The organism is Dyella terrae, assembly GCF_004322705.1.
Taxonomy (GTDB): domain Bacteria; phylum Pseudomonadota; class Gammaproteobacteria; order Xanthomonadales; family Rhodanobacteraceae; genus Dyella_D; species Dyella_D terrae.
The window spans coordinates 284,065-399,407 of sequence record NZ_SIZZ01000002.1 but is presented as its reverse complement, the minus strand read 5'-3'; the positions used below and the strand labels follow the sequence as shown (position 1 = coordinate 399,407).

General features: G+C 63.4%; 91 protein-coding genes and 1 pseudogene (2 of these 92 only partly in view). 51 read left to right on the top strand and 41 right to left on the bottom strand.

Annotation, left to right across the window (positions count from 1 at the left end; genetic code table 11):
- The 15 genes from polA to EYV96_RS12550 form a co-directional block, all read left to right on the top strand.
- On the top strand, positions 1-409 hold the final stretch of the coding sequence (polA, locus tag EYV96_RS12620; RefSeq protein ID WP_131151902.1) for a DNA polymerase I. It extends 2,330 nt beyond the left edge of the window; the window shows 409 of its 2,739 coding nt (coding positions 2,331-2,739); the start codon falls outside the window, past its left edge; it ends in the stop codon at positions 407-409.
- 396 nt (positions 410-805) lie between these two features.
- Entirely contained in the window at positions 806-1,834 is a 1,029-nt protein-coding gene (locus EYV96_RS12615; protein WP_131151901.1) for a LacI family DNA-binding transcriptional regulator, read from the top strand.
- A 203-nt stretch (positions 1,835-2,037) separates the two neighbouring features.
- The gene (locus EYV96_RS12610; protein WP_131151900.1) at positions 2,038-2,886 is read left to right on the top strand and encodes an HpcH/HpaI aldolase/citrate lyase family protein; all 849 of its coding nucleotides are present in this window, start codon (positions 2,038-2,040) and stop codon (positions 2,884-2,886) included.
- A 29-nt stretch (positions 2,887-2,915) separates the two neighbouring features.
- The gene (locus EYV96_RS12605; RefSeq protein WP_131151899.1) at positions 2,916-5,303 is read left to right on the top strand and encodes a sodium:solute symporter; all 2,388 of its coding nucleotides are present in this window, start codon (positions 2,916-2,918) and stop codon (positions 5,301-5,303) included.
- 96 nt (positions 5,304-5,399) lie between these two features.
- Entirely contained in the window at positions 5,400-6,284 is an 885-nt protein-coding gene (locus tag EYV96_RS12600) for a LysR family transcriptional regulator (protein WP_131151898.1), read from the top strand.
- 306 nt (positions 6,285-6,590) lie between these two features.
- Positions 6,591-8,852, top strand: coding sequence for a TonB-dependent receptor (locus EYV96_RS12595; protein ID WP_131151897.1), 2,262 nt, complete (start codon positions 6,591-6,593; stop codon positions 8,850-8,852).
- 65 nt (positions 8,853-8,917) lie between these two features.
- The gene (locus EYV96_RS12590) at positions 8,918-10,189 is read left to right on the top strand and encodes a serine hydrolase domain-containing protein (RefSeq protein WP_131151896.1); all 1,272 of its coding nucleotides are present in this window, start codon (positions 8,918-8,920) and stop codon (positions 10,187-10,189) included.
- Positions 10,186-11,088 carry a ribokinase gene (locus EYV96_RS12585; RefSeq protein ID WP_131151895.1) on the top strand — a complete coding sequence of 301 codons (903 nt, stop codon included), beginning with the start codon at positions 10,186-10,188 and terminating at the stop codon, positions 11,086-11,088. Before EYV96_RS12590 ends, EYV96_RS12585 begins: the two co-directional genes overlap by 4 nt.
- Before the next feature lie 13 nt (positions 11,089-11,101).
- Positions 11,102-13,288: a formylglycine-generating enzyme family protein gene (locus EYV96_RS12580; protein ID WP_131151894.1), complete on the top strand. Its 2,187-nt coding sequence runs from the start codon at positions 11,102-11,104 to the stop codon at positions 13,286-13,288.
- Positions 13,288-15,120 (top strand): glycoside hydrolase family 127 protein, encoded by a 1,833-nt coding sequence (locus EYV96_RS12575; protein WP_131151893.1) that lies wholly within the window; start codon positions 13,288-13,290, stop codon positions 15,118-15,120. The genes EYV96_RS12580 and EYV96_RS12575 overlap by 1 nt, the downstream gene beginning before the upstream one ends.
- Positions 15,121-15,239: 119 nt before the next feature.
- Entirely contained in the window at positions 15,240-16,427 is a 1,188-nt protein-coding gene (locus EYV96_RS12570; protein WP_131151892.1) for a CaiB/BaiF CoA transferase family protein, read from the top strand.
- A 278-nt stretch (positions 16,428-16,705) separates the two neighbouring features.
- On the top strand, positions 16,706-17,371 hold the full coding sequence (locus tag EYV96_RS12565; protein WP_131151891.1) for a hypothetical protein: 666 nt from the start codon (positions 16,706-16,708) through the stop codon (positions 17,369-17,371).
- Positions 17,372-17,388: 17 nt separating this feature from the next.
- Positions 17,389-18,822: a phospholipase effector Tle1 domain-containing protein gene (locus EYV96_RS12560; RefSeq protein ID WP_131151890.1), complete on the top strand. Its 1,434-nt coding sequence runs from the start codon at positions 17,389-17,391 to the stop codon at positions 18,820-18,822.
- Positions 18,823-18,824: 2 nt separating this feature from the next.
- On the top strand, positions 18,825-19,403 hold the full coding sequence (locus EYV96_RS12555; RefSeq protein WP_131151889.1) for an AAA family ATPase: 579 nt from the start codon (positions 18,825-18,827) through the stop codon (positions 19,401-19,403).
- Positions 19,404-19,693: 290 nt separating this feature from the next.
- Positions 19,694-20,752 (top strand): linear amide C-N hydrolase, encoded by a 1,059-nt coding sequence (locus EYV96_RS12550; protein WP_131151888.1) that lies wholly within the window; start codon positions 19,694-19,696, stop codon positions 20,750-20,752.
- A 3-nt stretch (positions 20,753-20,755) separates the two neighbouring features.
- Here the strand turns inward: EYV96_RS12550 and EYV96_RS12545 are convergent, their stop codons facing one another.
- From EYV96_RS12545 to EYV96_RS12520, 6 genes are all read right to left on the bottom strand, one after another.
- Positions 20,756-22,420, bottom strand: a complete 1,665-nt coding sequence (locus tag EYV96_RS12545) for an alpha-amylase family glycosyl hydrolase (RefSeq protein ID WP_131151887.1) — start codon at positions 22,418-22,420, stop codon at positions 20,756-20,758.
- Positions 22,417-23,919, bottom strand: a complete 1,503-nt coding sequence (locus tag EYV96_RS12540) for an MFS transporter (RefSeq protein WP_131151886.1) — start codon at positions 23,917-23,919, stop codon at positions 22,417-22,419. Before EYV96_RS12540 ends, EYV96_RS12545 begins: the two co-directional genes overlap by 4 nt.
- Complete coding sequence (locus tag EYV96_RS12535) at positions 23,916-25,997, bottom strand: glucosidase family protein (RefSeq protein WP_240732605.1); 2,082 nt, start codon at positions 25,995-25,997, stop codon at positions 23,916-23,918. Before EYV96_RS12535 ends, EYV96_RS12540 begins: the two co-directional genes overlap by 4 nt.
- Before the next feature lie 107 nt (positions 25,998-26,104).
- On the bottom strand, positions 26,105-28,411 hold the full coding sequence (locus tag EYV96_RS12530; protein ID WP_131151884.1) for a glycoside hydrolase family 31 protein: 2,307 nt from the start codon (positions 28,409-28,411) through the stop codon (positions 26,105-26,107).
- Positions 28,408-29,946: an alpha-amylase family glycosyl hydrolase gene (locus EYV96_RS12525; RefSeq protein WP_240732510.1), complete on the bottom strand. Its 1,539-nt coding sequence runs from the start codon at positions 29,944-29,946 to the stop codon at positions 28,408-28,410. The genes EYV96_RS12530 and EYV96_RS12525 overlap by 4 nt, the downstream gene beginning before the upstream one ends.
- 99 nt (positions 29,947-30,045) lie before the next feature.
- On the bottom strand, positions 30,046-32,919 hold the full coding sequence (locus tag EYV96_RS12520) for a TonB-dependent receptor (RefSeq protein WP_205746163.1): 2,874 nt from the start codon (positions 32,917-32,919) through the stop codon (positions 30,046-30,048).
- Positions 32,920-33,418: 499 nt separating this feature from the next.
- Between EYV96_RS12520 and EYV96_RS12515 the strand changes: the two genes are divergently transcribed.
- Positions 33,419-35,041: an alpha-glucosidase family protein gene (locus EYV96_RS12515; RefSeq protein WP_131151882.1), complete on the top strand. Its 1,623-nt coding sequence runs from the start codon at positions 33,419-33,421 to the stop codon at positions 35,039-35,041.
- A 65-nt stretch (positions 35,042-35,106) separates the two neighbouring features.
- A complete protein-coding gene (locus tag EYV96_RS12510; RefSeq protein WP_131151881.1) occupies positions 35,107-35,322 on the top strand; it encodes a hypothetical protein in 216 nt (71 codons plus the stop codon).
- An 86-nt stretch (positions 35,323-35,408) separates the two neighbouring features.
- On the opposite strand, the gene galE is transcribed toward EYV96_RS12510, so the two are convergent.
- The 7 genes from galE to EYV96_RS12475 form a co-directional block, all read right to left on the bottom strand.
- Positions 35,409-36,386: a UDP-glucose 4-epimerase GalE gene (galE, locus tag EYV96_RS12505; RefSeq protein WP_240732508.1), complete on the bottom strand. Its 978-nt coding sequence runs from the start codon at positions 36,384-36,386 to the stop codon at positions 35,409-35,411.
- A 614-nt stretch (positions 36,387-37,000) separates the two neighbouring features.
- Complete coding sequence (locus tag EYV96_RS12500) at positions 37,001-37,504, bottom strand: DUF4279 domain-containing protein (RefSeq protein ID WP_165488674.1); 504 nt, start codon at positions 37,502-37,504, stop codon at positions 37,001-37,003.
- 117 nt (positions 37,505-37,621) lie between these two features.
- Positions 37,622-38,140 carry a hypothetical protein gene (locus EYV96_RS12495; protein WP_131151878.1) on the bottom strand — a complete coding sequence of 173 codons (519 nt, stop codon included), beginning with the start codon at positions 38,138-38,140 and terminating at the stop codon, positions 37,622-37,624.
- 549 nt (positions 38,141-38,689) lie between these two features.
- A complete protein-coding gene (locus EYV96_RS12490; RefSeq protein WP_131152449.1) occupies positions 38,690-38,812 on the bottom strand; it encodes an IS3 family transposase in 123 nt (40 codons plus the stop codon).
- Positions 38,813-38,988: 176 nt separating this feature from the next.
- A complete protein-coding gene (locus tag EYV96_RS12485; protein ID WP_131151877.1) occupies positions 38,989-39,258 on the bottom strand; it encodes a hypothetical protein in 270 nt (89 codons plus the stop codon).
- Positions 39,259-40,019: 761 nt separating this feature from the next.
- Positions 40,020-40,505, bottom strand: a complete 486-nt coding sequence (locus EYV96_RS12480) for a hypothetical protein (RefSeq protein ID WP_131151876.1) — start codon at positions 40,503-40,505, stop codon at positions 40,020-40,022.
- 332 nt (positions 40,506-40,837) lie between these two features.
- The gene (locus EYV96_RS12475) at positions 40,838-41,254 is read right to left on the bottom strand and encodes a hypothetical protein (protein ID WP_131151875.1); all 417 of its coding nucleotides are present in this window, start codon (positions 41,252-41,254) and stop codon (positions 40,838-40,840) included.
- Between the two features lie 169 nt (positions 41,255-41,423).
- Here EYV96_RS12475 and EYV96_RS12470 point away from each other — a divergent pair.
- Positions 41,424-41,576: pseudogene (locus EYV96_RS12470) on the top strand (IS4 family transposase); the annotation flags it as partial.
- A 98-nt stretch (positions 41,577-41,674) separates the two neighbouring features.
- Here EYV96_RS12470 and EYV96_RS12465 read toward each other — a convergent pair.
- From EYV96_RS12465 to EYV96_RS12445, 5 genes are all read right to left on the bottom strand, one after another.
- Positions 41,675-42,298, bottom strand: a complete 624-nt coding sequence (locus EYV96_RS12465) for a hypothetical protein (protein ID WP_131151874.1) — start codon at positions 42,296-42,298, stop codon at positions 41,675-41,677.
- Positions 42,299-42,316: 18 nt separating this feature from the next.
- Positions 42,317-42,925 (bottom strand): RHS repeat-associated core domain-containing protein, encoded by a 609-nt coding sequence (locus tag EYV96_RS19050; RefSeq protein WP_338068496.1) that lies wholly within the window; start codon positions 42,923-42,925, stop codon positions 42,317-42,319.
- Between the two features lie 436 nt (positions 42,926-43,361).
- Entirely contained in the window at positions 43,362-43,826 is a 465-nt protein-coding gene (locus tag EYV96_RS12455) for a hypothetical protein (protein WP_165488673.1), read from the bottom strand.
- A complete protein-coding gene (locus tag EYV96_RS12450; RefSeq protein ID WP_131151871.1) occupies positions 43,826-48,250 on the bottom strand; it encodes an RHS repeat-associated core domain-containing protein in 4,425 nt (1,474 codons plus the stop codon). The genes EYV96_RS12455 and EYV96_RS12450 overlap by 1 nt, the downstream gene beginning before the upstream one ends.
- 39 nt (positions 48,251-48,289) lie before the next feature.
- Positions 48,290-49,234, bottom strand: coding sequence for a Fic family protein (locus tag EYV96_RS12445; protein ID WP_131151870.1), 945 nt, complete (start codon positions 49,232-49,234; stop codon positions 48,290-48,292).
- A gap of 805 nt (positions 49,235-50,039) precedes the next feature.
- Between EYV96_RS12445 and EYV96_RS12440 the strand changes: the two genes are divergently transcribed.
- From EYV96_RS12440 to EYV96_RS12430, 3 genes are all read left to right on the top strand, one after another.
- Entirely contained in the window at positions 50,040-50,294 is a 255-nt protein-coding gene (locus tag EYV96_RS12440) for a hypothetical protein (protein WP_131151869.1), read from the top strand.
- A gap of 252 nt (positions 50,295-50,546) precedes the next feature.
- Positions 50,547-52,757 carry a DNA helicase II gene (gene uvrD, locus EYV96_RS12435; RefSeq protein WP_131151868.1) on the top strand — a complete coding sequence of 737 codons (2,211 nt, stop codon included), beginning with the start codon at positions 50,547-50,549 and terminating at the stop codon, positions 52,755-52,757.
- Positions 52,758-52,943: 186 nt separating this feature from the next.
- Positions 52,944-53,291, top strand: coding sequence for a hypothetical protein (locus EYV96_RS12430; protein ID WP_165488672.1), 348 nt, complete (start codon positions 52,944-52,946; stop codon positions 53,289-53,291).
- 1 nt (position 53,292) lies between these two features.
- On the opposite strand, the gene EYV96_RS12425 is transcribed toward EYV96_RS12430, so the two are convergent.
- From EYV96_RS12425 to EYV96_RS12415, 3 genes are read right to left on the bottom strand one after another with little or no spacing between them, the layout of a single operon-like run.
- Positions 53,293-54,549 (bottom strand): heme biosynthesis HemY N-terminal domain-containing protein, encoded by a 1,257-nt coding sequence (locus EYV96_RS12425; RefSeq protein WP_131151866.1) that lies wholly within the window; start codon positions 54,547-54,549, stop codon positions 53,293-53,295.
- Complete coding sequence (locus EYV96_RS12420) at positions 54,546-55,634, bottom strand: uroporphyrinogen-III C-methyltransferase (RefSeq protein WP_240732506.1); 1,089 nt, start codon at positions 55,632-55,634, stop codon at positions 54,546-54,548. Before EYV96_RS12420 ends, EYV96_RS12425 begins: the two co-directional genes overlap by 4 nt.
- A 28-nt stretch (positions 55,635-55,662) precedes the next feature.
- On the bottom strand, positions 55,663-56,430 hold the full coding sequence (locus EYV96_RS12415; protein ID WP_131151865.1) for a uroporphyrinogen-III synthase: 768 nt from the start codon (positions 56,428-56,430) through the stop codon (positions 55,663-55,665).
- Between the two features lie 79 nt (positions 56,431-56,509).
- Between EYV96_RS12415 and EYV96_RS12410 the strand changes: the two genes are divergently transcribed.
- The 3 genes from EYV96_RS12410 to EYV96_RS12400 all read left to right on the top strand — a co-directional run bounded on the left by EYV96_RS12410 (position 56,510) and on the right by EYV96_RS12400 (position 57,991).
- A complete protein-coding gene (locus EYV96_RS12410; protein WP_131151864.1) occupies positions 56,510-56,971 on the top strand; it encodes a YiiD C-terminal domain-containing protein in 462 nt (153 codons plus the stop codon).
- 66 nt (positions 56,972-57,037) lie between these two features.
- A complete protein-coding gene (locus tag EYV96_RS12405; RefSeq protein WP_131151863.1) occupies positions 57,038-57,445 on the top strand; it encodes a hypothetical protein in 408 nt (135 codons plus the stop codon).
- A gap of 99 nt (positions 57,446-57,544) precedes the next feature.
- Positions 57,545-57,991 (top strand): rhodanese-like domain-containing protein, encoded by a 447-nt coding sequence (locus EYV96_RS12400; RefSeq protein WP_131151862.1) that lies wholly within the window; start codon positions 57,545-57,547, stop codon positions 57,989-57,991.
- Between the two features lie 8 nt (positions 57,992-57,999).
- On the opposite strand, the gene EYV96_RS12395 is transcribed toward EYV96_RS12400, so the two are convergent.
- On the bottom strand, positions 58,000-59,046 hold the full coding sequence (locus tag EYV96_RS12395; protein WP_131151861.1) for a 2Fe-2S iron-sulfur cluster-binding protein: 1,047 nt from the start codon (positions 59,044-59,046) through the stop codon (positions 58,000-58,002).
- Positions 59,047-59,109: 63 nt separating this feature from the next.
- Between EYV96_RS12395 and EYV96_RS12390 the strand changes: the two genes are divergently transcribed.
- From EYV96_RS12390 to EYV96_RS12350, 9 genes are all read left to right on the top strand, one after another.
- A complete protein-coding gene (locus tag EYV96_RS12390; RefSeq protein WP_131151860.1) occupies positions 59,110-59,550 on the top strand; it encodes a hotdog fold thioesterase in 441 nt (146 codons plus the stop codon).
- Complete coding sequence (locus EYV96_RS12385; RefSeq protein ID WP_131151859.1) at positions 59,547-60,500, top strand: serine/threonine protein kinase; 954 nt, start codon at positions 59,547-59,549, stop codon at positions 60,498-60,500. The genes EYV96_RS12390 and EYV96_RS12385 overlap by 4 nt, the downstream gene beginning before the upstream one ends.
- Positions 60,501-60,561: 61 nt before the next feature.
- Positions 60,562-61,110 carry a DUF1190 domain-containing protein gene (locus EYV96_RS12380; protein WP_131151858.1) on the top strand — a complete coding sequence of 183 codons (549 nt, stop codon included), beginning with the start codon at positions 60,562-60,564 and terminating at the stop codon, positions 61,108-61,110.
- Positions 61,110-62,291 (top strand): glutathionylspermidine synthase family protein, encoded by a 1,182-nt coding sequence (locus tag EYV96_RS12375; protein ID WP_131151857.1) that lies wholly within the window; start codon positions 61,110-61,112, stop codon positions 62,289-62,291. The genes EYV96_RS12380 and EYV96_RS12375 overlap by 1 nt, the downstream gene beginning before the upstream one ends.
- An 81-nt stretch (positions 62,292-62,372) precedes the next feature.
- Positions 62,373-62,810 carry a hypothetical protein gene (locus EYV96_RS12370; RefSeq protein ID WP_131151856.1) on the top strand — a complete coding sequence of 146 codons (438 nt, stop codon included), beginning with the start codon at positions 62,373-62,375 and terminating at the stop codon, positions 62,808-62,810.
- A gap of 64 nt (positions 62,811-62,874) precedes the next feature.
- Positions 62,875-64,050: a class I SAM-dependent rRNA methyltransferase gene (locus EYV96_RS12365; RefSeq protein ID WP_131151855.1), complete on the top strand. Its 1,176-nt coding sequence runs from the start codon at positions 62,875-62,877 to the stop codon at positions 64,048-64,050.
- Positions 64,051-64,124: 74 nt separating this feature from the next.
- Positions 64,125-65,579: a DNA recombination protein RmuC gene (locus tag EYV96_RS12360; RefSeq protein ID WP_131151854.1), complete on the top strand. Its 1,455-nt coding sequence runs from the start codon at positions 64,125-64,127 to the stop codon at positions 65,577-65,579.
- A gap of 51 nt (positions 65,580-65,630) precedes the next feature.
- The gene (gene folE, locus EYV96_RS12355; protein WP_131151853.1) at positions 65,631-66,230 is read left to right on the top strand and encodes a GTP cyclohydrolase I FolE; all 600 of its coding nucleotides are present in this window, start codon (positions 65,631-65,633) and stop codon (positions 66,228-66,230) included.
- Entirely contained in the window at positions 66,230-66,562 is a 333-nt protein-coding gene (locus EYV96_RS12350; protein WP_131151852.1) for an EF-hand domain-containing protein, read from the top strand. Before folE ends, EYV96_RS12350 begins: the two co-directional genes overlap by 1 nt.
- A 15-nt stretch (positions 66,563-66,577) precedes the next feature.
- On the opposite strand, the gene EYV96_RS12345 is transcribed toward EYV96_RS12350, so the two are convergent.
- The 7 genes from EYV96_RS12345 to EYV96_RS12315 form a co-directional block, all read right to left on the bottom strand.
- Complete coding sequence (locus EYV96_RS12345; RefSeq protein WP_131151851.1) at positions 66,578-67,153, bottom strand: NnrU family protein; 576 nt, start codon at positions 67,151-67,153, stop codon at positions 66,578-66,580.
- Between the two features lie 42 nt (positions 67,154-67,195).
- Positions 67,196-69,295 (bottom strand): ATP-dependent DNA helicase DinG, encoded by a 2,100-nt coding sequence (gene dinG, locus EYV96_RS12340; RefSeq protein ID WP_131151850.1) that lies wholly within the window; start codon positions 69,293-69,295, stop codon positions 67,196-67,198.
- An 88-nt stretch (positions 69,296-69,383) separates the two neighbouring features.
- The gene (locus EYV96_RS12335; RefSeq protein WP_131151849.1) at positions 69,384-70,031 is read right to left on the bottom strand and encodes a DsbA family oxidoreductase; all 648 of its coding nucleotides are present in this window, start codon (positions 70,029-70,031) and stop codon (positions 69,384-69,386) included.
- Positions 70,032-70,100: 69 nt separating this feature from the next.
- Positions 70,101-71,012, bottom strand: coding sequence for a hypothetical protein (locus tag EYV96_RS12330; protein ID WP_131151848.1), 912 nt, complete (start codon positions 71,010-71,012; stop codon positions 70,101-70,103).
- A 214-nt stretch (positions 71,013-71,226) separates the two neighbouring features.
- Positions 71,227-74,289, bottom strand: coding sequence for a TonB-dependent receptor (locus tag EYV96_RS12325; RefSeq protein ID WP_240732500.1), 3,063 nt, complete (start codon positions 74,287-74,289; stop codon positions 71,227-71,229).
- A gap of 295 nt (positions 74,290-74,584) precedes the next feature.
- Positions 74,585-75,091, bottom strand: coding sequence for a DUF1993 domain-containing protein (locus EYV96_RS12320; RefSeq protein WP_131151847.1), 507 nt, complete (start codon positions 75,089-75,091; stop codon positions 74,585-74,587).
- Entirely contained in the window at positions 75,088-76,437 is a 1,350-nt protein-coding gene (locus EYV96_RS12315) for a TCR/Tet family MFS transporter (RefSeq protein WP_131151846.1), read from the bottom strand. The genes EYV96_RS12320 and EYV96_RS12315 overlap by 4 nt, the downstream gene beginning before the upstream one ends.
- 164 nt (positions 76,438-76,601) lie before the next feature.
- Here EYV96_RS12315 and EYV96_RS12310 point away from each other — a divergent pair, with 164 nt between their 5' ends.
- From EYV96_RS12310 to EYV96_RS12300, 3 genes are read left to right on the top strand one after another with little or no spacing between them, the layout of a single operon-like run.
- A complete protein-coding gene (locus EYV96_RS12310; protein WP_131151845.1) occupies positions 76,602-76,799 on the top strand; it encodes a hypothetical protein in 198 nt (65 codons plus the stop codon).
- 13 nt (positions 76,800-76,812) lie between these two features.
- Positions 76,813-77,406 (top strand): DUF938 domain-containing protein, encoded by a 594-nt coding sequence (locus tag EYV96_RS12305; protein WP_131151844.1) that lies wholly within the window; start codon positions 76,813-76,815, stop codon positions 77,404-77,406.
- 52 nt (positions 77,407-77,458) lie between these two features.
- Positions 77,459-77,866 (top strand): YchJ family protein, encoded by a 408-nt coding sequence (locus EYV96_RS12300; RefSeq protein WP_131151843.1) that lies wholly within the window; start codon positions 77,459-77,461, stop codon positions 77,864-77,866.
- A gap of 1 nt (position 77,867) precedes the next feature.
- Here the strand turns inward: EYV96_RS12300 and EYV96_RS12295 are convergent, their stop codons facing one another.
- The 3 genes from EYV96_RS12295 to EYV96_RS12285 all read right to left on the bottom strand — a co-directional run bounded on the left by EYV96_RS12295 (position 77,868) and on the right by EYV96_RS12285 (position 81,249).
- Positions 77,868-78,632 carry an NRDE family protein gene (locus EYV96_RS12295; RefSeq protein WP_131151842.1) on the bottom strand — a complete coding sequence of 255 codons (765 nt, stop codon included), beginning with the start codon at positions 78,630-78,632 and terminating at the stop codon, positions 77,868-77,870.
- A gap of 1 nt (position 78,633) precedes the next feature.
- On the bottom strand, positions 78,634-79,965 hold the full coding sequence (locus EYV96_RS12290; protein WP_131151841.1) for a S41 family peptidase: 1,332 nt from the start codon (positions 79,963-79,965) through the stop codon (positions 78,634-78,636).
- Positions 79,966-80,079: 114 nt separating this feature from the next.
- Positions 80,080-81,249, bottom strand: a complete 1,170-nt coding sequence (locus EYV96_RS12285) for a murein hydrolase activator EnvC family protein (RefSeq protein ID WP_131152446.1) — start codon at positions 81,247-81,249, stop codon at positions 80,080-80,082.
- A gap of 149 nt (positions 81,250-81,398) precedes the next feature.
- On the opposite strand from EYV96_RS12285, the gene EYV96_RS12280 reads away from it, so the two are divergent.
- The 8 genes from EYV96_RS12280 (at position 81,399) to EYV96_RS12245 (ending at position 100,129) form a co-directional block, all read left to right on the top strand.
- Positions 81,399-83,513 (top strand): TonB-dependent receptor, encoded by a 2,115-nt coding sequence (locus EYV96_RS12280; protein ID WP_131151840.1) that lies wholly within the window; start codon positions 81,399-81,401, stop codon positions 83,511-83,513.
- A 306-nt stretch (positions 83,514-83,819) separates the two neighbouring features.
- Positions 83,820-88,262 carry a glutamate synthase large subunit gene (gltB, locus tag EYV96_RS12275; RefSeq protein WP_131152445.1) on the top strand — a complete coding sequence of 1,481 codons (4,443 nt, stop codon included), beginning with the start codon at positions 83,820-83,822 and terminating at the stop codon, positions 88,260-88,262.
- 60 nt (positions 88,263-88,322) lie between these two features.
- A complete protein-coding gene (locus EYV96_RS12270) occupies positions 88,323-89,735 on the top strand; it encodes an FAD-dependent oxidoreductase (protein WP_131151839.1) in 1,413 nt (470 codons plus the stop codon).
- A gap of 553 nt (positions 89,736-90,288) precedes the next feature.
- Positions 90,289-93,102 carry a TonB-dependent receptor gene (locus EYV96_RS12265; protein WP_131151838.1) on the top strand — a complete coding sequence of 938 codons (2,814 nt, stop codon included), beginning with the start codon at positions 90,289-90,291 and terminating at the stop codon, positions 93,100-93,102.
- A gap of 143 nt (positions 93,103-93,245) precedes the next feature.
- Complete coding sequence (adhP, locus tag EYV96_RS12260) at positions 93,246-94,271, top strand: alcohol dehydrogenase AdhP (RefSeq protein ID WP_131151837.1); 1,026 nt, start codon at positions 93,246-93,248, stop codon at positions 94,269-94,271.
- Between the two features lie 52 nt (positions 94,272-94,323).
- Positions 94,324-95,547, top strand: coding sequence for a multifunctional CCA addition/repair protein (locus EYV96_RS12255; protein WP_131151836.1), 1,224 nt, complete (start codon positions 94,324-94,326; stop codon positions 95,545-95,547).
- A 254-nt stretch (positions 95,548-95,801) separates the two neighbouring features.
- Positions 95,802-97,805, top strand: a complete 2,004-nt coding sequence (locus EYV96_RS12250; RefSeq protein ID WP_240732497.1) for an LTA synthase family protein — start codon at positions 95,802-95,804, stop codon at positions 97,803-97,805.
- 95 nt (positions 97,806-97,900) lie between these two features.
- Complete coding sequence (locus EYV96_RS12245; protein ID WP_131151835.1) at positions 97,901-100,129, top strand: YfhO family protein; 2,229 nt, start codon at positions 97,901-97,903, stop codon at positions 100,127-100,129.
- Here EYV96_RS12245 and EYV96_RS12240 read toward each other — a convergent pair.
- Together EYV96_RS12240 and EYV96_RS12235 are read right to left on the bottom strand one after the other, a co-directional pair.
- Complete coding sequence (locus EYV96_RS12240; protein WP_131151834.1) at positions 100,124-101,317, bottom strand: class I SAM-dependent methyltransferase; 1,194 nt, start codon at positions 101,315-101,317, stop codon at positions 100,124-100,126. The genes EYV96_RS12245 and EYV96_RS12240 overlap by 6 nt on opposite strands.
- An 87-nt stretch (positions 101,318-101,404) precedes the next feature.
- A complete protein-coding gene (locus tag EYV96_RS12235; RefSeq protein WP_131151833.1) occupies positions 101,405-103,564 on the bottom strand; it encodes a TonB-dependent receptor in 2,160 nt (719 codons plus the stop codon).
- A gap of 221 nt (positions 103,565-103,785) precedes the next feature.
- Here EYV96_RS12235 and EYV96_RS12230 point away from each other — a divergent pair, with 221 nt between their 5' ends.
- Both EYV96_RS12230 and EYV96_RS12225 read left to right on the top strand, forming a co-directional pair.
- On the top strand, positions 103,786-104,460 hold the full coding sequence (locus EYV96_RS12230) for an EcsC family protein (protein ID WP_240732495.1): 675 nt from the start codon (positions 103,786-103,788) through the stop codon (positions 104,458-104,460).
- Positions 104,461-104,542: 82 nt separating this feature from the next.
- Positions 104,543-105,289, top strand: a complete 747-nt coding sequence (locus EYV96_RS12225; protein ID WP_131151832.1) for a pteridine reductase — start codon at positions 104,543-104,545, stop codon at positions 105,287-105,289.
- 39 nt (positions 105,290-105,328) lie between these two features.
- Here the strand turns inward: EYV96_RS12225 and EYV96_RS12220 are convergent, their stop codons facing one another.
- From EYV96_RS12220 to tsaD, 5 genes are all read right to left on the bottom strand, one after another.
- The gene (locus EYV96_RS12220) at positions 105,329-106,186 is read right to left on the bottom strand and encodes a DUF6159 family protein (protein ID WP_131151831.1); all 858 of its coding nucleotides are present in this window, start codon (positions 106,184-106,186) and stop codon (positions 105,329-105,331) included.
- Between the two features lie 96 nt (positions 106,187-106,282).
- Positions 106,283-106,765: a 2-amino-4-hydroxy-6-hydroxymethyldihydropteridine diphosphokinase gene (gene folK / locus EYV96_RS12215; RefSeq protein WP_131151830.1), complete on the bottom strand. Its 483-nt coding sequence runs from the start codon at positions 106,763-106,765 to the stop codon at positions 106,283-106,285.
- A 30-nt stretch (positions 106,766-106,795) separates the two neighbouring features.
- Positions 106,796-108,031: a mechanosensitive ion channel family protein gene (locus EYV96_RS12210; protein ID WP_240732491.1), complete on the bottom strand. Its 1,236-nt coding sequence runs from the start codon at positions 108,029-108,031 to the stop codon at positions 106,796-106,798.
- 149 nt (positions 108,032-108,180) lie between these two features.
- Positions 108,181-108,546 (bottom strand): dihydroneopterin aldolase, encoded by a 366-nt coding sequence (gene folB, locus EYV96_RS12205; protein ID WP_131151829.1) that lies wholly within the window; start codon positions 108,544-108,546, stop codon positions 108,181-108,183.
- Positions 108,547-108,674: 128 nt separating this feature from the next.
- Positions 108,675-109,721 carry a tRNA (adenosine(37)-N6)-threonylcarbamoyltransferase complex transferase subunit TsaD gene (gene tsaD / locus EYV96_RS12200; protein WP_131152442.1) on the bottom strand — a complete coding sequence of 349 codons (1,047 nt, stop codon included), beginning with the start codon at positions 109,719-109,721 and terminating at the stop codon, positions 108,675-108,677.
- An 82-nt stretch (positions 109,722-109,803) separates the two neighbouring features.
- On the opposite strand from tsaD, the gene rpsU reads away from it, so the two are divergent.
- From rpsU to EYV96_RS12185, 3 genes are all read left to right on the top strand, one after another.
- Positions 109,804-110,019: a 30S ribosomal protein S21 gene (gene rpsU, locus EYV96_RS12195; protein WP_014404075.1), complete on the top strand. Its 216-nt coding sequence runs from the start codon at positions 109,804-109,806 to the stop codon at positions 110,017-110,019.
- Positions 110,020-110,223: 204 nt separating this feature from the next.
- A complete protein-coding gene (locus EYV96_RS12190; RefSeq protein ID WP_131151828.1) occupies positions 110,224-110,667 on the top strand; it encodes a GatB/YqeY domain-containing protein in 444 nt (147 codons plus the stop codon).
- A 192-nt stretch (positions 110,668-110,859) separates the two neighbouring features.
- Complete coding sequence (locus EYV96_RS12185) at positions 110,860-111,030, top strand: DUF1328 domain-containing protein (RefSeq protein ID WP_131151827.1); 171 nt, start codon at positions 110,860-110,862, stop codon at positions 111,028-111,030.
- 41 nt (positions 111,031-111,071) lie between these two features.
- On the opposite strand, the gene EYV96_RS12180 is transcribed toward EYV96_RS12185, so the two are convergent.
- Positions 111,072-111,698 (bottom strand): GNAT family N-acetyltransferase, encoded by a 627-nt coding sequence (locus EYV96_RS12180; protein WP_205746162.1) that lies wholly within the window; start codon positions 111,696-111,698, stop codon positions 111,072-111,074.
- A 45-nt stretch (positions 111,699-111,743) separates the two neighbouring features.
- Here EYV96_RS12180 and dnaG point away from each other — a divergent pair, with 45 nt between their 5' ends.
- Positions 111,744-113,501: a DNA primase gene (gene dnaG, locus EYV96_RS12175; RefSeq protein WP_131151826.1), complete on the top strand. Its 1,758-nt coding sequence runs from the start codon at positions 111,744-111,746 to the stop codon at positions 113,499-113,501.
- A 178-nt stretch (positions 113,502-113,679) separates the two neighbouring features.
- Positions 113,680-114,312 carry a DedA family protein gene (locus tag EYV96_RS12170; RefSeq protein WP_131151825.1) on the top strand — a complete coding sequence of 211 codons (633 nt, stop codon included), beginning with the start codon at positions 113,680-113,682 and terminating at the stop codon, positions 114,310-114,312.
- 80 nt (positions 114,313-114,392) lie between these two features.
- On the opposite strand, the gene mgtA is transcribed toward EYV96_RS12170, so the two are convergent.
- Positions 114,393-115,343, bottom strand: the 3' end of a protein-coding gene (gene mgtA / locus EYV96_RS12165) for a magnesium-translocating P-type ATPase (RefSeq protein WP_131151824.1). Its footprint extends 1,716 nt past the window's final position; 951 of the gene's 2,667 nt are visible here — the last part of the coding sequence; the start codon falls outside the window, past its right edge; it ends in the stop codon at positions 114,393-114,395.

The following is a 115,343-nucleotide window of genomic DNA, read 5'->3' as shown; positions in this document are numbered from 1 at the left end:
CGCGCGGTACCCCGGCGTGCGCGACTTCATGGAATCGACCCGTGAACAAGCGCATCGCGACGGCTACGTGGAAACGATCTTCGGTCGTCGCCTGTACCTTGAGAATCTCAAGGCACGCAATCAGGCGCTGCGCGCGGGCGCCGAACGCGCCGCCGTCAATGCACCGATGCAGGGCAGCGCGGCGGACATCATCAAGCGCGCGATGATCGCCGTGGCGCATTGGCTCAAGGGCCGCGATGACGCCAACATGCTCATGCAGGTGCACGATGAACTGGTCTTCGAAGTGAAGCGCGAATCGATCGACGAAGTGCGCAAGGCGGTGGTCGAACGCATGAGCGGCGCTGCGGCATTGCGCGTGCCGCTGCTGGTGGAGGCCGGTGTTGGCGCCAACTGGGATGAAGCGCACTGATGGTTTCATTCGCAACGAAACGGCAAATGAATCGCCAATAAATTTTTCTCGGAAACTTTGTGCAACTTTTCCACGGTTGGACGTTCTATATACGCGGACGCACGCAACGGTGTCCGCCGGCTCACCACCTCCCTGGATGAGCCACCCGGCAAGCGGTCCTCTCCCCTGGGTACCGCAGCCACCCGCCCCGAGGGCTCCCCCCTAGCCCTCGGGGCATTTTTTTGCCCGTGTTTCGGGAAGCGATCGGGCACTGGTATCCGCCCAGAGCCCCTGCGGCCAGATATTTCCCAAGAGATTGGTCTTAGTCCGGACCATGCGCCCGCAAACCCGCTAGGATGGGCCGATCGGGGCGTGTAGAAATCGTGACGGCCCCAGCCACGCCCAGTTACGGTGCCCATGAAAGGCAAAGCCACGTCCTTCGACATTGCCCATCGGGCCGGCGTCTCGCAGTCCACCGTTTCACGGGCGCTGCGCGGCAGTCCGCTGGTCAGCGAGGAAACCCGGCGCCGCATCCAGCAGGCGGCCGATGAGCTGAAGTACAAAGTCGACAAGAACGCCTCGAACCTGCGCACCCGCCATTCCGGCACCCTGGCCCTGCTGCTGTTCGAAGATCCCACCGCCGACGACTCCCATATCAACCCGTTCTTCCTGTCGATGCTCGGCTCGATCACCCGCGCCTGCGCGCAGCGGGGCTACGACCTGCTGGTGTCCTTCCAGCAGCTGTCGAATGACTGGCACGCCGACTATGCCGATACCCGCAAGGCCGACGGCATCATCCTGCTCGGCTATGGGGATTACCTCGCCTATCGCGACAAGCTGCAGATGCTGGTCGACCAGGGCACGCGCTTCGTGCGCTGGGGTGCGGTGCTGCCGGACCAGCCCGACGTCTCGATCGGTTGCGACAATTTCCGCGGTGGCCAGGACGTCACGCGTCACTTGCTCGAACAGGGCCGCCGACGCATCGCCTTTCTGGGTGATGCGTCCAGCCACTATCCGGAATTCTTCGAGCGCTATCGCGGCTATGCCGATGTGCTGGAGCACGCCGCGCTTCCGGTCGAGCCGCAGTTGCAGGTGAACGCCGAAAGCACCGAGCAATCCGGCTACACCGCGATGGAAACCCTGCTCGATCGCAAGGCACCCTTCGACGCGATCTTCGCCGCGAGCGACCTGATTGCCATCGGTGCCATCCGCGCGCTGGCCGATCGCGGCCTGTCCATTCCCGGCGATGTTGCCGTCGCAGGCTTCGATGACATTCCGACGGCCAGTTTCGTCAATCCACCGCTGACTACCGTTCGCCAGGACACGCGCGAAGCCGGCGAAGCGCTGGTCGAAAACCTGCTGCGCCTCATCCAGGGCGAACCGGCGGAAAGCGGCATGCTTCCGGTGAAACTGGTGGTGCGCAAATCGAGTCTGCGCTCGCGCTGAGACGTGGCCGCCGCTGCACCCGCAACACTGGCGTGCTCCGTTCCATGGCGCATTTCCCCGCTGACGTCGCCGCAGCGCAACATGGTTCGCGCGCACAGTCGATACAAAAACTATCGATTGAACATGCCGGTATCGCTCGATCCACCCGCACCCATCACGCACACTCGCCCGACTTCCATAGGGGCAGGACCGCGGGCAACCACATGCGCAGCAAGCTTTTCGTTCCCGGTGCAAGGCCCGAGCTGTTCAACAAGGCGCTGGCCGGTCACGCCGACGCGCTGTCGCTGGATCTCGAGGATTCGGTGCTGCCCGAACTCAAGCAACAAGCGCGCGAAAGCGTGGGCGAGTTCGTTGCGTCGGCGGCCGTGCGTGATGCCGCGAAGCTCATCATCGTGCGCGTCAACGCCCCGGACACCACGCATTTCGAGGCGGACCTGCATGCCGTGGCCCGTCCCGGCCTCGCGCTGCTCAACCTGCCGAAGATCGAATCCGTCGCCGCCCTGCTCGATGCGATCGACGCGCTGGAGCGCGCTGAAGCCGCCAATGGCGTCAGCGAACCGATCCGCCTGCTGGTGAATATCGAAACGCCGCGCTCGCTCGCCTATGCCTCGTCGATCGCTGCCGCGCACCCGCGCGTTGCCGGCCTGCAGCTGGGCCTGGCCGACCTGTTCGAACCGCATGGCATCGAACGCCATGACGTAAGCAACGTGCACGCAGCGATGTTCGCGGTGAAGATGGCAGCGGCGCAGGCGGGGGTCTTTGCCGTGGACGGTGCCTTCGCCAACCTCGAGGACGTCGACGGTTTCCGCGCCGAGGCGCAGATGTCGCGTCGCCTGGGCTTTGTCGGCAAGAGCTGCATTCATCCGCGCCAGGTGGCGCTGGCGAATGAAGCCTTCGCGCCGACCGAGTCCGAAATCGAGCACGCGCGCCGCATCGTCGCCGCGGCGCGTCGTGCCGAAAATGCTGGCCGCGGCGCGTTTGTCGTCGATGGCAAAATGATCGATCTGCCGTTTCTGAAGCGAGCGCAGGCGATCCTCGCCACAGTGGAGTGATGATGGGTATGCAGGGGGATGTAAGGGTCATGCGGGGCGCGGGTCGCCGATTTGCGCATCAGCTGGCCTGGATGGCGGTAGGCGCCCTGGCGCTGCTGGTTGCCTGGCCCGCTTCGGCGGACACGCTCACGCCGATGCGCGCCTCCACCCTGCCCGCGCTCCAGGCGACGCGCCTGGATGCCTTGCTGGTCGCGGACGGCAAGCCGCTGGCCCTGACCGACGTCGGCGCCCGCCAGCTCGACGGCAACCAGTGGAAGTCGCTGGATCTCCCGCAAGACGCCCGCATCGCGGCCGCATTCAGTGCGGGCCCGCGCGCCTATGCCTTGCTCGGTGACGCCAAAGAAGTACAGGGCGTCGCACGACTGCGCACCGACGCCAAAGCCATCGCGCTGGAGGGTCTGCCGCCGCTGCCGCAATCGCTGAGCCACGCCCAGGCCACCGCCAACGATACGTCGGTCGTCGTTGCCGGCTCCGCTGCCGATGGTCACCACGTTTTCCAGATCTCGCCCGGCGACGAGAAGCCCACATGGGTGGACCGCGGTGCCTGGCCCGCCTCCGGGGAAGCCACCTCCCTGGCCGTGCAGACCGGCGGCATCTTTGTCACGACGCCCAGCGATCACGGCACTGAAGCGCTGTGGCGCTGGTCCGCCGACGGCGGCTGGAAGAAGCGCAGCGACGTGCCCGGCGACGTGCTGCCGTCGACCGCGCGCGCCGTTGGCCAGGCGCACATCCTTTATCTGCTCGGCAAAGGCGACACGGCCGGCCCCGCGACGTTCCAGACCATCACCGGCTCCTGGGCCCCGCTCCCCGGCGCCAGCGCCAACCATGTCGTTGCCGCCACCGGCTGGCAGGACGGCATGCTCTGGGCGTCGCCAGCCAGCGACGGCACGTCGTTTGCCATGACGTCCGCGCAGATCCAGTCCAGCAAGCTGCTGTTGCGCTGGCTCGACTGGATCGTCATCGTGGTCTATCTCGCCGCGATGATCGGCATCGGCCTCTATTTCTATCTGCGCGAGAAGCGCAATTCGACGTCGAGCTTCTTCGTCGGCGGTCGCAGCATTCCGTTCTGGGCCGCAGGCGTGAGTCTCTATGCCGCCAACACCAGCTCGATCAGCTTCATCGCCATCCCGGCCAAGGCCTTCGAAAGCAACTGGCAGTACCTCACCAACAACCTCATCGCCGTCTTCGGCCTGATGTTTGTCGCGGTGTGGATCGTGCCGCTGCTGCGTCGCCTGGACCTGATGTCGGTGTTCTCGTACCTGGAAACGCGCTTCCACCCGGCCATCCGCATGCTGGCCAGCGCGCTGTGCATCGTCACCCAGATCGGCAGCCGCATGAGCGTGATCCTGTTCCTGCCGGCGCTGGCGATTGCCACCATCACGGGCATCAGCGTCACCTGGAGCGTGATCCTGATGGGCGGTTTCACCATCATCTACACCGCGATGGGCGGCATGAAGGCGGTGATCTGGACGGACTTCGTGCAGGTCATCGTGAAGATGGGCGGCGCGATCTTCGCCATCGGTTTCATCGTGTGGAGCCTGCACGGCGGCGTCGGCGAGTTCATGCATACCGCCATGGCCGAGAACAAGATGAAGCTGCTCGATTTCAGCTTCGACATGACCAAGGCCACCGTCTGGGGCTTCATCTTCCTGGTGCTGTTCGACGTCGTGCTGACCTTCCCCAAAGACCAGGTGCTGATGCAGCGCACGCTGTCGACCAAGTCCGACAAGGAAGCCGGCCGTTCGATCTGGGCCTTTGCCGCGATCATGATTCCCGGCGGCTTCGTGTTCTACATGATCGGCACGGCGCTGTTCGTGTTCTACAAGGCGCATCCGGAACGCATGAATCCGCTGCTGCCCATCGATGCCACGTTCCCGCTGTTCATCGCCGCCGAACTCCCCATGGGCGTGACCGGCCTGATCATCGCCGGCATCTTTGCCGCGGCGATGGCTACGCTGTCGGGCATCATGAACAGCGTGGCGACGCTGATTTCCGTGGACTTCTACGATCGCCTCACCGAAGGCACCACGCAGAAGAAGAGCGTGTTCTTCGCCGAAATCATGACCGTCATCGTCGGCCTGATCGGCATCGGCTCGGCACTGCTGCTGTCGCGCTTCGACGTGCACTCGCTGTTTGACGTGTCGATCGAGCTGGCCGGCCTGCTCGGCGGTGGTTTCGCCGGCGCCTACACGCTGGGCATGTTCACGCGCCGCGCGAATGCGCAGGGCGTGGCCATCGGCATCGCCGCGAGCATCGCCCTGACGCTGGTGGCGTGGAGCTTCAAGCTGGTGCATCCGTACTTCTATCTCGCCATCTCGATCATGCTGTGCATCGTCATCGGCTACGTGGCAAGCCTGTTTTTCCCGGCTCCGACGCGCTCGCTGAAGGGCCTGACGATCTACCGCGACGTGGAATAAACGCGCGCCATGGGCCGAAAGTCCATGGCGACACCGGCGGGCGGCTCCTGTAGCCTGCCCGCCAGAGCTGAGGGGCTCTGAAGAGGTGTCGTACCCGTGGAAACCCAGTTTCTCCATACCTTCATCACCACCGTCGACCAGGGCTCCATGGCCGCAGCGGCGCGGGTGCTGAACATCACACCGGCGGCGGTCGCCCAGCAGATCCGCACGCTGGAGCGCGAAATCGGCGCCACCCTGATCGCCCGCGTCGGGCGCACGGTGAGCGTGACCGAGGAAGGCTCGCGCATCTTGCAGAACACACGCGACCTGCTGCGCCAGGTGGCCAACCTGCGCAGCATCGCCAACGAGAGCGGCGTCTCCGGCGAATTGCGACTGGGCGCGTGTCAAACCGCGCTCGCCGGCATGCTGCCGGACATCCTCGCGCGCATGGTCGAGGCATTCCCGCAGATCAACGTGTTCATCAAGCCGGGCTTCTCGGTGGATCTGTACCGCGCGGTCGAAGATGGTGATCTCGACGCGGCCGTCGTGCTGCAGGCGCCCTTCCCGCTGCCCAAGACCTGCGAATGGCAGTTGCTGCGCGAAGAACCGCTGGTCGTGCTTGCACCCGCCAGCATGGCCGGTCGCGATCCGCACGAACTGCTCGCTTCCGAGCCGCTGATCCGCTACGACCGCAATCAATGGGGCGGCCGCGCGGCGGACGACTATCTGCGCACGCACGGCATCGTGACGCGCGAACGCTTCGAGCTGAACGCGCTGAACGCGATCGCGGTGATGGTCGATCGTGGACTGGGCGTGTCGCTGGTGCCCGACTGGGCACAGCCCTGGCCCGAAGGTCTGCAACTGGTACGCATCCCGTTGCCGCATGCTGCGGTACCGCGACGCATCGGCATCGTGTGGTCGCGCTCCAGCGTACGCGTGCGTCTTGTCACCGTGCTGCTGCAGGAAGCGAAGAAGGCGATGCAGGCGACGGCACGCACGTAACCATCCATCCGCGTGCCCAAGCGCACCGCCCGTGCGGCGCACGTGAATTTTGCTGCATCGCCGCACACATTTTCTTCTTTCGTAAACAACAAAAACTAAGCTCTGAACATAGTCCGCGCCGGTTATATGCGGACTGCATCGCGTTATAGGCTCGTCACATATAACGAAGCAGGGCCGTCGGGACGCAGGGGGAGTGCGTCACCAACGTATCGACGAAACACAAAACCGTCCCTACCGCATCACAGCGATGCACCGGATGAGCTTCTGGCTCACCCGTAGCCAACTGCACACTGACGAGACACTTCGATGATCAAGCCACTTACCGCAGCGATCAGCAGCATCCTGTTGCTCTCCGCCATCGGCAGTAGCGCGCACGCGCAGAACGCCACCGCCCCGGCGCCTGCCAGCGACACCAACACGGACGCGAAGAAAGACGACGCGGCCAAGAAGGAAAAGAAGGCCACCAACCTCGACCAGGTCATCGTGACTGGCGTGCGCACGCCGAAGGCCGTCGATGAAATCCCCGGCGCGATCACCGTGGTGGGCAAGGCTGAAATCCAGCACACCCTGCTGGTCACCGAAGACGCCACCGCCGTGCTCGCCCGCGCGGTTCCCGGCTACGCCGAATCCTCGCAGGCCATGAGCAACACCGGCGAAACGCTGCGCGGCCGTATTCCGCTGCGCTTGTTCGACGGCGTGCCCCAGGGTTCGCCGCTGCGCGAAGGTACGCGCAACGGCACGTTCACCGACATGGGTATCGTTGGTCGCGTGGAAGTGATCAACGGCCCGAGCGCCTCCGAAGGTATCGGCGCGGCCGGCGGCATCATCAACTACATCTCCAAGGTGCCCACCAAGATGGGCAACGAAACCACCGTGACCATGCGCTACCAGACGCAGGGTCCGCGCGACAGCGGTGGCTGGAAGACGGGCGTTACCTTTGCCCGCCGCCAGGACAGCTACGACTTGCTGCTGTCCGGCTCGCACATCGACCGCGGCGTCACCTATGACGGCAACGGTCGCCGCATCGGCCTGAACACCTCCGGCTCGCTGGCCGATTCGCTGTCGGACAACATCTTCCTGAAGGCCGGTTACAACTTCGGCGAGAACAACGACCAGCGCATCCAGGCGTCGTACAGCCACTTCAAGATCGACGGCAAGGGCGACTACTACCAGGTGCTCGGCTGCCGTGGCCCGACGGACAACCCGCCGTGCGACGTGCCGCGCACCAACACCTCGGAGAAGGGTCACGTCTACGGTTCGAAGGACGCGTTCAACGACTTCGAGCAGTACAACGTCGAGTACTCGCACAAGAATCTGCTCGGTGGCGCGCTGGATATCAACATCTACAAGGCCGACCAGGCCATGCGTTACCTGCCGGAGCTGGCTGACGACAAGCAGGACCCGCTGATCGCGCCGCTCGGCACGCTGTGGGACCAGTCGGAAATCCGCGCCAAGAAGAAGGGTATCCGCACCTCGTGGACGCGTCCGGACCTGTTCGTCACCGGTCTTGAGCTGCACGTGGGCGTTGACTTCGTGAAGGATCAGGCCGACCAGCGCCTGGCCCTCACCGATCGCCTGTGGGTGCCGCCGATGAAGTACGACAGCACCGCGCCGTACCTGCAGCTGTCCTACGACATCGGCCCGGTGACGCTGAGCGGCGGTATCCGCCACGAAGACGACAAACTCACCGTCGACAGCTACACCACCACGTACTACCGCAACCGCGTGTTTGTGCAGGGTGGCAGCCTGAAGTACAAGGAAAACCTGAAGAACATCGGCGGTATCTGGCGCATCACCGACGAGTGGTCGGCGTTCGCCTCGTACAGTGAAGGCTTCACGCTGCCGAACATCGGTATCCCGCTGCGCAACATCAACGTGCCGGGCCAGTCGGTCGATCGCATCAAGGACCTGCAGCCGATCATCTTCAAGAACGACGAATTCGGCTTCAACTGGCGCGGTGATTTCGCCTCGTTCGGCGCGACGCACTACATCTCCAAGTCGCCGTTCGGTGCTTCGCTCGCGATCGATCCGCACACCAACGACTTCATCGTGTCGCGTGCCCCGGTGCGCATCGAAGGTACCGAGCTGACCGGCGACTGGCAGATCACGCCGTCCTGGAAGATCACCGGCATCTACTCGCACATCAAGGGCGACACGTCCTTCTGGTCCGCCGATCCGGCCGGCCGCTACGGCGCGGGCGATCTGAAGAAGCCGATGGGCGTGCTGGACATCAACCCGGACAAGCTGGCCGGTTCGGTGACCTGGAACTTCCTGGCGAACGCCGATGCCACGCTGGGCTTCACCACGCTGATGGGTCGCCACATCTCCGGTTCCGACACCCGTCCGTATGACGGTGCCAAGTTCTCGTACGACGAACAGACGCACGGCTACACGCTGTGGGACCTGGGCGTGAACTACGACCTGGGCAAGAACGGCAAGGTCTCGCTGGGTGTGGAGAACCTGTTCGACAAGCAGTACATCCTGACCTGGTCGCAGCTGGCCGGTTATCAGAACTACTGGTCCGGTCGTGGCCGCGTAACCTCCGTGACCTATACGATCACGTTCTAAGAGCCTGAAAGACCGCGGCGGCACCTCCTCCCTCAAAGGATGCCGCCGCGGATGCGGGAGAGTGCATGAACAGCGTGTGCAAGCGACTGTGCGGAATGATCTTCACCGCAGCCACCGTCTCCGGCGTGGCCGCCGCCGCACAAGCCGAACCCGGCACGCCGGCACTCGCGCCGACCCGCCTTGATCGACTGCACGACTATCTCTCGCATGCCACCGATGCCCGCGGTTACCTGGGCGGCGTCTCGCTGATCATGCGCGATGGCGTCATCGTCGACTGGCGAGCCTATGGCTACCGCGACCTTGCCCGGCACAAGCCGATGCGCAAGGACGACATTTTCCGCATCTACTCCATGACCAAGACGGTGGCTTCCGTCGCGGTGATGATGCTGGTGGAAGAAGGGAAGATCACGCTCGAAGATCCCCTCTCCCGCTACCTGCCCGGTTTCGACGCGCCGCAAGTGATGACAGGCGGCACCGCGGAGCACCCCACGTTACGCTCCGCCAGCAAGCCGATCACTCTCCATGCGCTGATCACCCACACGGCCGGTTACCCCGCCGGGCTGAAGGGCGATGAGGAAGCCGTCAAGCGCATGGAGCGCGTCGACCCCCACGGTGCGCGCGACTTGCGCGACTTTGCCGAACGCATGAGCCACGTGGCGCTCGCCGCCGATCCCGATACGCGCTTCGGTTACGACGGTGCGTCGATCGAACTGCTTGCGCGCGTCGTCGAAGTGGTCTCCGGCAAGTCGTTCGACGCGTTTCTGCGCGAGCGCATTTTCACGCCTTTGCAGATGAAGGACACGGGTTTCACTGTGCCGGCGTCCCAGCGCGATCGCATCGTCGATCTCACCACCATGGACGATCGCGGACACCTCGCGATCGCTGACACCGCCAGCGCGAAACACCCCGGTGAGCGCCTCAATGGCTACGACAGCGGTGCGGGTGGCCTGTATTCCACCGCCGGCGACTACGCGCGCTTCGCACAAATGCTGCTCAACGGCGGCTCGCTCGACGGCCAGCAACTTCTCGGCCGCAAGACGGTAGAGCTGATGCTGCAGAACCACCTCACCATGCTCAGCCCACCGGTCACCCAATTCAGCCAGGCCGAAGGCTTCGGCATCGGCGGCCTCGTGGTGATCGACGCGGCGCGACGCGGACAGCTTGGCTCCAACGGCCAGTACGGCTGGACCGGCGCCGCATCGACGTACTACAGCATCGACCCGAAAGAACACCTCGTGGCCATCCTGATGCTGCAACACCTCCCGCGCGAAGGCGTGAAAGACCTTCCGCGCATCAGCCGCAATTTCTACGATCTCGTTTATCAGACCCTGCCATGACGTCTCCCCGAACCGGTACCGTGCTTGTCGCCGGCTCCGCCAATCTCGATTTCGTGGTGCGCGCCACGCATGTACCCGCTCCCGGTGAAACCGTGCTGGGCCGTGACTTCGGCACCTTCCCCGGCGGCAAGGGCGCCAATCAGGCGGCCGCGTGCGCGAAGGCCGGCGGCGCGTCGACACAGATGCTGGTCGCCCTGGGTTACGATGTGCACGCCCAGGTGCTGGAAGCCTCGCTGATCGATGCCGGCGTGGTGATGCGCACCGTGCGCAGCAACGGCCCGACAGGCGTGGCGTTCGTGTGCCTTTCGGATACCGCCGAGAACGCGATTACGGTCGCGCCAGGCGCCAACAACGCGCTGCTCCCGGAGCACCTGCCGCCACTGCACAACATCAGCCACCTGCTGATGCAGCTCGAATCGCCCCTGCCGTCGGTGCTGGCCTGGGCACGTGCGGCGCGCGGTGCCGGTGTCGTCACCGTACTCAATGCAGCGCCTGCGCAGGCACTGCCGGACGAACTGATTGCCTTGATCGACGTGCTGATCGTCAACGAGCACGAACTAGCCCAGCTCACCGGCCTGCACGACATCGACGCCGCGCTCGATCGCCTGACCAACCCCTGCGTGGTCGTCACGCTGGGTGCACAAGGCAGCCGCGCACGTATGCATGGCGAACACCTGCACCAGCCGGCGTTCGCCATTACGCCCGTCGACACCACCGGCGCGGGCGATACCTTCTGCGGCACCCTGGTCGCTGCCCTCTGCCGCGGCCTGCCCTTTGCCGAAGCCCTGCGCCACGCCAGCGCCGCTTCCGCACTGGCATGCACGCGTCTGGGCGCGCAAGCTGGCATCCCCACTGCCAGGGAAGTGAACGACCTGCTCGCTTCCCACCCCTCACCCTGACTGTCGAAGCCCCATGTCCGATTTCCGTAGCGACTTCCCCACCGACGACAACGGCGACACTGATCGCCCACGCGTGCGTACCGAGTACAAGTTCTCGCACGTCACCACCGGCCGTTACCTGCCCACGCCGGGCAAGGCGCCGGGCTGGCCGTTCGCGGAGATCGGCCACTGGAAGATGGACGTGGACGGCACGGCGGACGACTGGATCGCCGAGCTGACCGACTGGCGCCGCGAACACCTCACACGCATTGGCTTCGACGATGCCAACTACCGTCGTCCGGAACTCCAGTGGGCGCAGCGCAACTTCGTGCACGCGCAGATGATGGTGGAGGACCGCTACTTCTACGATCCGGTCGCCGGCCGTTACACGGTCGATCGCTACCTCGACGATCTCGAAGCTCGCTTCGGCGGCATCGACAGCGTGCTGATCTGGTTCGTGTATCCGAACATCGGCATCGACGATCGCAACAAGACCGACCTCGGCCACGATCTGCCCGGCGGCATCGAAGGCCTGCGCGGTGCCGTGGCGGATTTCCATCGCCGTGGCGTGCGCGTGTTCCTGCCGACCATGCCGTGGGACCACGGCACGCGTCCGCCGGAAGCCAACGACTGGGACACCATGGCCAAACTCGTGGTGGCCGTCGGCGCCGACGGCGTCAATGGCGACACCTACAACGGCGTGCCGCGCGCGTTCTTCGATGCGGCCGACGCAGCCGGTCGCCCGGTGGTTCTGCAGCCCGAATCCACCATCAGCGCCGAAGAGCAGCTGATCTGGAACGTGCAGAGCTGGGGCAAGAAGGCGCCGAACGAGGTCATCCCGCCCGTCGCCAAGTTCAAGTGGCTCGAACCGCGCCACATGATCAACTACGAAAACCGCTGGGGTCGCGATCGCAACCACGACCTGCAGTACATCTTCTTCAACGGCATCGGCTACAACGCCTGGGAAAACATCTGGGGCATCTGGAACCAGTTCACCCCGCGCGATGCCGAAACCCTGCGCCGCATCAGCCTGATCGAGCGCACGTTCGCGCCGGCCATGGTGAGCATGGACTGGCGTCCGTATGAGCGCACGTTGCAGGCGGGCGTCTTTGCCAGCCGCTTCCCGCTCGGCGATTACACGCTGTGGAACCTGGTCAACCGCAACGAGTACAACGTCGACGGCGAGCAGCTGAGCGTGCCGCACGTTGATGGCACGAAGTACTTTGACGTGTGGCATGGCACCGCACTGGAAGCGCGCGTGGTCGATGGTCGCGCGACCTTCGCCTTCGGCATGGAAGGTCGTGGCTTCGGCTGCGTCCTTGCGCTGCGTGCAGGTGCAGCCATTGACGGCCTCGACGAGTGCCTCGCGCGTCTGCGCACGCTGTCTTCCACCGCGCTGCGCTCGCTGTCGAACCAGTGGAAGTCGATTCCCCAGCACATCACCCACGTGGCTGCGACCGCGCCGCAGAAGAACGCGCCCGAAGGCATGATCACCATCCCCGCCGCCGAATTCGACTTCGCCGTCGGCGGCGTGGAGATCGAAGGCCAGACGTGGGAAGGCAACGATGTGCAGTATCCGTGGGAAGACAGCGCGCGTCGCCACCACCGTCACCGCCTGCAAATTCCGGCATTCCATATCGATCGTACGCCGGTCACCAACGCGCAGTTCCACGCCTTCCTGAAGGCCAGCGCATGGCGTCCCCAGGACGAGCACAACTTCCTGCGTCACTGGGTGGACGGCGCGCCACCGAAGGGTTGGGAAAACAAGCCGGTCACCTGGGTCTCGATCGAAGATGCGCGCGCTTACGCCGCGTGGGCGGGCAAGCGCCTGCCGCGCGAATGGGAATGGCAGTACGCCGCCCAGGGTACGGACGGTCGCCTTTATCCCTGGGGCAATGCGTGGGACGAATCGCGCATTCCCGAAATTCATCGTGGCCGCCAGATGCCGGCGCCCGACGATGTCGATGCGCATCCGGAAGGCGCGAGCCCCTTCGGCGTGCTCGATCTGGTCGGCAACGTGTGGCAGTGGACGGACGAGTTCAGTGACGAGCACACGCGCGCTGCCGTGCTTCGCGGCGGCAACCGCTACCAGCCGCAGACGTCGCACTGGTACTTCCCGCAGGCCTATCGCAACGACCAGCATGGCAAGTACCTGCTGATGGCACCGGCCAAGGATCGCTCCGGCGGCGTCGGCTTCCGTTGCGTGGTGGATGCTGCCTGATGGCCGTCCTTAACACCCAGCTCGGCGGTTTGCTGGGCGATGCCCTGCGGGCCAATCTCCAGGGCCGCCTCTCGCATTTCATCGTCGATGAGCACAGTCCGGCGATCGTCCTGTTCGGCCCCGCGCTGCGCGACAACAATCGCGGCGGCGACTGGTACGGCGAGCACGTGGGCAAGTGGCTTTATGCGGCGGCAAAGGCCGCGGCGCGCAGTGGTGACACCGCGCTGCGCGACCATGTCATGCGCGTGGCGGACTTCCTCGCCTCCGTGCAGACTCCGGACGGCTACCTCGGCACGTACGCAACCGACCATCGCTTCATGCAACCCCAGCCGCCGAAGCCGGTGACCTGGGACGGCGCGCCCAGCGTGCGCACCTGGGACATCTGGACGCACGCTTATCTGGTGCTCGGCCTGCTCGAAGTGCACAAGCACTTTCCGGAGGCGCGTTACCTGGAAGCCGCGCAGCGCATTGGCGACTTGTGCCTCTACACGCTGACCGAAGGCGGCATCGACATCACCGACCTGGGCAACCACTTCGGCATGTCGGCAACCGTCCTGCTCGATCCGGCGGTGGAGCTTTACCAGGCCACCGGCCGCACGCGCTATCTCGATCTGGCCCGCCACATCCTTGCGCAGGCCAATGGCCACGAAAACCTCGCGCTTCTGACGCGCGCACTCGCTGGCACGGATGCCTCGCAGATCGCCACGGGCAAGGCCTATCAGCTGGCCTGGAACCTGGTCGGCCTGGCCAAGCTCTACAAGGCCACGGGTGACGAGGATTACCGCCAGGCCGTCGACCATGTCTGGCACAGCATCCGCGAGCAGCACCTGACGCTCGGCGGAGGCCCGTGGGGCGGCGTGGCGCATCGTTCGCGCGAAGTATTCAACGCGCCGGGTGCCTTTAACCCGCAGGCTTATGTCGAAACCTGCTCGACGCTGGCGTGGATCCAGCTCAATCGCGAGCTCTTCCAGATCACGGGCGCGGCGCGTTACGTCGAAGAAATCGAACGATCCGCCTACAACGACCTGCTCGCTGCACAGGCGCCCAATGGCGAAGACTGGTGTTACTACGTCTTCCCCAATGGCAAGCGCGTGCATACAACCTACTGGCGTTGCTGCAAGTCCAGCGGCGCGATGGCGCTAGAAGAGCTGCCGGCGCTGGCTTACTCGTCGATGGGTGACGACGGCATCAGCGTCAATGTCTACGGCGAAGGCAGCACGCGCTTCACGCGCGCCGATGGCGGTGACGTCACGCTCACCCAGCGCACCGGCTACCCGTATGAAGGCGACATCGCGCTCACGCTAGGCTTGTCTCAAGCCACGCGCATGAGCGTTCGCCTTCGCCTGCCGTCCTGGGCCAAGGGGGCGAGCGCCAAGGTCAATGGCGATGCGGTGGAGGCAGCGCTTGTTCCCGGCGAGTTCCTGGTCCTCGAACGCGAATGGCGGGACGGCGACACCGTCGAACTGCGCTTCCCCATGCAGCCGACCCTGCATCGCGCCATCAACCGAAATATCCAGGAATCCAAGGCGCCGGACGGCAGCGATGTACGCCAGCAGGTGCTGTACTTCGAGTACGCCGCCATCACATGCGGCCCCCTGGTGTATGCCACCGGCTTGATCGACGGGTTCAAGACGGAAGAGACCGTGCGGCTGCCCGAGGGCGATCCCTCCGGGTGGCTTCATCGCACCACGTCGACGCTCGGCGAGCCGGTCATCCGCATGGAGCTTGGTTATCGCCCTGCGCTGGAATTCACGCCCTATTTCTCGGCCGGCGGTCGCGTCGATGGCGCGTGGCGCCTGACCTGGCTTTCACTCGCCCCTCACGCGGACTGAGTCGCTCACACAAGGATTTGTGCAGCCAGAAACTAGCTACGGCAGCTTCTTCTTTCCGACCCCCTGATGCACATTGCCTGTCCATCCGGGGAACGAAAAACCCATTGAATACGCATCGCATGGAAACCCTTTCGCCCCAGTCGAGCACCGACGCGCAAAGCCACGCAGGCCCCCTGGCCGGCATCCGCGTGCTCGACCTCAGCGCCTACATTGCCGGTCCCTATGGCTGCACGTTGCTGGCCGATCAGGGCGCCGATGTCATCAAGATCGAACCGCCTGGCGGCGATAACCTGCGCCAGTATCCGTCGACGCTTGCCAGCGAAAGCCGCGCCTTTCTCGGCGTCAATCGCAGCAAGCGCGGCATCGTGCTCGATCTCAAGCGCGCTGAAGATCACGCCGCGCTGCTTCGCCTGGTACGCGACGCGGATGTCCTGGTGCACAACTTCCGTCCCGGCGTCGCCGAACGTCTGGGCATCGATCACGACAAGCTCAACGTGATCAATCCGCGCCTGATCTACTGCGCGGTCACCGGCTATGGCGAAACCGGTCCGATGAAGGACAAGGCCGGTTACGACCAGGTGCTGCAGACCATGACCGGCATGTGCGCGCTGCAAGGCAAGCGCGGCGGTCCCCCGGAAGTGATCTTCGGATCGGTGGTGGATTACTACGCCGCCGCCTTGCTCGCTGCCGGCGTGTCGTCGGCGCTGTTCGAACGCGAACGCAGCGGCCTGGGCCAGTTCGTCGGCGTGTCCCTCCTTCGCAGCGCGCTGACCATGCAGTCCGCCCGCATGATCTGGGCCCAGGGCGAATCGCTGGATATCGGTCGCGACATGCGCTCCGGCGGCGTCACCGGCATCCATCCCACCAAGGACGGCTACATCTACATCTCCGCCAACACGCCGCATTTCTGGCGCGCACTGTGCGAGAAGACCGGCCTGGAACGCCTGCGCGACAACCCGCGCTTCGACACGGTGCGCAAGCGCGCCGAGCTGTACGTCGAGATCGTTCCGCAGCTGCACGAGGCGCTGGCTTCGCGCACGGCGCTGGAGTGGGAGCAGTTGTTCGGCGATGAAGTGCCGAGTGCTGCCGCGCGTCGCATCGAGGACATGTTCGAGCATCCGCAGGTGGTTGCCGAAGGGATGATTGCCTCGTTCGCGCATCCCGCCGTCGGGCAGTATCGCGGTGTGACGCATCCGATCAAGTTTGGCCGCACGCCGGGGCCCGAAGCGTTCGCTGCGCCGGTGTTGAATCAGGACGGTGCAGAGATTCTCACCGAAATCGGGGCGTTCGTGCCGCGGAGTGAGTGAGTCAGCGTCGAGCAACTCGACGCCCCCGGCCTTCATTCCATACCCTAGAGATATCTTTCAGCCGCATGGGGCCTATACCTCATGCGCGCCTGCTTGTAGGCATCGCCTCTTCTTCGCGACGTCTTACAGGAAATTCGAAGTACGCCCCGACCACTTCATCTGGCTCGCCGCAGCCAATCGCCTCACTTTGCCTCTCATAGCACGCCTACACGGCGCCCAACGGCTCATTGGTCGTTGTTAGGATGCGCGCCCCGCAGGTGACGCACATGGAGTGGCTCATGACTCAGGAAGCGCATGGCATCGCGCGCGACAGGCACGCGCCCTCTGATGGCCCATCACTTCTTCGCCGTGCATGGCGGGCGGCAGGCATTTGGGTGATGTTGGCGACGGGTTGTGCCTCAGCGCCGCCAACCCCCGATCCCTATCGGCTTGAGCCGCCGCCGGAAACCTTTAGCGCCCCACTCCCGTTCGGTGCCCACAATTTCTGGGGGTACTGCTTCAGCGTGACGGATTGCCATATCGAGTACGACAAGTTTGATTTTGGCGCATTCAAGAGTGACAACGATCCTGAGTTCGTGTTTCCCGCACCAAGAACGGATAAACACTATCGCCGCTTTCTGTCTTTTAGGCAGACGGGAATTCCGAACTTTCCAGAGCCTGCGCGCTTGTCCTGGAAGTCACTTGACGGTGTCCGGCATGAAGTTGAGATCGACCTGGCCGAAATCTTCAACGATCAGCTCATCTGGCATCGCGTCCCTCCTGACAACATGAAACGGTTCTACAGCGGCCCATCCGCACCACCACCAGACATATTCATCGAGGTCAACGATCGCACCGTGAATGTGCTGATGGCGATGTTTATACCGACGTTGCGCGCTCGCCAAGACAATGATCGCAGCTTTCACAGACGTGATTTCGTCCTGGCATGGACGAAGCGCTTTTAATTGAAGAAGGAGTTTGAGTGAACAAGGAAGCACACGAGATTGCCAAGGATGGCATTCGCAAAGATGGAGTGTCTCACTACGAAGCCACTTCAGATCAACTCGCGAGTTTCGAGAATGCGCATAATTCGCTGAGGAGTTTTTACACGCCGAGACTCATGTCATCTGAGTCATCACGGCAGCGAATCTTCATTGCTGCGTTCGACGGCACTGGTAACGACGCTTTGAACGATCCGACCCATAAGACCAATGTTGGAAACATCTCCGCGGAAATCGATGCCATCAGTGACCCTCGGATCGCCACAAGCTATCTCAGGGGACCCGGAACACAGGAGGATGTGGCCTCCCGTCTTTGGGATGGCGCAACCGGCTATACCCATGACCGCCGCGCGGAAGACATGTACAAAAGCTTCACTGATCAAGCAAGGGAATGGCTTGAAGAGGATCCAAGGGCCGATATAAGCGTCGTTGCTATTGGATTCAGTCGCGGCGCTGAGATCGCAGCGCAGTTCACGCGGATCGTAGACGAACGAGGCATTCAGAACCCCGATGGCGCGGAGTATGTCGTGGGAAGCGACAAACTCGTCCGCCGCGCTGTGCATTCGCTGCCACCACTAGTCGCTCCCGGTGAAGTCCCCCAAGCCGTCGGCTTGTTTGACCCCGTCAATACCGGGCGCCCCGAAGACCGCGATCGCCGCCTGCCGCCCTCCGTAGTCTCCGGTTTCCAGATCATCGCCGGTGACGAAAGGCGCAACAAGTTCAAGTCTGATCACATCATCGATCCCGGCCTTTCCCCGGACGGCCGCTTCCTCGGCGTTACGGTCGCTGGTGCGCACTCCGATATCGGGGGCAGCTATCACCGCAATGGCCTCTCTGTTCGCAGTGGCCACCTGATGAAGGATTATCTCAATTCGCTGAGCGATCAGCCCTTCCTTCAAAAGAAGCTGGAGCCAGACAATCCGGGGCTAAACGTCGTGCACCGCTCGGAAGAGGGAATGCTGCTCTATCGCCTGGACCGGAAAGTTGATCGCCAGTCACCTGAAGGACAAAACAAGCTGCTCGTTCCGATGTCCCAACGCAACAAGGTGGACAACCCCTACGACGCCGAACCTCGCGACGAAGCCATACACAATCGCTTTGAGCACCATCCCGTGCGCAGCGGCGCCCGAACCCAGGGTTTGCACGAATCTGCGCCGCACGGCATCACCAAACACAGCTCATCGAAATCCATGTTCGAGGCCTATGTTGACGCAAAACTGCGCGGAGACGACGCAGCATGCCGGGAAATCGCCCATGCATACAGCGAGACCCCAAAGGGTCAGGCCTTTCTTGCCAAGGGCCGAGAACTCTTTCAGCAGGAACAGGCGATTGAAAAGCAGCAGGAGCAGTCCCTTGGCTGCCAGTCGCCAGCTGAGCGCGCGCCAGCGCAGCGCGCACCTTCCATGCGGCGATGACCATGACGTCAGAAGATCCGTCGATGGAGCCGATCGAAGAACGCCTTATGAAGCTCGTGCTTCTGATCGAAAAGTTGGAAGCACGGGACGCGCGTATCGCAACCCAGCAGGAGCGGGGTGTGGAGGCATTACGCGCGGCGGCCAAAGAATCGGCGCAGCTGGCAAAACAGCTCGCATCAGGTACCGCCAGCAGTTTTCAACAGGTGGCCGGCGATGCCCTGCGTCAAGGCATCGCCGGCGCAGTACGCGAGGCCACCGGTCAGCTGGAAGCGTCCATGCGGGAAGTTCGTCGAGCAGCGGGCGAACTTCAAACCGGCCTGGACCGGTCGCAACGCATCCATCAGTCGGTCGCGTGGAAGGCGTTCATCGCTTGTGCGGTGGGTTCGGTGTTCGTCGTGGCGGCGTGCGCCTACGCCGTCATGACGGCGCGTACCGCGCTGACCCGTAGCGATTGGACGTCGCTGATCAACGCGGCAACCGAGGCAGGGCATCTTGCGCCCTGTGAGAAGGGCGGGTTGTGCGCGCGCATTGATGGGAAACGGTGGGTCCGCATTGACAGGGCAGAACGCCAGGCAAAGTAGGCAGCCATCGTCCTGGATTCGCCCCCCGCACAGAGACCCATGGGCATTCAGTAACCCCAAAGTCCGTCATTCCGGCGAAAGCCGGAATCCAGGCGCGACACGGCCGGTTGTTCGCCTCGTCACCACAAAGGCTCGACAGCTCACTACTCCCCCATGTCGTCACCACTGGATTCCGGCTTTCGCCGGAATGACGACGCGGAGGGCATCACCTTCCTATGCGGCCACAGCCTTCACACCCCCTACCCGCCCCCATCCCTAACGTCCCCGAATCACCCCAACCGATCATCACCATGCGCCCGACCGCACGCCGCCTATTCGTCGCTGCCTTCTCGCTCCTGGCCACCCTTTCCACCGCCAGCTTCGCCTGCACCCGCGCCGTCTACCTCGGCAATGACGGTGAAGTGATTACCGGCCGCTCCATGGACTGGAAGGTCGATGTGGGCACCAACCTTTGGATCTTTCCGCGCGGGATGGCACGTAGTGGTGAGGCCGGCCCCAACTCCTTCAAATGGAAGTCAAAGTACGGCAGCGTGATCGCCACAGGCTATGACGTGTCCACCACCGATGGCGCCAACGAAAAGGGCCTGATGGCCAACGTGCTGTGGCTGGTGGAATCGAAATATCCGAAATACGACGGCAAGAAGCCCGGGCTCAGCATCGCCATGTGGGCGCAGTATGTGCTGGACAGTTTTGCGACGGTGGATGAAGCCGTAGCGGCGCTACGCAAGGAACCCTTTATCATCGTCACCGACGAAGTTCCCGGAGAGCCGCGTCTGGCGACATTGCACCTGGCGATGTCCGACGCTACAGGGGATAGTGCCGTCGTCGAGTACATCGATGGCAAGCAGGTCATCCACCACGGCAAGCAATACCAGGTGATGACCAACTCACCCACCTTCGACGAGCAGCTTGCGCTCAACGCGTACTGGAAGGACATCGGCGGCACCACCATGCTTCCGGGCACCAATCGTTCGGCGGATCGCTTCGCGCGTGCTTCGTTCTACATCAACGCCATACCGAAGGCAGGCGACCCGAACATCGCCATGGCGTCCGTGCTCAGCGTGATTCGCAATGTGTCGGTGCCCTACGGCCTGAACACGCCCGATCAACCCAATATCTCGTCCACCCGATGGCGCGTGGTCTTCGATCACAAGCGCCAGATCTACGCCTTCGATTCGGCGCTCACACCCAATACCTTCTGGGTGGACCTGCACAAGCTGGACTTCAACGCCGACACCGGCAAGGTGAAGAAGCTCGACCTGGGGCCGGATCAGCGCAACACCTTCGCCGGGGAAGTGTCGGGTAGCTTCAAGGAAGCCAAGCCCTTCCAGTTCGCCGGCCTGCACTGACGCTCACCGGAAGCTGGGGTGCTCCCGCTCCGCCATCAGGCGCCCCAGCTCCTCCACCAGATCCGTCCGTGTGGCAGGAGCATCGAGCACATAGACGGCAACGTCATGCGGGCCCACATGCGCCTGCAATGAGCCGCCAGCGGCCACGGTGGCGCTCTTGCCACCCAACGCAGACTTCCAGGTCCCTTCCTGCAGGTGCTCGGACACACCGACGTCCTTCGCCTGACCGCCCTTGTTGAGCACCACCAGCGCCTGCTGATTCACCCCGTCCTTCTGATAGACACGATAGAACACCGCCAGGTCGCCCTCGAATCTCACAGGCAACATGAGTCCACGCTGCAAGGCGGGGAGCTTTGCACGCAGGTTCGCGATTCGCTTCAGTTGCTGATAGATCCGACTCTTCGGCGCCGCAGCAATACGTTCCTGCCCGAAGTAGTTCCGGTTGCCCTCATGCTCCGCGCGACCGCGCTCGAAACCCACCTCCGACCCGTAATACACCGCCGGAATGCCCCGGGCGGTAAACAGAAAATTGTGCGCGTCAATAAAGCCATCGTCCGTGGCGTTCATCCGCGCCATATCGTGGTTGTCGTAGAACGTCACCATCTCGTACGGGTTCTGATACGGCCCATTGCGTAGATAGAGCCGCTCCCCAATACGCACAAAGTCACTCTTCGGCTTCTCGAACGTATCGGTCATCCGCTGACGCAGCGGGAAGTCCAGCAGGCTGATGTCGCCGTTACGCTTCCAGGTGTACTGCGCAATGTTGTCAGCGCTGTAATCAAAGGCTTCGCCAAACATGAAGAAGCCCGGGTGATGTGCGCGAATCCGCTCCGCGAACTGGAGCCAGAAGTTCGGCGACATATGGCTGATGGTATCGATACGGAATGCGTCCGCACCCTGACTCGCCCACTGCTCATAAGCGCCCGCGAAGTAGTCGAGTACCTCAGGATTCTCGTCGTTATTGTTCGACAGCTGCGCCAGGTCTTCATACGCGTGATAGAACCGATGCAGCGGATTGCGCACCGGATCGAGCTGCTCCGGTCGCAGGTTCTGGTGATCCGCAATCAGCTTGCCGTCCTTGTCGAAAATCTGCCCGAATTGCGGCTGCGCCACCGGCATGCTGAAAGCCGGTGAGCCGTGATTGGCCACGATATCCAGCACCACCTTCAGCCCCTGCTTGTGCATCCCCTGGGTGAACTGCGCGAAGTCGAGGTTCTTGCTCGGCAGATGCTCGTCGAGCTTGTAGAAGTTCACGCCCCAATAGCCATGAAAACCGGTCTTGCCGCGATCGGCGAACTTGGCGCCCCAGGTCACCGGGTCGCCACCGGTAAACGCCTCATCCGGGTTGTCGACGATCGGCGTGATCCACACCGCGCCGAAGCCCATGCCACGGATGTAGCCGGCGTTGTCGAGCACGCCTTTGAAATCGCCGCCGAGGTAGCCGATGTTGTCGGTCTCGCCGTTCGGGCCCGGCACCGGGATGTCGAACGTGCGATGCGCCCCACCCTGGTCGCGATGGTCATTCGACGGATCGCCATTGACGAAGCGATCGGTCATCACGAAATAGATGGCGTTGGACGCGAACGGCTTGTCCGTGCCGTAGTAGTCGGTGGCATGGGCTTGCGAGGCAGCCAGCGCGAGGGCAAGACCGAAGGCGAGAGGCTTCATGCGTGCGAGTTTCCAGTCAGGGGGGACGTGCTTTCAGCGACCGGTTCGCCGACGCGAAGCACGCACAGTCCGGCCAGTACGAGGCTGACGCCACCCAGCGCAAGCGCATAGATGGGTTGGCCGTGGAAAAACAGCTTGAGCAACAAACCGAGTACCGCGGCGGCAAACAACTGTGGCACCACGATAAATAGATTGAAGATGCCCATGTACACGCCCATCTTGTGCGCGGGCAGGTTGTCCGAGAGCAAGGCATACGGCAGCGACAGGATCGACGCCCAGGCAAAGCCCACGCCAACCATCGACACGACCAGCCACGACGGATCGCGGATCAGAAGGAACGACAGCAGGCCCGCACCGCCGAGCCAGACATTGATCAGATGACTCACGCGCAAACCGAACCGCCTCACCATCCATGGAATCACGATGGCGGCCAGCGCGGCGAAGCCGTTATAGGTGGCAAACAGCACACCCACCCAATTGGCGCCATCGTTGTAGGCCGCCGAGTGCACGTCGGTCGTCCCGTAGTGATGCTCGGCCACGCCGGGCGTCGTGTAGATCCACATCGCGAAGAGCGCGAACCACGAGAACAGCTGCACCCAGGCCAGGCGACGCATCGCCTGCGGCATGGTGAAGACATCGGCGAGCACCTGGCGTGCCATGCCGGCGCTGCGCGTCCGTGATAGCCACAGCAAGGCCAGACCGAAAAGCGCAACGCCCACCGTAAGCAGGAGCACTTCCTTTTCGACGCGCAGCCACACAACCAGCGCCGAAGCGATGGCGCCCACCAGCGCGCAGATCACGCCCCAGCGCGTGGCGGCCGCAGCATTCACGGAAACCGGCGCTGCGTCATGTGCGTCGTCGAACGCTGCCAGCGCTTCGGGCGGATACTCACGCGTGCTCATCACCGTCCACAACACCGACCCCATCAGCACGACGGCACCGGCATAGAAGGCGTACTTCACCGTATCCGGAATGCCGCTGGCGCCGGGCACGTTGCTGACGCCCACGCGCGCCAGTATCCACGGCAGCAGGGACGCCACCACCGCGCCCAACCCGATGAAGAAGCTCTGCATCGCGTAGCCCAGCGGACGCTGGCGCGGCGGCAACTGATCACCGACAAAGGCGCGGAACGGCTCCATCGAGATATTGATCGACGCGTCCATGATCCACAGCAGCCCTGCGGCGAACCACAGCGTGGGCGAGTTCGGCATCCACAGCAAGGCCAGCGTGGTCAGCACGGCGCCCAACAGAAAGTACGGGCGGCGGCGACCCAGGCGGTTCCATGTGCGATCGGAGTAGTGCCCGACGATGGGCTGCACGATCAAGCCCGTCAGCGGCGCGGCAATCCAAAGCATCGGGATATCACCAACGTCCGCTCCCAGGGTCTGGAAGATGCGACTGACATTCGCGTTCTGCAGCGCAAAGCCAAACTGGATGCCCAGGAATCCAAAGCACATGTTCCAGATCTGCCAGAACGACAGCGCGGGTTTCCTCGTCATGGTGCGTCGTTCCCCAGGGGCGTGATCAGCAAGGCGTCGACCGGCGCGGGATTGAGCGGTCCGCTCGCGCCGCCCTGCCCGCCGGTGTAGTGCCCGAAGTGGGCAAGGTAGGACATGTTGAAGCCGCGCTCCAGCGAGAAGCGGCACGTGGCGCCCTGCTTCGCGCGGAAGCGGCCACGCGTGGACTCCTGCACGCCAACGCTATGCGGAAGCGTGAGAACCACGCGCTGCCCAGGGCTTCCGGCACAGGCGATGTTGATCCACTGAACACCTGCAGTGATCCCGGTGTTGATCGGACCGTGATCGTTCGCATAGCGCGCAGCGAGTTGGTACTCGCCCGCCGCCGCGGCCTTCCACGTGCGCGGCCAGCCACCCGCGACCTCTGCGACATCACCCTTGCAAACCATCGGGCTGTGGAGCGACTCGATGCCCTTGGCGTCCAGCTGCGTCACGCTAATGCATGTCTGCGTTCGCGACTTGGGCAAGCTCGACGCGTCGACACGCTTGCCGTTGACATAGAGCGTTGTCCCGGCCGCACGCTCGATACGCCAGGACGACCCTTCGTCCTCCAGTGCCGGTGCCGGTGGCGTTGCCGGCGCATAGAGCAGCGCATCGCTGCGCAACGGCGCACCGCCGCTGGCCACGGCCTTCAGCGTCACGATGGTACGCACGCCATGCGTGTCTGTCGAATCGGCGACCAGCATGTCGCCCTTCATGTCGACCGGCCGAATCAGCTCCACCTCGCGCCCGTGCATTTCCAGAAGGATGCGCTCGCCCTTGCCAAACAGCATCGGCACCAGCGACACCGGCAGCTTCGGCTCGATGCGCCCGTCGGCCTGGAGGCCGAACACGCCTTCCGTCACCATGCTGAGGTATCCCGCGACCGACCACAGCTGTCGTGGCGAATCCACCACCGGCCCACTCAGGGCACCCTCATCGACATGGATAGCCTGCGAGGCCAGCTCGTAGTTCTCCATGTTGGAGCCGGCCAGCGCGGCGCCGCGCATCAGTGACTGCACCTCGTGCGCGATACGCGCGGGCTGATTGACGGCGCGTGCCGCACGCAGCGCGTAGGCGCTGACGAACGGCCAGATCGCCCGGTTGTGATAGATCGGCACGTCCGCGCGCTCCGGCCATATCACCGGGCTGCCCGCGGGCCAGGCCGGATACTGGGCAAGCGCACGTTTCGCGCGCGCTTCGTCCGCCACGCCGCTGGTCACGGCCAACGCCGTTCCGAGCAGGTCGTAGGCCTCGTAAGGCACCGGATGATCGGCGCCACCGATGTAACTCATGTACTGGCCGCGATCGTCCCGCCAGAAGCGGCGATTGATGGCGGCCTTCAGTGCATCGGCCTGCGCGCGATAGTCGGCGGCGGCATGCGGATCGCGCTTCTCAGCCATGGATGCCGCCAGCGCCAGCGCTTGGAAGTGCAGCACGTTGGTCGACAGCGCGAAGGACTGGCCGAGGAACACGACGTTGTCGGCGGTCCAACCCGAATAGGTTTGCTGGCGCCAGTCGAGGAACGACGTCTCGCCCCGATACAGGCCCATCGCGTCGTCAAAGACATAGGCGCGATCCTGAGTCAGCGTATCGCGCAGCGCGCGGTAGACGTCGTCGGCGAAGGACGTGTCATCCAGCAGATGCCGCGCCGCAAGGAACCACACCACGCGGTCGGTGCTGATCGGCCAGCTTCCACCCGAGCCCGTATCCTGCGCGACGAACAGACCCTGCGTGGCCCTCGGCTCACGCACCGTTGAAAGCTTGAAGCGCAATGACGCCCGCGCGCGATCAGGATCGAGCTGCGCCAGGCCAAGATCGACGGCATACGACAGATCGCGCGTCCACACGTAGTGCCATTTTTCGCCGGTCTCAAAGCAATGGCAGGGGATCTGGGTGCCATGATCGAAAGCGTCGTCGCGGATGGCTTCGACCGAATCCTTGCTCAGATCATCCTGCGCCAGGGCAAATAGTCCGTTGAACAGGACGCTCGCCGTTCGCACACGCATGGCTTGCGGCGCGAGCACTCGCTCGCCGGTCGGCGTATGCAGCACGAAGCCACCGTCGGGGCGAGTCGCCATGCTGGCCTCGCGTCCTTGCCAGCTCACGCGGGTTTGCCAGGCATCGTCTGCCCGGGCCGTCGAAACCCCACCGGCCAGGGCAACGGCGATGACAAACGAGAGCGTTTTCAACGGGCCGTCTCCACCACGATGCGATGGGCTTCCCAGGCGGGGATCTCCACGCGGGTCACCGCCCCGAAACGATCCGACCCCGTCGTCCACGCCTTGGCTGGCAACGCGACGCCGTCCAGGGTGACCGAGGTTGCCTCCACCCCGTGGAGGCGCAGCTCCAGCGTGTGCGTCTCGCTGGCGTAATCGCCTTCGGCCTTCGACGTCTGGACGCTGATCGTCGACCCCGTGCGCTGCTGGGTAATCGTCTGCTTGCGCCAGGCACCGCCCTCGTACGCGTAGGTCTTGCCATCGTCGTCGTACAGGTTGAAGCCAGATGCCACCGACGCCGGGAACATCTCCACTTGCCAGCTCGTCACCGGATGCTCGCCCACGTAATTCATCACCGGCTGCATCGGAATGATGGCACCTTCACGAACAAACAGAGGGATGTCCGACCACGCCTTGCTGTCGACCGCCAGCTCGATGCTCTGCTTGCCTTCGTAGATTTTGCCAGTCGCGTAGTCGGTCCAGCGACCTTCCGGCAGATAGATCGCCTTGCGCACCTGGCCCTGTTCCACCACCGGCGCGGCCAGCAGATAGTCGCCGAATAACCAGGCGTCGACGTCCTCGCGCAGTTTCACATCATCGGGCCATTCGACCAGCAAAGGCCGCACGATGCCGACACCCGTATCGCGGCGCACCTGTTCGTAAGCGTAGATGTAGGGGATGAGCTGGTAACGCAGGCGAATCGCCTTGGCCGCCGCTTGCTCCGCGACGGGGCCATACACCCACGGCTGCCGCTTCTGCCCAAAGTCACCGTGCACGCGGAATATCGGCGTGAACGCACCGAACTGAATCCAGCGCGCATAGTTCTCCGGCGTCGGCGTGCCATGCTTGAAGCCGCCGCCGTCCATGCCCCACTGCATCGCGCCAACGTTGATGGCGCTCAGCATGCGCTGACGCTGCGCCTTCATGCTGTCAAAGCCCGTGAAGATGTCGCCGGACCACAAGCCGTACGCATAACGCTGCGATCCAAGATAGAAGTTGCGATTCACCGACCACACGCGCAGGTCGCTGTGCGCGCGCTGGCCGTCATACATCGCCCGCTGCATGTCGAGGAATTGCGTGTCGCTGTCGACGGTGTCGGCTTCATCGTTCCACCAGCCGACCATGCCGGTATCGAAGGACTGGCGCAGCGCGTCGTTGAAGAACCACGCACGCGCCTCGGGATTGGCGAAGTCCACGTCGCGGACGGTCTTGTGCGAAAAGTAGTCGGGCGCGGGCTTGCTCGCCGCCAGCCAGAAACCATGGTCGGTGGCGTAGCGACCTTGCTCGGAGTCCAGGTGCACGCGTGGCTTCATGATGCCGGTCAGGTGCACGCCCTTGGCATCCAGCATGCGCTTGAGTTCGCCGGTCGGTCCGCCGGGAAACTTGATGTCGTTCCAACGGAACTCGCCGTAGTGATCCTCGCCCCAGGCTTTCCAGTCGAAATCGAGCGTGATGTTGTCGATCGGAATCTGTTTGGTGCGATACGTGTCGACGATGCTGAGCAACTCCGTCTGATCGACACCCCACTGGCTGTTGGTGAAACCCATGGCCCATTTCGGGAACAGCGGCGTCGCGCCACTGACCTGCGCCAACGCGCCGAACAGTTCCTTTGGATTGCCGACGAAGACGTAGATGCTGCCAATGGTCTTGCCCTTCCGCGCGGTGGCGCGGATATGCTGGGCATCGACGACAAAATGCGCGCCCTCCACGTCAGCGAGCACGCCGTAGCCGGACGTGCTCCATGCGAACGGCGCGCCGGCATAACCCTGCTCGCCCGCCTTGGCCATCGACTTGCCCTGACGGCGCAGGCCGCCATCGGCCGTCTCGAAGGCGTCGTAGCCATGGATGCCGTAAATGTCATCGCCGCGCGCGTGCGACACGGCAAGCCGGCCCTTGGCGAGCGCGGCAAGGTCCACGTCGACGAGCGCATGATGCGCGGCGTCCTCAACGTGCACCAGGCGTGTCCTGGCATCCCAGGTCGCGGCCATCGCGTCCGTGCTCAACGCCTGCCCGCTGACCTGTGCCGGCGCGACAGGGAATGAGGCCCGTGGATCGACGACGACCGACGGCACCGCCGCCTTGCCGTCGGCTCCGGCAAACGTGAGCTTCAGGATGCGCGGCGTCAGTGCCTGCACCGTGACCTGCCCACCCGGTACGTCGATGCGCCAGCCCGATTTGGCCACGATGGGTGCCGACGCCGCTTCAGCCCCGGCGGCAACCATGCCTGCAAGAAAAATCGTCGCCACGTGTGCCGCCTTCTTCGTCGAGCGCATCATTGGATCACCACGGAGGTATAGGGCGGCAGCGTTAGCGCGCCATTGGCCAGGCTGGCGTTGCCGCCGACATGCAACTGCATGCTGGCGTGCGCCTTGCCGATCTTGATGGTTTGCGCCTTGCCGGAGAGATTGTGCGCCACCAGCACGCTGCGCGCGCCCTCGGCGCGTTCAAAGGTCAGCACGCGCGCATTGCCGCTTTCGACTGCCCGAAACTCGCCATCGCGAAGCAACGGCTGCTCGATGCGCCAGTGAATCAGCGTGCGGTAGGTAGCCAGCAGGGAGGCGGCATTTGCCTCCTCGGCCTGCACCGACACCTCGCCACCCTGCTTCACCGACGACGCCTTCCAGCGGCTCTCGCCCTCCACCCCCGGCTCGCGCGACCAGCGCATCGGCTCACGCACATTGGCATCGGGCTTTTTGCCCAGCATGCCGATCTCTTCGCCGTAGTAGACGAACGGCCGACCGGGCAAGGTCATCAGCAGGGCGGCAGCGACGCGCATGTGGTCAAGGTTACCGCCCAACTGGCTGAGCACGCGGTCCTGGTCGTGGTTCGACAGGAACGGCGAATCCACGAAAGCATCGCCCGCGGCCTGCGCATAGCTGCGATACGTATCGGACAGCAAGGTGTCGAGACCGTCGACCTTCTCGCTGCCAGCGCTCTTGATCAGCTGCGCGGCCACCGGAAAGTTGAACACCGAGCCCAGCGGCTTGAGATAAGGCGCCAGGTCCGACATTGACGGCTGCATCACCTCACCCACCAGATACACGTCCGGCCGCACCCGCTGCATGCCCTGGCGGAACTCCGTCCACCAGACAACGTTCTTGCGCACCGTTTCCGGCTTGCCCGTGTCGCTCTTCAGGTCATCGTAGATATGCCGTGCGGCGTCCAGACGAAAGCCGTCTACGCCCTTGCGCAGCCAGAACTGACCGACGTCCACCATCTCGTGGCGCACCGCCGGCTCATCGAAATTGAGGTCCGGCATCGCGCCAGTGAAACCGCTGAGGTAGTACTGCCCGTTCTTCGCATGCCAGGCGCGGTCACCGGCGGCGGCGGGCGCGTTGATGTCGGTCGCCGGACCCGCCCACGTGTACCAGTGTCGGTACGGGCTTTTCGGATCCAGCGCGGACACGAACCACGGATGCTGGTCGCTGGTGTGGTTGATCACCAGGTCCATGATGATCTGGATGTTGCGCTTGTGCGCTTCCTGCACCAGGCGCTCGAAGTCACCCATGGTGCCGTACTGAGGAAGGATGTCGCGATAGTCGGTGATGTCGTAACCGTGGTAGCTCGGCGACGGATTGATCGGCATCAGCCAGATGCCGCTGACACCGAGCGACTGCAGGTAATCGAGCTTGGCGGTGACGCCGTTGAGGTCACCGATGCCATCGCCGTTGGTGTCGTACCAGGCGCGGACAAAAATTTCGTACCAGACGCCGGAGCCTTGCGACGGCGGCGCTTCGGAAGGAGCCGCGTGCAGCGGCAAGGCCATGAGGGTGGCGAGAACAGCGGCAAGCGCGGACTTCTTCCAAAACATGAGCACTCCCTTGGCGGGAGGCCGACACGCAACGCGCCCACGACTCCCGCGGAAAAAAACAGCCCGCCTCCCGGGGTACTAGGAGGCGGGCTCTGGGGATTACAACGCGTAGCTGAAGCCGAGGTAGTACTGGCGCCCGAACCACTGCAGGGTGCCGGTCTGCTTCTCGTTGCCGAAGTACGTCTTGGTCGGCTGGTCGGTCAGGTTCTGGGCCTGGAACAGCACGCTCAGGCCGTTGCCGAAGTTGTACGAGGCCTGGAAGTCGACCACGGTTTCCGGTGCGTAATACACCGTCTGCGAATCGATCGACATCTGCGACGCGATGAAGCGATCGCGATAGCGCACCGACACGCGGGTGTCGAAGCCGGCATAGCCATAGAACAGCGTGGCGTTGACGACATTCGGCGACAGGCCCGGCAGACCGATCTTCTGAGTCGGACCGGCGAGGTTGGTGGTCAGGTGCACCTGGCTCTGCGAGTACGAGTAGCTACCCGTGAAGCCCAGTCCCTTCCACGCGCCCGGCAGCATGTTGAACACCTGCGAGTAAGCCAGTTCGATACCGCGAACGTAGCCGCCCTTGTCGTTGTTCACCGCCGTCTGGTACTGGCCGTTCGCATACGGCTGGCCCGTCGCCGGGTTGATCGGCACCTGGATGCCGGCCGCCGCAAAGTCGAACGGGTTGATCGTCTGGTCTTCGATGAACGAGTCGATGTGCTTGTAGAAGAACGCCGCCGACAACGCACCGGACTGGTCCGGCATGTAGTGCTCGAACGACACGTCGAACTGCGTCGCGTAGAACGGATCGAGGAACGGGCTGGTGTTGCCCCACATGTTGTACGTGTTGCCGTCGATCCACGAACCGCCACCGGCCAGCAGCTTGTTGAGCGGCGGGCGCGACATCACCTTGGCGGCGGCAAAGCGCAGCTGGTTGTCGTCATCGAGGTGGTAGTTGAGGTTCACCGACGGCAGCCAGTCGGTGTACTTCTTGCCGCGACGGACGGGCATGTAGTTGTTGCTGGTGACGCCACGATCGTCGGTGAGCGGCACGCCCTGGCCGTCGCCCATGTTCTGCAGGCCCTTGGCGTACTGCGAGCTGTGCACCATGCGCAGGCCGAAGTTGCCGTCCAGGCGGCGACCGCCCACCTGCGTATCGATGTCGGCCTGGAGATAGGCGGCGAGGATGTCTTCGTCCACGCTGCCGCTCTGAATTTGCGTCCAGTCGTTCGCCCATTCCTTGCCCGGGTTCGGGGTCAGGCCATTGGCGGCAAGCACAGCGAGACTATTGATCGACAGGAAGCACGGGAAGCTGGACAGATTGCCCTTGAAGCAAACGACGTGCGAATTGCTGTTGCTCAGTGCCAGCGGTGCCTGGCCACTGTTCTCCCAGTCGCCGAAGTCATTGCCGTATTCCCAGATGCTTCGATCCTGCGAGTACGTGCGCTGCGAGTAGCGTGCGCCGCCTTCGAAGGCCGAGAAGAAGCCGTTGTCAGTCAGATCGTAACGGACGTCCAGGCGAGCGGCGCGGCTCTTGTCCTTGTAGACGTACGGGTAGACACCTACCTTGGCGAGGGCCATCTCATTGAGATTGGTGTAGCCGCGATTGAACGACAGCGACGGGATGTTGAGGTTCTTGAGCAGGTACGTGACCGACTCGTCCGACACGACGGCCGGGCTAGCCGTACCCATGCCGACGAACGGCAGGCCCCAGGACACGCCATTGGTAAAGTCGCTGGTGGCGCGCGAGAAGCCGACGTCGCCGGTGATGGTCCACGGACCGCCAGTCCAGCGCGCATTCAAGCCCGCGGAAGCCACGCTGGTCTTGGTCTCGTTGTCGTCGTTTGTGGTTTGAACGGTGAAGTACTTATTGCCGTTCTGGCTCACCGTGCCGCCGGTAATCGCGCCATTCTGCTGAACGACCGGATCGGTGAACGTGCCGTTGGCGAGCGTCTTCACGCGGAAGCCGCGACCGAACGAGTTGTTGTCGAAGTTGGAGTAGAAACCGTCGCCCTTCAAGCGGAAAGAGTCACTCGGACGCCACTCGATGGTGGCCATGTATCCCTTGCGACGTTCGGTACCGCCATTCTGCTGCAGTTCGAAGCCTTCCGAGGTGTAATTCTGGCCTGGGAGAACCTGGTTGTTCGGCAGATTCACGGCGGTCGGGTTGTACTTGAGACCATTGAACTGATCAGCCACATGCGGCTGATACATCTCCGCAAAGCCCACCGCCGCACCCAGCGTGTTGTCCAGGAACTTGCCCTGGAACGAGGCGCTCATGCGGTAGCCGTTGCTCGGTGCGCCGTCGGTTTCCTTGGAGCGGTCGTTGTAGCTGCCGCGCAGGTTGAAGTTGGCGCTGTACTGCTTGCTGGCGCTCAACGGGTTGACCGTTTCCATGTCGACCGTGCCTGCGACACCGCCTTCGATCAGCGACGCCTTGGGCGACTTGTACACGGCGGCCTGGTTGATCAGCTCCGACGGGTACTGGTCGAACTGGGTGACGCGGCTGCCGCTGGTGGCGGCCTGCTCGCGACCGTTCAAGGTGGTCTCGATGAAATCGCCGGACAGGCCGCGGATGTTGATCGCGCTGGACTGGCCGCCGATGCGCTCGGAGGTGACGCCCGGCAGGCGCGAGAGCGCGTCGGAAATCGACACGTCCGGCAGGCCGTTGATGTCGGCCGCGGTGATCACGTCCTGGATGGTGTCGGCGTCGCGCTTGATGTCGATCGCCTGCACCACGCTCTTGCTGAAGCCGGTAACGGAGATGGCGCTGAGGTCCTTGGCCTTCTTGGCCTCAGCCTCTGCCTGCTTCTTGGCGGCAACGTCCTTGGTGTCGGTCGTGGTGCTGGTCTGGTCCTGGGCCGCATCAGTGGCGGCCGCCGCCGGGGCTGCATCACGATCGGTGGCATGCACGGCCGTAGCCGCGCAGATACCAGCCGATGCGAGCGCCAGGGCAAGCAGATTGCGCTTGAGAATCACCGTTATCCCCCTCCCTCGGGAGTGTATTTTTCTATTGGTCTTTCGTCGTTGCCGCCGGGCCCCCATCGCCCTCGGCGGGCTGCGCGTCCGTTATTCGGCCCCAAGACCTGTCTCGTCGCGTGGCGGCCATGGTAGGCCGGCCCCAACTTGCGAAAAGTCCCATGCATACGTATTCATCCCGCGGTTTTTTTGTGCACTTGTGACAAAAACACGGGGCCGATGCGGCCATGACATGCGCGCGCCGGAACCTTGGGATGGGATGGGCCAAGCATGCCACGAACGCCTGCAAAGCAAGGCCCGCGCTTGCATTGACGATCCTCGGCCGGGCGTTGCGTTCCGACGCCGAACGCGTTCGCACACGCACCTGCTGCGCCGCAATATCCGCCGTTTTTGAATACGTATGCAGAGAAATCATTGCAGTCGTATGCAGCATTTAAGCTGCCCCGCACGCTGCGAACCGCCCCGGTGTCGCGCGAACTCATTCTCGGGTCGAGCAACAATGACAGATGCACCCTGGTGGCGCGGAGCCGTCATCTACCAGATCTACCCCCGCAGTTTTCTCGATACCAATGGCGACGGCGTGGGCGACCTGCCGGGCATCGTCGAGAAGCTCGACTACATCGCGAGCCTGGGCGTGGATGCGATCTGGGTGTCGCCGTTCTTCAAGTCGCCCATGGCCGACTTCGGCTACGACATCGCCGACTACCGTTCGGTCGACCCGCTGTTCGGCACGCTGGACGACTTCGATCGCCTGCTCGCCAAGGCCCACGGCCTGGGCCTGAAGGTGATGATCGACCAGGTGCTCAGCCACACCTCCGACCAACACGCCTGGTTCAAGGAAAGCCGCGAAAGCCGCGAAAACCCCAAGGCAGACTGGTACGTGTGGGCCGACGCACGCGACGACGGTTCGCCGCCCAACAACTGGCTCTCGCTGTTCGGCGGCGTGGCCTGGCAGTGGGAACCGCGCCGCGGCCAGTACTACCTGCACAACTTTCTGACCTCGCAGCCCGACCTCAATTTCCATAACCCGGACGTGCAGCGCGCGATCCTGGACGAGGTGAAGTTCTGGCTCGACAAGGGTGTCGACGGCCTGCGCCTGGATGCCATCAACTTCTGCTTCCACGACAAGCTGCTGCGCGACAACCCGCCCAAGCCGGCCGAGCGTCGCGTCGGTCGCGGCTTCAGCCCCGACAATCCGTACGCGTTCCAGTACCACTACTTCAACAACACGCAGCCGGAGAACCTCGCGTTCCTCGAAGACCTGCGCGCCTTGATGGATCGCTATCCGGACGTCACTGCGCTGGGCGAAATCTCCTCGGAAGACTCCCTCGCAACGACCGCCGAATACACCACCGGCAAGCGCCTGCACATGGGTTACAGCTTCGAGCTGCTGACCAACGACTACAGCGCCGGCTACATCCGCCATACGGTGGAAGCGCTCGAAGCACAGATGAAGGAAGGCTGGCCCTGCTGGGCGATCTCCAACCACGACGTCGAGCGCGTGCTCAGTCGCTGGGGCGGCGAACACGCCAGCGACCCGCTCGCCAGCATGCTCACCGCGATGGTCTGCTCGCTACGCGGCTCCGTCTGCGTCTATCAGGGCGAAGAACTGGGCCTGGGCGAAGCCGACGTGCCGTACGAAGCACTGCAAGACCCCTACGGCATCACGTTCTGGCCCAACTTCAAGGGCCGCGACGGGTGCCGTACGCCGATGCCGTGGAACGACCAGCCGCACGCCGGTTTCAGCAGCGCCAGGCCGTGGCTGCCGGTGCCAGACGCACACAGCGTGCGCGATGTAGCACGCCAGGAACGCGACCCCGCATCGGCCCTGCAGGGCTTTCGCCGCTTCATGCAGTGGCGCCATCAGCAGCCGGCCCTGCGTTTCGGTGCGATCGAGTTCCTCGATGCCCCGGAGCCGCTGCTCGTGTTCCTGCGCGAGCAAGGTAAGGACATCGTGCTGGCCGCGTTCAACCTGTCGGCGGAACCGGTGACGCACGCGCTGTCGGGCGTGATGGTTACCGAGATCCTCGGCGCCCATGGCCTGGTCCAGGGCCAGTGGCACGACGGCGCCCTCACCCTCCCCGGCCACGGCGTCCTGTTCGCCCGAATAACGCGCACCTGAACGCCTCCACGCAACGTGGACGTTCTGCCGATAAGATCGGCCGACCATCCACGGAGGAGCGATTCATGCGCGCACTGCTGATCATCATCGGCCTGGTTCTCGTTGCCGGCGGCATCTGGGTCCTGGCCGGCCAGGCCAGCTACCAGCAAACCGACACCCTGGTCCAACTGGGCTCGGCCAAGATCACGGCCACGCATGACAAGGCGGTGCCGAACTGGGCGGGTGTGGCTGCGCTCGTCGTCGGCGGCCTGGTTGCGCTGGGCGGGTTTCTCAAGCGCTGATGCTTCTTACGCTCACGGGCTTGCCGGCACGTGTCGGCAAGCCCGGCGCAGCACGCTGGCGGCCCATATTCCGGCCATCCGGGAGATCAGTAACGCTGCTGGGTGTGCCAGCGCCACGCCGTTTCAATGATGTCGTCAATCCGCGTATAGACCGGCGACCAGCCCAGCTGCGCACGCGCACGTGCGCTGGACGCCACCAGGACAGCGGGATCGCCCGGACGTCTGTCCACCATGTCCCGCGCAATCGTCTTGCCGGTCACCCGCTGCGCCGCTTCGATGACTTCGAGCACGCTGAAGCCCTGGCCATTGCCCAGATTGAACGCATGCGCACCCGGGTTCTTATCCAGGAACGCGAGCGACTGCAGGTGGGCGGCGGCAAGGTCGTCCACGTGGACATAGTCGCGCACGCAGGTACCGTCACGCGTCGCATAGTCGGCGCCGAAGACCTTCAGCCGGCTGTCGCCCGCCATCGCCGATCGCAGGACGTTCGGAACAAGGTGGGTTTCCGGCTGATGCGACTCGCCGATGTCGCCCTCCGGCGAAGCCCCGGCGGCATTGAAATAGCGCAGCGACACGGAGCGCAAACCATAGGCTACCGCCGCATCGGCCAGGATACGCTCGACCATCAGCTTGCTCGAGCCATACGGATTGATGGGGGCGGTGGGATGGTCTTCGTCAATCAGATCCGCACGCGGATGACCAAAGACCGCCGCCGTCGATGAGAACACCAGGCGCGTCACGCCTGCGGCCTTCATGGTACCCAGGAGATTCAGCGTGCCCGTCACGTTATTGAGGTAATAGCGACAGGGATCAGCCACCGACTCGCCCACCAGCGACAAGGCGCTCAAGTGAATGACGGCATCGAACGGCCCATGCGACGCGAACGCCGCTTCGATCTCGTGGGTGTTGAGCAGGTCGCCGAGGATGAAGGCGCTGTCGCCCACGGCCTCACGATGCCCGGTCACGAGGTTGTCGAAGGTGACGGCTTCATGCCCGCTGCGCGAGAGCGCCCTCACCATGTGCGAGCCAATGTAGCCAGCCCCGCCGCATACCAGCACTTTCACTGAGGTTTCCCCTGCCCATTCGAATGTCGCGGAGCGTACCTCGAAATGGCCACCCCAGAGCATCGAATCCGCATTACGGCGGCGAGGACTGCCTTCCCCATCACGAATCCATCGTGGCGGAGCCCAGGGTCGTCAAAGGGTGTCGACGTATCGGAAGCGGGTCGCTCGGGTATCGCCCTGGAATCAATGCCCGGGCTGAGGCGCCCCGTCCGTGGCTTGTGGCCTGCCAACTCTATCGAAACCGGCCCGAAAGTAGCTTCGATATCGGCGAAAAATCGGTCTTCGGGTTACTCCGTGGCCTCTGAGCCACATCGCTCTGCCCCAGAGTTGATCGGCGCCTGTTGAACCCACCCCACAAGGCAGCAATAGCGATTGCGGCGCCGGCTCCCAGCAGGGTAACGAACATCCCAAAGGGCGTAGAACAACCCAGGGATTTCCCGCCTTCTCCATACTGGCTAGTCGGAGATCTATCGGACAGCATGGGCAGGTGGTACAGCTAGGAGAGAAAGCCGGCAACGATGATTGTCATCGGCATGGCGAGGGCAATGAGATAAGGATTTCTCACAGATGGCACCTCACCGCACCCACGATTTCCTGCAACCCCGAGGCCGATCTCATTCGCGTGAATTGCATGCCGACACCGCAATGGACAAGCCCATCTCCGCTGCGACACGAATTACCTGGCTGTCCAGCGAAAATTCGAGGGACTCTCCCACGTTTCCCGACGCCGGGATTTCGCAATAGAAGATATCCAGGAAGGCATCGTCCACGCCGTCGAGTGCGCGAACGTTGATGTGTTTGTCGCGGAAGCTGGAAAGGACCTGTAGCGCAAGATCCGATACACCCGAGTGGTCGCTCTTGATGGAGTAGACCCAGGTATGGGTCATGTAGCGGGCGTCGATGTGAGCGAGCGCAGACCGCCTCTCACCCTTTCTGTTGATTTTCGTAGGCTCGATCTGCAAGAGGTCAGACAAGGCGTCCGGATCGAGCATTTCGCCTCGAATGTATATCGATACCTGAGCAAGCACATTGGGCTCCAGATAAACGTGCCGAGCAGTTATAGCCAGCGCATGCCGACTGAGCGATGCATTCTTGGTGAAGACCCAGAGCAGCACCACGTGACTTGGTGGCACCAGGTCAGTGCATCGCCCCCCTTGGAAGTGAATTTGGCACCGTTGGAAAAATCTGGGGCAGTCCAGGGGTATCTCAACGAGAGCCATGCCGGTCCAGGTCGCCTAGATCCGTCGATTACTACAGGATTCGCCCTTTGGTTTCTGAGATAGTCCAAGCGTCTGCCGCAGAGACGCGTGCCCCGGATAGATAATGTCGGCAATCCTTTCGCGACCCTGATCACAACCACCAACTAGAGTAAGGCACTGTTGGTTACCAGAAGCGTCTTTGAAGCATGCTTCGACGGATCCACCATCGGGTGCGAGCTTGAACGCCAGATCAGCGGCAAACGGATCTTGCGAATCATAGAGAATGTCGAAGTCGATTTTGCAGACCTCCTGACTTCTCTCAGCACACTGCGAATCTTCCTTCAGAGCTCTCGCTAGATCGGAAGCGAATATTTCTTTGAGCTTCACTTGAGACTCGAGGGCCAGTGGCACAGATCCAGCTGGCTGCGTCGTGCCAAACACTGCAACCCACGCATACTGCTTGTACGCGGCCTCGGCCAAGGCACCCAAAGCCACCTCCTTGGCGGCACCTTGTGCGATCGCAGTAACATGGAATATCAACAGAATCATAGCCATGATAGGCGCAAATCTTTGAGCCTTTCTCTTATTCATTGGCAATTGCACTCCTCCCCAGCGGTCCCACTTGCGTCGCTTGGGCGACAGATTCTGTATGAGTTGGCGCCCTCATATCTCCGGCTGGCCCAGAAGCGCGGCTGCTTAAAATCAGATACCCAGCCGTTACCACTTCCGGTACCGGTAGAGCCCTGAACTGGACCGGCCAAACTTTTGTGGACACATCCGAGACCCTAATTGAGGGCGACATCAGAGGTTTCTACGAAAGCTTGGCCGGTCCATTACCTCAGTTTTTCCATTCCAATCTTGATGCCTAAACCTACGCACGCAATTGGCGCAAACTGAAAAACAAATCGGGCTAGCGGACCTAGGCCGAACAGCAAGTATGCCAGACCATAAACGACAGTTAACAAGACCACCATCTGTACCAATGTGATCCCCAAGACTATCCAGAACCGTCTTCCGAATTTTCTGCTACTTGCAGTCACAAGGAGAGCTCGCTTTCAGTGACGGGGCCAGGTTGAGCCACCCCCGATATCTCGGACGGGTTAATTAAGCTACCGGCCGATTGTGCTCGTAGTCGACCGGCGCTTGGTAGCTCAGACTGCTGTGCAATCGTTGCCGGTTGTCGAAGACCTCGATGTAGTGGAAGACCTTCGCCTTGGCCGTGTCGATATCTTCAAACGGAACCTAAGGGGTCAGAACACTTTTCCTGCAGCACCATGCCCTCGACTCAACTCGATCAGGCAACAACAGAGGCCGAACTGGACCGCATTGTCCCGGCTTGACCACAAGGTCGGCCCGACCTCACGGGGTCGCCATTGAGTCAGGCCAGTTCTAATCCCCTGTGTTTACAAGCTTTCAGGCGACGCAAGATCGAGGCGATCGCGCGCGTCAACTAGCTCCTCGCTCACTTCACCAATCAGCTTTATGAAATCACTCAGTGGCGCCACAACTGGTTCGATGGGCTCTCGAAGAACAGCAAAGAACTCAATCTCCAACCTCTTATCAGGCCGCTCGATCTTTATCCGACAGAGTATTTGGTCCTGATATCGAATTTCGGCTGCGAGATATTCAAACTCAACCGGTGAAACGAAGTCCACGTAGAATTTGCCATCCATATACATTTCTACTCCAGCCTGGGCATTCGAACATCAAGAAAGAGAGCCTAAGAGATCGGAACACTTTTCCGACAAGAATTGGTGACGCCACCGACTTACCGTCCGCACCGCCACTGAGTAGCTGTCGCCCTTCCCCAACGGCAGCTTCAACATGCCAGGGCCGTCCCGCCTCAATGCAGCAGATGTTCCGCACCATGCAGTACACCGCGGAACTACCGACAGCCCTGCCTCCTTCAAGAGCAAGACTCCGGATGCTACTTACAGGCACGCGGCCAGCCTCTCCCCAGCCTGACCAGCCCTATTTGAGTCGACTCGCCTCGTCGAACACTTCGACAATCGCACCATCGGCTACAACACGACCTTCGAGCAGTTGAAACTGAGCACCAACTAGTAGCTCGTGCCGAACCTAATGAATAGACAAGAATCTTACGTTGAGTTCGTAGCTTTCACCCAGGCAGAGAACAGTTCCTGAGTGAAACACTCTGCAGTCATACGCATCGCCACTCTGAAACCGAACCGGACACCCGTACCAATCGCCGGAAACGCGTGCACTTCGGCCTCCTTCTGTGGGAAGTCGAAACCTAACCCTGATCTTCACATCGGGAGAAATGATCATTGAGTCTCCATATAGATCTGGGCATAAACCTTGAGGCTGTCGAGATAGCCATAGCCGTCGAGATACTTGATCAGATGTGTTCGCCGGCGAGATTTCGTGGGGAAATCTCAGACTCCGGCGCTGGGGTTGGACCTGGGGGTTGGATTTAGATTCGGCAGGCAGTTGCTCCATCGTAGCGGCGGCCTTTATGCCGAATGGAATCTAAGTCAGATTGCGCCACTTCACGCCAGTTCGGATCACCCATGCCTTCCACGTGCTTGACCGCCACATTCATTAGCTCATGGTCATCACGAACGTTGTACTGCCCGGTGGCCTCCATTGCACTGAGTAGAGCCACGATGTCACGCGTCGTTAGATCATCAAGCGGACCAGAAAGCGTCACCCGAATTCGTTCGACTCCGTGAAGACCATTCAGTGCAAAGCAGTCGGCTAAATAGGTCGCAGGCGGATGGCGACGCTGATTTCCGTAGAAGTACAGTTTGAGCTGCTCATCTACCGAGTGGCGTGGATATGATCTGATTTGCTCGATCACCGACTGCTTAAAGAAGTCCCGATCGTTCTTTAGCTCACGCTGACCCGCACATCCGATCAGCCCCATACACAGGAACATTACGCCATGCAAAAGCTTCATTTGCGCACCTCACACCCACAACTGATTCCATTTGCCTTTAGATCGGCCTCCAGTAACGGAGCCAGGTTCACTTCTTGATACAAGCCCCGCCCAATCCACCGGCTCAAGATGGCAGCTCCCCAAGATTCGTTGGCGCACCTTGCCGATGTGCCACCAACCCCACCTTGCACTTCCACCGGTCGCCTACCGAGCACTTCTCTAAGGAGTACGTACCTATGATGCACCAGCTTCCATCCGCCAAGGTGAGGCGATTCTCTGGATTTGGGCCGCAGCATTGGCTTATGTGTATGTGAACCTGGCCCCGTTGTTGGCTCTGCCCCAAGGCCACCGCGCTAATTGCAAAGGACCACACTGGTTCTTCGAGATATCACCTTCCAAATGTCGCCTTTGGATCCGAACTTGGCATTGACTTTCGAAAGCTGCATCGCTCCATTCTTTACGTCGCGATACGTCCACTCCCCGCCGCTCGCCTCATCGATAGAAGCGTCATCTGTCGAAAGAACGACATTGGCGAACTGGACGACATGCCCTGCCACCGTGACAAAGTAGGTTGCTTGCTTGTCTTCGCCAAAGACCAGACCACGGATGCTGTCACCACGTTGGCAGACCGCATACTTGAAGATCGTTTTTGCAGATAAGCGCTGATTGAGCATGTCATCGAACGAGGCATCCTGTGCTTGCGCGCCAACTCCCATCAATGCCGCCAGCCAGAAGAACGTACATTTCATCGCGCACTTATTGGTATTCACGGGAACTCCGGCAGCCGCCCCCTTAGGCCCACCCTCTTTGGTGAAGATTTGAGCGGGCTATCTAGGATCGAAGTAGTGTTCGGGCGCTTTGTTATAGGTAGCACTGAATAGATGTTGCATGCAGCCACGGGGCCGGCCGCCGAAAAACTGTTCTGACCCCTTAGGTCAACCAACCTCATCAACAAGAAGGCCCTATTCGGTTCTTCGCGTCGGCAGGGAGGCGCTCGTCAGAGGCTGGCCAGCTGAGCCCACTGCAAAGTGGCTGGAACGGTTGGTTAGGCTACCGGTCGAGGTACTTGATCAGATGTGTTTGCCAGCGTGAATTCGTGGGGAAACCTCAGACTCTGACCCCGGGGTTAGTGCCCACCCCGGGGTTAGTGCTTGCGCGCTAACTCCGATCACAAGTCAGAGCCCGCTGACCTATGGGGACATTTGACAGCTGGCTCCATATTTTTTCTTCAGTGTTGCAGCGGACATGGATCGGGAAACCCTGTGCGTCTGGCTATCAATCGCGACGCCGTAGCACATGGTCGAGGTCGGACCGGAACGTTCTGGTCCCAGCGTTACGCCGACGGACAACACAAGTTCATTTCCCTTCCAAGATGCAAAATTGGGAAGGTAAAAGATGACCTTTTCGAAGCCGGGCCCTGCGCTCGGACGCTCCCGAAGTATGTCGGCATTCAAATCGCCTTCTTCAGCTACTTGTCCGTCTCCCGACAATGTAAAGAGCATGACCTCATAGGTATTTGATACCGGACTGTTGATGATCAGGAGCCTTTGACTGTCGGGCGACCAGTTCACAGTGCCGGCGCGCTGGAGCGTTATCAGGGGCTTCGTAGAACCATCTCTGCAGAATCGCAGTATCACAGGCGTCTCATTTTCGTCCGACTCAAGATTCGGGTGAACTTCTACTTGAGATGCACGATCAGGTGCACTCACTGTGATCCTTTCGCTCCACTGTATGTCGCCGTGGTGTAGACGTGCGCTGCCGCAGGGCGGCACCCCTGAGGCCGCGAGCATGACCAGGGCTGCAAACAGATTCATGAAGGTAGTTCTCCATCCTTAGAGAGAAGTGGGACATTTGGCAGGAACATCATCGGGAAACTCTATCGTGACAGACATCGTCTGCACACCGAATTTGCCACCTGCCGTTGTTGTAGGAAACCGATACACGTCAAACGCTAGGCCAGGCTCTGCTTGGAGGTTCTTATCGCCGTAGTCAGAAACCGTCAGCGCCCCGCCAGGCCCACCGAGCCTTGTGATCGAAGCTTGATCCGATGGAGTGATCTTGATCTTCTCTCCGTACATCCTCAACTGCCGTCTCGAAAGGCCCAGAAAGCCAACTTGCACAGCCACCGTCCCGAAAGTCCCTCCTCTTATCGAACCTCCTGCTGCCGCGGGATACTCTGAATATAGGGCTCCTTGAGCTTTGGCTTGATTTCCGCCGACCCCCCTCAGTACTGCGCTAATGGGAGGGCATTTGCAGAGGCCAAATGGGTCGATAAATTGAACGGGACTAGATTCTGCATAAGCATACGTATTGCTGCCGCCAAGCAATCCAATGGGATCAGACTGGAGGTATCGACCCTCCTGCGGGTCGTAATCACGAAATCCATTGCTCCAGTGCCCTGTTTCCCCGTCATATATCTGCCCTGGCAATCCGATATCCACATCAGGAACCGGGCCAGGTTTATTTCTTGATACAAGCCTCGCCCAATCCACCGGCTCAAGATGGCAGCTCCCCAAGACTCGTTAGCACACGTCGCCGATGTGCCACCAACCACACCCTGCACTTCCGCTGGTCGCCTACCGAGCGCTTCTCAAAGGAGCACATATCGATGATGCACCAGCTTCCATCCGCAAGGGCGAGGCGATTTTCTGGAGTTGGGCCGCAGCATTGGCTTATGTGTAAGTGAACCTGGCCCCGTTGTTCGAGGATTTTGCTCGCTTTTCAGGTGTCCGTGAAATCGGGGGTAGTCCACCCCGTCACCTTTGATACTAAGAAAAGAGGATGGAGGTAGTTAAAAGGGGATGGTCCACTCCGTCCCCTTTTGCGTCGACCCTTTTTTGCGCGAGTACCTGGATTCAAACAAGTGACTCATTTGAATCACTCACCCGCACACCCCTTCATTGGAAGCGCGCCTCGATCCGACGGAACAACGTGGATATCCCACTTCCGCTTCAAGGTCTCAACGACCAAGTCTGCGAACTGATGTGCCTGCGCTGGATTCGATCCTTCGGAGAAACCGATAGCTACTTCATATTGAGACAGACCAAGATTCCCAGCAGACAAGCCGACACCGTCCTCGCGCTCTACGCCAATGTTTATGAGCCGATAACCGGGATCCTTCTTTAGCCGCACCAAATCTGCCTGAGTCTCTTTACTCCGATCAACAAATGACATCTTCTCTGAATGTGCGATCTCCTTCATCGTACTAAGGAACATGACAGCACTTTGCTCACTACCTAAACATGTTTGAACGAGCAGAAAGGGGCGCTTACCTGTGCACCCAGAGAGCAGTCCAAGCGTAGCAATTAGAATGCAGACAAACCTGCTAGTACCCATATTCATTACAAGTGTCCAAATTCGCATGAAAGTGCTACTAGTGCAGCAAGCCCGCCAAATAACGCGTAGCCAATAGCATCATTCAACATTGGATTGGGCCCGGATCCCGTTCCACTAACAGTTACATATGAGCTGAATGCGTCGGGATATTCGGTGACCTGCCACGTCACAGTTCCAGGGTAGAACTGGTGTCCGGGCAGCGTCGTATTGACAATTGTCATGGTAGATGGATTGACATACTGGCTTATCTTGTTATTTCCGCCATTCCCCACAAGTGTGATCGAAGGGGTAAATCCTGGTCTCGCCCGCGGAGCGCCAGGAGCACTTACGTTCGCCTGCGATATCATCGCGAAGACTCGTTGACCACTGCATCGCGTGAAGAAGGTGGCGCTATAATTATGCTCATTGGGACACAACCCTAGGGCATCGGTGTTCTTGATCGGGTTGCTCCGGACATAGGCATAGGTGCTTACGCCTCCACTTAAACCAATAGGATCAGATTGGAGGTAACGCCCTTCTAGCGAGTCATAGTCTCGAAATCCATTGTTCCAATGACCTGTCTCACCATCGTACACCTGCCCTGGCAAGCCGATATCTAAGTCAGCCAAGCCCTGCAGTACAACCTTGCGATCGAACGCATAGCTCTCAGCACGCCATACGACTACCGCAGCGCCGTTGGAGACTGACTCCGGTCGACCCAGGTGGTCGTTATGTAGGTAATAAACGGTGCCGTTTCGCACCAGAGCTACTGGCTCACTGTTTGCGTAGATGTAGTTTGTCGTGCCAGAGGGACTGACTTCAGTTGCGAGCCTTCCACCCTGATCGTAAGTGTAGGAGAACGCACCTTTGGGGCCACTCTTACTAACCCGCTGACCAAGCGCATTTACCTGATAGTACGTTGTTCCAGAGGGATACACGGGCCCGGGACAACTATTGCTCGATGCCTCGCAATAAGTAGTGGCGTTATTTTGCGTAACCGAACCAAGCCGATCGAATGCGTCATAGGTATAAGTTGAAATAGACCCACCCAGGTTGCGCGACAACCGGTTGCCACTGCTGTCATGTCCAAACGTTATACCACCGCGACTTGCCAACCAGTTGGTTCCCGCCGTCAAAGTCACCGTCTCGCTAGTTGCCCAGCTCTGCTGAGTTCGATTTCCATTCGGATCGTAAGCGAATCCTTGAGCACCAAGAATCGGACTTGTAATACCAGTCAGTCGAGACAGGTCGTCATAGGCGAAGGTTTGGGTCAAACTGGGATAGAGATTATTAGTGATGCCAGTTATGCGATTTCGCGTATCCCAACCATAGGCCAGTTTCTGCATGTACGTCGTACCAAGATTGGTCGATATGGAGGTAATGCGTCCATCCAGATCGAAATTTCGGCCGCGAAAGACAGAGTTTCCGAACGACATGTTCTGGAGCTGATCCGCCGCGTCGTAGTACGTGGAGAAGATCTGCTTAGTCACACCAAGAATTGTTGTGCTTATCTTCGCAATCCGGCCTGCGGCGTAGCTGTAGGTGACGCGAAGGCCGGAGTCGTAGTCCATGGTCGCGACGCGACCCTGGCCGTCGTAGCCGTAGCTCAGACTGTGCCCTGCAAAACCCATCGGCGTAACCGACTGACTACTTATCCAACCCTGTGGCGTGTAGCTATAGCTCGTTACGCCAGACGGATCGCTTGTGCTGCACAACCGACCGATACCATTAGTGCAGCTGTCAAACGCGAAATTCTGCGTCTGACCACCCGCGGTAATAGTTGTGACGCGATCCAAGCCATCATAGGTGTAACTCGAAGTTTTGCCATTTGCGCGACTTTGCCCCGTGCGCCGTCCGAAGCTATCGTAAGTAAATGAGGTAGTGCCTGTGTCGGGGCTTACCTGCCACCACAGCTGACTGAATGCATCGTAGCCATATTGAGTGGTCAAACCGCGAGGATCGACAACGCTCGTGGTCTGGTCACCCTGGTCGTAGCTCCGCCAAGTGTGCCCACCACCTGCATCGGCAATATGAACCTGGCGATTGAGTGCGTCATACTCAAAGCTAGTTACCTTGCCCGCGGAATCAGTAATTTTGGTTAGATTTCCATTGACATCGTATGCACGTCGAACATTTTGTCCGTTGTTGCCGCGTACTCCGATCAGCTGCCCAAGCTCGTCATAGTCAAAAAACGACTTGGTTGCCACAATGGTCGAGTTCAGCTCGCGAGGTGTGCATGGTGGCGGCGCCATGACAATGGCCTTACTTAGCTTCATTGAGGATGCGCTCAATGAAAATTCGTCGCAGCCTGGATCAATGGTCCAGCGGGTAACGTAATTCTGTTTGACAACAGATAGTACGTCACTGTTGGCGTTGTAGGTGTAGACCGTCTGCTTAATGGTGGAGTCTGTGAACCCGGAAACCTGGCTGCTTGGCGACGAATCAACGACCTCCTCCGACTTTGTCAGGCGGTATGCCGCGTCGTAGGTGTTGTAGATCTCGCGCCCGTCCGGCAAAGAAATCCTAGTGACCTTTCCGAAGGCGTTATAGACAGTTTTTGTAGTTTGTGCCGCGCCGTTGACCACTTTGCTGACACTTGCCACTCGGCCAAGTGGATCGTACGAAAAATTTGTAACATCCCCATTTGGGTCCGTCACCGACCCTGGTAGACCCAATCCATTGTGGCCCGAATATGTGGTCGCATGTCCCAATGCGTCGACAACCGAGATTAGATCGCCAAAGCTATTGTAGTTATAAGTAACCGCACTTCCAGGAGTGGGTCCTGTTACGACGGTCTTGGTTACGATTCCATTCGGTGCCGTAGTGTAGGCAAAGCTCGTGGTGAGGGTTCGACCGGCGCCCCCGTTTGCGCCAAGACTAGTCACCGTTATCGATGCCACTCGTCCATTTGCAGTGTACGTTGTGTCTACCTGCTTGTACCCCGCTACTGTCGAACGAACCAAACGATCGTCCGCATCCCATACATTGGTGGTCAGTCGGCGATCAGGAGCACCGGCAGGCGCATCTGCATTTTCAATCACCTGCAAGAGGTGACCTTTGGCATCAAAGTCAAAGTCGGTGACTATTCCACGATAGTCGGTTACTCGGTCGCGGTTACCGTTCGCATCGTAGGTTACAGAGGACTGTCTCGCCGGACAATTCGCAGAAGCCAGACCCTCCGTGCTCACCAGCTTACCTTTGTTGTAAGTGTACTTTGTCGTCAACCCGAGAGGGTTCGTGCCAGTGACCTTGAAATTGTCACCACCATCGGTCTCGTAGCTAAAGGTGTGCTTGTTCACACCGTTTGGGCTCGTTGTGAGACTACCCATGTAATTGCTGTCGTACTGAAATGAAGAAAACAGAGCGTTGTTGTAGGAAACGCTCGTTAGCCTTCCATATATGCCGTCATCAAATTGAATGGTAGTTGTGGGCGTTCCACCATTCGCTGTATTGGACACTCCCGGCCAGACGACCTTGTTGACTCTATTGAACGAAGTTCCAGGGCCCGTATAGTTACCCACATAAGAGTACTGAAATACGTTGCCAGCAGGGTCCGTGATTGAAGTCAAACGATAGCCAGTCCATGTGAGCACAACTGCGCGCCCAGAGGAATGGGTGACCTTGGTCAACAGATGGTCAGTGGTCCAGGTAAAAGACCACCCGACGCCATGCTCATTTAGAACGGACTTCGGAAAACCCGATTTGTCATAGGTTTCGAGTGTTCGCTCCTCCGAACTGAGCGTGTAGGTTCCATCGGCGTTTTGAATGATCGCCGCGACGGGGGATGCACGATCCTCGACCCACATTTTCGGCGAGCCACCTACGTAATTGAACTTGATCTTCTTACCGTCAGTGCGCTGAGCCCATATAGGCTGGTCGGTCGCATCGCAGGCACGATTGGTGCCCGGAACGGCGTAGCAAAAGCTGTCTGGCTTGCTCGTTGTGAGCAACAGTTTGTAGTCAAAGCTGGTGACCCAGTGCTGACCTAGAATTCCTATACCATCCCAATAGGCGTTGTACGTTCGATCGAAGGTAAGCCCCATCTCTCCGGCAGCGGCAAAATCATTCTGCGGCTCAATGACGTTTCCTGTCGCAAAAACAATTGGGTCGCCACCCCATTGGCACGGCGTCATATGGTCTGCGTTGCGATCTTCGGGATTAGGAATTCCATTCGCGTCGTAGTCACCTGGATTAACGGTCTGAGCAGTGTCACCGCCGCCGCTAAGCATGCCTCCCCATCCCGGGATCGCTGGCCATGCCATAGGCGAGTACTGAGCATGTACATCCATTTTCCTTGGGCCGTCGTAGAAGCCCTTGACGAATACGCCATTCAAGTTGGCCGCATTTTGTGGATCGGCCGCATAACTCACGCCAGAAATGCCGCCAATTCCTACCGTCACGGTGATGGCCAGCACTCTAAGAATCGAACGCTGCAAGAAGATCCTGTTCATTGCGCCCTCAACAATTGCTTTTTGGTTGGAGTTCGATTCTTAGTAGATGATCTTTGCGAGTTCTACGAATTCAGCCAAGGCCGCTTGGCCTTGCAGTGCGGGGCGGCCTTCACCCTTACGCACAGACACTTCCGATCGAAAATCGTCTTCACTCGATGTCACTGCAACAGCAGCGTTTGCATCGCGGATGGAGGACAGAAGGATGGCTTCAAGACCTGAGAAATCGCCCGACAGGCAGTAACTCATCAGAGATGAGTAATACGCTGCCCGATACCTCGTCAGTACTATCGACAAAATCAGAGCTGCGGAGGCTGCATCCAATCCACCGATACGACACAGACGAATGAACATGGCGCGAGCCGCTCGTCCGTTGCCATCGGTCAATGGGTGAATGGCCATAAATTGGCACATGATCAAGAACGCGACGGGCGCCACGGCGTCCATGCTCTTGGGTTCCAACGACCTTATGGCCTCGTAGAGATCACCAAGAAGCCTATCGAAGTGTTTGGGGTGCGGTGGCACATAAGCGAGCTGCCCTTCTAGCCCCTCCACCACAACTGCGCCTACTCGAACAACTGATTCCTTTTTGCGGAATTTGTTCGACCTGAACTGAGATGCGAGTTTCCCGAGATCTACGCGATGAGATGCTGAAATGGGCAATCGAATGGCACGACTGAAATCGGCGAGACCAGTCGTCATAGTTTCGAGAGGAGAGTAGGAGGCGTTTCCATACGAACTCTCGGACAAGAGTTCGTTGGCAATCCGACTTCCGCATGCCGGGACAACAAGCACGGCCTGTGCGTAGCGCGCCGCTACTGCTGACTGGACTTTGAGCCCAGCAGAGACCGCAGCCAGATGTCGCAAGACACGACTGGATATGCATCCCGGTATGGTCGAACCCAAAATGCGATCGCCGCCGAGCCTGATCAGCTCAGTCGACCACTCTCCCTGGGTCGATAAGATCTCTCCTTGCCCCCTGATCATCCGGCCCCTTTCCAGATGGTCCTATCCCAACCGCAGGAACTTTCGCGGCAGCGCATTTATCTGCGCCTTCATGTTCGGCGTCAAGCCCCCCCTATCGGTACTCGAATGACCGATCTCAAAGGTTGACGGCCGAGGTTGGGATCAGAGGGCGATCCCGGTGGCATCGACAGTCATTGAACGACGGCCAGCAGCATTGAAGATGCGGTTCGCGAAGTTTGGCGCCCGCCCGCCACCACGCGGGAATGCGTCGGCGGTGTTCGCCCTGAGATTTGTCCGCGCTCTTTGCGACCGACCAACGCTCTCTACTGACAGACACGCCACGCGCAAATTTGTTAGTGTCCCCTTCGCTGCCTGTCGCTCTGCATTTCCATCGAAACACAGGCAGCGCATCGCTCCATCATGAAGCGAGAAGCGCGGGCCTTGGGTGTTAGAGCACCACAAGACCCGCTGACCACCACCAATAGAAGGCTATTGAAGATGGCTACGCCAAAGTCTACGGCAATACTCCCCCCGCCGCGCCCACAAAGCGGCCCCCTCACCGATCCCCGGGACGTCCGCACCCTCCGCAGACGCGGTTGACGAACGGCGGCCATCCGCCGCGCCCGGATCGTTACAGCGCTTTCGAGCACCTCCGTCCTATTAGCGGAGGACGGAGGGTGGCTGGCCGCACCACTTTGCAACCAAGCCTTCCGGCGCCCGGTCACGGGCAGGCCGGTGAGCCTTCATGACTTGAGCGGTGCTTTTTGCACCACGCGCGGCGCGTTCGTGCTTGCACGGCGTGCCGCGTTTGTGGGAGGGACACAAAATGGATAAGGGAAAACGCCCGGTATCGGGCGATGCGAAACTTCGGAACTCCGCACTGGACGAGTCGCGCGAGCACATTCGCGATGTGGTGGAGTGTTGCTCGATGGCGCGCGACACGGCTTACAGCGTGTACGAACTGATGGTGCCCTTGAGTCGACCGGAAGATGAAGCGTGGCGTCGTGAACTGAAGGCGCTGCGACGCTGGCTGGACAACGCGAAAAAATCTGCCGTACTGGCGTTGGAGGGCCTGCCGTAGAAGGTCTTGGATATCCATCCGGAGTCATTCGAAGCTCACCCGACAACCCGCGAAGATTGAGACGCCTTTGCCCGATGGCGAGTACCGTCGGCACGGACGTACGAACGGCTGAAATCGTTCTTCGCGAATGCGAACCCGAGTGAATGACCGGCTGCACGTGTACGGGCCGGCCCTCGTGCCGGCCCACGGCGGGACGCCCCAAATCCACAGGATTCGAGCCAGCCGCGCACCCCCAGGCGCTACAATGGGAAGATGGATGTCTCGCACCTCATCGACAAGCTGAACGACGCGCAGCGCGAAGCCGTTTGCGCTCCCCCTGGCCACTATCTCGTCCTCGCCGGCGCCGGATCCGGCAAGACCCGCGTGCTCACCCACCGCATCGGCTGGCTGACCCAGGTGGAGCACATTCCGCCGTGGGCGATTCTGGCGGTGACCTTTACCAACAAGGCGGCGGGCGAGATGCGGGCGCGCCTGGATCAGTTGATCCCGGGCGGAACGCAGGGGCTGACCGTGGGCACGTTCCACGGCATCGCCCATCGCCTGTTGCGCCGCCATTGGCACGAGGCGGGGCTGCCGGAGGGCTTCCAGATTCTGGACAGCGACGACCAGCAGCGCATCGTCAAGCGCGTGGTCGCGGGGCTGGGTTTGGACGAAGCGAAGTTTCCGCCGCGCCAGGCCACCTGGCAGATCAACAGCTGGAAGGACGAAGGCAAGCGCGCCGACACCATCGAGCACCACAACCATGCGGTGACTCGTACGTATGTGCAGATCTACCAGGCCTATGAGGACGCTTGCCGTCGCGCCGGGCTGGTGGATTTCGCCGAGCTGCTGCTGCGCGCGCACGAGTTGTGGCTGAAGAACCCGTCGGTGCTGGAGCATTACCAGCAACGCTGGCGTTACTTGCTGATCGACGAGTTCCAGGACACCAACACGTTGCAGTACGCGTGGATTCGCGTGCTGGCGGGCGCCAGTGGCCAGGTGTTCGTGGTGGGTGATGACGACCAGGCGATTTACGGCTGGCGTGGCGCAAAGGTGGAGAACGTACAGCAGTTCCTGCGCGATTTCCCGGGCGCACGCACGATCAAGCTGGAGCAGAATTACCGCTCCACGTCCACCATCCTGAAAGCCGCCAACAGCGTGATTGCGCGCAATGGCGGGCGCCTGGGCAAGCAGTTGTGGACGGCGGGCGATGAAGGTGAACGCATTGCGCTGTATGCCGCGTACAACGAGCAGGACGAGGCGCGTTTTGTCATCGAGCGCATTCGTGAGTACATCGCCGAGCATGGCAATGCGCGTGATTGCGCGATCCTGTATCGCTCCAATGCGCAGTCGCGCAACTTCGAAGAGCAGTTGATCCAGCGCGATATTCCGTATCGCGTGTATGGCGGCCTGCGGTTCTTCGAGCGCGCGGAAATCAAGGATGCGCTGGCGTATTTGCGTCTTTGCTCCAATCGCCACGACGATGCGGCGTTTGAGCGCGCCGTGAATACGCCGCCGCGTGGTATCGGCGACCGCACCTTGGATGTGTTGCGTCGCCGTGCGCGTGGTGAGAACACGTCGATGTGGGAGGCTACGCTCAACGAGTTGACCAGCGGTGGCGAACTGGCCGGTCGCGCTAAGAATGCAGTAAAGGCGTTCCTTGGCATGATCGACGAGATGGCACGCACCTTTGCCGGCCTCGGCAGCGATGGCGACTCGGAAGCCACCGCACTCGCCCTGGCCGAGCAGATCGAACACGCCATTACGCATACCGGCCTGCGCGACTTCTACGAAAAGGACAGCCGCGGCAATGCCGAATCACGCGTGGAGAACCTGGACGAGCTGATCAACGTCGCCAGTCGCTTTGAGCCGACGCAGGACGATATCGATGCGGGCTTGAGCGAGCTGTCGGCGTTCCTGTCACACGCGGCGCTGGAAGCCGGTGAAGGCCAGGGCGAAGCCTGGGACGATTGCGTGCAGTTGATGACGCTGCATTCGGCCAAGGGGCTGGAGTTCCCGGTGGTGTTCCTGGTGGGCATGGAGGAAGGGCTGTTCCCGAGCCAGCGTTCCGTCGAGGACGAGGGCCGATTGGAGGAAGAGCGCCGTCTTGCCTATGTGGGAATCACCCGTGCGCGCGAACGCCTGGTGATCACGCATGCCGAGTCGCGTCGCATGCACGGCGTGGAAATGCTGGCACGGCCTTCGCGTTTCCTTGGCGAGATCCCTGCCGAACTGATCGACGAAGTACGTCCGCGCGTGCAGACCAGTCGACCCATGTACGCCGGGCGCTTTGCGGACAACACGCCGACCTTGCAGGAAGACCGTCCGGTGCAACTGGGGCAGCGCGTGAGCCATCCGTCGTTTGGCGAAGGCGTCGTGGTGAGCGCCGAAGGCAGTGGTGCGCACACGCGCTTGCAGGTGAATTTCGAGAGTGCCGGCAGCAAGTGGCTGGTGGCGGCTTATGCGAATTTGACGGCGCTCTGATGAGCGGTAAACGGAGGAACGGGGAACAGTAAACAGTCAGAGCAGGTGGCGCAGCGACCTCCACCGCTTTCTCAGTTCACCGTTCACCGTTCACCGCAGGCGCGCAGCGCCGCGCCCTCCCCCGCAATTCCTTGCGCCAACGCAACGATCACACCGCCCGGAACTACCATCGGCGTCTCCCGGTCCATGGCAGCACCTATGCCAGACACCAACGACAAATCGCCGCTGGACCACGACATCAGCACGCATATCTTCACCACGTCGGCAGCGATGGTGGGCGTGTGCATTACGGTGATCGGGATACTGCGCGTGATCATCGCGATCCGGCAGGCGGACCTGATCGAAGACGACATGTTTGCCGTCAACGCGATGCTTTACCTGGTGACCTGCCTGATGTCGTACTGGTCGCTGCGCACGCGTAGCGTGCGGCGACTGCATCGACTGGAGCGTATCTCCGATACGCTCTTTTTAGTGTCACTGGCGATGACGACGGTGAATGCGGGTTTCCTCACCTGGGCCTTGTCGGCCCATTGAGTCATTCGCGCAGGCGCGGCACGCCGTGCTCGCTGCGCTCTTCGACGGCGATCGGGCGCGTGTTCATGCGCGACGAGACCGTGCCGGCCGGCAGGTCCTTCGCCTTGCCGCCACGGGCGATCGACAGCGCGTTGCGATAGCACAGTTGCGCCATCGCCATGTTGTCTTCGCCGGCGAAGGTATCGCCGAGGGCTTCCCATGCGCCGCTGCTGGGTTCAAGCGCCAGCGAGCGATCGAGGTATTGATGTGCCTTGCCCCACAGCTTCACGCGCACGCACATGCGGCCAAGCGTGAGCATCAGGGCGGCGTCGTTGGGGTGCGCGTCGACCCAGCCTTCGGCGCGGCGCAGGCGGGCGTCGAGGTCGTCGTCGCCGAGCAGGCCGTAGGTTTCGATCAGGGTCGGGGACCATTCGCGACGCAGCGCGGATTCCACTTCGTCCATGGCGGGCAGGACCATGCCGTAAGCGGCGGCGGTGCGGGCGTAGGCGTCGATGGCGGCGGGGATGCGGCGCTGTTGCTTGGGCAACTGCGACCACAATTGATTGAGCGCGGCGGCATCGGGTGCGGATTTGAGGGACGCGGCCAGCACCTGACCTTCCAGCTGCGCGAAACCGCGCGCGCCGAGTGCGCCGCTCTTCTGCAGCGGTTCAAGCGCTTCGCGGGCGCGGCGGTAGTCGCCCGTATCGAGTGCGGCGAGCACGAGTTCGCGCCAGCCACCCGGAGTGAGCGTGCCGGCGTCGGCTTCGGGCGCCAGCAGCGCCAGCGCTTCGGCGGCTTTGCTGTCGCGGCGCAGGACGCGTGCGCGCAACACGCGTGCGGCACGCGGCTCGGTCTGGCTGGCTTCGTCGAGGGCTTCGAGGGCACGCACCTGTTCGCCGCGACGTGACGCCGCTTCGGCCGAGGCGAGCAAGGCCGGGCCGCGCAGGCTATCCAGTCGCGAGGCGCGATTGAGATCGCGCTCGGCGTCGCCGTGACGGCCTTCCATCAAAGCAACGAGGCCGGCGGCAAGACGCTTGCGGCTGACGCGACGATGGCGGCGACTCAAGGCACCGAACGGCCAGCGCACCAGGCGCACCACCAGCACGATCAGCGCCCACAGCACCAGCAACAGCACGATGGCGCCGACGACCGACGTCTCCGCCTGCCAGCCGCGCAGCTGCACCAGCACATAGCCCGGATCTTCCGCGACCCAGTGCCAGCCAAAGGCGGCAACGGCAGCGGCAATCACCAGCAACAGGATCCAGCGCCACAGCGTCATGGCTTGGCCTCGACGGGCTTGAGCGCGTGTACCGAGCGCAGGTTGCGCAGCTCGGTGAGAGCGGCACCGAGTTCGATCGGCTGCTTGGGCTGCATCTGCTGGGTCAGCGCTTCGATGCGTGCGCGCGCCTGTTTCACGCCTTCGTCCTTGTCATCAAACGCACCGGCGAGATTGGCGTCGGCGCGCTTGAGCGCAGCGACGAACGCTTCGTTGTCGAACGCAAGCAAAGCGGCCTGTGCCTGCGCAAGATCCAGTGCAACGAGTTCGCGCGCGAAGCGTGCATCGGTCACCGACAAGGGCGAAGCCGATACGCGCTGCACGGTGACGACGCTCGAGAGTGCGCGACGCACGCGCGACCATGCATCGGTCGCGGCGCCCTGCGCGTCGTCGTCCAGCGACTTCAGCGGCAGATCCACGACGGTGGCGCGCAACTGCGTCAGCGATTCCAGTGCACCGACCTGATTGGTCGGCTGGCTCTTCACCAGCGCCTCGCGCTCGTTGTTGATGCTCTGGCGCAGGCCGGAAAACGCACCGTCGTTGACGGCGGCAACGGTCTTGTCGGCCAGATCGTAGGCAGCGGCGGCACCGGCGGCATCGTGGAACAGCGCGTAACGCTCCTTGGCCATGCGCAGCAGGGATTCGGTTTCATCCAGCAGCATGCCGTCGTGACCGGACAGCGTGCGCTCGGACAACTTGGCTACCGCATCTTCGAGATTGCGCGTGCGATCGGCCTGGGCGAGCAACTCGTCGCGCAGCGAACGATTCACCTGCTCGGCGTCGGCGAGGCGCTGGCGCAACAGCGTGCGATCGTTGTCGGTGGCTTCGTTGGCGCGCTCGACGTTGGCCAGGCGCACTTCCTGGCTGGCAGCGTCCTGCATGGCGCCACGCACGCTGGTTTCCTGGGTGTACTGGCGCCAGCCGACATAGCCGGCACCGCCCATGGCAACGAGCGAAAGCAACAGGGCCAGGGCGAGCGTGCCGCCGCGCGGAGGCGATGCGGGGCGCTTGGCCTTGGTCGAGGGCGCGGCGCTGACGGGCGCGGCGACGGGTTCGGGCGTGTCGTGGTCCTGAGTCATGCGCTTCATGCTAGCAGCCCGGAGCGGGCGGCTCGCATCAAGCCTTTGTGAAAGTGCCTGCCGCAGCGTGAAGCATGTCGTCGGAAAATGCCGAATCCGCCATGCGAATGTGCTTGAACCCGGCTTTGCGTGCGGCGTCGGCCAGTCGTTCGCTGCTGACCACGGCCGTGGCCTTGCACAGAACCTTCCAGGCATCCCCGGGCAGTTGCTCATGCAGGTTCGCCAGCGCTTCGGCACTGGAAAGCAGCACCATCGCGCTGGACGGCAAGGCCAGCACCGCGTCGATATGCCGCCGGGACAGGCGCGGCGCGGCGCGACGGTAAACGTGCAGTTCGCGCAGCTTCGCGCCGCGCTTCGCCAGTTGCTCGCGCAGGACGCCGCGACCACCCGGGGCGCCGATCAATGCGACGCGCTTGCCCTGGAGGTCCTTCAGCTGTGCATGCGCCAGCAGGCCTTCGCTGTCCTGCTGCTGGTCCGGCGCAATCGCCTCGATGCGATGCCGCTGCAGCACGCGTGCCGTGCCTTGGCCCACCGCGCAGACGGTCGCCCGGGTGCGCAGCGGTTCGGCGCGCGCGGCGAAACGCACGGCAGCCGGGCTGATGAAGATCAGGAGGTCGTCTTTCAGCGCCTCGCGCAACGCGGGTCGCACGCCCGGCTCGGCGCGCAGCGACAGGCCCGGCAACAGCATCGGCTCGCCGCCCAGTGCCCGCACGCGCGCGGCGATCGACGCACCCGTGCCGACCGGCCGCGTGATCACGATCGTGCGGCCGTGCAAGGCAAGCTTGGGGGGCGGGGTGGCAGACACGCGCGCGGGTACCTGATGTAAGAATCCCGACGAGTGTAGAGCCTATACTCGGCGATTCCCCACTCCCCCTTCGATCCACATGCTCCCTTCTTCTGCCCAGGAACTGGTCGAGTTCATCCGGACCCACATCCCGCTGGCCCACACGATGGACCTGCGTTACGTCCACGCCGAGCCCGGCCGCCTCACCCTCAGCGCGCCGCTGGCCCCGAACATCAACGACAAGGGCTGCGCCTTTGGCGGCAGCCTGGTCAGCCTGATGACGCTGGGCGGCTGGGCGATGGTGGAGCTGGCGCTGCGCGCGCGGGACTGGGATTGCGATGTGTTCGTCGCCGAGTCGACCGTGAAGTACCTGGCGCCCGTGTGGGAGGACCTGGTGTGCGAGTCCGTCCTGAGCCCGCATTCGGATTGGGATACGTTCTTTTCCACGCTGAACGCACGCGGCCGGGCCCGCATTGAAGTGGCCAGCACGATCGCCGGCGAGAGCCCCGACAAGCCCGCCGCCACGTTGCGCGCCCGTTTCGTGGCCAAGAAGCGGGGGTGACGGGGTCGCCCGAATCCGGCCCCCGATTGCGGCACAATGCGCCGTCCAATCGGGGGAACCCATCGCATGCGTCGTCTCGCCTTCCTGTTGTGCCTGCTGACCCTGCTGCTGTCCGGCTGTGCCGCCGACCAGCGCAATACGGCCCTGACCACCACGCTCAACGCCTACGCCAACGCCATGCGCTGGGGCGATTTCGAGAGCTGCCTGCAGTTCGTCGATCCAGCCGTTCGCAAGGACGTGACCCCCTCTTCGCTGGAGATGGCCCGTTACGGCCAGTACAAGGTCACCGGCTATGACGACACCCAGGGCCCGGTCGCCAATGGCGAAAACGAGGTCCACCAGCTGGTCCAGGTGAACATCGTCAATGTGAACACCCAGTCCGAACGCACCGTGCTGGACCGCCAGACCTGGCGCTACGACCCGGAAAAGAAGCGCTGGTGGCTGATGTCGGGGCTCCCGGATATCCGCCAGTAAGCCCACTTTCGGGCGCAAACCGGCGAGTTGCGGTCCAGTCGCCTATAATCGCCGGTCCACTTCATCCAGCGGTCCTGCCGCACCTGCGGAAGCTTTCGAATGAGCGACGTCCTGCACAAGCTGCCTGAATTCATTGGCAATCATCTCGCGCTCGCCGCGCTGTTCGTGATCCTGATCCTGGGCATCGTGGTCATGGAACTCATGCGCCTGATGCGCAAGTACAAGGAGCTGACGCCGGCTGGCCTCACGCTGCTGATGAACCGCGAAAGCCCGCTGCTGGTGGACGTGTCGGCCTACGCCGATTACGAGAAGTCCCACATCCCGGGCGCGAAGCACGTGGCGATGAGCCAGTTCGACCCGGAAGGCAAGGACCTGTCCAAGGCCAAGGACCTGCCGATCGTGCTGATCGACAAGGACGGCCGTGGCAACGCCGAGAAGGCCGCCCAGCGCCTGGTCAAGGCCGGTTTCACCAAGGTGCATACGCTCGGTGGCGGCATCTTTGCCTGGCAGCAGGCGCAGTTGCCTACCGCCAAAGGCAATAAGTAAGCGCTTCGTTATTCGATGACGCCGGCGCGCCCGGCGAGGATCTGCGCCAGCACGTCTGGCGCATATTCGAACGAGTCGTAGTACAGCCGGTCTTCCGGCAAGCCCGCGCCAAGGAACAGCTTGCGACCGGCATCGATCATCGCCGGCGGGCCGCTCATGTAGACGTCGTGGCCGCTGAGGTCCGGGTGATCGTCCAGCACGGCTTCGTGCACGAGGCCCACGCGCAAACCATCGGCCTGCTCCGCATCCGAAATCACCGGATGGAAACGTAGCGGCGCGCGCATTTCCCAGCCCCGGGCCATCTCCTTCAGGTACAAGTCCGCCACGCTGCGGGCGCCCCAGTACACATCCATGGGCCGCTGCGTGCCCAGGTCGAGAAAGTGTTCGACGATGGCTTTGACCGGCGCGAAACCCGTGCCGCCGGCCATGAAGATGATCGGGCGCTCGGCGTCTTCGCGCGGCACGAAGGTGCCGAGCGGGCCCTCGATGCGCAGCGTGTCGCCCACCTTCAGGCTGTCGTTCACCCAGGAGGTGAAGCCGCCGCCGGCCACATGGCGCACGTGCATCTCGATCGCGCCGGAGGCCTGTGGGCCGCTGGCGATGGAGAACGGGCGACGGCGGCCATCATCAAGCAGCACGTCGAGGTACTGGCCGGGCAGCCAGTTCAGACGGGGCTCGCCGTCCGCCGGCTGCAGCACGAGGCCGACGACATCCGGCGCCAACACGCGTTTTTCGGCGACGATCACGTTCAGTTGCCGGCGCGCAATGTCTTCAACGGAGGTGACTTCACGCGCCTCGATCACCAGATCCGAGGTCGGCACGGCCTGGCACAACAACACCGCATGCTGGCGCGGCGAGGTGCCGGCCAGCGCCAGCGGAGGGTTGCGCGGATAACTGCACTGCCCCTGCACCAGCGTGGCCTTGCAGCTGCCACACACGCCCGCGCGGCACGAATACGGCAACGCGATGCCGGCGCGCTGCGCGGCTTCGAGCACGGTTTCGTCGGGATCCACCGTGAATTGGCGGCCGGATTGATTGAGAGTAACGGTAAACACTTTGTTTATTGTGGCTGGTACGGCTGGCAACGGACAATGCGGGTCCTTTGCAGGAGATCAAGCATGGCCATCTGGAAGCAGGACACCGACCTCACGCGCATCAACGGCTGGAGCGCGAACACCATGATGGAGACGCTGGGTATCCGCTTTACCGCCGTGGGCGAGGACTGGATCCAGGGCTCCATGCCGGTCGATCACCGCACGCACCAGCCGTATGGCCTGCTGCATGGCGGCGCGTCGGTGGTGCTGGCCGAGACGCTGGGCAGCACCGCGGCGATGCTCACGCTCGATCCGGCGCAGGAAGTGGCAGTGGGCCTGGATATCAATGCGAACCATGTCCGTGGCGTGCGCGAAGGCACGGTGATCGGCACGGCGCGCAAGATCCATCTCGGTCGCACCACGCAGGTGTGGGAAATCCGCATCGAAACCGAAACGGGTGAGCTGGTGTGCATTTCGCGCATCACCATGGCGGTGATTCCCGCGCGCGTGGTCGCCGGCAAGTGAGCGAGCAGGCGCCCTACGCCGACCTGACACCCGACCTGGTGCTCGATGCCGTCACGGCCTGCGGCCTGTGGCCCGACGGGCGGCTCTTGCCACTCAACAGCTACGAAAACCGCGTGTGGCAAGTCGGCATCGAGGACAGTACGCCGGTGGTGGCGAAGTTCTATCGCCCCGGCCGATGGACCGACGCGGCGATTCTCGAAGAACACGCGTTTGCTGCCGAGCTGGTGGACGCCGAGTGGCCTATGGTGGCGCCGCTGGCGCTGTCGGGGCGCACGCTGTTTCATCACGGTGGCTACCGCTTTGCGCTGGCACCGCGTCGTGGCGGGCGGGCGCCGTCACTGGAATCACCCGAGCAACTGGAATGGCTGGGGCGGTTGATGGCACGCATGCATGCCATCGGTGCACGCAAGCCGTTCGAGCATCGCGGCAAGGTCGATCGCGCGACGCTGATTGCGCAGCCCATGCAGGCCGTGATGGCTTCGCCACTCGTGCCGCCGGGCGTGCATGCCCGTTATGCCGTGGCGGCGCAGCGGGTGGATGAAGCCGTGGCGGCGCGTTTCGAGGCGGTCGGCCCGGTGCAGACGATCCGCCTTCACGGCGACTGCCACCCCGGCAATGTGCTGTGGACGGACGAGGGCCCGCATTTCGTCGACCTGGACGACGCGCGCAGCGGCCCGGCCGTGCAGGACCTGTGGATGCTGGCCAACGACGAGGCGGCCATGGACTCCTTGCTGGACGGTTACGAGCAGTTTCGCGACTTCGACCGCACCCAGCTGGCCCTGGTCCCGGCCCTGCGCGCCATGCGGCAGGTTCATTACGCCGGCTGGATCGCCTCGCGCTGGCATGACCCGGCGTTCCCGGCGGCCTTCCCCTTTGCCGGGGAGTCGCGCTGGTGGGAGCAGCACGTGGATGATCTGCACGAGCTGGCGGATGAACTGGGCGCCGGTTGAGGCCTTTTCGGCCACCCGGGAAACAGGCATGCTTGCCGTCTGATTCGCAGGAACTTGCGCCATGAAGCGATCCCGCACCGCCGCCTTGCTCTTGATGAGCGCCACGCCGTTGCTGCTCACCGCCTGCCAGGGCGATGAGGACCTCACCCGCGAGGGCTTGTTCACCTCGGTGGACAGCTGCGCGGCCCAGACGGGCGACCGCGCCACCTGCCAGCAGGCCTTCGACAAGTCCCAGGCGGAAGCGGCCAAGGACGCACCGCAGTTCGCCAGCCGCGAGGAATGCGCCAAGAACTACGACTGGGACCGCTGCGCCGAGCAGAAGGACAGCGGCGGCCATTCGTTCTTCGGGCCGATGATGGCGGGCTTCTTCATCTCGCAGATGATGCGCAACGGCTCGCCCATGGCCGGTTTCAACAGCGGGCCGGCCTGGCGCAACAGCGCCGGTGCCTGGCAGCGGCCGGATCCGGGCACGGGCGGCGCATCGGGCGTTTACAGCGGCTCGCGCGCCGGCGCGAAGATGGTGCCTGTCACCGCGACACCCGATCGCGCCATGACGGTCACCCGCGGCGGTTTCGGCTCGTCCTTCGGCTCGCGGAGCGCGGGCGGCTGATGCGACGTCTGGCGATTCCCGCACGACCGGACTGGCGCGACAAGGCCAACGCGTCCGGCTTTGATTTCCACACGATCGACGGGGTGCCCTACTGGGACGAAAGCGCCTATTACGCGTTCACGCTGCGGCAGATCGAGGACGACCTCGAAGCGCCGACCGGCGAACTGCACGCGATGGCGATGGACCTCGTCGACGAGGTCGTGAACAGCGAGCAGCACCTGCGCACGCTGGCGATTCCCGAAGCCTTCTGGGACTGGATCGCGCAAAGCTGGCGCGAGCGCCAGCCGCATCTCTACGGCCGCATGGACCTCGCCTACGACGGCTTCGGCCCGGCCAAGCTGTACGAGCTCAATTACGACACGCCCACCTCGTTGTTCGAGGCGGCGTTCTTCCAGTGGCAATGGCTGGAAGACCGGCTGCATACCGGCCACCTGCCGGCCAACGCCGACCAGTACAACTCCATCTACGAGTCGCTGGTGGAAGCGTTTGGCACCGTCGCCACGCAGATCCGGCGCCCGTTCGTGCTGGCGGCGCTGCGTGAGTCGGACGAAGACCAGGGCACCGTCGCCTATTTGCGCGATTGCGCGATGCAGGCCGGCGTGGAGTGCTCGCTGCTGGATATCGAAGACATCGGCGTCACCGCCGACGGTCGCTATACGGACATGCAGGATCGCGTGATCGGCGCGCTGTTCAAGCTTTATCCGCTGGAAGACCTGTTCGTTGAAGACTTCGGCAAATACCTGCCGCGCTCGGGCATCCAGCTGATCGAGCCGGCCTGGAAGGCCATCCTCAGCAACAAGGGCATCCTGCCCCTGCTGTGGCAGAAGCATCCGGAGCATCCGAACCTGCTGCCGGCGTTCTTTGACGATGGCAGCCGCCTGCCGGCCGGCTGGGTGCGCAAGCCGGTGTTCTCGCGCGAAGGCGCCAACATCGCGATGCACCTGCCCGATGGCGAGCAGGTCAGCACGCCGGGGCCTTACACCGCCGGACCCTACATTCGCCAGGCATGGCATCCCTTGCCCGCGTTTGGCGATCACCATCCGTTGATCGGCAGCTGGGTCGTGGGCGATCGCGCCTGCGGCATCGGCATCCGCGAAGACCAGTCGCTGGTGACGCAGGATTCGGCGCGCTTCGTGCCGCACGCCATTGTGGAAGACACGCGCGGCGTCCTGATGGCGTGATGTGCGGCCGCGCACACGCGGCCATGCAAACTTGCGCCGTCGCTCCGGTAAGCTGCGCACTTTTCCCACGGGTAGAGCCGCGTGCGTTCCCTCCTGTTCAAGATCATTGGCGTGCTCGAAGTCGCCGGCGGTTTCTACGGCATGGTGATCATGCTTCGCCGCCTGTTTCCGCTGGGCTCGACCCAGGACTCGATCCTCGCCCTCATCGGCCTGTTCGTGTACAGCTTCGTGATGGTCGCCGGCGTGCTTCTGCTGGAGAACAGCGAGCGCGGCGTCACCTACTCACGCGTCGCCCAGCTGATGCAGCTGCCACTGGTCGCCACGCCGATCTTCAGCTACGCCCTGCATTGCGGCGCTTTCATCAACATCTTCGCCACCGTATCGACGTCGCCGCACCTGGGCCTGGACTGGCATGTGGGCTCGCAAGGCTTCGTGCTCGCGCTGGCCGGGCCGTCGGTGTCCCGGATCGGGCTTAACCTGCTGGCCCTGCTGTCCTGGCTGGTGCTGCGGTTCCGGTAAGGAATCCGGGGGTTGCGAGGCGGCCCAAGGGCGCCCGCAACCCTTACCCGGTATCATGCGAGGGATGAACACCCCTGCCTCGCCCCTCCCCGTCATCCGTCTCCGTTCCGACCGCACCCCCGGCCACCCGTGGGTCTGGTCGGCCCAGATCCAGAAACCCGAAGGCCGCCTGCCGCCCGGCAGCGTGGTGGACGTGGTCGATGCCAAGGACCGCTTCGTCGGCCGCGGCTTCTGGAACGGCCATGCGCGCATCGCGCTGCGCCTGCTGACGCAGGACCCGGAAGAAGCCATCGACGGTGACTGGATCGCCGCACGCATCGCGCGTGCCGTGGAACTGCGCCGTGACTGGCTCGAGCTGGACAAGGACACCGATGCCTGGCGCGTCGTGCACAGCGAAGGCGACGGGCTCTCCGGCCTGATCGTCGATCGCTACGCCGACATCCTGGTCATCGAGTACTTTGCCGCCGGCATGTGGAAGTTCCGCGAGGCCATCCACGCGGCCCTGCTGCAACACTTCCCCGGTGCGCGCCTGTACTGGTTCGCCGAAACCCATGTGCAGAAGCAGGAATCCTTCGACTGCCGCTCGGCCGAGCCACCGCAGCCGGTGGAGGTGCACGAGCATGGCCTGCGGTTCCACGCCGCGCCGGGTTATGGCCACAAGACGGGCTTTTTCGCTGACCAGCGCGACAACCGCCGCCGCTTCGCCGAGCTGGCACGCGGTCGCCGCGTGCTCGATCTGTGCTGCAACGCCGGCGGTTTTGCCGTGCATGCCATGGCCGGTGGAGCGACCGAAGCCGTCGGTGTCGACATGGACGCCGGCATCCTCGAAATCGCCCGCGCCAATGCCGCCGCCAACAACGTGTCCGCCCGGTTCGACCAGGCCGACATCTTCGACTGGCTGCGCAACGCGGTCGCCAACGGCGAAACCTACGATGCGGTGGTGCTCGATCCGGCCAAGCTCACGCGTGACCGCAACCGGGTGATGGATGCGCTGAAGAAGTACTTCGCGATGAACCGCCTCGCGCTCGATGTGATTCCGCCGGGCGGGCTGCTGTTGACCTGTTCGTGCACGGGCCTGGTCAGCGAAGGCGATTTCCTGGAGATGCTTCGTCGCGTGGCACTCAATGCCGGACGCGAGATCCAGGTGCTTGAAGTGCGCGGCGCCGGCACGGATCACCCGGTGCGCAGCGATGTGCCGGAAGGACGTTACCTCAAAGCGGTGTTCTGTCGCGTCTGGTGAGCGCGGGCGCGTCCCGTCCCGTTTGCTGAGACGGCCGCGCGTACACTGATGGCTGCCTTGCCTGTGGAACCACCATGTCGCTGACCGAAATCCTGCTGATTGTCCTCATCCTTGCCGTGCTGGCAGTGCTTGCGCTGCAGGTCATCGCGCTGACGCGGCAACGCGGCGACGGCGAGATGAATGCGCGACTGGACACGTTGCGCGACGACAACCGGCATCTGCGCGAGACGCTCGGCCAGGAACATCGCGCCGGCCGCAGCGAACTGGGACAGACGCTCGAACAGTTCCGCGGCCAGTTGCATACGCAGCTCGGTGCGCTGGGCACGCAACAGCATGAGCGCATCGAAGGCTTCGGCGTGCGCCTGGATGCGTTGACCGAGCGCACCAACCAGAGCCTGGAATCGCTGCGCCAGCGCCTCACCGACGACGCGCGCACCAATCGCGAAGAGCTCACGCTTACCGTCAAGCATTTCGGCGAGCAGCTGCAGAAAAGCCTTGCCACGCTCACGCTGGACAACGAAAAACGCCTCGGCGAAGTGCGCACGACGCTGGAAACCAAGCTCAAAGCGCTGCAGGACGACAACGCGGCCAAGCTCGAACAGATGCGCGCCACGGTCGACGAGAAGCTGCAGACCACGCTGGAAACGCGCCTTGGCCAGTCGTTCAAGCTGGTCTCCGAACGCCTGGAAGCCGTGCAGCGCGGCCTCGGCGAAATGCAGAGCCTGGCCACCGGCGTGGGCGATCTCAAGCGCGTGCTTACCAACGTGAAAACGCGCGGCATTCTCGGCGAAGTGCAGCTGGGCACCTTGCTCGAACAGATGCTCACCATCGAGCAGTACGAGTCCAATGTGGCCACGGTGCCGGGCAGCAGCGAGCGCGTGGAATTCGCCGTGCGCATGCCGGGGCCGAATGGCGAATCGCCGGTCTTCCTGCCGATCGACGCCAAGTTCCCGGTGGAGGATTACCAGCGCCTGCTCGATGCCCAGGAGGCGGCCGATGCCGATGCTGCCGCGCAAGCTGGCCGTGCACTGGAACTTCGCGTGCGCGAAGAAGCCAAGCGCATTCGCAGCAAGTACGTGGCGGTGCCGCATACCACCGACTTTGCCGTGCTGTTCCTGCCCACCGAAGGGCTTTACGCGGAAGTGATCCGTCGCCCGGGCCTGTTCGAGAACCTGCAGCGCGACTTCCACATCACGGTCGCCGGCCCCACCACGCTCACGGCCCTGCTCAACAGCCTGCAGATGGGCTTCCGCACGCTGGCCATCGCCAAGCGCAGCAGCGAGGTCTGGACCCTGCTTGGCGCGGTGAAGACGGAATTCGGCAAGTTCGCCACGATTCTCGAAAAGGCCGAAAAGCAGATCAATACGGTCAGCCGCAGCATTGGCGATGCCGGCAAAAAGAGCCGTACCATCGAGCGCAAACTGCGCGGCGTGGAGCAGTTGTCGGGCGAGGAAAGCGTGCAGCTGTTCGACGACGCCCTGCCCGCCCCCGACGAGGCACCCGACGACGAGCCGGAAACCCAGGCTTGACGTCGGCGGTACACTGAAAGGCCCACGAGTACCCCATTCGAAGGAAAACCCATGACCGAGCAGCCCGCATCCACCGAAGTAACCCGCGAACAGGCCGAGGAAGCCGTGCGCGTGCTGCTGCGCTGGTCCGGCGAGGACCCGAGCCGCGAAGGCCTGCTCGATACGCCCAAGCGCGTGGTCAAGGCCTACCGCGACTGGTTCTCGGGCTACCAGGTCGACCCGGGTGAATACCTGCGCCGCACCTTTGAGGAAGTAGCCGGTTACGACGAAATGGTCGTGCTGCGCGACATCGAGTTCGAAAGCCATTGCGAACACCACATGGCGCCGATCATCGGCCGCGCGCATGTGGGCTACCTGCCGACCAATCGCGTGGTGGGCATCAGCAAGCTGGCGCGCGTGGTCGATGCTTTCGCCCGTCGCTTCCAGGTGCAGGAAAAGCTCACCGCGCAGATCGCGCAGTGCATCCAGGAAAACCTGCATCCGGCCGGCGTGGCCGTGGTGATCGATGCCAGCCACGAATGCATGACCACGCGCGGCGTGCACAAGCGCGGCGTGTCCATGGTCACCAGCCAGATGCTCGGCGCCTTCCGCGACGATGCCCGTACCCGCAGTGAGTTCCTGCAGTTCATCGGCATCCACGGCGGTCGTTGATGCGCGGTTTCACGGCGTGCCTGCTGCTGGCGCTGCCCCTGCTCGCCAGCGCGCAGGACTATCCGCGCACGCCGGCCGAATACCTGGCGCGCATGGATGCCAACCACGACGGCAAGATCAGCGAGGCCGAGTACGTGGCATACATGAGCGCCGGATTCCGGCGCATGGATGTCAACGGTAACGGCGTGATCGATGCCGACGAGCTGCCAGGCGGCCACGGCCAACCGATTACGCTGGAAAAGTACCAGGCCAACCTGCGGCGGCAGTTCCACCGCCTCGACCGCAACGGCGATGACTTCCTCGATGCGAAGGAACTGGCGAGCCCGCCCTGAGGCTCGCCGCGCCGCTTACATCGGTTTGACGCCGATCAGCCACGCGTGCAGCGCGAAGGCGAAGATGGCCCAGCCGACGACACCCACCACGAGGGTCACGATATCGCGGCCCAGCGTACCTGCCGGGTAAACGATACCCATCGCCCGGTCGCGCCGGCGCGAGACCATGAAGTCCACGCCCGCCCAGATCAGAAAGGCACCAAACAGCACGACGTCGTGCAGCATGCCGGTGGCGAGCAGATGGCCGAAGGCCCAGGTCTTCACGCCCGCCAGCATGGGATGGCCCAGGCGCTGCTTGATGCGGTTTCCCGGGACATAGGCGGCCGCGACCAGGATGAACGCGATCAGCGTAAAGAGCCCATTGAGATGGCGCAGCCACATCGGCGGCACGTAGAGCAGCGTCGGATGCTGGCGCGCGAGGCCGAACCCGTAAACGATCAGGATGAAGCCGATGATCGAGACGATCGAATAGACGGCTTTCCATCCCAGCTCGCCGCGCCTGGCCAGCTGCTGCGTACGCCAGCCGTCAGCGAAGATGCGGATGGAATGGGTGCCGAGGAACAGCACGAGACCGAGGATCAACACCAGCATGGCGGCAGCTCCGGGTGAGATGGCGCCAGTATAGGCACATCCTCAGGTGCGTTCGATGACACGCTCGAACGGCGGCAACGCACGCAGCATGCGCTCGCCATAGCGCTTCAGCACCACGCGGCGATCAAGCAGCACGATGCGGCCGTGATCGGTTTCCGTACGGATCAAACGCCCGCAGTACTGGGTAAGAACGCGCGTCGCGTCCGGCACCGTGACTTCGATGAACGGATTGCGGCCGCGTGATTCCAGCCACTCGGCATAAGTGGCACCCACCGGATCGGTCGGCACCGCAAAGGGCAACTGGGTGATCACCACGGTTTCGCAGAGCTTGCCCGGCAAGTCCAGGCCTTCGCCGAACGAGGCCAGCCCGAACAAGGTGCTGCCCTTGCCGGCTTCAACGTCAGCGATGTGCTCGGCGACCAGCTGCGTTTTGCCCAGGGAACCTTGCGCACGCACCTTGCGGACGAACTCGATCGGGAGCTTCTGCAGGACGCGGTCGAGCTTGGCGCGCGAGGTGAACAGCACCAGGTTGCCGGCCGTCCAGTCGAGGTTCCTGGCCAGCCAGTCGCTGATCTCCTGCGCGTGCTCTTCGCGCGCATCCGGCAACGCGCGCAAGGCAGGGACTTCCAGGCGCGCTTGCGAAGCGAGATCGAAGGGCGACGGGAGGCTCAAGGTGACGGCGTCGTTCGGCAGGCCAACCGCATCGGCGAAGCCACGGAAATTGCCGCCCGCGCTCAGCGTGGCCGATGTCATCACCACGGCGCTTGCGTTGTCCCACAGCACCTGTCGCAACAGGCCGCCGGCCGATACCGACGAGGCATGGCACACAAGCTGCTGGTCGGTGGAGAGCGTGACCCAGCGCGCCAGCGGCGGCACGCCTTCACGATCCTCGCTGGACCATGCTCGCCAGGTGCGCACCTGGCGGTCGATACGCTCCAGCGCCATGCCCAGCTCGCGCGACAGCGCCTCCTGCGTTGGACCGCCTTCGGTCATTTCCGTCACGGCACGGCGCACGGCACCGAGCCAGCGTTCGATCTCGCCCGTAAAAACATAGAGCACGCGCGCGTGCTCCACCCACTGCTCCGGCAGCTGGCCTAGCGAGCCGCGGTACATGGGCTCGTCATCGTCGTGGGAGGGGATCCAGGACATGCGGATGTCCTTCTCCAGTTCCTCCAGCGCATCGCTCAGCTCTTGAAGCTTTTCGTCACCGGCATCGAGCGTGAGCTTGCCGATCACTTCCTTGTCGGTCAGCGAATACGCGGCGTGGATCTGGCGGCCCAGTTTGGAAAGCGAGCGCACCGCAAAATTGATGTGTACATCCGCCGCGCCGCGATCGATGGCCTTGGACGGGACGTGGTGCCCTTCGTCGAAGATGTAGAGCACTTCCTCGGGCTTGGGCAGAATCACGCCACCGAAACCGTCTTCCTCGCGCGGCATGGTGAGGTCGGCCAGTACCAGGTCCTGGTTGGCGACAATGATTTCGGCATCGCCGACCGCGCGGCGCGCGGCGAAGAACGGGCACGCCATGAACTGCCCGCACTTGCGGCCGGTGCAACCACCGGCGCTGGTGGTGATCATCGCGCGCAGCATGTCGCCTGGTGCTTCCGGCGCGTTGTCGATATCGCCGTCCCACTCACCGCGATCGAAGGCACCCGCCAGCTTGGACAGGGCCTGCTTGTCGCGCTCGGCGGGCGGTTTGCTCCACAGGGCAAGGTCCGCATCGAAGCCCAGGCCCATCTGGCCGGAGTCCTGCAGGCTGTTGCGCGCCATGGCGAGGTTGCGCGGGCACAGGTACCGGCCACGCCCCTTCGCCAGCGCGACTTTCGCCTCGCGCTCGTTGAGCTTGAGATACAGCGGGATGTCGCGGTTGACCAGCTGCTCCTGCAGGGCCACGGTGGCCGTGGCAATGAGCAGCTTTTTCTTCTGGGCGCGGGCCACTTCCAGGCCGGCGATGAGATAGGCCATCGACTTGCCGGTGCCCGTGGGCGCCTCGATCACCGCCGCGCCACCGGGTTCGGCCAGGGCCTTGGCGACCTCGGCGATCATCTTTCCCTGCGACGCGCGCGCACGAAACCCCGGCAGGCCTTCTTTCAGGCGCGCGTAGGCGGTACGGATGGCGTCCTTGGTGTCGTCTGTGAGCATGCGGCCGGGGCGGGCGAGGTGCGGCCCCGGAGGGGCGCTGGCCGCACATTGTACCGTGCGGCCGGACCCCGCCGCTGCCGACGGGGGTTCAGCCTTCGGCGGCGATGCGGCGCAGCGTTTGCTCGAACACTTCCGGCGGCTGGCCGCCCTGGATCAGGTAGCGATCGTTGACGATGACCGACGGCACCGAGTGGATGCCCTGGGCCTGGTAGAACTGCTCGTGCTGGCGCACCTCTTTCGCGTAGCGATCGCTCGCCAGCACGGCGCGTGCCTCGAGCCCGTCCAGGCCGACGCTTTCGGCCGCCGCGACCAGCACGTCATGCGAGCTGACGTTCTGGCCATCGGTGAAGTAGGCACCGAGCAAGGCGCGCTTGAGCGCCGCTTGCTTGCCTTCCACACCTGCCCAGTGCAGCAGGCGATGGGCATCGAAGGTGTTGTAGATGCGATCGCGCTTGTCCATGCGGAACATAAAGCCCACGTCCTCGCCACGCTGGCGAATGGCTTCCCGGTTCTGCGCCATCTGCTCCGGCGTGCTGCCGTACTTGCGCGCGAGGTGCTCGCCCACGTCCTCGCCTTCCGGCGCCATCTGGGGATTGAGCTCAAACGGCTGGAAATGGACATCGGCCGTGATCTCGCCCTGGATGCGATCCAGCGCCTGCTCAAGTGAGGCGAGCCCGACAGCGCACCAGGGGCAAACGACATCGGAGACGAAATCGATCTTCAGGGAGGTGGTCATGGATGACAGTCCAAAGCGGAGACGATGACTCCACATGGGGCTCATGCCCGACGCACGCAAGCGGGGAAATCAGTCCCCGGGGCAGCCCATGTGGGCCATGGAGTGCTGAAGCGACGGATGCAGGTAGCCCGACGAGCTGAGCGCCGCGCCCCACCGGCAACGCCTTGGGCGGTGGACGAGATGACTGAGCACCGGAGGCCATGCCACGTCCGGCCGCGGAACCTGGCTTTGCATCGATCGATGCGATCCATCCTGACTGAGCCGACCGGCCCAGGCAAAGCGCGACGCCTGCGGGCGCCAGACCCAGCGTGCAGAACTGCCGTCGATGAAGCGGGTTTCCACCAGCAAGGTTTGCTCAGGCACATCAAGCTGGATCGTAGAGGCGTGGTCCGCCCCGAATAACAGGCGAACCTCGTGCGGTTTCAGTCCGGTATGGCGGGCCAGATGGTCAAAGATGTCCCACTCGGGCGAAAGGAGTGCCTGAGTGAGCACGCAGGCAAGGTTGTCACGCCATGACGGGTGCCGCTCCAGATCGTCGGCAACGATGCCCCGTCCGCCCTGCCCTGCCATCGTGTCATCCGCGCGCCGGTCCGCATCGACGAGGCGAAGATCGCGAAGCACCAGCACGCCATCCGCATCGCGCACGACATCGATCTGCCAATGGTCCAGATGGGAGAAATAGCCGTGGTTGCCGTCGTAATAGCGCAGGGCCAGCTGCCAGTAGTCGCGCTCCTGCGGGGTCAGGGCCACTTCGCCCAGCGGCGCCAGCGGTTCCGCCTGTCGATAGAAATGGCGCATCTGCCGACGCACCATATCCATGACGTAGACGTGGGGCCACGGCGGATTGCCCGCGGCCAGCTGCCGCGCGCGGACTTCGGTGCAGGCATCGCAACGCAGCGTCGCTTGCGCCCATGCCACGCGGGCCTGAAGGCTGAAGACGAGAATTATCCCGGCGAAAATGATTCTGAAAAGCAAAGGCATGGCCGCTCCGTGCGTGATTGACACACGGATGCGCCCCATGGCCATCGATGATGGCGATGTCGCGCTTCACTTTCCTGCATCCGTGTCGTCTGGTCTCCGCCCGGCAGTGACGCACAGGCGGCAGCCGGTCTTCCTACAGAAAACCGCCACCGGACTATCCGGTGGCGGTTTATGTGCTGTAGGAGTTAAACCACACGCCGTAAGCGCGTACCGATCAGAAATCGTACGACGCCGACAGACGCACGTAGCGCGGTGGCTGCAGGAAGGTCGGCAAGCCGTAGGTGTTGGACACCGTGTACGGAGACGTCTGATAACGCACGTCCTGCGACAGCGGCTTACGCTCGTTTGTCACGTTAAACACCGTGGCGTTGAAGCCGAGCTTGTTGCCAGCAAAGGCGGGACGATAGGTCACGCCCGCATCCAGTTGGCGGGTCCATGGCAGGCGGCCATTCGAGCCAAGGGCTGACGATTTGCCACCGCAGAAGCGGTAACTGGAGCGGTAACCGGCGGGATCGGACTCATCGTTGCCGAAGTAGCCAAGGCACGCGCGTGGCGCGCCCGAGTTCACGCGCAGCGAACCGGACACCATCCATTCGGAAGTGACCTGGTAGGCACCGTAGATCTTCAGCTGGTGCGTACGATCGTTGGAAAGCACGCCATTGCTGTTGGCCATCAGCGATGCGAAGTCCCAGTCCTGCGTCTTGGACACATCGTCCTGGCCCAGCGTCGACAGCACCTGGCCTTCGGTATTTCCGTAACTGCGCGAGAACGTGTAGTCGACGCGGCCGTGCCACTTGCCGTCGAACGGATGCTCCACGAAAAGGTCCAGCGCGTAGTACTTGCGCTTGGCGCCGCCGTCGAACCCCCAGTCCTTCGCGCTCATGCGCACCTGCTCATAGCCCGAACCGTCCTTGCGCGAAAGAAGGAAGGTATTGGTCTGACCGGGATTGAAGATGAGGCAGCCATGGGAAATATTGACTGCATCGACATCGATGCCCTGGGATTTGGCCTTGGCTTCGAGCTTCTTGTAGTCGCACACGTCATCGATGGCGGTCTGCAGTTTGCGCACGGTGGCCTTGGCACCGTAAACCCAGTCGCTGCCAAGCTGCTTGCTGAATCCGAGGATGGCTTCGTCCTGGTACTGCGACTTCAGGTCCCTGGCGGCCACGGTGCGAGGGTCGGGCGCCTGGCCATACTCGCCGTTACTCGAAACCGGGCCCGGCCCAATCGGCGCCAGCCCGGTTGGTGCGCCTGTCACCGGGTCGATACCGGTGTAGGTGAAGTACTCGCTCGTCATCGTGGATGCCGAGGCGCCACGAATGGCGACACTGGTGGGCAATGCAAGGTAGTAACGGCCCAGGTTGCCATAGAGCTTGAAGCTGGCATCCCCCAGGACGTCCCACGCAAAACCCAGGCGGGGCGCCCACTGGTTCGTGTTTCGCACGTAGGCCTGGCCGACGTTGTTGAAGTTGGTGAACTGGTCGTTGCGCAGGCCCAGGCTCAACAGCCACCGGTCACTAACCTGCCAGCGATCCTCGATGTACTGAGCCTTCTGGTCCACCGACGAACTGGTCAGCGAACTGGATATATAGCGATGGACGAAGTAGCCGTCGCCACCCGGCGCGCCGACGCCGAGCGACGGAACGAGCGCGACGTCGGGGCGCGCGGTCTTGCCGTAGATCCATGCATAACCGGGCCCGGACAGGGTCTTGCCGATGTTGCGCGAGTTGTAGCGCATGTTGTCGATGCCCGCCGCGAGCTGGTGATTGCCCAGCCGGTACTCGGCGTCCAGGCGCAGCCCGCGCGCCTGGCTGGTCGAATGGGGCGAGCCGATCGTCGAACTGGTGACGCCGTTGCGGATGGGCGTACCGCCGGTGATCGACGGATCCTGGTTGGTGACGGCACTCAGGAAAGGACGCGTCGGATCGTCGCCGGGCACGCTCGAAGTGCTGGTGACTTTGTTGATCCCGTAGGTCGCCGATAGCGTGAGATCGTCGGTGACGTAACTGGTGATCTTGCCAATGGTGATGTCCGAAGACGTCTTGGTCGACGTATCGAAGCCGAAGCGATCGCCCTGGCGCCCGGTCGCGTAATCGTAGTCATACAGTGAGCCGGCATAGGCCTGCTTGCTGCCGATGCTGGTCAGTTCGAGGATGTTGTTCGCATTGATGTTCCAGTCCAGCTTGGCGTAATGCTTGGGGCGACTCGTGGCGTGCTGGTTGTTGGCCGGTTGTGAACTGGTGACCGGCGTGGTGCTGGTGCCCTGTTGCTTTTCGGCTTCGGCGGCGACAAACAGATACAGTCGATCCTTGATCAGCGGACCACCGGCATAGGCGCTATAGACCGTCGTCCAACTCGTATTGTTCTTGCGGGACCGATAGATCGTCCCCGGCTGCGACGCGTTGGTGTAGTCGTAGCCATCCGGCAACGCCTGGTCCGGGAAGTAGAGGTTGCGAGGATCCGACGCGAGCGAGCGCGGCGACCACAATACCTGCCCGCCGAACTTCCACTGATTCGTGCCGCGCTTGCCGACCTGACTGATGACGCCGCCATCGGATCGGCCATACATCGCGCTGTAACCGCCGGTGTAAACCTCCTGCTGATCCACGGCGCCATACGGAAGGCCAATGCCGCCCATGGCCGCCAGCGGATCGGTGGTGTTGAAGCCATTGATGTAATAAGCGTTCTCAGACACCGAGGCGCCGCCGAAAGACACCAGTGACTGGCCGGTCGGGCCGGTGAAGGCGCCACTGCCCGACACGGCGCCCGGCGCAAGCAAGGCGATGGCCTCGGCATGGCGCGCGAGCGGCAATCGTTCAAGGTCTTTGGCCGTCAGCACGGTGCGCGAATCGACACTGGCAACGTCGATGGAGGGAAGCGCACTGGCGCTGACCGAGACGGCATCCAGTGACGTCGCCTGGATATCGAGGTTGAAGTTCACCTCGGTGCCGGCACCGACGACAAGAGTGACGTCATTGCGCTCCATGATCGTAGCGCCGTCACGCTGCAATGAAACCTTGTAGTCGCCCAGCGGCAGGTTGCCGAATCGGAAACGACCCGTTTCATCGACGACGGCCTGACGCGTGACACCGGTCGAGCCACTGACAATGACGGTCTGACCTGGCTGCGCCTGGCCGAAGATGTTTCCCGTGGTGGCCTGGCCAAAGGCCGTTCCTGCCACGCCCAGCGCGAGGCTCGCGCCGATGGCGAGGGTTAGCAGGCGCGGCTGGCGTGCGCGAGAGGATGCGGCTGCGCCGCGAATATGAGTAAGGGTCACGCAGAATCTCCGATCGACGCCAGTCAACGACAACCGATGCGGTTGTGCGAAAGGCAAGGCAGGTAGTCGTCGGGCGTCGGGAATTCCGCAGCGAAGCAATCGACATGGCCGTCGGGCACGAACGCCTGCGACGCTCCCCGCGCCACAGGTAAAGAAATAGTTGTCCTACCCGCACCCGAACAATCGGAGGAATCTGAAACCGCGTTGAAAGTGCCTTTGAGACTCTGAAGAGGCGCGCATTGCGCACGCATCAGGTAATGGCTGTCACGCGTTGCGCGTGACAGCCCGAATCGCTTTACGGCTTGCCCATGAAGTCTGCTTTACCCAGTTCCGCGCCGGCTTCGCGCAGGATGTTGTAGGTGGTGGTGCAGTGGAAGAACAGGTTCGGCAAGATGAAGTACAACAGGTAGGTCTGGCCGTCGAACTGGGTTTCATTGCCGCGGATCTTGATGGTCACGCTGCGCGCTTCGCTGCCGTCGATCTGGCTCGCCTCGAATCCCTTGATGTAGTCGAGCGCGCGTTCGATGCGGGCATACAACTCATCAAGCGTGGTTTCGTTGTCTTCGAACACCATGGGCGTGACACCGGCCAGGCGGGCGGTGCCGTTCTTCGCCATGTCGGTGACGACCTGCACCTGTTTCAGCAGCGGCAGCATGTCCGGGATCAGTCGCGTTTGCAGCAACACTTCGGGCGTCACGCCCTTGGCCTTGGCGTATTCCTCACCCTTCTTCAGGACGTGCGTCAGATTGTTGAGCGCGCGCACGAAGACAGGCACCGAGGCCTGGTACATGGAAAGACTCATTGCGATGACTCCCTGGTATCAATGGTCGATGGTTCGATCGGTCGGTGGGTCGCCATGGGCGACAGATCATGGCCGGCGGCCGGCGCGTCCGGTTCGGCACGCGACGGATCGACGGTATGCCGCGTGATGCGCCAGGCCACGACGGCGCCGATCAGCATCAATGCAGCGGAAAGCAGGAACGCCAGCCCCGGCACATGCACGGGCGACGAGGGCGAAATGGCGAAGGCGAAGACCTGGGCAAACAGGAACGGACCGAAGATGCCGGCGAAACTGCCGAGCGTGGAAAGCGCACCTTGCAGGCGACCCTGCTCGGACGGATCCACTTCGTGCGTCATGATCGATTGCATGGGCGGCATGGCCAGGCCCCACAAGGCCATCAGCGGCACGCCCAGCAGGAACACCCAGCCGACGCCGGTCATGCCCATCAGCAGGAAGGCGCCGATGCCGCAGACCATGCCGCCGATCAGCACGCGTCGCTCGCCAAATTTGGGGGTGAGGCGACCGGTAAGGAAAGCCTGCACCAAGCCATCGCAGGCACCGACCAGGGTCAGCACCAGGCCGGCCGCACGGATGCCCCAGTCGTAACGATAGTCGGCATAGAGCACGAAGGTGGTCTGCAACACGTAGTGCGCGAGATAGACCAGGAACAGGACGAACGCCAGGCCCAGCACCTGCGGGTAGCGACGCAGCAATTTGAACGCGCCCAGCGGATGCGCGCTGTGCAGTTCGAACTTCGGCGTGCGGCGCTCCTTCGGCAGCGATTCGGGAAGGATCAGCAGGCCGTACAGGAAATTGCATCCCGCCAGGCCCGCCGCCACCCAGAACGGAAGGCGCAGCGAGATTTCACCCAGCACACCACCGAGGCTTGGGCCAATGATGAAACCCACGCCAAACGCGCTGCCGAGAATGCCGTAGGCCGCGGAGCGCTTTTCCTTCGGCGTGATGTCGGCGATATAGGCATTGGCCGTGGTGAAACTTGCCGCCGTCATGCCGAGGAAAATGCGCGCGGCGAACAGCAGCCAGAGCGTGGGGGCCACCGCCAGTACGAGGAAGTCGACCGCCAGGCCAAAGTTTGAGATCAGGATGACCGGCCGACGACCGAAGCGATCCGAGAGAGCGCCCTGAATCGGCGAACAGATGAACTGCACGATGGCGAATACGGTACTGAACACGCCGACCCACCACGCCGCATCCGCGATGCCACCACCGGCCAGCTGCTCGATCAGATGCGGCAGCACCGGCACGATGATGCCGAACGCGAGCATGTCCAGCACGACGGTGATGTAGATGAAGGCAAGCGCAGCGCGACGCCGCGGCTCGCTGACGTGGGTGATGTGAGGGTCCATTGCCGTCGCATTCGTGGGGGTGGGCGAACGATAGCGCAAGGTGCCGGGCTGAAAAGGGGGATGAAAAGCCCTTTCCGGGTGCGTCCATCTCAACCCAACCACCGGCACTCCCGCTCATGGCTGCATCGCGACACAATCCGGCCATCCCTCACCGGACACCTGCCATGGTCGGTTTCATCCTTTGGTTGCTGTTGTTCATCGTCTGCTGGCCGATTGCCCTGCTGGCGCTCGTGCTTTATCCCGTCGTCTGGCTGCTGATGCTGCCGTTTCGCCTGGTCGGCATCACCGTCACGGCCGTCTTTGCCACGCTGGGCGCGCTCCTGATGCTGCCGGCGCGCGTGCTGCGCGGTCGTCCCGCCTGATCGTCGGCGCTTGATGGAAAAGCCCGTCGCACCTTCCTGCGATCGCAATCGCGACCCGATCCTCGATGTCCTGCGCGAGCACCTCGCGGGTCGCCGCGACGTGCTCGAAATCGGCTCCGGCACCGGCCAGCACGCCGTGTATTTCGCGGCTGCCATGCCCTGGCTGCGCTGGCAGAGTTCGGATCGTGCGGAGAACCTGCCGGGCATCCGCCTTTGGCTGGACGACGCAGGCTTGCCGAACACCCCGCCGCCGGTCGAGCTGGACGTCACGGGAACCTGGCCGGTCGACACCTTCGATGCCGTGTTCACGGCCAACACCCTGCACATCATGGCGTGGGAAGAGGTGCAGCGCTTTTTCGCGCAGCTGCCCACCGTGACGCGCCCGGAGGCGACGCTGGTCGTCTATGGTCCTTTCAACGAACGCGGCCGGTTCACGAGCGAAAGTAATGCCCAGTTCGACGTCTGGCTGAAACAGCGTGGCGCGCACATGGGCATCCGCGACGCCGCCGACGTCGACGCCCTTGCCGCCGGGGCGGGCTTCCGGCTCACCCACGACCTGCCCATGCCGGCCAACAACCGCTGCCGCATCTGGCGCCGCCACGCGTGATCCCGTGCCGCTTCGGTGGCATGATGGCGACACTTTGCAGAGGCGGACCGCCTTGCCCGTTCAAGCGATCGACACCCTGACCCCCTGCCCCTGCGGCAACGCCGACGGCTATCCGCGCTGCTGCGGCCCGCTGCACGAAGGCCTGGCGGCCGACACTGCCGAACGACTGATGCGCTCGCGCTACAGCGCCTACGTGCTCAAGCGCGAGGATTATCTGCTGGCGACCTGGCATGCGAGCACCCGCCCGGCGACGCTCAAGCTGGCGGCACAGCAGCCGGCACCCACGTGGCTGGGCCTGGACGTCAGGCATTTCGAGGCCGAGGGCGACAGCGCCGTGGTGGAGTTCGTGGCACGCCTGCGCTACGGCGGTGGCAAGGCGCAGCGGATGCACGAGATCAGCCGCTTCGTGCGCGAAGACGGTCGCTGGTACTACCTCGACGGCAGTTTTCGCGAAGACTGATTCACGTCGTCCCGAACGCCAGCGCGGTTTCGCCCTCGAACTTGCCGAACGGACCAAAGCGACGCTCCACCATCATGCCGCGCCCGTCGTAGCCGATGGCCACGACCGTACTGGCGCGCGTGCCGTAGTGCTCGCTGGTGATAAAGGCCGACGACAGCCAGCGCTCGCGCTCCAGGCCGACGCCCGTATCCGGAAGCTGTTCGTCGGGCGCGCGGTGCGCGTCCGCCAGCGCGGTGAACAAGGGCGCGAACTCATCGTCCGGGCTGGATGCCATCCAGTGGCGCAGGCGATCCATCAGTGCACGCGTCTTGGGCCAGGGCGTGTTGAAGTCCGCGTTGGACAGGCCATGCACGCCCGGCTCCACGCGTTGCTTGCGCGCTGACGGGCGATTACCCAGGTAGTAGGCATCCTGCGCATCGAACGTAAGCAGGTTGAAGGGCCGGTAGTCCGCGGCCGTTTGCAGCAACGCGTCGGCATGCGCCGTGGCATCGGCATCACCGCGCAGGAAGTCCGTCGCCAGCAATCCGCGCGATACGCCTTGTTGCGGATCGCGTGGATCGCGCACGTTGGTGACAACGCAACAACGCCCCGCGTCCGTGACGCCCAGCCAGGTACCCCCCGCTTCGAGATCGCGCCCGCCGATGACCGACCCTTCGGACCAGCGCGCCAGCGGTGCGCTTGGACGGGCGTGGAACTCATCGCGATTGCCCGCCAGCAACAAGCGCCAGCGCGGATGCACGTTCCAGGCAAAGGCGATCAGGCACATGTCAGTGGCTTGCGTTCGCCGGTCCGCGATTGAGCGCAAGGCCCTTGAGCACGTTCAGGGCCTGCGACAGGGCATAGTCCTGCGTAGCCAGCTTGGCATTCTCTGCGCTGCCATCGTTGTCGATGTCCTTGCCGGCCTTGCTGTCCTCGTTGGCAAGGTGGTTGCGCAAGTCGGCCTCGGAGGCAATCAACGTGGCGTTGCTGTCGACCTTGTTCACCGAAAGATCGGCCAGCGCAATGTCCGGCTTGATGCCTTCGGCCTGGATCGACGTGCCCTTGGGGGTGTAGTAGCGCGCGGTGGTGATCTTCACCGCGTGATCCGCATCGAGCGGCAACACCGTCTGCACGACGCCCTTGCCGAAGGTGCGTCGACCGATGACCAGCGCGCGCTGGTTGTCCTTCAGCGCACCGGACACGATCTCCGCCGCTGACGCCGTGCCGTTATCCACCAGCACCACCATCGGCGTGCCGTTGAGGATGTCGCCCGGGTGCGCGGCAAAGTTGAGATTGGCGTCCTGGAGGCGACCGCGCGTGGTGACGATGGTGCCGCTGTCGAGGAAATCATCGCTCACGCCCACGGCGGCGGTAAGCAGGCCACCCGGGTTGGAGCGCAGGTCGAGGATGGCACCGCGCTGCTGGCCATTTTTCTTGATCAGTTCCGCGACCTTCTTTTCGAGATCGGGCGCGGTGTCGTCCTGGAACTGGCTGATGCGGATGTACGCGTAGCCCGGCTCCAGCTCACGCACCTTCACGCTGGTGATCGAAATGCGCTCGCGGGTAAGCGTGAGATCGATCGGCTTGTCGCTCTTTTCATGCAGGACAGTCAGCGTGATCTTGGTGCCCGGATCGCCGCGCAGCTTCTTGAACATGTCGTCGATGTTTTCCGAATCGACGATCTTCCCGTCGATTTTCACGATCACATCGCCGGGCTTGATGCCTGCGCGCGACGCGGGCGTGTCGTCGATCGGCGCGATGATGCGCAACGTGCCATCGACCTGCAGCACTTCGATGCCCAGGCCACCGTACTGGCCGGTGGTGTCTTCGCTGAGTTCGGCGAGGCCTTCCTTGTCGAGGTATTCGCTGTGTGGATCGAGGCCGGTGAGCATGCCGCTGATGGCCGCCTTCATCAGGGTCTTGTTGTCGACCTTTTCAACGTAGGCCTGTCGCACGATCTCGTAGACGCGGCTGAAGGTGCGCACATCGTCGATATCCACCGTATCCGGCGCGGCGGTACTGGCCGGCTTGGCCGGTTCGGCCGCGGCGGGCGCTTTCTGCGCCTGCGCCAGGGGCGCCGCCAGCAGGAGGCCGATCAGACTCAGGGTGGATAACCGCATGAACTTGACTCCGGGTAACGCGGGGGACGTGGCAGGGTGCCGTGGCGCTTGGACCACGGACATGCAGGGGAATTCCATACGTCGAGCCTAGCCTGCGTCGGCGCGTACGCTGCGTCAACGCTGGCGACTGAGCCATCCGCGCGGATCGACCGGCTTGTTGTTCTGGCGCAGCTCGAAGTACACGCCGGTGTTCACGCCCGTGGGCGCCGCCGCCGTGCCCACCGCCTGGCCCGCTTCGATCTGGTCGCCGACGCCGTGCAGCAGGCTCTCGTTGTTGCCGTACATGCTGAGCCAGCCACCGCCGTGGTTGAGGATGAGCAACATGCCGTAGCCGCGCAGGAAGGCCGCGTAAACGACGCGCCCACGCGCCACCGCGCGCACTTCGCTGCCGCCCGGGGCCTTGATCAGCACGCCATTGCCGTAGGTATTGACCACGCCCTGGGCCGGCCACGGCAGGTTGCCGCGGATATTGGAACTGCCCTTGCCGGCGGGAACGGTCGGCTCGGCCGGATTGGCCTTGGCCGCCTTTGCCGCGGCGCGCGCGGCCTCGTCAATCGCCTTCTGCAGCTTGTCGACCAGCTGGTTGAGGGACTGCGCATTCTGCTTGAGGGCCGCCAGCCGCTCGCCCTGGTCCTTGTACTGGGCGTCGGCCTGGGCCACGAGCCTGGCCTGCGACGCGCGCTGCTGTTCGAGGGTCTTGGCCTCGTCCGCGCGCTGGCTGCGCGTGGCCTGCAGGGCCTGCTGTTCGGTGGTGATCTGCGCTTCCAGCTCCTGCAGCCGGGCGAGGTCGCCCATCAGCTTCTGCACCTTCTGGACGCGGTCTTCCTGGAAATACTTCGAGTAGGCCAGCGCGCGGGCAACGCGGGCCACGTCTTCATCGCCGAGGAGCAGGCGAAGGTCCGAGCCGCGCCCGAGCGTATAGGTGGCTCGAAGCAGGTCGGCGATCGCGCCCTTCTGGGTGTCCAGGCTCTTCTGGAGCTCGGCGCGTTGATGCTGCAGGTCGTCGAGCTGCTTCTGCTTGGCGGCGATGTCGTTGTCGGTCTGCCGCACGGCCTTGGCTGCCGTGGCGACCGCATTGGCCTGCTTGGCCAGCTCGACATTGGCGCTGTCGCGTTTGGCCGCGGTGTCGGCCTGCTCCTTGGCCAGTTCCTCCATCCGCGTGCGCACATCGGCGAGCTTCTTCTGCGCCTCGGCCTGCTCGGCCCTGGTCTTTTCCTGTGCATGCGCGGACGCGGCCACCAACAGGCCGGACGCCAGCACCGCTCGAATCAGGATCGTTCCCATACCTTTGGCTGACACACGTAGCTCCTTGGCCGAAAGCGGGAGGGCGTCGAGCGCCGACCCGTCACGCGGGGCGATTATCCCTTATGGCCCGTGACGACGGCGAGCCGCGCGCTACCATCGATGGCTCCCGACCGCGATCACGGAATCCGATGCGCCCCGGCAAGGCCTGGACGATCCCTGCCCTCACCCTTGGCCTGCTGGTGTCGACCGGCGCGATGGCTGACGACACGACGCTGCCTGCCGTCCAGGTCAATGCGACACGCCTGGACATTCCGCCGTTCGACCTGCCCGCTTCGCTGAGCGTGATCAGGGTCGCGCCCGGTGCCAGCAGCAAGCCTGGCGTGAATCTCTCCGAAGCGCTGGTCGGCGTGCCCGGCATTCTGGCACGCGATCGGCAGAACTATGCGCAGGATGAGCAGGTATCCCTGCGTGGCTTCGGCGCGCGCTCGACGTTCGGCGTGCGCGGCGTGCGCCTTTATGCCGATGGCATCCCCGCCACCATGCCCGACGGACAGGGGCAGGCATCCCATTTCAGCCTCGATGGCGCTGACCGGATCGAAGTACTCCGCGGCCCGTTCTCGGCGCTTTACGGCAACGCTTCCGGCGGCGTGATGCAGATATGGAGCGCCGAAGGAGGGACGCCTGCGCAGGTACGCGTGGGCCTGTTCGCCGGCAGCGACGCCAGCATGCGGATGGGCGCCAGCGCCCGCGGCATGCAGGGGGCATTCGACTACAACCTCGCACTGTCCCATTTCCAGACCCAGGGCTATCGGGACCACAGCCGCGCGCAGCGCGAGTCGGGCAATGCGCGCCTGGGATTCGACCTGGGAAGCGCGGGCCACCTCATCGTGGTGGCGAACACGCTCGCATTGCCACAGGCGCAGGATCCGCTGGGCCTGACCCGCTCGCAGGCATGGGCCGATCCGCGCCAGGCGGCCGCCCCCGCGTACCAGTTCGATACGCGCAAGTCAGTACACCAGAGCCAGCTGGGCGCCGTTTATGAAGTCAGCAGCAGCGAGCAAACGCAATGGCGACTCATGGCTTACTACGGCAACCGTGGGGTGCAGCAGGTTTTGCCGGTGCCGGTCGCGGCGCAGCGCAATCCGCTAAGCGCCGGCGGGGTGGTGGACCTGGACAGCGACTACGGCGGCGTGGACGCCCGCTGGACGCATCGCGCCACGCTGCTGGGTCGGCCGGTCGAACTGACGGCGGGCGCCAGTTACGACGACCAGGACCAGCATCGTCGCGGCTACGAGAACTTCGCCGGCAGCACGCTGGGCGTCACCGGCCGCTTGCGTCGCGACGAAGATGATCGCGTGTGGAATCTCGATCCGTATGCGCAGCTCTACTGGCGTTTCGCCGAGCGATGGTCGGCGCTGGTGGGCGTGCGCCAGAGCACGGTCCGCTTTCGCTCGGACGATCGCTACGTCACGGCGGACAATCCCGATGACAGCGGCTCGGTGCGCTATCGGGCCACGCTGCCGGTCGCCGGCGTGCAGTTTCGGGCCACCGACTGGTTGCACCTGCATGCGAGCTTCGGCAAGGGCTTCGAAACACCCACATTCGCCGAGCTGAGCTACCGCGCGGATGGCGGCGCGGGCCTCGCGTTCAACCTGCGCCCGGCCGTGAGCCAGCAAGGCGAGCTGGGCGCCAAGTGGCACGCCGCCGGCAGCTGGTCGGTGGACGGCGCGTTATTCCGCGCTGACACGCGCAACGAGCTGGCCGTCGCCAGCAACGTCGGCGGACGCGCCAGCTATCGCACCATCGGCCGCAGCCGGCGCGAGGGTGCCGAATTCGCCGCCCAGGGCGAGCTGGGGCCCGGGTGGCGCCTGCAACTGGCGGCAACGCATGTGCGCGCACGATTCCTCAGCCCGTTCCTTACGTGCGTGCCCGCTGGCTGCACCACGCCGGCCACGCCCGTCGCCGCCGGCGCGCGCATCCCGGGCGTACCGGCGAACTACGGCTCGGCGCGCCTTGAACATGGCGGGTCGCTCGGCTGGCGCGTCGGCGTGGAGCTCCAGGGCGTCGACGCCGTGACCGTGAACGACCTTGGGCGCGAGCGCGCCCCTGGCTACCTGCTGACCGGCGTCGACCTCGCCTATGCCCTGCCCCTGGGCCCGTCGCGCCTGACGCTGAGCGCGCGCGTCGACAACCTGTTTGATCGCCGGGTCATCGGCTCGGTCATCGTCAACGAAGGCAACGGGCGCTACTACGAACCCGCGCCGGGACGCACCCTGATGTTCGGGGCACAACTGGCGTTTTGACCGTTTGGACGTCTGGCCGGCCAAACCGGACTGCAAAGATCGCATCGTGCACTGCGACAGACGCTTGCGGCATCCATACGCAGACACTGGTTCGGCCTGTCATGGCGCATGGCGGGAAGGCTGCGGGGAAAGTGGTATGGTCGGGCGAGCGGACGACCCCGGCACCGCGCCACATTTGGCCGTCCATTTGCTTTGACGCGCCGCATCAATTGTGGTTTATTCGAGACCAAACCTTCACGCAAGGCAATGGCGCCACCGCGCCGTTGCGGCGGCGTGTCCCGCAATTCCATCGGCCGGGGAGGCAAGATGGCGCAGGCAGGTACACCGGCGTTGTATGACGCCGCGTTCGAACACGACAGCTGTGGCTTCGGTCTGGTCGCGCAGATCGACGGCAAGCCCAGCGCATGGGTCATCGATACCGCCTTCGCGGCGCTGGCCAAACTCTCCCATCGTGGTGGCATCAACGCCGATGGCATCAGCGGCGATGGCTGCGGCGTACTGATTCACAAACCCCAGGCTTGGCTGGCGACCCTCGCCGCCGAAGCCGGCATCGACGTCGGCGCGGATTTCGCCGCAGGCCTGGTGTTCCTCGATCCAGCGGGTGGCGATGACGCGGCAACCAGCCTCGAAACCTTCCTGCGCGAAGAAGGCGTCGCAGTGGCTGGGTGGAGGGACATCGCCGTACGTCCCGAAGCTTGCGGCCCCATGGCCGCTGCCGCACAGCCGCGCATCCGGCAGATCTTCGTCCGGGCCAACGGCCTGGAGCCGGCGGCCTTCGAGCGCGCGCTGTTTCGCGCACGCAAGCGCACCGAGACGGCGCTCGCGCAGGACCCGCATTTCTACGTCGTGACGCTTGCCGTCGATGTCATCGGCTACAAGGCGATGGCAGCGCCCGGCCAGCTGCGACACGTCTATCCCGATCTCCAGCATCCCGCCTTGCTTTCGGATGCCGTGGTCTTTCACCAGCGCTTCTCCACCAACACGACGCCACAGTGGCGACTGGCCCAGCCGTTCCGCCAGCTCGCGCACAACGGCGAAATCAACACCATCCGCGCCAATCGTCGCTGGATGCAGGCGCGTGAAACCATCCTGCGCTCGCCGGTGCTGGAGCTTGCCGACCTCGGCCCGCTGGTCCGCCAGACCGGCTCGGATTCGGAGAGTCTCGACAACACGCTCGAAGTCCTCACCGTGGGCGGCCTCGACCTGATCGCCGCGATGCGCGTCCTGGTACCGCCGGCCTTTGCCGCACGCGAGGGCATCGACGAAGACCTCGCCGCCTTCTACGAGTACTACGCACTGCACAGCGAGCCCTGGGACGGCCCGGCCGGCCTGGTCCTGTGCGACCGCCATTTCGCCGCCTGCACGCTGGATCGCAACGGCCTTCGCCCCGCGCGCTGGGCGCTGTCGGACGACAATCATCTGATCGTCGCGTCCGAAGCCGGCCTGTGGGACGTGCCTTCCGCCCGCGTGGTTGCCAAGGGCCGACTGGCGCCGGGCGAAATGATCGCCGTTGATTTCGATCACCAGCGACTCCTGTTCGACGCCGATATCGACGATATCAACCGCAAGCGCGCGCCGTTCCGTGACTGGCTGCGCGCGGGCGTGAGCTACCTGGAATCGGATTTGATCGATCCGTCGCTCGCCGCCGAGCCACTGCCCGCCGCGCAGTTGCACTGCTACCAGAAGCTCTACGGGCTATCGCGCGAAGAGCGCGAATCTGTGCTGAAGTCCCTGGTTGAGCTCGAAGTCGAAGCCACCGGCTCGATGGGTGATGACACACCCATCGCCGCGATGTCCCGCCAGGTCCGTCCGCTGTTCGACCGCTTCCGCCAGGCCTTTGCACAGGTCACCAACCCGCCGATCGATCCGCTGCGCGAAAAGCTGGTGATGTCGCTGGTTACGCAGATCGGCCCGGAAGCCAACGTTTTCGATCTCACGCCCGAGAACGCCAGGCAGATCCTGATCAACTCGCCCATCCTTTCGCAGCGCAAGTTGCGCCAGCTGCTGGCCCTGCCGCAGTTCGCCAGCACGCCGCGCTTCGATTTGATGTACGCGCCCGAGGAGGGCCTGGAAGAAGCCATCCGGCGTCTGTGCCGCGATGTGGCGCAGGCCGTGCGCGAGGGCATGTCGCTGGTGTTCCTGAGCGACCGCTATCCCGAGAAGGGCCTGCTGCCGATCCATTCGCTGCTCGCCGTCGGCGCGGTGCACGCTTACCTGATCGACGAGAACCTGCGATGTCAATGCAATATCGTGGTCGAAACCGCGACGCCGCGTGACCCGCATCAGTTCGCCTGCCTGATCGGCTACGGCGCGACGGCTATCTATCCGTGGCTGGCCTACCAAAGCCTGTTCGAACTGGGGCGCCAGGGTCATATCGCTGACGATCGTTTTGAGATCGGCCGAAGCTATCGTCGCGGCATCCGCAAGGGCCTGCTCAAGATCCTTTCGAAGATGGGCATCTCGACCGTGGCCGGTTATCGCGGCGCGCAACTGTTCGAGATCATCGGCCTGGCTCCCGACGTCGTGTCGCTCTGCTTCCCCGGCACGCCCTCGCGCATCGGCGGCGCCAGCTTCGCCGACCTGGAACACGACCAGCGCCTGCTCGCGGCCGAAGCCTGGAACGAAGCCAAGCCGCTGCGCGCGGGCGGCCTGTACAAGTACGTCCACGGCGGCGAGTACCACATGTACAACCCCGACGTGATCAATCACTTGCAACGTGCCGTGCGCACGGGCGATGAGGCCGATTATCGCGCCTACGCCGATGCCGTCGACCATCGCCCGCCCTCGGCCTTGCGTGACCTGCTGCAGCCGCAAGTCGCCGCGACACCGGTGCCGCTGGACGACGTTGAATCCGTCGAAGCCATCCTGGCGCGATTCGATTCGGCCGGGATGTCGCTCGGCGCGCTGTCGCCAGAAGCCCACGAAGCCCTGGCGATCGCCATGAATCGACTCGGTGCGCGCAGCAACTCCGGCGAAGGCGGCGAAGATCCCGCGCGTTACGGCACGGAGAAAATGTCGCGCATCAAGCAGGTCGCCTCGGGCCGCTTCGGCGTGACGCCGGCCTACCTCGTCAATGCCGAAGTGCTGCAGATCAAGATCGCGCAGGGCGCCAAGCCCGGCGAAGGCGGCCAGCTGCCGGGCCACAAGGTCGATGCCACCATTGCGCGTCTGCGCTATGCGAAGCCGGGCATTGGCCTGATCTCGCCGCCGCCGCATCACGATATCTACTCCATCGAAGACCTGGCCGAACTGATTCACGACCTGAAGGAAGTGAATCCGGAGGCGCTGGTGTCGGTGAAACTGGTCAGCCATGCCGGTGTCGGCACGGTGGCAGCCGGCGTGGTGAAGGCGGGGGCGGACCTGATCACCGTCAGCGGACACGATGGCGGCACGGGCGCGAGTCCGCTGACATCGATCAAATACGCCGGCACGCCCTGGGAACTGGGACTTGCCGAGACGCAGCAAACCTTGCGGCGCAACGAACTACGCGGACGCGTGCGCCTGCAAACCGATGGCGGCCTGAAGACGGGTCTCGACGTCATCAAGGCGGCCCTGCTGGGTGCCGAGAGTTTCGGTTTCGGCACCGGGCCGATGGTGGCGCTGGGCTGTAAATACCTGCGCATCTGCCATCTGAACAACTGCGCGACCGGCGTTGCCACGCAGCATCCCGTGCTGCGCAAGGAACACTTCACCGGCCTGCCTGAGATGGTGATGAACTACTTCCGCTTCATCGCGGAAGACGTGCGCAGCCATCTTGCGCGGCTTGGCGTGCGCAGCCTGGCGGAGATCATCGGACGCACGGACCTGCTCGCCCAGGCCGAAGGCACTACGCCGGTCCAGCACAAGCTCGACCTGCTTCCGTTGATCGACGGAACGGGATTGAGCGTCTCGGTCGACAGTGCCTGCACCGTCGCGCGCAACCCCATGCGTGACGAAGCGGCGCTTGCCACGCGCATCGACATGGACACGCGCGAGGCCGTGGCTAACCGCCTCGGCGGCGAGTTCAGCTACGCCATCGCCAATACCGACCGCGCCATCGGCGCCCGCCTTTCCGGCGACGTTGCGCGTCGACATGGTGACAAGGGCATGGATGCCAGCCCGATCCTGCTTCGCCTCGAAGGCGCCGCGGGCCAGAGCCTGGGCGCGTGGAACGCGGGCGGCGTACATATCGACCTCATCGGCGAGGCCAATGACGGCGTCGGCAAGGGCATGGCCGGTGGCCGCATCGTGGTCCGTCCGCCGCTGGACTCGCCGTTCGCTACGAAGGATGCCTCGATCATCGGCAACACCTGCCTTTACGGCGCGACCGATGGCGAGCTCTACGCCGCTGGCCGAGCCGGCGAACGCTTCGCCGTGCGCAACTCCGGTGCGCTGGCCGTGGTGGAAGGCGCGGGCGATCACTGCTGCGAGTACATGACCGGTGGTGTCGTCGCTGTGCTGGGCAAGGTCGGCCTGAACTTCGGTGCCGGCATGACGGGTGGCTTCGCCTATGTGCTCGATCTCGAACGCACCTTCGTCGACTGCTACAACCACGAACTGGTCGACATTCTGCGCATTTCGCCCGAAGGCATGGAGAACTACATGCAGCACCTGCGTGCCCTCATTACGCGCCACGTCGAACTGACCGGCAGCGAGTGGGGCAAGCAGATCCTGCGCGAGTTCCGAGGCATGCACTACAAGTTCTGGCTGGTGAAGCCCAAGGCGGCAAGCCTGGCCGCGCTGGCCGAGGAGCTTCGAAGCGCGGCGTGACGGAGCGCAGCCTGCGCGCTCACTCCCTATTCCCTTAACTTCCCATCCTTCACCGCCCTCATGCCCGACAAGACCTTCCAGTTCCTCAACGTCCAACGCCAGACGCCACGCACCGTGCCGGTCGCCATTCGCGTCCTCGGCTACGGTGAGATCGCCGGCGATTTCGGTTCGTCGCAGGCCGGGCAACAGGCGGAACGCTGCATCGATTGCGGCAACCCGTACTGCGAACACGCCTGCCCGGTGCACAACTACATTCCCAACTGGCTGAAGCTCGTGCAGGACGGTCGCCTGATGGAGGCGGCCACGCTGATGCATGAAACCAATCCGCTCCCGGAAATCTGCGGGCGCGTGTGCCCGCAGGATCGCCTGTGCGAAGGCGCATGCACGCTGGAGCAGACGGCCTTTGGGTCCGTCACCATTGGCAGCATCGAGCGCTGGGTTACCGATGAGGCCCTGCGCCAGGGCTGGCGACCGGACTTGTCGGGCGTGCAGGAAACCGGCAAGCGCGTCGCCATCGTCGGCGCCGGCCCGGCGGGCCTCGCCTGCGCCGATCGCCTGCGTCGCGCGGGCATCGCAGCGGACATCTACGATCGCCAGAACGAGATCGGCGGGCTGCTCACTTTCGGCATACCGCCATTCAAGCTCGACAAGGGCGTCGTTCGCACGCGTCGCGAGGTTCTCGAAGGCATGGGCGTGCGCTTCCTGCTGGGCCATGAGGTGGGCCGCGATATCGAATTTGGTCAGTTGCTCGACGATTACGACGCCGTCTTCGTTGGCACCGGTGCATACACCTACGTCGATGCCCAGCTGCCGGGTCGCGAACTTCATGGCGTGCACGACGCCCTGCCCTTCCTGATCGGCAATACCGAACGCTTGTTGCGCGACGACCCACCCGCCCACGCCTTCGACTTCCGTGGCAAACACGTCGTCGTGCTTGGTGGCGGTGACACCGGCATGGACTGCAACCGCACGGCGGTCCGCCTGGGCGCAGCGTCCGTCACGTGCGTGTACCGGCGTGACGAAGCCAACATGCCGGGCTCGGCGCGCGAAGTGAAGTACAGCCGCGAGGAAGGCGTGGAGTTCCTGTTCCAGCGCCAGCCGCTGGCGATTCTCGGTGACGACCAGGGCAAGGTGCGCGCCGTGCGTGTCATCGAAACGGCCTTGACCGACGATGGCCATGGTCGTGCCCGTCCGCAGAACGTGCCGGGCACCGAGTACGAGATTGCTGCCGACGTCGTGATTCAGTCGTTCGGTTTCCTGCCCAGCCCGCCGGACTGGCTCCGCTCGCATGGCGTCGAACTCGACCGCAGCGGACGCATCGTTACCGGCAAGGGTGCGTCGCTCCCGCATCAATCGAGCCATCCACGCATTTTCGCCGGCGGCGACAACGTGCGCGGTGCGGACCTGGTGGTGCGCGCGGTCTATGACGGTCGTGAGGCAGCCTCATCGATCGCCGGGATGTTGCTGGTGTAACACCCACGCGCCACCTGGGGTGGCGCAGCCGTAAAGAAGGCGTGCAGGAACGAAGCGGCGCGATGCTGCCTGGCACCCTGTATTCAGCCTCGCAAGGCGCGTGCGCCGGTGATGTTCCTGCGTTCATTTCGCTGCGATTCACGTGTTTCTGACAATTGCTGCGCATGCGTGCGCAGCGATCTCCTGCGAAACACGCGCAACCCTGCGGCAGCGAATCGCGGAAATACACTTTGGCGACAGCGTGACGTGAGTACATTTCGCGATTGGATCGGTCCAATCGAAAATAATCACGCGCGAAAGAGATAATCAGCCAATAATCCGCAGAAATAATCGCCACGCACCCCATGGGCACGACTTATGCTTTGCATAAAGTTACGTTTAAAACCAATCCTAGCAATGGCTTAGGTATTACTTCGGGGAACTTGTGAAGCCAATCTTAAAGTGGAAGACTCAGCCTGCCAGCGTTCAGTGAAGACCGTGACTTGCGGTCATCCCCAACACTGAACAGATCCCCCTGGCAGAACGAGGCCACATACAAAGAGAGGCTAATCCCATGAAGCGCAACAAGCTTGCCTTGGCTCTGGCTGGGTTATTGTTTTCTCCTGTCGGAATAGTTCTCGCGCAAACCGCGCCCCCGGCAGACCAGAACCCGCCACCCAGCGAACAACAGGCCAAACAGCTCCAGACGATTACGGTGACGGGCTCGGCGCTTCCGCGCGTCGACGTCGAAACGCCCTCGCCGGTGACGGTGATTACCGCCCAACAGATCGAGCGCAGCGGCCTGAAGACGGTGACGGACGTGGTACGCGCCATTTCCGCCGACAACAGCGGTTCGATTCCCACCGCATTCACGGCCGGCTTTGCTGCCGGTTCGGCCGGCGTCGCCCTGCGCGGCCTGACCGTGAACTCGACGCTCGTGCTGGTCGACGGTCGTCGCAGTGCCGCCTATGCACTGGCCGATGACGGACAACGCTCGTTCGTCGACCTCAATACAATTCCCGTCAATGCGATCGAACGCATCGACGTGCTCAAAGACGGCGCATCGTCCCTGTACGGCGCCGACGCCATCGCCGGCGTGGTCAACATCATCCTCAAGCCGTCGTACAAAGGTGGCGAGGCGACGGCGGAAATCGGTACCTCGCAACACGGCGGCGGCACCACCAAACGCTTCACCGGCCTGCTGGGCGGTGGCGATCTGCAGAAAGACGGCCACAACGCCTACCTGAGCGTGGAATACCAGAAGGATGATCCGATCAAGGTCAAGGACCGTGGCTTCCCGTACAACACGGCTGACCTCACTTCGATCGGCGGCAATAACCTGACCGGCGGCCAGCCGAGCCAGAACTCCGGCTCGATCTACGGCACGGTGACGCCCGGCACGCTCGCCCGCCCAGGCGATCTCACCTCGGGCATTCCGCTGGATGGCGCGGTCTCGCAACCGCTCAACGCCTGTGGACCGGGCACCAACCTGGTGACTAACGACCCGGCCAATCCGGGCAGCTACTGCGCGCAGAACTTCGCCAAGCAGTACGGCCAGATCGCACCGGAACAGGAGCGACTGGGTGTGTACGGCCGCTTCACCGTGAAGCTCGGTGACGACACCAAGGCCTACCTGGGCGTGAGTTACTACCAGAACGAAGTGCAGACGCAGGCGGCGCCGACGCAGATCCAGAGCACCACGCCGCGTAATACGACGTCGATCGCCCTCCCGCCGACACTGCCGGATGGCTCGCTCAACCCGAACAACCCGTTCGCTGCGCAAGGTCAGTACGCACTGATCAACTACGCCTTCCCCGGCACGCAGTTCGGCGCACTGGACAACACCAACCACAACCTGCGCGTGCAGGGCGGCGTCACCGGGCGCGCCTGGGGTTGGGATTACGACACCGCGGTGGTGCTCAACCATACCTGGCTGGACATCAACAACTACGGGTTCCTCAACTACAACCAGCTGATCAGCGACATCACCAACGGCACGTATAACTTCATCAATCCGTCGGCCAATTCCCGGGCGGTGATGGATGCGCTGACGCCGACGCTGAGCAAGAAGTCCACCACGGACCTGTACTCCTACGACTTCCGCGCATCGCGTGAGTTGTGGGATATGCCGGGCGGCCCGATGGGCCTGGGCGTGGGCGTGGACTGGCGCTATGAGAAGCAGCACGACCCGGACCTGAATCCGGACCTGGCCGCGCAAGGCCTGGGCATCGCACACACCATCGGCCGTCGCAACGTCGAAGGTGCGTATGCCGAGTTGCTGATGCCGCTGCTGCAGTCGCTGGAAATGGATCTGTCGGCTCGCTTCGACCACTACTCCGACTTCGGCAACAACGTGTCGCCGAAAGTTGGCTTCAAGTGGAAACCGATCGACATGCTCGCCCTGCGAGGCACCTTCTCCAAGGGCTTCCGCGCGCCAAGCTTCGCGGAGAACGGTTCGAGCGCGGCAGAAGGTTTCACCACGTACACGCCGCCGGCGGATTTCCAGGCGGCCCATGGCAACAATGGTTATGTGCAGCCCTACCCGCTGGCGTTCCTGACGTCGGCCAACCCGAACGTGCGGCCTGAAAAGTCCAAGAGCTACACCTTCGGCATCGTGCTGCAGCCGTGGCAACAGGTGAGCCTGTCGCTGGATTACTACAACATCAAGAAGACCGGCGTGATCTCCCAACAGGATCCAAGCTCGGTGCTGGCCGCCTATTACGCAGGCGAGCCGCTGCCGAACGGCTCCTACATCATTGCCGACAATCCCGACCCGCAGTTCCCGAACGCGCTGGCGCGTCCGGTGGTGGTGTCTGCGCCGTACGTCAACCAGAACCAGCTGGCCACGCAAGGCCTGGACGCCGATCTGCGCGGTGACTTCAAGTTCAACAGCGTGGAATGGATCAGCGAGATCACGGCTACGCAGATCTTCGAATGGAATCTCACCACGGAGGACGGCACGGTGCAGCGCTTCGTCGGCACGCACGGTCCGTACGTGGTGTCGTCCGGTGCAGGTACGCCGCGCACGCGTGGTTCGTGGGCCAACACCCTGCTGTGGAACAAGCTCACGGTGACGGGCACGCTGTACTACACCAGCGGCCTGTCGTTGACCGCACCTGACATCACCGATGGGTGCTTCTCCACCAACACCAACACCGGCGCGCCGTTCCCGGCCGATTGCCGCATGTCGTCGATCACCACCTTCGACCTCACCGGCAGCTACGACTTCAACGACCACGTGTCCATTTTCGGCTCGATCCTCAATGCGTTTGATCGCAAGCCGCCGCTGGATCCGCTCAACTACGCCGCGTTGAACTACAACCCGACGTATGGGTATTCCGGCATCGTGGGACGCTTCTTCAACCTGGGCGTGAAAGTGAAGATGTAACCGGCACCCGAAGTCGAAGGACGACGAGCCCCGGGCAGCGATGCCCGGGGCTTTTCCTTGTCCGGGACTAGGACTGTTCGCAATTTCCATGCAGAAGCATCCCTACGATGACTTCCTTGCCCAGTCCACGGAGAGCCCTGGCCATGCCTGCCACGATGAAAGCCGCCGTCTGTTCCGCCTTTGGCAAACCCCTGGACATTCGCGAAGTGCCGGTGCCTACGCCGGGCCCGGGACAGATTCTGGTGCGCATTCGCGCTTCTGGCGTCTGTCACACCGACCTGCACGCCATCGACGGCGACTGGCCGGTGAAGCCGAACCCGCCTTTCATCCCCGGACATGAAGGCGTCGGCGAAGTGGCGGCAGTCGGCCAGGGCGTCACCGTGGTGAAGGAAGGTGACCGGGTCGGCGTGCCGTGGCTGCATTCCACGTGTGGTCACTGCGAGTACTGCCTCGGCGGGTGGGAGACGCTGTGCGAAACACAGCAGAACACCGGGTATTCGGTGAATGGCGGCTTCGCCGATTACGCGCTCGCCGATGCGGCGTATGTCGGTCACCTCCCGGCGAGATCCGACTACATCGAGATCGCGCCGGTGCTCTGTGCTGGCGTCACGGTCTACAAGGGCCTGAAGGTCACGGAGGCGAAGCCGGGTCACTGGGTCGTCATCTCCGGCATTGGCGGGCTCGGCCACATGGCCGTGCAGTACGCACGCGCGATGGGACTGCACGTAGCCGCTGTCGACGTCGACGACGCCAAGCTCGAGCTCGCCAAAAAGCTGGGCGCTGAAGTGGCGGTCAATGCCATGAAGACCGATCCGGCGGCCTTTATCCGCAAGGAGATAGGCGGAGGGCACGGCGTGCTGGTGACGGCGGTTTCGCCCAAAGCGTTCGAGCAGGCGCTGGGCATGGTCCGTCGCGGTGGAACGGTGTCACTCACGGGGCTTCCGCCCGGCAGTTTTCCGCTGCCCATTTTTGACATGGTGCTGGGCGGCGTCACCGTGCGCGGCTCGATTGTCGGCACCCGGCTGGACTTGCAGGAAGCGCTCGCGTTTGCCGGCAACGGCCAGGTGAAGGCCACCGTTTCCACGGCAAGACTGGACGACATCAACAGCGTGTTCGAGCGCATGCAGAAGGGGCAGATCGAAGGACGCATCGTGCTCGACATGGGGTAAGCCACGCGCGTCGGTTGCCGCCGGCGCGTCCGCTGCCCTTAGAATCGGGCCCATGCGCATCTACCTCGTCGGCGGCGCCGTCCGCGACCAACTCCTGCAGCGTCCCGTCACCGACCACGATCACGTCGTGGTGGGCGCCATGCCCGACGACATGCTGGCGCAGGGCTTCCGTCCCGTCGGCAAGGACTTCCCCGTGTTCCTTCATCCGAAGACGGGTGAGGAATACGCGCTCGCACGTACCGAACGGAAGACCGGGCGCGGCTATCACGGCTTCGCGTTCCAGGCCGACCCGTCAGTGACGCTGGAGGAAGACCTCGCGCGCCGCGACCTCACCATCAATGCCATTGCCCAGGATGAAGACGGCAGCCTGGTCGATCCGTTCCATGGGGTCGCCGATATCGAGGCGCGCGTGCTGCGCCATGTGTCCGATGCGTTCGTCGAGGATCCCGTGCGCCTCCTGCGCGTCGCTCGTTTTGCCGCGCGCTTCGCACCGCTGGGCTTCACGGTGGCGCCGGAAACGATGGCGCTGATGCAGCAGATGGTGCGCGACGGGGAGGTCGATCATCTGGTGCCCGAACGCGTCTGGCAGGAAACACGCCGCGCCCTTGGCGAAGCGCAACCGTCGGCCTTTTTGCGCGTGTTGCGCGAGAGCGGTGCGCTGGCGGCCCTGTTTCCGGAAGTGGATGCCCTTTACGGCGTGCCGCAGCGCGCTGAGTTCCATCCCGAGATCGATACCGGCGTGCATGTCGAGATGGTGGTCGATGCCGCCGCACGCATCGCGCCGGGCAACGACCTCGTGGGCTATTGCGCGCTGACGCACGACCTTGGCAAAGCGCTGACGCCCGCCGACGAACTACCCCGCCATGTCGGCCACGAGCATGCCGGGCTTGAACCACTGCAAGCCTTGTCATCGCGACTGAAAGTCCCGACCGAGCATGCCATCCTGGCGGAGCGCGTGTGCCGCGAGCATCTGAATGCGCACCGGGCCTTCGAGCTCAAGTCGTCGACCGTGCTGAAGCTGCTGATGTCGCTCGATGCCTTGCGTCGCCCTGAAAGGCTGGATGTGTTTCTTGCCGCCTGCCTGGCCGACAAGCGGGGCCGCCTCGGGCACGAGAACGATGCCTATCCGCAGGCCGACTTTCTGCGCGCGGCGCGGGATGCGGCGGCGGCGATCCAGGCGGGACCGCTGGTGGCCAGGGGGTTGCAGGGGCCAGCCGTCGGTGAGGCGATGGAGAGGGAAAGGGTGAAGGCGATTGATGGGGTGGCGCGGGGTTGACGAGGTTTCGAGAGATATAGCCCCCTCTTTAGTGTGTGCTGCGCACGCCGTACTCCACTGGATTCCGGCCTGCGCCGGAATGACGGCAAAGGGGAAGGTAGCGAGTACCGGCCGACGAGATGCCACCTCCTCCTCCAGTCCCACCTCCCGAACAACAAATGCGCTCCTAAGACAAAACCGGGTATAAAGCTCGTCTTGCTGTAACGCCCTTGTAAAATTAGGTTAATTCAACCACTTGTGTTCGGAGTCGCCCCTTGAGCTCGACTGACATTCACGCCAGCCCGCTGCGCCAGCGATTCCGCCCACTCTGGTGGCTGGGCATTGCCTACGTCGTATTGGGTGCACTCACGCGCCTGATCCTGCTTTACATGTCCGGAAGCGGCGTGCCGCACAGCCTGCTCTACTGGGGTTATGCCTTTGGCGTCGGTTTCGTTTATGACCTGGTGACGTTCGTCTTCGTCGCCTGGCCGCTGGTGCTTTTCCTGTGGCTGATGCCGCGCCGTGCGTACGTCTCGCGCGCGGGGCAATGGGCGCTCTACATCATCGGCGCCGCCCTGCTCTACTGGCTGATGTTCGTGGGCGCGTCGGAGCTGGTGTTCTGGAACGAATTCGGCACGCGCTTCAACTTCATTGCAGTGGACTATCTGGTCTACACCACCGAAGTCATCGGCAATATCCGCGAGTCCTATCCGATCGGCAAGTGGCTGAGCCTGCTCGCGCTGGCGGTGCTGGTCATCGTGTTTGTGACGCGTCGCGGCCTGCGCACACAGGACGGCGGCACGCGTTTCCTGCAGCGCGGCAAGGTGGTGCTGGTGTGGTTGCTGGCGACGGTCGTATTGGCGATCGGCGTCAAGGGCACGCTGAAGGACCGCACCGACAACACTTTCGTCAATGAGCTGTCTGGCAACGGCATCTTCGAATTCTTCGCCGCCTTCCGCAGCAGCCACCTCGACTACTCGCGCTTCTACCTGACGCTGCCCGAAGAGCAAGCGTATCGCGACGTGCGCGCCATGCTGAAGACGCCCGAGGCGACGTTCATCAATGACGACCCGTACGATCTGACGCGCGAAATCCGCCACGCCGGCCCGGAGAAGCACCTCAACGTCGTGCTGATCAGCATCGAGAGCTTCTCGGCCGACTTCATGAAGACCTTCGGCGACGATCGCGGCATCACCCCCAACCTCGACGCACTGGTCAACGACAGCCTGTTCTTCGACAACCTCTACGCCAACGGCACCCGCACGGTGCGCGGCCTGGAGGCCCTGTCGCTGGCGATTCCGCCCACGCCGGGCGATTCGCTGGTGAAGGCGCATAACAACGAGAATCTGTTCTCGGTGGCGAACGTTTTCAACGATCGCGGCTATCAGTCGGACTTTGTCTACGGTGGCTACGGCTACTTCGACAACATGAACTACTTCTTCAACCACAACGGCTATCGCGCGGTCGATCGCAACGACATCCCCAAGGACGCCGTGATCCATCACGAAAACGTCTGGGGCGTGGCCGACGAAGACCTGTACACGCTGGCGCTGGGCCAGATGGACAGCATCCACAAGGACGGCAAGCCGTTCTTCCTGCACATCATGACCACGTCCAACCATCGCCCCTTCACGGTGCCGGCCAATCGCGTACCGCAGAAGAACGGCACGCGCGAAGCGGCCGTGGCGTATACGGACTGGTCGATCGCCGACTTCATCAAGCGTGCGCGCGAGAAGCCTTACTTCGATGACACCATCTTTGTCATCACGGCCGATCACTGCGCGTCGAGCGCCGGCCGCACCAGCGTGCCGATCAACCGTTATCACATCCCGCTGTGGATCTTCGCGCCCAAGCACATCGAACCGCAGCGCATCCATCGCCAGATGAGCCAGATCGACATCATGCCGACGGTGCTTGGCCTGCTGAACTTCAGCTACCGCAGCCGCTTCTTTGGCTACGACATCTTCCAGGCCGAACCGGGCCGCGAGCGTGCCTTCCCGGCGACCTACGAGAAGCTCGGCTTCCTGCAGGGTGACGTACTGACGGTGCTTGAACCGCAGCGCAAGCTTGAGCAGATGAAGCCCGATTTCGAAACGGGCGACGGCACGCCGGTGAAGCCGGTGGACCAGGCCCAGGTGGACCAGGCGACGGCGTACTACCAAGTGGCCGCCAACCTCTACAAAACGCAGCGCCTGGGCAAGCGCCCGGACGACAACACGCCCGTGAAGCCGCTGGAAAATGGCGAACCGGCGCCGGCTGGCTCGGTCGTGTTGCACTGAAACCTCGAGCGGGCGTCGCCTGACGCCCGCTTTTCCCTCACAATCAGCGGATCGCGTGTCACGCATCGTGACCGCCTGCGTGAAAGGGATACTGCATGAGTTGGTGGCAACGTTCGCCGTGGCGAAGCTTCGGCGCGCTCGCCCTCGCATGGTTCGTGTTGCATGCACGGTTGCTGCTGGGCAAGCGCGTCCTGCCCTGGGACGCCGCCGATGAGTTTTACCCGACGCTGTTCTTCAACGCCCATAGCCTGCGCCATGGCCTGGCACCCTGGTGGAACCCGTATATCTACGGTGGCTATCCACAGATCGCCGACCCGCAAGGCATGCTCTTCTCGCCGCTGATCACCGGCTGGATGATGATTCCGGCGATGCCGGGCCAGACCTGGTTTGCGTGGGGCGTGCTGCTTCACCTGTTGATGGGCGCGTGCGCCATGCTCGCCCTGTTGCGTCACCTGAAGACGAGCGAGCTGGGCGCGCTCCTTGGTGCATTGGTGTATCTCGCCGGCGGCGTGGCGTCTGCCCGGCTCGAGCACGTGTCGATCGTCATTGCTTATGCATGGGCACCAGTCGTGTGGCTGGCCTTGCAGCGTTTCATCGCCGCGCCGTGCCTCGGGCGTGGTGCGCTGCTGGGGCTGGGCGCGGGCCTGATGCTGACTTCGCTGGTGCAGTTCTCGTACCTGATGGCCCTGATGCTGATCGGCTTCGGCATCGTGGCGACGTGGTCGCAGTGGTCGGCGTATGTCGTGCGGCAACGCTGGATGTGGCTGGCCGGCGTGTTGATCGCGGGCGTGCTGGCGCTGGCGCTGGCGCTGCCGCAGTTGCTGTTGAGCGCAGCCTTTGCCTCGCTGTCCAACCGTGCCGAACTGCCTCTCGACGCGGCCACGCCGGGTTCCCTGACCTGGCGCTCCTTCATCACGCTCCTGCTGCCCAATGGCCTGCATGCGTTGCGCGGGCCGTACGACGGCCCAGCGTCGATCGTCGAAGCGTTCTTCTACATCGGTGCCTTGCCCTCGTTGATGCTGCTCGGGCTCGGCCGGGCGTGGCGGATGTCGGGTCAGCGCACGCTGCTGATCTTTCTGGCCAGCGCCGTCCTCCTGGCGATCCTCTATGGCCTTGGCACGCACACTCCGTTCTATGGATGGCTTTACCAGTGGCTGCCGGGCGTCAAACAGTTCCGCCGCCCCTCCGACGCCGCCTACCTGATCAATCTGGCGCTCGCGATGGCGGTAGCCGTGGGCGCGACCCATCTCAACCTTGCCGACACCCGGGAGCGCTCACGCATCCTCGCCATCGCCGCGCTCTGGCTGGTGGTGGCCAGCCTCACCATGCGTGCGGATGGCGTGCGCTGGCAGGTCGCAAGCATCTCCGCTGCACTGGTTTGCGCCGTCGCGTACTGGCGGCTGCGCGTCTCGCCGGCGCACCTGGTGTTCTGGTTGATGGCGATCGTCGTCGTCGACTATCGCAGTTTCAATCTCAATGGCACGTTCAACGAAGGCAAGGATTACTCGCGCTTCGTCATGCGCGACGGCGCGGCGGACTATCTCCTGGCCCACGCCAATGACCCGGCGTTTGGGCTGCCTGCACGCGTGGAACCCGTCAAGGTCCTTGCCGGCTGGGACAATCTCGTCATGGTGGCCGGCATTCGCTCGACGCAGGGCTACAACCCGCTGCGATATGCCCTCTACGACACGTGGTATGGCGCACGCGTCAGCATGCAGGAGCCGTGGCCCGTGCGTCCTTACAACGCTGGGCCAGGTGGCACGGTCAGCGGGCTGCTGAATGCGCAGTTTGCAATCCGGGCCCAACCCGCGCCGGGCGTAGCCGACGCCGGCATGCCCGAAGGCTTTGAGAAGGTCCTCGAGGGCCATACGGAGGTGTGGCGCAACACGCGCGCGTATCCGGGCATCCTCATGCCGACCACCATGCTGACGTCGGATGCAGGCCCCACGCCGGAGCAATGGGCCACCACGCCGTTCCGCGATGCCTTTTGGCTGACACCGCGTGATGCAGCCGATCGCGCGGAAGCCTTGTCCACTGCACCGTCCTGCGCGGCACGCGTGGCGGTGTCGAACATCCAGCACTCACACACGTCGCTAAGCCTGCGCACATCCTCACCGCAGGGCGCGGGCTGGGTCGTGGTCAGTGAACTGGACTTTCCGGGCTGGCAGGCGCGCATCGACGGCGCACCGGTCGCCACGCATCGCGCCAACGGCATGTTCCGTGCCGTCTGCGTGCCAGCGGGCGAGCACGAGCTGAGCTTCCGCTTCCAGCCGTGGACGATGGTTGCCGAAGCCTGGCGACGTCACCGGGCGTCAAAGCTATAGGCGATCGCCCTGGTCCGCTGCCAGCAGGTCCGCTGGCAGCGGAACAACGTCCATGCCACGCGCGAACACCATGGCCTGGAAGCGCTCACCCATCTGCTCGGGCATGGTCAGCCGCTTGACCTGTTGCGACAGTGCGTAGCGCTGGGCCTCGTCGGTCGCCGATTCATAACTGGCCTCGAAGGCCTGCTGCAAACCGCCCGCAAGCAGGAAGTGCGCTTGCGGCATGTAACCGGCCACGCCAAAGCCCGCCTGATTGCCCGCCTCGGCCAGCGCGGTGAAATCCACCGAAGCGGTGAGGTCATTGAGGCCAGGCAGGAAGAACGGATCGTTGTGCGCGTGGTGGCGATAGTAGGCCATCAGCGTGCCGTCCCGACGATCGGACTGGTAGTACTCGCGACGCACGAAGCCGTAGTCGATGAACAGCATGACGCCCTGCACCAGCGACGCGGCGATCGCCTGCATCCAGTACGGCAGCTGCGGCAGCACTTCGGAGCGGTAGCCGTCGGCGAATTCGGTTTCGGTATCGCGTTCGACATGACGCACGGCGCCAGCCACCAGCGCGTCGGCCGGGCGATCGACGCGCATCAGGCGACCTTCGCCATCCAGCGCGACGTATTCCTCGTAGATCTCACCCTCGCGCACGGTGAAGCGCGTGGTCGGCAAAGCATCGATGACTTCGTTGGCGAACAGCACGCCACGCCAGTCCTGCTCCGGCGGGCGATCGATCCATGTCACGCGCGCGAACAGTTCGGCGGGCAGTGCGGCCTGGAGGCGTTCGCGCTGACGTTCGCGCAAGTCGGCGCTGGGTTCAAGAATGAGATAGCGACGCGGCAGGCTGTTCTCAGCCTGGAGACCCTGCAGCGCATGCTCGGCGAACGCGCCGCTGCCACCACCCAGTTCGAGGAAGTCGGCTTCGTCACCGATCAGGGCAATGACCGGCGCAAGCACCAGCGCCACGGTGCGCGCGAAAAGCGGCCCCAGTTCCGGCGCGGTAATGAAGTCGCCTGCCTCGCCGAACTTGGCCGAACCGGCGCTGTAGTAGCCAAGGCCTGGCGTGTACAGCGCGCGCTCCATGTACTCTGAGAACGGCATGGGCCCGTGCGCGGCGAGGTGTTCGCGCAGGTGCTGCACGAGGCGATCGGAATGCGCGCGCGCATCCGCGCTGGGTTCGGGAAGTCGGGAGGCCATGCCGTGGATGCCATGTAGGAAACACGGCGATTCTAGCGGAACGCGCGTGACCGGACCGGCGACGCAGCGTTCACGCCAGAGATACGATCAGAAATCCTTCTGCAAGCTCAGGTACAGGCCACGACGTGGCCCGAACTGCGGCGCGCCAACGCCGATGCCGGTGCCATCGCGCAATTCATACGTGCGATCAAGCGCATTGATCAGCGCCAGCTGCGTGTGCAGCTTGCCGGTGCTGTCGAAGTTGAAGTCATGCGACACGCTCAGGTCGAGCTGGAAGTACGCCGGCAGGTGATCGCCATTGGGCACTTCGCCATCGCGGCGCAGGCCGGTGCCGAAGACGTAGTTCGCACCGATGCGCGTGCTGTCCGCGAAGGCATAGCTCACGCCGCCGGACGAGGTGTACTTCTGGTCGTGGTCGAGGTGGATGTAGTGATCGGCGATGTAGGCCAGGTCTTCGACCGAGAAGTTGTACTGGCTGGTGATGACGTTCTTGCCCATCGCACGGTTGTAGGACAGGTTGAAGTAGGCCGACCACGGGCCCTCGTCGTAGTTGGCGCTGAACTCGACGCCGCCGACGTGACCGCGCTGGTAGTTGAAGGTGGAGTAGACCAGCGCCGCGCCGAACTGCCCTTCATCCTGCAGGCGATGGACTTTGCGGTAGTAGGTATCCAGGCCCAGCGTCAGCGACGGCGTGACGTTCTGCGAGATGCCGGCATCAAAGTAATCGGAGCGCTCGGCCAGCGGCGTGGCGTTGCCCGGATTGGACACGGCATTGGTGGTGCCGTCGAACTTGGCGATGTTCGAGGTGGTGATCATCTCGGTCGCCGGAGGCGTGAAGTAGCGCGAGTAGCCGGCATGGATCGTGGTGTTGTCGGTCGCCTGGTAGATCAGGCCGACGCGGGGGCTGAGCTGGCTCTCGGTGCGCGCGAGCGAATACCAGTCGCCGCGCAGGCCATAGTTCACCGTCCACTTCTCACCGATGCTCCATTCGTCCTGCACGTAGGCGGACCACGTTTTCGCGGTCAGGCGATTGTTGTCGACGATGTTGACCGGCGTGGTGCTGGTCTGGTTGCCGTCGGCATCGGCGGGGAACACCCACGCGTCGTTGCCACTGCCGGCACGCTCGAAGCTGCCGTACAGGCCGTAGCGCAACGTGTGCGCGTCGCCCATCGGCGTGGAAAAGTCAGCCTGCAGGGTGCTGGCGCGGTTGTCGCGCGATACGTTGGAGGCGACACCGTTGAACATCAGGTCGCCGACCAGGTCGGGAATGAAGTTGACGCTGGTGTAACGCTGGCCGACGGACACCTGGTAGTCGGTGCTGCCGAGCTTGCCCTGCAAGGCGAGCAGGCCGAAGCGGGTGTTCTCGCGCTGGCGCTCGTTGAGCTTGGCCGAGTCGAAGTCGGTGATATCCAGGTAGCCAAACTGCGGCGTCTGGTTCGGGTTGTTCGGGATGTCGAAGCGATTGTTGCTGAGGCCGAACAGAAAGCTCAGGCGCGTCTGATTGTCGATCAGATAAGTGATGTCGCCGAACGCCTTTACCTGATTGGTGTGGTCATGGATCGGCTTGCGGCTGTCGGTGGGATTCTCGATGCCGGCATCGTTCTCCATGTAGTTGGCGGTGAAGAACCCGCTCCAGTTGCCGCTGTTGCCCCACACGGACGCGTTGGGGTTGAGCGTACCGAAGGAGCCGGCGGTGACGCCGACGCTGCCACCGTTGCCCAGGTCATGCCCGCTCTTGGTGGTGATGTCCACGACGGCGGCGGTGCGCAGGCCGTACTGCGCCGGCAGCGCGCCATCGAGCAGCTTGATGCTCTTGATCGTGCGCGCGTCCAGCGTCTGGCCGAAGCCCGAAATCGACTCGGGCAGGATCACGCCGTTGACGCGGTACTGGAGATTGGCGTGATCGCCGCGCACATGCACGCCGCCGTAGGAGTCCTGCACCACGCCCGGCGCCTGCAGGAGCACCTTGTTCAGCGGCGTGGAGTCGCCCAGCGGCAATTGGGCGATGGCCTTGGCATCGATCACGTACTGGCTGCTGCCCGTGTCCGGCGACAAGGCGTTGCGCGACTGATCCAGCGCCGCCGTCACGTCGACGGCACCGAGCTGCTTGACCTTGTCGGCATGCTGATCGGGCGAGGCACCTTCGCTGCTGGCCGGGGGCGGCGCAGCGGTGGGCACTGTCTGGGCCTGGACGGCGGCAAGGGGCAAGGCCATGGCAAGACTGACAGCGAGCAAGGTGCGCTTCATGGGTGACTCTTGGAGGGGGGGATCGGGGCGGTTTCGATACGTTATAACATTGCCATTCTAACCTTTCCGGCACCTGCCCCAGAAGTCATAGGCATCTGTCGTAAGTTCTTGCCACAGGCGGGGTTTAGGAAAATCTGGCCGTGGTGGCGGCCGCCGTATTCGCAGCAGCTTCATGAAGTGACCCTAGACTCTGGGCGCATGGCATCTTTGGAGACAGGGGCATGAGCCAGCGCAGTACCCAGGTTCCCGCCGTCATCACCGACGACCACAGCCGCATCACGCAGGCCATCCTGGATTTCGTCAGCCGCATTCCCGACAGCAAGGTCGACAACAGTCCCGACCCTGCCACGGAGGCAAGGCGGCTGGCTAATCGCGCGGCCCAGCGCGCGGCGCTCACCGCCGGCTCCCTGGCGCTGCCGCCCGGCCCGATGGGCTGGCTGACCATCCTTCCGGAGCTGGTGGCCATCTGGAAAATCCAGGCGCAGATGGTGAGCGATATCGCGGCCGCCTACGGCAAACACGCCGATCTCGGGCGTGAGCAGATGCTCTGGTGCCTGTTTCGCCACACGGCAGCCCAGGCGTTTCGCGACCTTGTGGTGCGCATGGGCGATCGACTGCTGTTCCGGCGCATGTCGTACAAGGTGGCCGAGCATGTCGCCAAGCGCATCGGCGTGAAGATCTCGCAGCGCGCCGTTGGCAAGGGCGTGTCGCGCTGGCTGCCGGTGGTCGGCGCGCTCGGTGTCGGCGCCTACGCGTATTACGACACGGGACAGGTCGCGAGCACGGCGATCGCGATGTTCGGTGGTGAGTTCGACACCGAGGCAGCCCCCGAAGGCGAAGCCTTGCCACACGATGGCAAGCACCCCGTGCGCCGCAAGACGTCGCATCACGCATGACGACGCACACTGCGTTGCGGAATGACGCTTGCCGCCGATTGCGGCAAGCTGCGCGTCACGTCGATGCACGCAGGAGCCACGCATGAGTTCACGCCAGGAGCGCCCGGTCGCCCTGATCACGGGTGCCGCCAAGCGCGTGGGCGCGGAGATCGCGCGCGCCCTGCATGGCGCCGGCTACGACCTTGCCCTGCATTGCCGCCAATCGGTGGAAGAGGCGCATGCACTGGCACAGGAACTGGAAGCGCGCCGTGCCGCGAGCACGTTGGTGCTGCAAGCGGAGCTTGCCGATCTTGAAGCGCTGCCGGCGTTGGTCGACATGACCGTGGCCCAGTTCGGCCGGCTCGATGCATTGATCAACAATGCATCCGCCTTCTTCCCGACACCCGTGGGCAAGGCGACACCGGAACAATGGAGCGAGCTGTTCGCTTCCAACGCACAGGCGCCTTTCTTCCTGACGCAAGCGGCGACACCGGCGCTTCGGGCCAGCCATGGCGCCGTGGTGAACATGGTGGACATCTACGCCGAACGCGCCCTCGCCCATCACCCGATCTACGTCATGGCCAAGAGCGCTTTGCTGGCGATGACGCGCACGCTGGCGCTCGACCTGGGCCCGGAAATTCGCGTCAATGGCGTGGCGCCCGGCGCCGTGATGTGGCCCAGCGACGGCAAGCCTTACGATGACCAGCAGGCGATGCTCACGCGCACGCCCTTGCAGCGTGCAGGCTCACCGCATGATGTCGCCAGCGCCGTGTTGTGGCTGCTGCGCGACGCGCCGTTCGTGACGGGACAGATCATCCGCATCGATGGCGGGCGGTCTGTCGGGATCTGACAGCCATGCGCGCGGACGATGCCGCGCGCACGCCGGAACTTACTTCTTCTTGATGCGGAAGGCGTTTTCGAGCATGGCCTGATCGAAGCCCACGCCGACGGTGCCTTCTTCAGCGTAGCGATACAGGGCGGCCGAATAGATGCCCTGCAGCGAGGCCTGGATCAGCGCCAGCGTGGTAATGCCAAAGACTGCCGCGACGACCGCCGTGATGATCAGAGCCACCGATCCGGTCGCGGCCGCCCCAGCAATGAGCGCAACCGCAAGGAGGACTGCCACGAGCGTGATCAGGCCAAACACCAGGCCAATCCCGGCGTTGCCGATGATGTTCTCGCCCCAGGTGCGCTTGAGCAGCTGGGCACTGTGCTTGACCACTTCCAGCGGCCCAATATCCTGGCTCGCCAGCATCGGCACCACCAGAAAGGTGGCCACCGTCCAGGCAAGTCCGAACATGCCGACGACCAGGCGACCGAGGAAGCCGAGGCGCTCCTGCAGGAATCGCAGAATCAAACCGACCGTTGCCGCGATGAGCGCATAGCCAAAAATGCTGACAATGCGCGAGCGTGCAATGGCAAAGCCTTCGGCCACGCTTGCCGGCTCGCCGCGCAGACGCTTGAGCGCCACGCCGGCCAACGCCGTGTTGAAGAAAATGATGACGAAGTATTGCGCCAGGTAGAACACGAACAGCGCGGCATACATGGCCGGCGACATGGCCACACGCCCACCAGCGGCCTCTTGCATGCCAGCGAAGGCAAAACCAATCGGAATCAGAAAGCTTGCGCCGACGACCAGGCAGCACACGACTGACAACAACGGAAACACCATCAACGACTTATCCGAACGCAGGATATCCGCGCTCGCTTTCATCAAAGCCCAACTACGGGCGAACTTGCCTGCCATCTTGCTCCCCCCATCCGTGTTTGAGGGCGCTAGTGATAACACCGGCAGGAGGGTGGCGACAGTGCTTCGATGCAAGGTATCGGTGAAAATGTGAGCCTAGAGCTCGATGACTTCCAGCGGCTCTTTGCCTGCCGGAAACGCCGCCCACAAGGCCGACAGGGTTTCGCCCGTCACCGGATGCTTCACCTCCGGCGCGATATCGGCCATCGGCCGCAATACGAAGGCGTGGCGCAACTCGTTGCGCGGGATTTCCAGATGATGGTCGCCGGAGAGCACCAGGTCGTCATACAGCACGATGTCCACGTCGAGCGTGCGGTCCGAGTAGCGCGGCACGTCGCGGCGACGGCCGTGGCGATCTTCCAGCGCGTGCAGCCAGTCATTGAGGCCTTCGGGCGGCAGGTCGGTATCGATCCCCACAGCCAGATTCACGAAGTCCGTGCCGTCAAATCCGACCGACTTGCTGCGATACGCCGGCGACACGGTGATGTCGCCGAATCGCTCTCGCAACTCGTCGATGGCAGCGTGAAGGTGACGTGTTGGATCGACGTTGGAGCCCAGGCTCAGGTAAACACGGGACATGCGGGGTCGTCGGCGCGAATCAGGGAGCCGTCATTCTGCCCTTCCGGGTGCGGCGCTTACCAGCACCTCCCGCACATCGTGCCCCGACGGTTGCTGGTACATGCGCAGGCCGAACTCCGGCAGCAAGGCGATCAGATGGTCGAAGATGTCCGCCTGAATGGTCTCGTATTTCGCCCACACCGTGGTGTTGGCGAAACAGTAGATCTCCAGCGGCACGCCGTGTTCGTCTGCCTGAAGCTGACGGACCATGCAGGTCATGTCTTCATGGACGTCGGGATGGCTCTGCAGATACGTCGTCACGTAGGCACGGAAGGTACCCAGGTTGGTCATGCGACGACGATTTCCTTCGCATTCGGCATCGTCACCGAGCTCGCGGTTCCAGCGGGCGATCGCATCGCCCTGGACGCCGAGGTACTCGCGCAACAACCGCAATCGCGTCAGTGATGCCAGTTCGTCGTCCTCCAGGAAATGCACGCTGGCCGCATCGATGTACAGAGCGCGCTTGATGCGCCGACCACCGGATTCGGACATGCCGCGCCAGTTCTGGTAGCTCTCCGAGATCATCTTCCAGGTAGGGATGGTGACGATGGTCTTGTCGAAGTTGCGCACCTTCACGGTATAGAGCGTGATGTCGATGACATCGCCGTCCGCACCCGCCGAAGGCATGGTGATCCAGTCACCCACGCGCAGCATGTCGTTGGAGGACAGCTGCAATCCCGCCACGAAGCCGAGGATGGTGTCCTTGAACACCAGCATCAGCACCGCGGACATGGCACCGATGCCCGACAGCATCCAGCCCACGCTGCGGCCGGTAAAGCTGACGATGATCACCAGCGCGGCGGAGATGAAGAGCGCCAGATTGAGCAGCTGCATCACGCCCTTGATGGAGCGCTGGCCCGAGCCCTGGCGATAAAGATCCTCGATCGCCGAGAGCATGGAACTGACAGCCATCACCGCGAACAACACCATCAGCGCGGTGGCGACATCGACGATGAGTTGCTGAATGTTGGCTGGCAGCCCCGGGATCAGGGGCACGCCGAACTGAATCACGATCGTGGGCACCATGCGCCCCAGCCAGCGGAACGTCCCGCGCTCGAACAGCGCGTCGTCCCAACGCCAGGCCGTTTTCAGGGTGACGCGATGCACGACGCGCGAGAGAAAGGTTCGCGTCAGCACACCAGTGATCCAGGCCACGATCACAATCAACACCGCGGCGGCGATGCCGCGCATCCATGTGTCGGTCAACAGCGTTTGCCAGTTATCCAAGGGCGACTCCTGTTCGGCGGGACGATCCGCACGACGAGCAGGCCACACGAATCAACGCGGCACGATCCCCCGGAAAGGTGCACAGCGAACGAATGGCGTTCCGGGCAAGCGTGCGAGCTTACCCGCCCTTTCGTTCAAACGCTGTCAGATCAGTCTGAGCGCAACCTGTCGCCGCGCTCGATGCGCACGCCCACGGCCTTCGATCCGCGCACGGCGCCCGGCTTGGACAGCTTCAGACGCACCCAGCTCACGCCGAACTCTTCGCGAATGATCGCGGCGCAATGCTCGGCGAGTGTTTCGACCAGGCCGAAGCTCGAGCTGCCGACGAAATCCATCAGGCGCTTGGACACGTCCTTGTAGTTGAGCGTGTCGGCAATGTTGTCGCTTGCCGCAGGCTTCGTGTTGTCGAAGGCCATTTCGATGTCGAACGACAGGGTCTGACGCACGCGTCGTTCCCAGTCGTAGATGCCGATGACGGCGTCGATGCGCAGGTCTTCGATGAAAACGATGTCCATAGGAGCGGTAAACGGTGAAGGGAGGAAGGGGAAACGGGTAAGAGCGTAACGCTTCGTAGAGACGGATGCAGTGTCTACTTGAGGGGCCTGCTTTTCCCGTTCACCGTTTTCTGTTTCTCGCTTCCTGTTTACTGTTCACCGTTCCCCGCTGCCAGCGCAGGTGGCAGCGACTCCAGATCCCAGCGCGGGAACACTTGCACGGACGCATCCTGATGCTGGCCCGCGGCGAGGCGAATGGCGCCGGCAAGCGCAATCATCGCGCCGTTGTCGGTGCAGAACTGCAGGCGCGGGAAATACACCTTGAAGCCTTCCTTCGCACCGGCGTCGGCCAGCTCGGAACGCAGGCGCTTGTTGGCGCCGACACCGCCGGCGATGACCAGGCGGTGCGTGTTCGTGGCCTGCAAGGCGCGTCTGCATTTGATGGCCAGGGTGTCGACGATGGCTTCTTCGAAGGCACGCGCGATGTCGGCGCGGGTTTGCTCGCTCTGGTCCGACTGCTGCCAGGCCAGCAATACCTGGGTTTTGAGGCCCGAGAAGCTGAAATCGAGGCCCGGCCTGTCCGTCATGGGCCGGGAGAAGCGGTACGCGCCCTGGCGGCCTTGCTGGGCCAGTGCCGCGAGCGCCGGGCCGCCGGGATAGGGCAGGCCCATCAGCTTGGCGGTCTTGTCGAATGCCTCGCCAGCGGCGTCGTCCAGCGTGTCGCCGAGGATCCGGTATTCACCGATGCCGCGGACTTCGACCAGCATGGAGTGCCCGCCGGACACCAGCAGGGCCACGAAAGGCGGCTCCGGGGGGTCTTCCTCGAGCAGGGGAGCCAGCAAGTGGCCCTCCATGTGGTGCACGCCGACGGCCGGCACGCCCAGGGCCCAGGCCATGGCCCGGGCCGCGGAGGCGCCTACGAGGAGGGCTCCGACGAGGCCGGGACCGGCCGTGTAAGCTACGCCGCCCAGGTCCTGGGGCGTCAGGCCCGCCTGGGCCAGGGCCTCGCGGACCAGCGGCAGCAGCTTGCGCACGTGGTCGCGGCTGGCAAGCTCAGGCACCACGCCGCCATAGTCGGCATGGAGCTTGATCTGGCTGTAAAGGGTGTGGGAAAGGAGGCCTTTACCCGGCGCGTCCGGCTCCCAGCGCAGCACCGCCACGCCGGTTTCGTCGCAAGACGTCTCTATGCCCAGGATGGGCTTTGAAATTTGTGTCGTGTCCACGCTATACTTCGCGGCTCGCCCGATCAGACGGGCTAGTTTACCACTCGGAGTTTCCATGCCCAGCGTAAAAGTTCGCGAGAACGAGCCGTTCGAGCTTGCCCTGCGTCGCTTCAAGCGCACCTGCGAAAAGGCCGGCGTTCTGGCCGAGACCCGCAAGCGCGAGTTCTATGAAAAGCCGACCCAGGAGCGCAAGCGCAAGCGTGCCGCCGCGGTGAAGCGTCACCTGCGTCGTCTCTCGCGCGATACCTCGCGTCGCACCCGCCTGTACTGAGTTAGTCATCCGCCCCGCGCGGATCGGCTGACTTTTGGCGCCCTCGGCGCCCTTCCTGGCATTCCAGGATCAGGCACGGCTCGGCAGTTGGCGCGTTCATCCGCTGCCACTGCCTCATAGCTCAAGCATTAGCCGGCGTTGCCCATGCGCAACGCCGGCTTTATGTGTTTCCGCTATTTTCTTCACGCCACCACGGAGAGTGACATGTCCCTCAAGCAGCAGCTCACCGAAGACATGAAGACCGCCATGCGTGGCGGCGACAAGCATCGCCTGGCGGTGATCCGCCTGATGCTGGCCGCCGTCAAGCAGCGTGAAGTGGACGAGCGCATCGAGCTGGACGACACCCAGACCCTCGTGGTGCTGGAAAAAATGCTCAAGCAGCGCCGTGACTCGGTCACCCAGTACGAGGCCGCCAGCCGCCAGGACCTGGCCGACGTCGAAAAGGCCGAGATGGTGGTGATCGAGGCCTACCTTCCGGCCAAGCTCAGCGAAGCTGAGATTGACGCCCTGATTGACGCTGCCATCGCCGAAACCGGCGCCAGCACGGCCCGCGACATGGGCAAGGTGGTGGCCGCCGTGAAGGAAAAGGCCGCCGGCCGCGCCGACATGGCCGTGGTGTCCGGCCGCATCAAGGCCCGCCTGGCCTGAGTTTCGCCATCGTGATCGGAAGCGCCCCACCGGGGCCTTAGGCGTGCCGCCGGGCGTTCCCTTCACGTCATCGTGATAAACCTGAACAGCCCCGCGCGCCGCTGCATGCGGCAGCCGCCGTCTTCACATTTCGCCCGCTAAACCTCCCCCACCGCGCCAGACACGTCGGCGCCACCTCAAGAGGGAGAAAGCATGCTCAAGTGGGCCATCATTTTCGCCATCGTGTCCCTGGTCACTGGCTGGCTCGGCTTTACCGGCGTCGCCGGTGCGACCGGCACCATCGCCAAGATCCTGTTCGCCATCTTCCTGATCCTGTTCCTGATCGCGCTGCTCGCGGTCTTCGGCATTCTCAAGATGGCGTAGCGGCAAGGCCCGCCCATCCGCGGGATGGGCGGGCCGCAGATTCAACCCTGGCGTCGCTCCATGCGACGATGCGCCGCCACGGCGCCCTGGGCGTTGGACAAGGCCGAGGGACGTTCCCGCGTCACCACGAAGCCAAGTCGCTCATACAAGGCCTGGGCGCGTGGATTGGCCGCCGAGACATCGAGGGTCAAAGGAAGGGATGGGTCGCGGCGCAGCGCCGCCAGATAGTCGATCAGCGCCCCGCCCACGCCCCTGCCCTGCAGCTCAGGATGAACCGCCAGATGCGCCAGGTAGAGCATGGCGCCCGAAGGTGGCGGGATGACGCCCTCCACGCGCAATCCGCGCACGATCACCCCGGCGCCCCGTCCCCAGCCAAAGTGCCCGAGGATCTGCCGGGCCGCCGCCACCGTGAACGGCCAATGGGTGTCGCCACCATACGCCGCACCGACCACGACCACGCGGCCATCCAGCTCGCCCACATGATGGTTGCGCCACCCAAACTCGCCCCCGCCTTCGGCAAAGGCGTGGCGCAGGAAGGCCTGGGCATCCCCAACGCCGGGCACGCTGAAAACATAGTCAAAGGCGGCGGGGCCGGATTGATGGATCAAGGGCACGGCCGCGTCGATGTCATCGGGACGCGCCGGACGAAAAACGATGGGTTGAGCCACAAACGATTCCCCTGACGTGGATGGCACAGGCCTTACACTACACGGATGAAAGGCCGCATTCCCGACACCTTCATTGACGAACTGCTTTCCCGCGTCGACATCGTCGACGTGATCGAGCGGCGCGTGCCGCTGAAGAAGGCCGGGCGCGAGTGGACGGCCTGTTGCCCGTTCCATAACGAACGCTCGCCGTCGTTTTACGTCAGCCCCGCCAAGCAGTTCTTCCATTGCTTCGGCTGTGGCGCGCACGGCAGCGCGATCAAGTTCCTGATGGATTACGACCGGCTTGAGTTCCCGGACGCGGTCGAGGAACTGGCGCAGAACGTTGGTCTGAAAGTGCCCTACGAAGGGGGCCGGGACAACGCGCCTCGCGAGGACCGCACCGACCTCTACAGCCTCCTCGACGCGAGCGCCCGTTGGTATGAAGGCGAGCTGCCGCGCAGCACCGAGGCGCAGGCCTACTGCAAGAAGCGCGGGCTGGATGCCGACACCATCGCGCGCTTCCGCATCGGCTGGGCGCCGGCCGGCTACGACGGCGTCATCAAGAAGCTCGGCACCGATTCGCGCCGCATGCAGTTGCTCAACGAAGCCGGCATGGTGGCGAGCAACGAGCGCGGCAACAAATACGATCGCTTCCGCGAACGCCTGATGTTCCCGATCATGGACCGGCGGGGACGCGTGATCGCCTTTGGCGGCCGCATCCTGCAGGAGAAATCGGCCGACCAGAACATCGGCCCCAAGTACCTCAATTCGCCGGAAACCCCGCTGTTCCACAAGGGTCGCGAACTCTTCGCGCTGTGGCAGGTGAAGCAGGCCAACAGCAACCTGCAACGCATCGTGGTGGTGGAAGGCTACATGGACGTCATCGCCATGCATCAGGCGGGGCTGCCCATCGCGGTAGCCACGCTGGGCACCGCGACCACGCCCGATCACACCGAAGTGCTGTTCCGTGCCGCGCCCGACGTGGTGTTCTGCTTCGACGGCGATCGCGCCGGTCGTGCGGCAGCATGGAAGGCGCTGGAATCGGCGCTGCCGCGGCTGCGCGACGGTCGTCAGGCGTATTTCCTGTTCCTGCCCGATGGCGAGGATCCGGACACGCTCATCCGCAAGGAAGGCAAGTCAGGTTTCGAGCAGCGCCTGAAGAACGCCACGCCGTTGTCCGAGTACTTCTTCAGCGAACTCGCCCACGATGTCGACGTGGCCAGTCTCGATGGTCGAGCCCGGCTGGCCGAGCGGGCGCGTCCGCTGATCGCACGCCTGCCCGATGGCGCATTCCGCGATCTGATGGGCCAGGAGCTCCAGAAACGTACCGGTGCCCGGGCGGTGTTCGAGGCCGAACCGGCCAAGCGTCCGACAGCGAACACGGTCAGCATCCAGCGCAGTCTCGTGCGCACGACGATCGCCTTGTTGCTGACGCAGCCAGGCATGTCGGATCAGGTCGAGCGCCCCTACGGCTTCCTGCGCCTGGAAAAGCCCGGCGTGGATCTTCTGGCCGAGTTGATTGATCTGGCGCGCTCCCGTCCCGGCATCAGCCCCGCCATGATGGTCGAGCACTATCGCGACCGCAGCGAGTACGGCGCGCTCTCCAAACTCATGGCCGCCACCATGGCAGGCGAGCCCGAACTTCAGCGAGTGGAGTTCTTCGAGGCCCTGCAACGCATGGAGCAGCTCGCCGCCGATCAGCGCCGGCTGTTCCTCACCGGCAAGAGCCGCGAAGGCCAGCTGACGGGCGCCGAAAAGGCCGAGCTGCGCGAACTGCTGGCAGCCCGCGCCCGCCCCGCGACCGCTGCCGAAGGTCCCGGCTGACCCGAAGGCATCGCCACGCCTACGCTGCACCGCGCCATAGCCCGGACTCCAGTCTTCGCCCCGCTTCCGGTTATTCTTGGACGTTCCATCCCATGGGTGATCGGCCTGAACGGCCCCCTGTGGGATCATCGCCCGGCCCACCCGTGGGAGGGGACGGCAACGAACGGCAAGGACGTGGATGGACCTGCTTGAACGACTGATCACGCTGTTTGCCGAGAATGGCTACGCAGCGGTGTTTATCGCGCTGCTGCTCTGCGGTGCCGGTGCGCCTTTGCCCGAAGACATCACCCTGGTCGCCGGTGGCGTGATCACGGGACTGGGCTACGGCAACGTGCACGTCATGTTCGGCGTCTCGATGGTGGGCGTCCTGCTGGGCGACTCCGGCATGTTTCTGCTGGGCCACCATTACGGCGCGCGCATCCTGCAGTGGCGCGTCGTCGCGCGCGTCCTCACGCCCGAGCGCTATGCCAAGGTGCAGGAGAAATTCGAGCGTTACGGCAACCGCCTGATGTTCATCGCGCGCTTCCTCCCGGGCATGCGCACGGCGGTCTACATCACCGCCGGCACCACGCACCGCGTGTCCTTCATGCGCTTCTTGCTGCTGGATGGTTTCGCGGCGCTGATCAGCGTGCCGATCTGGGTCTACCTGGGTTACTTCGGAGCCAACAACCACGAATGGTTGATGATGTGGATTCGCCGCGGCCAGAGCAGCCTTTGGGTGCTCGGCGGCATCATCCTGCTCGTGGTGCTGTTCCTGTGGTGGCGCCACAAGCGCAAGCAGGCGGCTTGCGCGCGGGAGATCGGCGGCTGAGGTCGTCAGGCATTCCGCACTGACAACGATCAAAACAAAAACGCCCTGGGCATGGCCAGGGCGTTTTTTTTGGCGGTTGGTTACAGCCAGCGACCGTAGCGGCGGATGTAGATCACCTTCATCAGCTGCGTGAGTCCGCAGTAGCACAGCAGCGTCACCGCCAGCCAGGCGAAGTACACCGGCGGCAGCGGCACCATGCCGATCTTCGCGCCGAGCGCCGAATACGGCACCAGCATGCCGATGATGATGATCGCCGTCGTCAGGGCCAGTACCGGCGCAGCGGCCACGCTCTGCAGGAACGGCACGCGGCGCGTGCGGATCATGTGCACGATCAGCGTCTGCGACAGCAGGCCCTCGATGAACCAGCCGGACTGGAACAGCGACTGGTGCTCGGGCCCATTGGCGCCGAAGTAATGCCACATCAGCCAGAACGTCGTCATGTCGAAGATCGAGCTGACCGGGCCGATCCACACCATGAAACGACCAATATCACTGGCATCCCACTTGCGCGGTCGCGACAGATATTCCTCGTCCATGCGATCGAACGGAATCGACAGCTGCGAGATGTCGTAAAGCAGGTTCTGCACCAGGATCTGCAGCGGCAACATCGGCAGGAACGGCAGGAAGGCACTCGCCACCAGCACGCTGAACACGTTGCCGAAGTTCGAGCTGGCCGTCATTTTGATGTACTTCATGATGTTGCCGAAGGTGACGCGCCCTTCGAGCACGCCCTCCTCCAGCACCATCAGATTCTTTTCCAGCAGGATGATGTCCGCCGATTCCTTGGCGATGTCCGTGGCCGTATCGACCGAGATGCCGACGTCCGCCTCGCGCAGGGCCGGTGCGTCGTTGATGCCGTCGCCGAGGAAGCCCACGGTGTGGCCCTGGCGCTGGAGCGACTTCACCACGCGCGCTTTCTGCAGCGGCGACATTTTCGCGAACACGGTCGTGCGCTGGACCACTTCGTCCAGCTGCGCGTCGTCGAGCGGTTCGATGTGCTTGCCTTGCAGCGAGTACTCCACATCGAGACC

What these genes read in the sequence shown, in the direction of transcription:
- EYV96_RS12220 (WP_131151831.1), bottom strand. Translation starts at nt 106,186, where the DNA reads ATGGCAGGCAAGTTCGCCCGTAGTTGGGCTTTGATGAAAGCGAGCGCG.
- EYV96_RS12465 (WP_131151874.1), bottom strand. Translation starts at nt 42,298, where the DNA reads ATGAATCTGTTTGCAGCCCTGGTCATGCTCGCGGCCTCAGGGGTGCCG.
- EYV96_RS12445 (WP_131151870.1), bottom strand. Translation starts at nt 49,234, where the DNA reads ATGATCAGGGGGCAAGGAGAGATCTTATCGACCCAGGGAGAGTGGTCG.
- EYV96_RS12305 (WP_131151844.1), top strand. Translation starts at nt 76,813, where the DNA reads ATGGAAAAGCCCGTCGCACCTTCCTGCGATCGCAATCGCGACCCGATC.
- EYV96_RS12235 (WP_131151833.1), bottom strand. Translation starts at nt 103,564, where the DNA reads ATGAAGCGCACCTTGCTCGCTGTCAGTCTTGCCATGGCCTTGCCCCTT.
- EYV96_RS12480 (WP_131151876.1), bottom strand. Translation starts at nt 40,505, where the DNA reads ATGAAGCTTTTGCATGGCGTAATGTTCCTGTGTATGGGGCTGATCGGA.
- EYV96_RS12295 (WP_131151842.1), bottom strand. Translation starts at nt 78,632, where the DNA reads ATGTGCCTGATCGCCTTTGCCTGGAACGTGCATCCGCGCTGGCGCTTG.
- EYV96_RS12240 (WP_131151834.1), bottom strand. Translation starts at nt 101,317, where the DNA reads ATGGCCTCCCGACTTCCCGAACCCAGCGCGGATGCGCGCGCGCATTCC.
- EYV96_RS12255 (WP_131151836.1), top strand. Translation starts at nt 94,324, where the DNA reads ATGCGCATCTACCTCGTCGGCGGCGCCGTCCGCGACCAACTCCTGCAG.
- EYV96_RS12360 (WP_131151854.1), top strand. Translation starts at nt 64,125, where the DNA reads ATGTCGCTGACCGAAATCCTGCTGATTGTCCTCATCCTTGCCGTGCTG.
- dnaG (WP_131151826.1), top strand. Translation starts at nt 111,744, where the DNA reads ATGAAAGGCCGCATTCCCGACACCTTCATTGACGAACTGCTTTCCCGC.
- EYV96_RS12345 (WP_131151851.1), bottom strand. Translation starts at nt 67,153, where the DNA reads ATGCTGGTGTTGATCCTCGGTCTCGTGCTGTTCCTCGGCACCCATTCC.
- EYV96_RS12585 (WP_131151895.1), top strand. Translation starts at nt 10,186, where the DNA reads ATGACGTCTCCCCGAACCGGTACCGTGCTTGTCGCCGGCTCCGCCAAT.
- EYV96_RS12365 (WP_131151855.1), top strand. Translation starts at nt 62,875, where the DNA reads ATGAACACCCCTGCCTCGCCCCTCCCCGTCATCCGTCTCCGTTCCGAC.
- EYV96_RS12495 (WP_131151878.1), bottom strand. Translation starts at nt 38,140, where the DNA reads ATGGCTATGATTCTGTTGATATTCCATGTTACTGCGATCGCACAAGGT.
- EYV96_RS12265 (WP_131151838.1), top strand. Translation starts at nt 90,289, where the DNA reads ATGAAGCGCAACAAGCTTGCCTTGGCTCTGGCTGGGTTATTGTTTTCT.
- EYV96_RS12590 (WP_131151896.1), top strand. Translation starts at nt 8,918, where the DNA reads ATGAACAGCGTGTGCAAGCGACTGTGCGGAATGATCTTCACCGCAGCC.
- EYV96_RS12605 (WP_131151899.1), top strand. Translation starts at nt 2,916, where the DNA reads ATGCGGGGCGCGGGTCGCCGATTTGCGCATCAGCTGGCCTGGATGGCG.
- EYV96_RS12515 (WP_131151882.1), top strand. Translation starts at nt 33,419, where the DNA reads ATGACAGATGCACCCTGGTGGCGCGGAGCCGTCATCTACCAGATCTAC.
- EYV96_RS12185 (WP_131151827.1), top strand. Translation starts at nt 110,860, where the DNA reads ATGCTCAAGTGGGCCATCATTTTCGCCATCGTGTCCCTGGTCACTGGC.
- EYV96_RS12570 (WP_131151892.1), top strand. Translation starts at nt 15,240, where the DNA reads ATGGAAACCCTTTCGCCCCAGTCGAGCACCGACGCGCAAAGCCACGCA.
- EYV96_RS12510 (WP_131151881.1), top strand. Translation starts at nt 35,107, where the DNA reads ATGCGCGCACTGCTGATCATCATCGGCCTGGTTCTCGTTGCCGGCGGC.
- EYV96_RS12580 (WP_131151894.1), top strand. Translation starts at nt 11,102, where the DNA reads ATGTCCGATTTCCGTAGCGACTTCCCCACCGACGACAACGGCGACACT.
- EYV96_RS12375 (WP_131151857.1), top strand. Translation starts at nt 61,110, where the DNA reads ATGCGACGTCTGGCGATTCCCGCACGACCGGACTGGCGCGACAAGGCC.
- EYV96_RS12565 (WP_131151891.1), top strand. Translation starts at nt 16,706, where the DNA reads ATGACTCAGGAAGCGCATGGCATCGCGCGCGACAGGCACGCGCCCTCT.
- EYV96_RS12315 (WP_131151846.1), bottom strand. Translation starts at nt 76,437, where the DNA reads ATGGACCCTCACATCACCCACGTCAGCGAGCCGCGGCGTCGCGCTGCG.
- dinG (WP_131151850.1), bottom strand. Translation starts at nt 69,295, where the DNA reads ATGCTCACAGACGACACCAAGGACGCCATCCGTACCGCCTACGCGCGC.
- uvrD (WP_131151868.1), top strand. Translation starts at nt 50,547, where the DNA reads ATGGATGTCTCGCACCTCATCGACAAGCTGAACGACGCGCAGCGCGAA.
- EYV96_RS12310 (WP_131151845.1), top strand. Translation starts at nt 76,602, where the DNA reads ATGGTCGGTTTCATCCTTTGGTTGCTGTTGTTCATCGTCTGCTGGCCG.
- EYV96_RS12430 (WP_165488672.1), top strand. Translation starts at nt 52,944, where the DNA reads ATGGCAGCACCTATGCCAGACACCAACGACAAATCGCCGCTGGACCAC.
- gltB (WP_131152445.1), top strand. Translation starts at nt 83,820, where the DNA reads ATGGCGCAGGCAGGTACACCGGCGTTGTATGACGCCGCGTTCGAACAC.
- EYV96_RS12595 (WP_131151897.1), top strand. Translation starts at nt 6,591, where the DNA reads ATGATCAAGCCACTTACCGCAGCGATCAGCAGCATCCTGTTGCTCTCC.
- EYV96_RS12615 (WP_131151901.1), top strand. Translation starts at nt 806, where the DNA reads ATGAAAGGCAAAGCCACGTCCTTCGACATTGCCCATCGGGCCGGCGTC.
- EYV96_RS12285 (WP_131152446.1), bottom strand. Translation starts at nt 81,249, where the DNA reads ATGGGAACGATCCTGATTCGAGCGGTGCTGGCGTCCGGCCTGTTGGTG.
- EYV96_RS12170 (WP_131151825.1), top strand. Translation starts at nt 113,680, where the DNA reads ATGGACCTGCTTGAACGACTGATCACGCTGTTTGCCGAGAATGGCTAC.
- EYV96_RS12425 (WP_131151866.1), bottom strand. Translation starts at nt 54,549, where the DNA reads ATGACGCTGTGGCGCTGGATCCTGTTGCTGGTGATTGCCGCTGCCGTT.
- adhP (WP_131151837.1), top strand. Translation starts at nt 93,246, where the DNA reads ATGCCTGCCACGATGAAAGCCGCCGTCTGTTCCGCCTTTGGCAAACCC.
- EYV96_RS12380 (WP_131151858.1), top strand. Translation starts at nt 60,562, where the DNA reads ATGAAGCGATCCCGCACCGCCGCCTTGCTCTTGATGAGCGCCACGCCG.
- EYV96_RS12555 (WP_131151889.1), top strand. Translation starts at nt 18,825, where the DNA reads ATGACGTCAGAAGATCCGTCGATGGAGCCGATCGAAGAACGCCTTATG.
- EYV96_RS12335 (WP_131151849.1), bottom strand. Translation starts at nt 70,031, where the DNA reads ATGACCACCTCCCTGAAGATCGATTTCGTCTCCGATGTCGTTTGCCCC.
- EYV96_RS12320 (WP_131151847.1), bottom strand. Translation starts at nt 75,091, where the DNA reads ATGAGTCTTTCCATGTACCAGGCCTCGGTGCCTGTCTTCGTGCGCGCG.
- folK (WP_131151830.1), bottom strand. Translation starts at nt 106,765, where the DNA reads ATGTCCCGTGTTTACCTGAGCCTGGGCTCCAACGTCGATCCAACACGT.
- EYV96_RS12575 (WP_131151893.1), top strand. Translation starts at nt 13,288, where the DNA reads ATGGCCGTCCTTAACACCCAGCTCGGCGGTTTGCTGGGCGATGCCCTG.
- EYV96_RS12190 (WP_131151828.1), top strand. Translation starts at nt 110,224, where the DNA reads ATGTCCCTCAAGCAGCAGCTCACCGAAGACATGAAGACCGCCATGCGT.
- EYV96_RS12530 (WP_131151884.1), bottom strand. Translation starts at nt 28,411, where the DNA reads ATGATGCGCTCGACGAAGAAGGCGGCACACGTGGCGACGATTTTTCTT.
- EYV96_RS12225 (WP_131151832.1), top strand. Translation starts at nt 104,543, where the DNA reads ATGAGTTCACGCCAGGAGCGCCCGGTCGCCCTGATCACGGGTGCCGCC.
- EYV96_RS12390 (WP_131151860.1), top strand. Translation starts at nt 59,110, where the DNA reads ATGGCCATCTGGAAGCAGGACACCGACCTCACGCGCATCAACGGCTGG.
- EYV96_RS12400 (WP_131151862.1), top strand. Translation starts at nt 57,545, where the DNA reads ATGAGCGACGTCCTGCACAAGCTGCCTGAATTCATTGGCAATCATCTC.
- folB (WP_131151829.1), bottom strand. Translation starts at nt 108,546, where the DNA reads ATGGACATCGTTTTCATCGAAGACCTGCGCATCGACGCCGTCATCGGC.
- EYV96_RS12245 (WP_131151835.1), top strand. Translation starts at nt 97,901, where the DNA reads ATGAGTTGGTGGCAACGTTCGCCGTGGCGAAGCTTCGGCGCGCTCGCC.
- EYV96_RS12450 (WP_131151871.1), bottom strand. Translation starts at nt 48,250, where the DNA reads ATGAACAGGATCTTCTTGCAGCGTTCGATTCTTAGAGTGCTGGCCATC.
- EYV96_RS12610 (WP_131151900.1), top strand. Translation starts at nt 2,038, where the DNA reads ATGCGCAGCAAGCTTTTCGTTCCCGGTGCAAGGCCCGAGCTGTTCAAC.
- EYV96_RS12410 (WP_131151864.1), top strand. Translation starts at nt 56,510, where the DNA reads ATGCTCCCTTCTTCTGCCCAGGAACTGGTCGAGTTCATCCGGACCCAC.
- EYV96_RS12525 (WP_240732510.1), bottom strand. Translation starts at nt 29,946, where the DNA reads ATGTTTTGGAAGAAGTCCGCGCTTGCCGCTGTTCTCGCCACCCTCATG.
- EYV96_RS12270 (WP_131151839.1), top strand. Translation starts at nt 88,323, where the DNA reads ATGCCCGACAAGACCTTCCAGTTCCTCAACGTCCAACGCCAGACGCCA.
- EYV96_RS12405 (WP_131151863.1), top strand. Translation starts at nt 57,038, where the DNA reads ATGCGTCGTCTCGCCTTCCTGTTGTGCCTGCTGACCCTGCTGCTGTCC.
- EYV96_RS12230 (WP_240732495.1), top strand. Translation starts at nt 103,786, where the DNA reads ATGAGCCAGCGCAGTACCCAGGTTCCCGCCGTCATCACCGACGACCAC.
- EYV96_RS12485 (WP_131151877.1), bottom strand. Translation starts at nt 39,258, where the DNA reads ATGGATGGCAAATTCTACGTGGACTTCGTTTCACCGGTTGAGTTTGAA.
- EYV96_RS12550 (WP_131151888.1), top strand. Translation starts at nt 19,694, where the DNA reads ATGCGCCCGACCGCACGCCGCCTATTCGTCGCTGCCTTCTCGCTCCTG.
- EYV96_RS12545 (WP_131151887.1), bottom strand. Translation starts at nt 22,420, where the DNA reads ATGAAGCCTCTCGCCTTCGGTCTTGCCCTCGCGCTGGCTGCCTCGCAA.
- EYV96_RS12280 (WP_131151840.1), top strand. Translation starts at nt 81,399, where the DNA reads ATGCGCCCCGGCAAGGCCTGGACGATCCCTGCCCTCACCCTTGGCCTG.
- rpsU (WP_014404075.1), top strand. Translation starts at nt 109,804, where the DNA reads ATGCCCAGCGTAAAAGTTCGCGAGAACGAGCCGTTCGAGCTTGCCCTG.
- EYV96_RS12420 (WP_240732506.1), bottom strand. Translation starts at nt 55,634, where the DNA reads ATGAAGCGCATGACTCAGGACCACGACACGCCCGAACCCGTCGCCGCG.
- EYV96_RS12290 (WP_131151841.1), bottom strand. Translation starts at nt 79,965, where the DNA reads ATGCGGTTATCCACCCTGAGTCTGATCGGCCTCCTGCTGGCGGCGCCC.
- EYV96_RS12455 (WP_165488673.1), bottom strand. Translation starts at nt 43,826, where the DNA reads ATGAATATGGGTACTAGCAGGTTTGTCTGCATTCTAATTGCTACGCTT.
- EYV96_RS12350 (WP_131151852.1), top strand. Translation starts at nt 66,230, where the DNA reads ATGCGCGGTTTCACGGCGTGCCTGCTGCTGGCGCTGCCCCTGCTCGCC.
- folE (WP_131151853.1), top strand. Translation starts at nt 65,631, where the DNA reads ATGACCGAGCAGCCCGCATCCACCGAAGTAACCCGCGAACAGGCCGAG.
- EYV96_RS12440 (WP_131151869.1), top strand. Translation starts at nt 50,040, where the DNA reads ATGGATAAGGGAAAACGCCCGGTATCGGGCGATGCGAAACTTCGGAAC.
- EYV96_RS12330 (WP_131151848.1), bottom strand. Translation starts at nt 71,012, where the DNA reads ATGCCTTTGCTTTTCAGAATCATTTTCGCCGGGATAATTCTCGTCTTC.
- EYV96_RS12535 (WP_240732605.1), bottom strand. Translation starts at nt 25,997, where the DNA reads ATGGCGACTCGCCCCGACGGTGGCTTCGTGCTGCATACGCCGACCGGC.
- EYV96_RS12540 (WP_131151886.1), bottom strand. Translation starts at nt 23,919, where the DNA reads ATGACGAGGAAACCCGCGCTGTCGTTCTGGCAGATCTGGAACATGTGC.